The organism is Parashewanella spongiae (genome assembly GCF_004358345.1).
Classification (GTDB): Bacteria; Pseudomonadota; Gammaproteobacteria; order Enterobacterales; family Shewanellaceae; genus Parashewanella; species Parashewanella spongiae.
Window position 1 is genome coordinate 4,325,365 of the sequence record NZ_CP037952.1, and the last position, 115,343, is coordinate 4,440,707.

Consider the following 115,343-nt stretch of genomic DNA (forward strand, 5'->3'; position numbering starts at 1 on the left):
GACCAAACCTTCTCGCCCACATGACTTGGCCGAATTTGTTACAGATAATGATGCCCACATTTGCGCGAAAGCCGTCGCTATCAATCACATGGACTCCAATTTTATTACAAATATATAAACTGATTGTTTCATAAAGCTTGGTCGGCAGCAAATCTAGCTTTTATCTGTTTTTCTGGATAAATATGTAAAAAATCAAAAGTTATCAACATTAGTCAGATTTTAAAATTTTCTTATCCACAAAATCTGTGGATATCTATGTTTGCAACTCAAGACAAGCTTAAATATGTAATCAAAACGATGTATAAAAACCGAAAGTCACCCCGTAAAATCAAGTTAATTAACACTTAAAATACAATAATTTATAGAAAAATAAAAATAACACCAACGAAGTAAAACCTTTAAACGCTCACTTATTAACCAGAATTTGAAAGAACTTTTTACTGTAAAAAATCAAGTAAAACATATACACAAACTTAAAATATTTTTTTTGATTTAGCTGCGAAATATCGATAATTCACATTGACCGAAGCGACTTTATGGGCTATATGATGAAAAAAATAAAAGTTATCCCAATTTTCTGTGGATAACTGTGTGTGAAAGATAAGGGAAAAATTAAAATATCTAAAACTACTGTTTAAATATTTAATCATTTAGCCATTAACCGCTTGTATATTCATAAAATTAGCCCGTTTTCATTCATTAAAAATCACGAAATACGTTATCGACCATTTTTTAACCACACCTGTTTCACACGTTCATTTAAACATAATCGATTAGCAAGATTGGTATTCTATTACTTCGTTGTTACCATGATTAACATTATGTAATGAGGACAAATAACACATAATGAAATCTTCACCTCAAAGTATCGAAGAACTGTTAGCCCGAGCCGACTCAATGGCAGGCTTAACATTTGCTCAACTTGCAAAATTAAACGATCAAATTGTTCCTAAAAATTTACGTCGTGACAAAGGCTGGGTAGGTCAGCTCATTGAACACGAATTAGGTGCAAATGCAGGCTCAAAGTCAGAACCAGATTTTAATCACTTAGATGTTGAGTTAAAAACGATCCCAATCAACTCTTATGGCAAACCGTTAGAAACTACCTTTGTTACCGTTGCACCTCTTATTAACATTAGTGGGTTAACATTTTTTGACAGCGTGCTTTTTCATAAATTGAAACAAGTGCTATGGGTACCCATTGAAGGCGAGCGTGATATTCCTGTGGCTGAAAGGCGAATTGGCTGCCCTTTTTTGTGGCAACCAGATGCGAGCCAACTTGCTCAACTTAAACAAGATTGGGAAGAAATCATGGAGCTCATTGCCCTAGGTCAAGTTACTAAAGTGACAGCGAGGCATGGAGAAATATTGCAACTCAGACCGAAAGCCGCTAACAGTGCTGCGCTCACTGAAAGCATCGCTGAAGATGGCAGCATTCAATTAACTAACCCCAGAGGTTTTTATCTCAAAACTCAATTTACTACACGTTTATTAGCGAATGCCTTTGGAAATTGACACTTAACTTGATCTAAATCAGCCTTGGCACTAGCCAACGAAGATGTAGATTACATAAACTACGCTCCCTCTTATTTATATGTGTTTGAGAGTTGCGTGCGGATCAGTCATCAAATAAAAAAACTAGCATTTGCGATTACAGCTTGGATTATTGCTATGTCCATTTTTGTATTTTTTCGCTATGCACAAACAGATGCTCTACCACATTGGGCAACGTCAACAACTGACTTAAAAACATTGGCGTTTTATGTAGGCATCATTTTTGGCTGTTTACATTGGATATCTAACTTAGTTGTTGATTTTAGTGTTTTCTCTCGTCTTCCTTATATTTGTTCTTTATTCATAAAAGGGCTGTTATTGCTCATTGGTGCTCTCTGTATCGCCAGTTTGTTTGAGTTTATGGAGCTATGGCACATTCACAACCACATGGCAACCTTATGGAAAATCTCAACAACCCACGTGATAAATAGTCACTCATTTCAATTACTATTGATTTACCTTATTTTCATTCGATTTAGCTTGGCATTTATCGAACAAACCATGTTGTTAATTGGCTGTAAAGAACTCATTAACATTGGTCTGGGAAAATACCATAAACCCCGTTACGAGCAACGGTTGTTCGTTTACTTGGATATGACCGATTCTACCGCTCATGCCGAATCATTAGGAGATTATCGATTTAGCTGTTTGATCCAAGACTGTTTTAAGCTGCTGGCGGATCCTGTATCTCAAAGTCGGGGCGAAATTTATCGTTATATGGGAGATGCGGTATTCATTCATTGGCCGGTTAAAAACGGAGTGATGAATCAGCGTTGTTTAAAGCTTTACTATGACTTTAATCAAATTCTTAGTTGGCATGGAACAGAGTTTCGGCAGCGGTATGGCTTTGTACCGCAATTTAAAGCTGCCGTTCACTGTGGACAAGTTGTCACTGCCGTTGTCGGTGTGCAAAAGCAAGAAATTAGCTTTTTTAGTGACGTTCTGAACACGTTAGCACGTCTTCAAGATCAATGTAGCCTATTATCTCAACAACTATTAGTATCAGCTGCAGTTGCCATGAGGTTTGATAGCCAACAACAAGACTTCGATCTTAAAGATCTCGGTCAAATAAAATTAAAAGGGAAGCAACACTCGATGCAGGTTTATGGAGTTAATAAGATAAAATAAGTAATGAAAGTATCGTACCGAACGAAACACGGATTTGGACATAAACGTTTCAGCCCGTCATTCTAGGTAGTGACCAAAATTTTCAATGTAGCGCTTTCCAAGTTTTTCACAATCATTTGATCTGTAGTAGCTCATATCTAATCTTGTTAAGATTGACTAAAGAGCTTTAGTAGCTATATTACACAGCCTATTCAGAGGCTGAAAATAACAAAAATTATGAGACTAAATAATTATGTTTGAAAAGGGAAAATTATCATTTTGGGATTTTGGCACTTACTTAACCGTAGGGTGTTTTGCATCTTTCGCAGCCGCATTTTACATATTTTATGGCTTATCTATTCCCTTCCCGAGTTGGGCAAAAAATTTAAAAGACTTTTCTGGAAGCATAGTAATCGTTATTCCAATAGCATTTTTGTTGTTCGGAATGTTTATTGAGCCAATTGCAAATTGGTTAGTTAAACATATCGAAAAGCTTGGTTGGTTTAAGCCAAGGAACATTAGAAATAAAGAATCCTTAGTCAATACAATCAAGAGTCACCTTCCTGATGAGGACATTGGTTCAGCTAACTTATATAGGTATTGTAAAGCAGTTGTCGAGCTTAAATTTCAGAATTCAAATCACGATATCTTCTTAGCTAGATTTGGCTTTTATCGAAGTATGAGTGTGTTGCTAGCATTGCTATTTATAATCAACTGGTTTGTTTTCAAATACGACGCTATCAATATTGCGATAAATGTATTATTAGCTTTTTGTGCATATCAATTTTTAAAGCGCTCTCAAGTATTTAAGAACCATTTAGAAGAAGCTGTTTATTATAACTATTTAGCTTTGGTGGTCTCAAAGGATGAGCAACAACAGCAACAATAAAAAGAAAAGGTTTTTGACATGCTAGATCAATCAGTTTCTGAAAAAGCTATAAAGCTTTTGGGTATTAATACATGGAAAAAATTTCAACCTGATACTGAATATAGCAATTTTGTTGCTGATACCTATGAGCAAATTGAAGGAAAATTAACTGATGACGAGTACCAATTTTCTTGTTTCTCAAAAAAATCATTTAAGGGTAAAGATGGTTGGGCATTTGCGAGTGCCGCCGATGAGCTTGTTGCTAAAAAACTAAATGACAATATTCGCCGACTTTTTAAAGTTAGACCATCTGATCGACATGCCATAGTCAAACAGACAATAGCTTTAGCCAAAGACTCTCAGCCAGTTACCATCGCTCGTCTTGATATTAAAGACTTTTATGAATCATTAGATCGAACATCCATTGTTAAATTCATTACGGAAGAATGGCTGCTATCACACCAAAATAGAATGGTGTTGAAGCAATGGGATACACAACTTGCTAGCCAAGGAATTCAAGGGCTACCTAGAGGAATGTCACTTAGTTCTACATTATCAGAAATTAGAATTCGTCATTTTGATAAGCAAATGAAGCTTGATGGCAAAGTTTACTTTTACGCTAGGTATGTTGACGACATCATAGCGTTTTACTCAGGTGACCAAGCCCAGCTTGAATCTATGATGAAGGAAAGGCTAAAGGCTTCTGCAAAAGAGCTTACGCTAAACACTGATAAAAGTTTTTACACTGTACTTAATGATCCTACTAATGGATCATCGGCTGATATTGACTATCTTGGCTACAAATTAAGGATACAAAATTACTCCTGCAAGCCAAGAGTCGAGAGAAAAGTTCAAGTATTTATAAGTAATAAAAAAGTTAATAAAGTAAAAGAGCGTGTTCGCAAAGCTTTTCGTGCTTATTCCAAAGATAGAAGGTATAACCTTCTGTTAGCCAGACTGAAATTTTTAAGCGCTAATCAATACATTATCGGCGATATTGAAAGGACTAAATTAAAATCAGGTATTTACTATAACTATCCTCTAATAAATGACCATTCTCAGTTGAAAGAACTGGATGCTTTTTATCAGAAGTTTATCAATTCAAGTAAAGAGCCTGCCAATTCTGCTATGCAGCTAATAAAAAATCATGGTGGCGCTACAAACAACGTTAGGCTTAAACAAATCGAAGCTATATCTTTTCAATTTGGTTTTAAAAATAGAATGATGAACAGCTTTACCAACGACTTAAATAAAAAAATAAAGAGGTGTTGGTAATGGGAAAGGTTAAAATTGATAAACACGACCACCTTAGAGTCATACTTACTGATACTTTGCCTTATGAAGTTCCTATTAACTTTTTGAATGAAGGTGTTTACTATTATCTCAAAGAGCAAGAGGTTCCTTCAAGCTCAGTAAATCCAGCAATCGCCAACTTCATTAAAAACTTCTTTGGCTATGAGAAGTATACGAAACCATACAACTACAGAATTCATAAGAACTCAAAAAGTAAAAGACTATTGTCAGTACCGCATCCTGCGGTTCAAATTAAGATTTCGAACTTATACAGAGATTATGACTCATTAATCACAGAGCTTTGCTCAAGAAGCCCAATGAGTTTGCGAGCGCCAAGTCGTGTTGCTTCTAGATTCTACGAAAAAGAACTTGTTAATTATTCAGAGCCAGAAGCACGTGAAGGTGTAGAGATCGAAAAAGAAGGTTTTGAAAAGGAATCGAACTTTGCAAGCTCTTACTTTACCTATAAGAAATACAACTTCCTGTATAAGTATTATGATTCCTATGAATCACACAGAATAGAAAAAAAGTTTGAACACTTAACAAGGTTTGATATCTCTAAATGCTTCCACAATATATTTGTTCCTAGCTTTGGCTGGGCTGTAAAAGGTAAAGAGTTTGCTAAACGCTACTCGCAATATTTTTCAGTGGAAGCGCAGTTTGAGAAATTGATGCTAAAAGCTAATGAGGATGAAGACAGTGGAATAATAATAGGCCCAGAATTTTCTAGGATATTTGCAGAAGTTATTTTACAACGTATCGATCTTAATATTATCGAGAAGGTGAAAAGCAAGCTAAAACTGCGGTTTGACAGCGACTACACAGTTAGACGTTATGTAGACGATTATTTCCTTTATACAAAGAACCAACCTACAGCAAAGAAAATATTTGATGTAGTTTTAGGGGAGCTAGAAGAATTCAAACTGTTTGTGAACGAATCAAAAACTGAGTTTGTTGAAGTGCCATTTATTACTGGATTGACTATTGCCAAAATGGATGCAAAAGACTTGGTTTCAAAGACTTTTGAAAGTCTATTAACTGAAGAGCATGAGAAAAAAGAAGATGCTTCTTTTATCAAGTCTATCAATCCATCTAGGGAAGCAAACAGATTCATAAAAAACTTAAAAAGACTCGTTAAAGATAATGACGTGAGTTATGAGAGTTTAAGTGGCTATACGCTTGGTGAGGTAAGACGAAAGCTTTATCGCATACTTGAGGATGAAAGAGTTAAATCGTCGCTGGCAAAAAATAATACGGAGCAATTACTTAAATTACTATTATTTGTTTTAGAAATTTCATTTTTTATTTACAGCATGGATATTCGAGTCAGAACAACTTACATAATTACTCAAATAGTTGTCAGGTTGAATACCATCACACAGGTTACTCATGTGTCTTTTAAAGATAACGTCCGTAAGAAAATATACGACGAATCTGTGTTGTTGCTTTCCAAAATGAAAGATAAAGGTAAGGCCAACTCAATTGAAACTTTGAACCTTTTGGTTTCTATAAGAACAAATTTTGACGATTATCCTATTTCAGAATCTAAATTAATTGATCTATTTGATCTAGAGCGAGATGAGCAAAGCAAGTTAATAAAAAAAGAAGGTGCGCAACTTGGATATTTTCAATTAATGGTATTTTCTAGTTTTATTGAAGATAAGGCTGAGCATAGTGAGATAAATTCGTTTATAGAGAAAGAAATATTAGAAGTATTCACGGCAAGTGATAGCGAGCAAATAAGGAGTTCTACTGATTTAACTTGTATGATGTTCGATAGCCTTTCTAACCCGTTCTTTGGTGAAATATTTAAACAATCGTTATTTGGTATTATTTGTTCCAAGTTAGGACTGCCAGCATCAAATGATACGGTATTCGGATACCTTAAAAGCCGAGAGTGGTTCTTTACATGGCAACGAGATAACTTGGCTCAAATATTAATGAAAAAGGAATTGCGAAGCCCTTACTAAATGCCTTAGACTCAATACTTCAGGTGGTTCACATCGCATACATTTATGTATCGTTGTTTTCGAACAGCTTCTGCCAAGCGCAGATCACACGCTAAGGTGTGAATCATCTGTACACTTCACCATGTCAATCAAGCTCACTTTGGGGCAAAAATGCGCCAGCCGACCAAGTTGGCAAGGAAGGGGAAAAACCAATTTACACTCAATTTCATTATTTCTTGTTTGAGTCTTAGGTACAACAATGAGCTATGAAACGGCTCCCCTGTACGGTGGATAATTTTCTGTTATACATTTATAGAATGCCTTAAAGCTGAATATTTTTGTATTTATCATTTCAGTGCGTTATTTTTTGCTTGTTAATTCACTCACTTATTGAGTAATGTGATGGCGACAGTGCGCACTCCAGCTGAGCATGGATCAATATATAGATTCATGCTCAAAAGTCTCCAAGAATACCCAAGCGAAGCCGTATCTTATCTTAACTTTGAGGTTTCAAGGTTTGATGATGATGAAAACTTACAACAGGGTTATCAAAGATTAAGCAAAACCGATAGACAAAAGCTGTATGATTTTTTCAACAATAAATCATCGTCGACTCGCTCTAACTCTCGCACACAAAAAGCTCATTATTGTAAGAAGCCAAGTGATGCTTGCCGACGCTTTGCAACTGAGCCCCGCTCCATCACTCCAAAATCGAACACTCGATATACCAAGCAAATAAAGCAACCACCTTCCTCCCCTGATTCTTTTTTTACTCAGACCAGTGAGCTTATTCACTCTTGGAAACTTAAACAGAAAACCAAAAATCAACTGGGTATTGAGTTAAATGTATTGATTGGTGGTTGCACTAAACTTTCGCAGCTTATTGAAATCATTAACACCCTAAAAAACGACAAACAGGTCATGGATACATCATGGGACATAAGATTAATCCATAAATTGTTACACAAAGCGGCCGAGTTTTCTGACAGTCATTCATTTAATTTCGACGGCGTTTTTAGTGACATAACACGATTTAAATCGTCCTATGAATCGAAAACATGCACACTATTACTGAAATTAATTAATTTAAATTTAAATTTTTCAGATGGCAAAAAATTGGTGCTAGGCAATGCAGCAGTAGCCAGCTTAATGCAACAATGGGGCATCAAGCCTAATGTTGCTATTTACAATGCCTTTATCACGGTATGCGCTAAAACTTGCCAATTTGATAGTGCTTGGCAACTGGTGTGTGGTAATAAGCCCGTGATGGCACCTTATTTGCCATTAAAAGCCAATCAAATCACCTGCATGAATTTGCTGACGGCCTGCGCTGAAGCGGGGCGTTATGCAAAAGCCAAATTATTGGTGTTGGGCGATGGCAATACAGCTACAACCAGCTTAATGCAACAATGGGGCATCAAGCCTAATGTTGCCATTTACAGTGCCTTTATCACGGTATGCGCTAAAACGGACCAGTTTGATAGTGCTTGGCAACTGGTTTGTGGTGATAAGCCCGTGATGGCACCTCATCTACCACTAAAAGCCAATCTAATCACCTGCATGAATTTGCTGGCTGCCTGCGCTGAAGCGGGGCGTTATGCCGAAGCCAAATCATTGGTGTTGGGCGATACAGCTAAAGCTACAGCCAGTTTAATGCAACAGTGGGACATCAAGCCTGATGTTGCCGTTTACAGCGCCTTTATCACGGTATGCGCTAAAACGGGCCAGTTTGATAGTGCTTGGCAACTGGTTTGTGGTGATAAGCCCGCGATGGCACCTCATCTACCACTAAAGGCAGATTCAATCACTTGCATGAATTTGCTGGCAGCCTGCGCTGAAACTAGGCATTACGCCGAAGCCAAATCATTGGTGTTGGGTGATGGCGATACAACTACAGCCAGCTTAATGCAACTGTGGGATATCAAACCTAATGTTGCCATTTACAATGCCTTTATCACGGTGTGCGCTAAAACTGGCCAGTTTGATAGTGCTTGGCAACTGGTGTGTGGTGATAAGCCTGTGATGGCACCTCATCTACCACTAAAGGCAGATTCAATCACCTGCATGAATTTGCTGTCTGCCTGCGCTGAAACGGGGCGTTTTACCGAAGCCAAGTCATTGGTGTTGGGCGATGGCGATACAGCTACAACCAGCTTAATGCAGCAGTGGATCATCAAGCCTGATGTAGCCATTTACAATGCTTTTATCAGGGTATGCGCTAAAACAGGCCAGTTTGATAGTGCTTGGCAACTGGTGTGTGGTGATAAGCCCGTGATGGCACCTCACTTATCATTAAAACCCAATCAAATCACCTGCCTGAATTTGCTGACGGCCTGTGCTGAATCGGGGCGTTATGCAGAAGCCAAATCATTGGTGCTGGGTGATGGTGATGGCGATACAGCAAGCTTAATGCAACAATGGGGCATCAAGCCTGATGTTGCCATTTACAGTGCCTTTATCACGGTATGCGCTAAAACTGGCCAGTTTGATAGTGCTTGGCAACTGGTGTGTGGTGATAAGCCCGTGATGGCACCTCATCTATCACTAAAGGCAGATTCAATCACCTGCCTGAATTTGCTGACGGCCTGCGCTGAAATGGTGCGTTTTACAGAAGCCAAATCATTGGTTTTGGGCGATAGCGATACAGCTACAACCAGCTTAATACAACAATGGGGCATCAAGCCTGATGTTGCCATTTACAATGCCTTTATTAAAGTATGTATTAAGGCTAAGGATTTTGACACTGGAATGTGGTATTTAGAAAAAATAATGAACAAATGTGACATGAGTACTTTTTTACAAGTGCATGCTCATCTTGCGCCGCTTGAAAAAGATAATTTCGCAAGTATGATTGATAAAGGGATAACAGAAGGAATATATAAAAAAAATGTTGGCTTAATGAGTCATTGTATCGATTTGCATATGGATAAAATCTTCGAAGGACACTCAGGCAATGGTACACATATTCAAGGTGTTCCATTAGCTTTCGCAAAACTATTATTTTGTTACCACAAACAAAACAATGAACCCCAAATAACATCGATCATAACTGGATACCATGGCAATAATATTTTAAAAAATGGAATGATAAGTTTTCTCAAAGATGAATTTGGACTTGAGTTTATCGAGGATGAATTTAACTCAGGAATGATAGTATTGAGGGGTGTTCAGCCTAATTGATGTTAGTTTTTTAACTTATTGATTTTCTGTAAGCGAACAAATAAAAATACCTGTAAATGGCTTTCACCTTTAAAACCACTTAGCCGCCATTTCGATAAAAACATCTAATTTTGACCTTATTTTTAAGGTTAAAACAACAAAATCTGGCATTTTTTTGAATTTGAAATTTTAGCTAACATCATTTAGAAAGAACTAAATGGACATATTACCTTTACATGTTCCTAACTTTTTAAAACAACGGAACTTTCTCCTTATATCTTCACATTATTTAGGCTGAGCCCCCGTATTGAGCAAGTCTGCCCATTAACTGCAGTTGCTTGCATTTATAAATCGGTTTGCTCGCATTTATCCGTCATTTTCTGCTCACAATAAATGACTTTATAAAAACGAGCTTGCTCACATTAATTGCTTTTATCAAATTAGTTGCTCAGATTAAGTGATTTTATAAAGCTATGTTGCTCACTTTAAATGATTCTATAAATGAACCAATTTAAATGAGCTACAAATTAAATAATATCATATGGTTGACTCGTTTTTGGACAGGAATGAGTTTATTTAATTTAATTGAAATTTTTATCTGAATTTTCTTCGCAAAACATATGGCATACAAAACTGTTACATTTACTAGAGATAGTCTCTTCAGAATTGGTATTTTTAGTTTGAAACATTTTATCCCAATCGGTAATAACAATTTCATTATTTTCGGTATAAATGAAATCTGTTTTATCCTTAAAAAAGACATTAAAATCTACTTTTTTTAACTCCAAGCTCAAAGAAATTAATCCATAAACAGCTTCTTCTTTTGTCAATTGTTGTTGTCTCAATGCTTGGTCAAGTGTAATCCCAACAGCAAAATCATAAATCACAACTATGTATGATTTACCAGAGGCTGATGCAATTTGTATTGCTCCATGTACCGTCGAAAGATTAGAGCAGTTATTCAAAACAGCTCGATGTCTCTGGTAATTTCTTCTACAAGTTTTAAAACTATTTTCGTGCACTTTGATTGCATAGATTCTTTGGCTAACCTTATGCTTCGCAACAAATATTATAGAATCCTTTTCCCATCTCGGACTCTTTAGAATAGTAAAATCGAAGTCCCTGAGCTTTGTAAGACTTGCCAGTAAATCATCATTTGAAACTAGATCTATTGCCCCACAATCCCAATTGTTCAATATAAATTTTTCTAATTGATAAAAATGATCAGAACTTTCTTTTAGCTTGGTGTCAAAAAATTGTGGCGATGTTTCTGTTGTTTCTGTTGTTTCCTCTAGAGGCGGACAACTATCTTGTGAAATATAAAATTCACTTAAGGATTCCGTAGAGCAGTGGACTGGGAGCATTGGATTAATAAATTGTGGACATAAAACGATTTGAACAAATATGAATTCGTCTCTCAAGTTAAATTTAGTTAACAAAAAGATTACAAAAAAACAGCCACTTTAGATGAATACTTAAGCTGATCAATGTCACGGAATGAGGCAGTTTTGATTTTGCCAGCAATCACAGCTGGCACATCGATGGACATAAACGAGTTTCATCAAAAATTTAAAAGTTCTAAAACTTATCAGGTGCTTGAAAAAGTCAACGTTTCAATTTCAAGCAAAGATTTGACACGTAGAGTTAAACTTTCCAAGATACGCTGAGGGTATTTGCTCTTCGAAAAGTCGTATATCCTTTACTGACATATGTATATAAATTAACTCTATAGTTTCATCAGAAATATATGGTTCAAATGTAGGGAGTACAATTTCTCTTACAGAAAAAATAATTCCCTTACCTTTTATTTCATCTGGTGTAGTCATGTAACTATATCCTATTTGAAAAATAACAATCGGACGAGTACATTTCGTGGCCATCTCTGCAAACATCAAAGGCAATGGGTGTGAACAGATATATAATACCTTCAGTCCTTTATAGCGATTGCATAATTCGATAGCATCAATTTTTTCAAATTTATGAATAGGAAATTTCTCAGATGAGTTTTCGATATCGCTTGTTAAAACAACTTTTTTTCCACCACATTCATTAATAGCAGAGCTCATCATCGCTCGGGCCGCATGCAATCTCTATCAAAGTTTGTTTCAAATGAGCGAAAAATTTGACTAGTTGAGTGGCTGTTTGTTTATCAAAAGGCCTATAGATACCCTGTTTATTCGTTATCGTGTCAAAAATCAAACCTAAAATGAGCTGATACGAAATTAAAGAATGATTAGATATAGCCATACTATAACCTTTAGCTTTTTCATGTGGGATCATCTCTACTCCGCATAGCTTCGTTACAGCAAACATGGAATTAATTTTTTGTGGTATCACTTGTTGAGCAATTGCATTGACTGTTTCGATTAAATTATAGATAGCTGATTCTTGCTTCTCTGTTATTTGTTTTGATTCTTTTATATGTCGCAAATATAAATGCAATACAACAATGATAAATGAAATCGATTTGCCCCTCATTACTTCAAAATCTAATTCTTTGTTTTTAAAAAGACTGCTTAAGGTGATCATCAATTGCTTCAATGTGTTATGGGTTTTAATATTTACAAATGCCCAGTAAAAAATAGAAGGTAAACCTCTTTCAACCTCGTTAATTTTGGCAACTAATTCATGAAAGCACTGTAGTTCCGTTGTCGTGACTCTTGAAGTTGATCGATTACACTTCATTGTTGTTTTATATTTTTCTCCGAAAGCATGAAATTCTTCCAGAGCGGGACAACAATGTTTTGAACACTGAAAGTGTTCAAAATCAACTTCAGTAGTAGAAAAATTTTCATAGTGATTAATGATGAAAGGATTATTTGCAAGCTTCTTATCGATACTTATCATGAAAAAGTACAGTGTTAAACCTAAAAACATCAGTTGAACGCTGATTATACGAGTAACTGTTTGAGCAATACGATGATTTTATTATCATGTTTTTCACCCAATGAGTGAAATGCTCTACGCTCACAAGCTTGCTAAAATGACTGCTATCTGCGTTGTAACTTTTGCAAGTAGAATAACTACTTGCTGCAAGCTACGCCTTACTATCAGCCATTTTTTCTACGCTTGAGAACGCAGTCAACTGATGTTTCTAGGTTAAAATAAGAAAGGCTACCATTTATACCCTTTAGGTAACCTGACTGCTTCATAAAATAAGATGCAATAGCTTTTTATAGCTGCTATACAGTCATTTTGTAACTAATACCAATTACAGTAATTAAATTCCCAGCTCAGAGCTATGTATGTGTTCAAAATACAAGTGGAATTGATGAAGACATAGTTATTACCGACATACAAAACTGTCGTTATTACATTGCTACGTTGAGACAATTTTGCGTAGTAATTTGAACACATACAAGCTCCCGAAGGGCAAGGCTAAAGGTTTCCATTACTGCGTTACAAGTTTTTGAATTATCCCGACAAAAGCACGAAGTGCGTTGAACGCCAGCTTTGTATGGCGGCCGTAGGGTATATAGTACTTCAAATTTGCGCCTTGTACTGAAATCCTTTAGCTCTTGCTGAGTGGGAAGTTAATTACTGTAATTGGTATAAATTATGTCTAGGGCTATACGTCGGCTAGTAGACTATTAATTTCATCACCTAGCATTCTGAAACTTCGAATTCGGCTTGACGTTTGGCGCCATGCTATACCAATATCTCGATATGGCGCTTCTCCGGGGGGCTCTAACACTAATAAGCCAGTCCCATTTAAAATTCCAGCATCGATCGCCATTTGAGGTAAAAACGTTGCGCCTAACTTGCTGTTAACCATTTGCACCAATGTGTGTAAGCTGGTCGCGCTGAATGGATGCACTTTGGCTGTGTTTTGCATTTGACAGGCACTGATAGCATGACCAGTGATGCAATGCTCATTTTGGAGTAAGAAAATACTATTATCTGGTAATTCTTTATAATCAACAGGAACCGATAAAGCATTACAAAAAGTGCTGTGCATGATCATTTTAAACGGATCTACACCGACTTTCATAGTATGAAAAGTGCCAGTATCAACAGGTAACGCCAATATTAATACATCGAGCGTGCCACTTTCTAACGCCAATAAAAGCTGCTCTGTTGTATCTTCTTTTACCTGCAACTCAAGCTTTGGATACTTCTCATGGCAGTGTTCAAGCAAACGGCCAAGTAAAAATGGAGCGATCGTTGGAATACAACCAACTCGTATCTTCCCTGTCATTGGCTCACTCTGTTGCTGAGTAAATTCCATAAGATCGGTTACATCAGTTAATAACTGCTGAGCCCTTACAACAACTTCTTCTCCCGTTGCCGTGAACATGAATGACTTATGATCACGCTCAATTAATTGTTGTCCCAACTGCTCTTCTAGGTTTTGGATCCCCGTTGATAAAGTTGACTGGCTGACAAAACAAGCTTTAGCTGCTCGATTAAAGTTACGCTCTCGATATAAATTAACCAAATAAAACAAGTTTTTTAAACTCGGTAAACTTTTCATAGATGACTTTGTTCCATAATGTTAATAACTTGAATACACCTATCGCAACTATGTTACGAAATGAGACTTTAGCTTTTCAGAACACTTTTGACTCGGTATGATGTTACGCTCTATTTTTTAGTTAGCATAATTTCCAGAGGTAAAGAAATGGCGAACACTGATTTAGACATCATCCTAGATCTCAACACCCTAGAGCAATATTGTAACGCCATTGGTGCCGCAACTCTTTTAAAAAGTGTGGTTTTATTCGAACAATTAATGCCTGAATATGTCGAAAACTTAGTAAAAGCCAAAGAAGCAAACGACAAAGATACCCTCTGTGCTGAAGCCCATAAATTCAAAGGTGCTGCTGGATCAGTAGGTTTAAAACGAATTCAGCTGTTTGCACAAAAACTACAACATGGCGAAGAAGCCTCATGGGAAAGTGAACATAACACTTGGTTGCAAGCGATTGTTGATCAAGCCAGTACAGATTTACAGCAGCTTAAGCAATTTTTAGAGTCAAAGTCAGCATAAGCTCCGAACTCATTTCCAAGTATCTCTGATCTTTATTCACTTATCGCCACGCCTAACGCTTGGCGATTTTTTTTAATTCTCTCCTATACTTACCAGATCTAGATTGATATTCACCGAAAACAAAACTGAATAAATACTCATTATTATGACTGGTAATTAATATTCGCATTTGAATAATTTCCTTCATTTTTATCTAGAAAATCTCTTATAAACACGTGAGTTGTGACAAGTTAATCACAACAAAGTTACATATAAGTTTTAAAAAAGATAAATAATACCGTTATCTATCGATTGATCTTTCAACTCCAAACAGATATTTTAATTACCAAAAGTGAATAACTATAAAACTTAACTACTAAGGATGTAATGTATGACCTTATATCACCCAAGCTTTGAACGAGAAAACTGTGGTTTTGGATTAATCGCTCAAATGGACGGTGATGCTACACATTCAATTGTAAAAACAGCCATTCACAGTTTAGACCGCTTGAAACATCGAGGCGGCATTGCGGCAGACGGAAAAACAGGTGATGGCTGTGGCATACTAATGAAAATGCCTTCAGAGTTTTTTACTCAAATTGCCGAACAACAAGATTGGCATTTAAGCCGTAAATTTGCTGTTGGTGTCATATTTTTGAGTCAAAACCCAACCCTTGCCCAACAAGCTAAAGAACAAATAGAACAAGAACTCGCTAAAGAAACGCTGAGTATTGCTGGCTGGCGTGCAGTGCCAACAGATAAAAGTGTACTGGGTAAGATTGCGGCAACGAGTGAGCCTAAAATTGTTCATGTACTAATCAACTCTCCCATTGGTTGGCGCGAAAAGGATCTCGAACGTCGACTTTACATGGCAAGAAGACGCATAGAGCAAAGTGTTACTGAAAATGACTGCTATATAGCCAGTTTATCCGGTCAAGTCATTGTATACAAAGGTTTGATGATGCCTGAAGATCTGGGTCGATATTACCCAGACTTAACAGATCCTGAATTTAAAAGTGCTGTGTGTTTATTCCACCAGCGCTTTTCGACCAACACATCCCCTAAATGGCCGTTAGCGCAGCCGTTTCGTTACTTAGCTCACAATGGCGAGATCAATACCATTGAAGGTAATCGGCAATGGGCTAAAGCCAGAGCTTATAAATTTCATTCGCCTTTATTACCAGATCTTCAACAAGCTGCACCATTTGTAAATGAAGTCGGCTCTGATTCTTCTTCTCTCGATAACATGCTTGAAATGTTACTTTCTGGCGGCATGGATCTCTATCGAGCGATGAGATTACTGATCCCATCTGCTTGGCAAAATAATCCTGAAATGGACGAAGATTTAAAAGCATTTTATGATTTCAACTCCATGCACATGGAGCCTTGGGATGGGCCAGCTGGCGTCGTAATGACCAATGGCCGATACGCAGCGTGCGCTGTGGATCGTAATGGTTTAAGACCTTCCCGTTATGTGATCACCAATGACAGAATACTGACCGTGTCTTCTGAAGTTGGGATCTGGGATTATGCCGAAGATGCTATTGTTGATAAAGGCTGTATTGGGCCCGGTGAATTATTAGTACTTGATACCCAAAATGGCCGCCTGTTTCAGTCTTTCGAAATTGATAATGATCTCAAAAGACGCCACCCCTACAAAGAATGGATGAAAAAGCACAGCACAACATTAGTGCCAGCCAATAAAATTCCATCTGATCAACAGGGAGGAAATGATCTATCACCTTCCCAACTGTCGATTTATCAAAAAATGTTCGGTTATACCAAAGAAGAACTTGAACAGATTATTTGGCCTCTCGCAGTAAATGCCCAAGAAGCAACTGGCTCAATGGGAGATGACGCGCCAATTGCTGTATTATCCTCACAACCTCGCTCAATCTATGACTACTTTAGGCAAAAGTTTGCCCAAGTTACCAATCCCCCTATCGATCCCTTGCGCGAAAAGCACGTCATGTCATTAACAACCTGTGCGGGACGAGAGCAGAATCTGTTTAATGAAACGACGGGACACGCTTATCGAGTTATGTTTGACTCACCCATCTTGGTTTATAGCGATTTCAGTCAACTTATGTCGTTGGATCAAAAGTATTACCAACACAACACCATTAACTTAAGTTATGACAACAAAGAAGGCCTTAAAGAGGCTTTAATCAGAATCACTGAAAAAGCTAAAGAGCTAGCCAAAAACGGTACCACATTGTTAGTACTGTCTGATCGCAATATCAGCCGAGAAAAGCAATTGATACCCGCAGCTATGGCTGTTGGAGCAATTCACAAAGCGCTCGTGGATAATCATTTACGTTGTGACAGCAATATCATCGTAGAAACCGCAACCTGTCGAGACCCGCATCATTTTGCTGTTTTATTGGGGTTTGGCGCAACCGCGATATACCCCTACTTAGCTTATGAGTCCATTGCAGCTATCGCTATAAAAAGAAAAAATTCTGATATTGTGACGCTCTCGATAAACTTTAGAACTGGTATTGAAAAAGGTCTATGTAAGATATTATCCAAGATGGGGATCAGCACCATAGGTTCTTACCGCTGTAGCCGTTTATTTGAGGTCATTGGTTTAAGCAAAGGCGTGGTTGATATGTGTTTTAATGGCGTTTGCAGTCGAATTCAAGGTATTGGATTTGATGATATTGCCGCAGAATTATCAAGGCTTCACAAATTAGCCTATCGTCAACATCACGATTTACCTCAAGGCGGACAGCTAAAATATGTGGCCAATAGTGAATATCATAGTTTTAATCCCGATGTCGTCACGACCTTGCACACAGCCCTTTATCAAAACGACTATTCCGCCTATCAAAAATTCAGTGAGCTTGTTGATAAACGCCCTATTGCGACCTTACGTGATTTACTGAGTATTACGGGTGATACGGTTCCTATTGACATTAATAAAGTGGAATCTGCTTCGAACCTTTTTCCACGATTCGATACCGCAGCAATGAGTATTGGCGCACTGAGCCCCGAAGCACATGTCGCTCTTGCTGTTGCAATGAATCACCTTGGTGGACATTCAAACTCCGGCGAAGGAGGTGAAGATCCGCGCCGTTTTAACAACAAAAATAATTCTGCAATTAAACAAATCGCCTCTGGTCGGTTTGGCGTAACAGCGCAATATCTAATGAGTGCTGAAATCATCCAGATAAAAATTGCTCAAGGCGCTAAACCCGGTGAAGGCGGACAATTACCCGGAGATAAAGTCAGTGTTGAAATCGCCAAACTAAGGTTTGCTAAACCGGGGGTGACCTTAATCTCCCCTCCCCCTCATCACGACATTTATTCAATCGAAGATTTAGCGCAATTAATTTTCGACTTAAAACAAGTCAACACTAAGGCGCTAATATCGGTCAAATTAGTTTCAGCTCCCGGTATTGGGACTATTGCGACAGGTGTCGTAAAAGCCTATGCAGATATGATCACCATAAGTGGCTACGACGGTGGCACAGGAGCAAGCCCATTAAGCTCAGTCAAATATGCAGGATCACCGTGGGAGCTTGGTTTAGCAGAAGTGCATCAAACCCTTGTGGCAAATGGCGTCCGCCATAAGGTTCGACTGCAAGTAGACGGAGGCTTAAAAAGCGCAACAGATATCATTAAAGCGACCATGCTCGGTGCTGAAAGCTTTGGGTTTGGCACAGTTCCAATGTTAGCACTCGGTTGCAAATATCTACGAATTTGCCATTTAAATAACTGCGCAACGGGTATAGCCACACAAGACAAACGATTAAGAGAGCAAAACTTTCATGGTGATGCCCAGCGCGTTATCAGCTATTTTGAGTTTCTGGCTCGCGATTTGCGAGAACAATTAGCTCAACTGGGTATGAGCTCATTAGAGCAGCTTGTTGGCCGTAGCGATTTGTTAACCAATAACAAGGGTAGTACTGACAAACATCGTAGCCTTGATTTATCAGCGATTACAGCCTTAGCCACATCACCTGTTGACAAACCCAAAACCTGGAGCCAACCAAATCCATGTCAAGATAAAGGAGTATTGAACCAAACATTATTAAGCTCCTGCAAACGAGCAATTGATAATAACTCCAGTTACATCGGCCACTTTGAAGTCACAAATACCGACCGTTCAGTAGGTGCAAGCTTAGCGGGTTACATTGCCAGTCAAACACAGCCAACCCAAAAACAAACCCAAGTTAAACTTTGTTTTACAGGCACCGCTGGCCAAAGTTTTGGAGTATGGAATACCAAAGGAATGAGCCTGTACTTGGTGGGTGACAGCAACGATTATGTAGGAAAGGGGATGTCTGGTGGGCGAATTGTCATTTCCCCTCCCTCAAACAGTTTATTTGCTTCTGAGCAGGCCTCTATCATGGGGAATACCTGTTTATACGGTGCCACAGGTGGACAATTGTTTGCAGCAGGCCGAGCTGGTGAGCGATTTGCTGTTCGAAATTCAGGTGCTACTGCCGTCATTGAAGGCATTGGAAACAACGGTTGTGAATACATGACAGGCGGAACCGTTGTCGTTCTAGGCAGCGCAGGTGTGAACTTTGGTGCAGGTATGACTGGCGGTATGGCTTATGTGTTTGATCAACTCAATCAGTTTAGCCAACGCGTTAATACTGAACTGGTCGATGTTCTCAAGCTCGAACATAAAGATCATCAAGAAAATTTAAAACAGTTAATCGCTCAACATGTTCATGAAACAAACAGTGAACACGCCAAAAAGTTACTGCTAGAGTTTGAGCATTACAAACATTGCTTTGTGCTTGTAAAACCCAAAAATAGTCATGTCAACGCACTGCTCAACGATATCAATGAAGCACCAGAACTTATATTAAGGCAGGGATAATCAATGAGTAATGATTTTCAGTTTATCGAACTTAAAAGAGCCTTGCCGCGTAAACATTCAATTGAACAACGCCAGCAACAATTTATAGAAATTTATCAGCCAGATAAAAACGATAACATTCAAGCTCAAGCTGATCGATGCTTAGATTGCGGTAACCCATATTGCGAATGGAAATGTCCACTTCATAATTACATACCCAACTGGTTAAAATTGATCAAAGAAGAGCGATTAATGGAGGCCGCTGATCTCGTTCATCAAACCAACAGTTTACCTGAAGTTTGCGGTCGAGTGTGTCCACAAGATAGATTATGTGAAGGCGCATGCACCATCAACGAAGACTTTGGTGCAGTCACCATTGGCAATATAGAAAAATACATTACCGATACCGCCATCGCTCAAGGCTGGAAACCTGACTTATCTCATGTCGTAAACCGAAATGAAAAAGTGGCCATTATTGGCGCAGGACCAGCTGGGTTAGCCTGTGCTGACGTACTCGCCAGAAACGGCATTAAAGCCACTGTTTATGACAAATATCCTGAAATTGGCGGTTTACTCACTTATGGTATTCCTGCATTTAAACTTGAAAAAGACGTGATTCAAACCCGTAGAAAACTGTTGGAATCAATGGGGATCCGCTTTCAACTTAATACCACAATTGGTGATGATATTGAGTTTTCAACCCTAGAAAAAAACCATGATGCGGTATTTTTAGGTATGGGGGCATATAAAGCGATAACCGCTGGCATACCTAACGAAACCGCCACTGGTGTTTATCAAGCGCTTCCTTACTTAATCGCTAATACCCAAGCGCTAATGCAATCCCCTCAGGCTGAGTACCCTTATATCAACGTTAAAGACAAAGTCGTTGTTGTGCTCGGCGGCGGTGACACATCGATGGATTGTGTTCGAACCGCTGTACGCCAAGGCGCTAAAAAAGTGACTTTAATCTACCGACGCGATAAAGCCTCTATGCCCGGCTCAGTCAATGAAGTAAACAATGCTATCGAAGAAGGTGTAGAGTTTATTTTTCACCGTCAACCCATCTCAATAGAAGCTGAAAACGGGCAGGTTATCGGAGTGAAATGCATTGCAACGGATCAATCATTTGAAAGCCAGCATCAAAACCATAAAGAGCAAATTTACGCCGCAGATGCACTGATTATTGCTTTCGGTTTTAAACCAAGCCCAAGTCCTTGGTTTGCAAAAGAAAGCGTAAATGTTGATGAAAGTGGAAAGGTAATAGTTGATCACACTCTATATCCATTTCAAACAGATAACCCTAAAGTTTTTGCCGGCGGCGACATGGTAAGAGGTGCTGATTTAGTCGTGACAGCAATTGCTGAAGGAAGAAAGGCAGCCCTAGGCATTTTGGATTACTTATCTGATAAAAAATGATAAATTACCGTCCTTATTTTTTCATTCCCTACTTTGGTTTCATTTTACAGGGAATGCAACCTGTTAAAGGCGTATAAATGAAGATTGGTATTATCGGCGCAATGGAGCCAGAAGTAGCGCATCTAATTCAAGTATTAACTAACCCACAAACAAAGACAATTGCGGGTCTCGAGTTTATTTGTGGCCAATATGCAGATCACGATCTTATCGTTACTCGCTCTGGTATCGGAAAAGTTGCGGCGAGTATGGCAACGACTTTACTGATCAATGAGTTTACTCCAGACAGGATCATAAACACTGGATCGGCTGGTGGCTTCTGTGATGAATTAGACATTGGAGACATCGTAATTTCCAAAGAAGTTCGCTATTACGATGTTGACCTAACGGCCTTCGGGTACGAGATTGGCCAATTACCACAGAATCCAGCCGCATATACACCAGATGAATCATTAGTAAATGCTGCCCATGGCGCCATTGAAAAGGTTGGACAAGTCAAAGCCATTGAAGGGCTTATCTGCTCAGGTGATACCTTCGTTTGTGATCCAGTGATAACCAAAACAATGTTAGCTAATTTCCCGACTATGGCCGCTTGTGAAATGGAAGGCGCTGCGATTGCTCAAGTCTGTAATCAATTCAAAGTGCCTTTTGTCGTAATACGCTCTTTATCCGATAACGCCAATAGCGATTCAGCGGTTGATTTTGATTCTTACATTGTCAAAGCCGGACAGCATTCTGCCCTTGTTGTACTAGCCTTAGTGGAGCTACTTTAAACCTAGCAACATCAGTTGACTGCGTTCTCAAGCGTAGAGTACTTCACTCATTGGGTGAAAGTCATGATGATAAAATCATTCTATTGCTCAAACAGTTACTCATATTACTCAGCGTTCAACTGATGTTTTTAGGTTAAATATTCTCAACACTACATTTTAATTGGAGCAACCACTAACAATGCTGGATACGTTTCTGACAAAGATACAACTTGATTCTATTTTTTATCAACAAGTTGGCATACTGTTAGTGGCAATGCTATTAGCTCAGTTCATTTCGGTTCCGCGGCGTAAACAACCTTTATACCATTTTGAGCAGCTCGCCATATCGTTTTCCCAAAAAGTAAATCACCCGAATAGATCCGCTAATCAGAGAATCATAGCAGGTACTCTGGCAGCAATAAGCTTGGTATTCCCGCTTTGGATTGTAGTCATATTTTTGATCGAGCTTTCAATTTACCCTTGGTTTTTCGAAGTGTTGATTCTATTTGCTTGTATGCTGGATAACGGATTCAGTAAAACATCGAGCCAAATTGAACAGCAACTCAATCAACAAAATAATGCTCAAGCCAAAAAATTACTTGCACTTTGGTGTCAACGAGATACCAACAAACTTTCAGCTATTGGCATTAGCAAAGCGTGTATTGAGAAAATGGCAGAACTGGGAAGCACAAATATTATAGTCGTTTTCGGTTATTTATTAGGTGGAACTTATCTTGCTGTATTGCTGAAAATGCTCAAACAATTAGGTTTAGCTTGGCCAAGTTCAAACCCACATTTTCATAAATTTAATGCCCTCATTCATAAAATTAACCGTATCGTATTATACGTTCCAAATATTGCTTGGAGCTTTTTATTACTAGAACCTTGTAAGATAAGAAGTTGGCAGTTATTTTTTACAAAAATAATCCCATTTGAAATGTCAGGCTGTAATACCTTAAATATGAGTTTACTTGCATTTAGGTTAAACATTGAACTTGGCGGGCCCAGAATTTATAACGCAATAAAAGTATCTATAAATAAAATTGAATACGGTAAACTACCAAGTATTTCGGACATTAATAAAACCGTTAACATTTTTGAACTATCTAATTTAATAATAATTTCGATTACAATGCTCACCGCTGTTATTAACTTTTATCTTGAAGCATTAACATAATTTAAAGTTATAAAAAACTTTTATAACTGCAGTTAAACGGCATATTAATTACCGTTAATTCCAGCTAATTGGAACAGTTTACCTGCTAGTATTGTAAGGATAACTTTCTATTTGTATTAATAAATGACGCTTCCATTAAATACTCAATCTCCAACGCTTCCCGGCGGTTCTGAATTCACTCAAAGAAAATTCGAAAAGTTTTTATTTGATAAGCCAAGAAAACTTGAAGCAGGGCCTAGAGATAAAGTAGTAAATGCTAAATTTAGCAAAACAGGCGACTTAATAGCATTAAAGAAGCAACTCAGCGTATTGCCATTATCTCAAGATTCGAGCGAGTTAGAAAAAATAATTGTACGCTTTTTTGTGATAAGAGACTTTTTACAACAACCAGCCGACCAACTTTTAAAAATTGAACATAATTCAAGTAAGCGCCATGAGCCTTCCACTTTAGTCATTTCTTATCTCAATAAAAAAATATACGAATATGTATTAAAACAACAATACGAGCAGCAACAATCCGAGATTTTAATTAATCATTTTGGCTGGAAATCACTAGTTTTACCTGAAGCCCCAACTTATGAGTCGACGCAAACATTCGCGAAACTTTGCAGCCAGCAAGTTACTTCTCACTTCACTGAGCGAAAGGAGGTGATCAAAGCACAATTAAAAATTAAGTTGTTGGCTCAATTAAAACCTGATCCTTCTTTATCAAATGAAACCCTTTGCTTACAAGAAGAAGTTGATAAACTAGAAAACGAATCCTATACAGCAGACTGGAGATCACAGTGTCTGTTTTCATGCAATCCCGTTGATGAAATGGTAGATGTTTTTCAAATGAGTTTCGCTAATGAAGATTTTTATGTCAGATTACCACCACTCGTTTTAGCACTGGCTCACGATTCTGTTCCAGACAGCAAAGGAGTCGACTTACTTTATACCTATTTAACTGACAGGCTTTCTTATCAAAACCTTGATGAATTTTTAGATCTTATTTGTTCAACCCCAAAAGCTATTTGCACTCAAGATCCCATATATTCATTACTTCATCCATTAAAAACGGCCGTTAAAACAAATGCAAAATTGGAATGTGTTATTAAAAGTATATTCTCACAATGTTATATGGATGGTGTAAACCTTTGGCAGATATTTGAATTTATAGAAGAATTCTAATTTAAGTATTTTAATAAATAACCGGAGTTATTTGTAAGCAAAGCTAGGGTAAATGAATGAATGTTTTTCGAGCAAAAACCGGTTAGTGGGCTGATGATGTGAATTGAGCTATCAATCATAGTATCGCTCAAACAGGTACTCATACCAATTACTGTAATTGGTGTTACATATGAAACAACGATGAATTTCAACTTTATTTTACTTATCTCACACTCAAAAAACGAATTACTCGAATGAAAAGCTCATTAGCCACTATGAATAAAAATTGTGCTATGCTTTCTTTTTAAAGTAAAAACAAACAACATATTTCCCCTATAAATTAATCACATACGAGCATTCGCACAATAGGAGCTATGGTTGAACACTGATACTATCAACAACTTCTTTTTAATTGGCTCATTACTTATTGCCGTCAGTGTTTTGCTCAGCCCGCTCTCTTCTCGATTAGGCGTTCCTATCTTATTGGTTTTTTTAGTGGTCGGTATTTTTGCTGGGGTCGATGGTATCGGTCAAATTCAATTTGATAATTACCCTCTCGCTTATTTAGTCAGTAACCTTGCGCTCGCTATTATTTTACTCGATGGTGGAATGCGTACTCGAGTGATGAGTTTTCGCGTTGCATTATGGCCAGCGCTCTCTTTAGCTACCATAGGTGTTGCCATTACCACAGTTTTAACAGGAATAATGGCCATATGGTTATTTAATTTATCATGGATCCAAGGACTACTACTTGGCGCAATTGTCGGCTCGACAGACGCCGCCGTGGTTTTTTCACTCCTTAAAGGAAGGAGTATTAATGAACGAGTTGGTGCTACGTTAGAGATTGAATCTGGTAGCAACGATCCTATGGCGGTATTCTTAACAGTCACTTTAATTGGTCTGCTGACATCAGCAAGCTCGGAGCATTCAATTGGAATGTTTCTGACTCATTTTGTTGCCCATTTCAGCATTGGTATAGCACTTGGACTCGGTGGAGGTTGGCTGTTGTGGCAAACCATCAATCGCTTCCAACTTGATGAGGGCTTATACGCAATCCTCGCATTAAGCGGTGGCTTAGTGATTTATGCATTAAGCAGCAGCTTAGGTGGCAGCGGGATATTATCCATTTATCTCACAGGGGTGGTGATAGGTAACAAACCCACTCGTGGACGCCATTCAATTTTAAATGTATTAGACGGTATGACTTGGATATGTCAGATCGTAATGTTCCTAGTACTTGGACTATTACTCACACCATCCGACTTGATTGACTTAATCGTTCCAGGATTTCTTCTTGCTTTTGGGATCATCCTCATCAGTCGTCCAATTGCAGTTTGGACCAGTTTACTGCCATTTAAAAACTTCGGTAAACGTCAAAGATGGTTTATATCTTGGGTCGGACTAAGAGGGGCAGTTCCGATTATTTTAGCTGTATTCCCGATGATGGCAGGGCTACCAAACGCACAGCTATATTTCAATTTAGCTTTTTTTGTTGTGCTTATCTCTTTAACAGTACAAGGCTCCTCTCTTGCATATGCAGCAAAAGTAGCAAAAGTAGAATTGCCCCCAAAGCCTGTACCGTCCTCACGTTCTGGTATTGAGGTTTACCCAAAAAGTGAATGGGAAATATTTGTTTACCGACTTGGTGCACAAAAATGGTGTATTGGCGAACCACTCCGTAGTTTATCCATGCCTACAGATACAAAAGTGGTCGCACTGTTTAGAAAACAAAAAATGCTCAATACTACAGGCAGAGTATCCCTTAAAGTTGATGACATTTTATGTGTGCTTGGAAAAGAAGAAAGTTTAAATGCACTCAGTGAATTATTCAGCCAAGCACCTGAAACCAAAGAAAGCCAAGATCCAACTCGTTTTTTAGGTGACTTTTTTATCGATCCAAGCATAAAACTTATCGATCTTGCACCCTTATATGCCATCGAACTTGATACTGAACATCAAGACTGGGAAGTAAAAGACTTATTTAACTCAAAAATTGGTAGTAGACCCGTTATTGGAGATCAATTTCGCTGGAAAACATTAAGGTGGGTAGTCGCCGAAGTTGTCGACGACAATATTATCAGTGTCGGTATTCAGCTACCAAAGCAGTAAAAAGTAACCTGAGCTTGTAATTTAGGGGCTGTTGATCTTTCGTGATTGTTTTTGCAGCGATAAATTGGTTATTTTATGCAAGGCAGAGTTTGTGAGATTTGGCTATTATCGACATACAAAACTGTCGTTACTTCGTTTCCAAATAAGAAAACGATAACGCAGCACCTTTGATTTAGAAAGAGCGACCAATTTACGCTGTCTTCGATGCTTTTGAGCATTCACTGTTCTGTGTTGTGACCAGCTCACTTAGATGGCTAAGCATCACTGCTCACGCCTTGAACAGATAAATGCTCAAATAGCACAAAATTTAATCCTGAAAGATCAACAGACCCTAGAAACTATAACCAAAGTTTAAGCTAAACAGTTTAGCATCGATGATGTCCATGTCTTGGTAATCGTAGCTGGCACCAAGCTCAATTCCTGAGTCAAACTGGTAGCGCCAGCCCAAACCGGCATAAACTGATGCGCTTGTTTTATCATTATCAACAAGCCCAGTTATATCACCATTAGCGACAGTTTCCATTCGTTGATAGTTGACACTAGACAACTGAGCTCCAACTTTCACATACATGCTATTCCGTTTTGATAGCGGCCAAGAATACACTGCAGTCGCCCTCACTGAAGATGCTTTTTCGATAACAAAATCATTGTGAACAAGAGAATTAAACAACGCGGTGAACCCTTCAGGCTCTACTTGACGAAATCCAACTTCCACCCCCCAATTTTGATCAAAACGATACTGATAAGCGACGTCATAACCTATCATTAAATCATCACTGGCTAAATTAGTATCTGAGTCACCTTCACTAACCCCTAATACCAGTGAAGTAGAAAAATTATGACTAACATCTTGCGCAAATGAGGGCAGAGCCCAACAAAGTAGCAATACAGAACAACAGGCTTTTAAATTATTATTTTTCACGTTAAATCCTTTCAACATCATATTCTCGATCAAATAACTATACTTAATCCACATAAAAAATAACATTAATTTACCATTCTGTACCACATCAGTTATTTGTACAGGGAAACATCAGACGTCTCTGGCCGTGTTTTAAATCGTCGATGTAACCACATATATTGCGGACGGTTGCGATCAATCAAGTCTTCAATGATTTTATTTCCTCGAACCGCATCCTCTAGTTCGCTTTCACCAGGGAAATTTTCTAGTGGTGGCATAAACTCGACCAAGTAACCATTATCATCAATATCTCGCTCAACAAAAAGAGGAACAATTTTAGCTTTACCCAAACGAGCAAGCGTTGTGGCTCCGGTTATTGTTGCGGCCTCTTTTACGTTGTAAAAAGGAATAAATACCGCACTAGAGCGACCAAAGTCTTGATCTGCTGTGTACCAAATCATCTCAGTACCACGCAAGCATTTCACCATTTTTCGAATATCTCGCTTAGGTACTAAGCCTTTGTTAGAACGTAGGCGCCCTTTTACCTGAAGATACTCCATCACGGGGTTATTATGTGGCCGGTACACACCCACTCCAGGGTTAACTTGCCCAATAATTCTTGCTCCCATCTCTAAAGGTAAGCAATGCACTGCAAATAATATCACTCCATGCCCAGAAGCCAGGGTATCTTTTAAGTTATCCAGTCCTTTGATTTTCATATGCTTCTTGATGCGCTTATCTGTCCACCACCAAGCGTTAATCGTGTCGAATAAGGCTTTACCTGTTTCTTCAAAATTTTTATCTAAAAGCTTTTTTCTGTCTGACTCTGGCATATCTGGGAAACACAATTCAAAGTTCTTAGCAGCTGTTTTAACTCGCTTTGAGATCAATGATTGAGCCAAACGCCCAATCGCCGCTCCAATTTTCATTTGAACGGTTAATGGCAATAACAGGGTTAAGCGCATTAGTCCGACACCTAGCCATACCCCCCAAAATTTAGGATGAAGCAATTGAATTGAAAATTTAGCGCTCTCTACCACAAGACTCTCTCAAAAATATCTAAAACTGTTAATATTCTACCCCATACTTGATTAAAGTTAGGTACAATTCATGTTAATTTTGTCTAAGAATAGAAAACAATGAAGGTTTCTCTGCCAGCGTTTGAAGACGCAAATGTGCTTGTTGTTGGTGATGTCATGTTGGATCGTTATTGGGCCGGTACTACTGGACGTATTTCACCTGAAGCACCAGTGCCTGTGGTTAAAATCGATCAAATAGAAGATCGCCCAGGTGGAGCAGCAAATGTTGCATTAAACATTGCAAGTTTAGGCGGCCAAGTTCAACTTGCTGGCATTGTAGGTAAAGATGATACAGCAACAGCTCTCAGTGAGAGTTTGCAAAGCCGTGATGTAACGCCACAATGGCTGAAAATACCCAACAAACCTACCATCACAAAACTTCGTGTATTATCACGTCACCAACAATTAATTCGACTAGATTTTGAAGAACCTTTTGCCCAAGAAGACAGTGATGCATTACTCAAATTAGCCGAGAAACAACTTAACGGCATAAAAGCCGTCATTATTTCTGATTACGCTAAAGGAGCTATTCAACAACCTCAAGACTTTATTAAGCTCGCCACAAAACAAGGAATCAAAGTATTAGTTGATCCTAAAGGCAATGACTTTTCTCGTTACCGTGGTGCTAGTTTAATCACTCCAAATTTAAATGAATTCGAAGACGTTGTTGGAAAAGTGAAATCTGAAGCGGACTTACAAGAAAAATCGCAACAATTGCTTAAGCAATATGACATTGAAGCCATCTTGATTACTCGCTCAGAAAAAGGCATGACACTGGTTACACTTGATACACCTGAATTACACATCCCTACTGTTGCTCGTGAAGTTTATGATGTAACAGGGGCTGGCGATACGGTAATAGGTACACTGGCGACATGCATTGCAGCTGGTAGCTCATTGCAACAAGCTTGTGCCATTGCCAATACGGCTGCAGGAATCGTGGTTGGTAAGTTAGGTACCTCAACGGTTTCTCGCATCGAATTGATAAAAGCGCTTGCCGAGCAACACGGTGAATCAGGCCTTGGAGTGATCACGGAAGAGCAGCTCATGAACACCTTAGTACAGGCCAAAGAAAGCGGTGAAACCATTGTCATGACGAATGGTTGTTTTGATATTTTACATGCTGGCCACGTAAGTTACTTAAACCAAGCACGTCAACAGGGCGACCGACTTATTGTTGCGGTGAACAGCGATGATTCAGTAAAACGCTTGAAAGGTGAAGGTCGTCCAGTAAACACCGTTGATCGTCGTATGGACGTGTTAGCAGGCCTAAGCTCTGTGGATTGGGTTGTACCTTTTAGTGAAGACACACCACAGCGATTAATTAGCCAATTATTACCTGACTTACTTGTTAAAGGTGGTGATTACAAAATTGAAGACATCGCTGGAGGGAAAGAAGTGATTGCCGCGGGTGGAAAAGTCCAAATATTATGTTTTGAAGATGGCATATCAACAACCAAAATTATAGAAAACATTATGGCTAATCAGTGATAAGCAGTTTTTTCTTATTATCTGCCAGTTATTGGGTTGATATCCATACTCAACGCGCGTTAGTGTGCGATATCAACCAATTGAGTTTCTGCCTACAGCAATTGCCCGAATCAAGTTTGACTCACCTCCCTCAAGATGCAAAGCAGTTGAGAGAGGTGATGGGTCATCGACATGCAATGGTGCTTCCGATAACGCAACCAGAAAACATATCTGGTCTAATTTTATTAAATAAAGAGGTGGAACCCAAAAGCGTTATCACTTTCATCGGTAGGCAAACGCTTCAACTTAATTTGTTTCGTCAACAAGAACTCAGCTTATGGCATGAACAAGGTCACCTTGCAAACAAACAGCTTCAAGCAACGATTCTTCCTCAACAATTATCGCGTTATGAACATGAATGGTTAGCTGACGTATACGTACTATGGCGGAGCGTGAAAGAAACGGGCACGCTAGAGCTTGCATGGCAGCAATATCATCGACGCAATTTGGCCGCAATTGATGATCCTATCAATTTAAGCCACTGGAGTAGCCCTTATTTACTGCGATTAATGTCTGAACTATCAGTTACTCAAATTCAACAGTTTTCTCAATATTCTGACTTTGTAAAAGCAAGTTATCTTAAGTTAAATTCTATTAACCCTCGTCGTCAAAAAGAACTCAACAATCTGGTTAAATTTATCTTTAATAACAATAAAAGCAGTGAATTGCCGAATTATTTATACTGGCGACGCGCAGAGCTGAATGCTTTACTAAAACCTACTTTTATTCACTTACTTGGTGAATCTAAAACTGAAGCCTTACTCAACTCTCTCATGCTAATAACGACGGTAGACGGTAAACTGAATCCCTCCTGAACAATTTGATTAATTAAAAGAAATCCATAATTTGCTTTGGTAAGCTCAAACACCAATCAAGCAAATATCTTTTATTTATCGAAATTAGAAAAACTAGACATGGAATGTAAATTATAACGAGGACACCTTAATAATCGTTCTGGATGAATCAGAACAAATTTGAGGACTAGTTGAGTTGCGTTTACTCATATAACTCTTTGTTCTAGTAAGTAAACCCATATTCATCTAATTCCAAACAATGGGAAAATGATCTTATGGCCAAGCGTTCTAAATCTCAAACTGAGCTCACAATAAATCAAATTATGGATGAAGCGTTAAAACAAATCCTAACGATAGGCTTTGATGCAATGTCTTACACCACATTATCTGAAGCAACGGGCATCAGCAGAACTGGGATCAGCCATCATTTTCCTAAAAAAACCGACTTCCTACTTAAACTCGATGACCGTATTGGTAGTATGTTTATAGACTCTCTTGACTTCTCATCCGTAGAGCAGTTGAAATCTTCTTGGAAAGCTGCATTAGAAAAACCTAAATACAAAGCAACTCTCAAATTGTTTTTTAATTTATGCGGCAACAAACCAGAGCATTTTAATCGTTTTAAGGCCATTTCAGATACACATGAAAATGCACTAACAAGTTTAGGAAAAACTGGTGAGGACACCATTTATGATCTCATCGGTTACAGTGCATTATATTTATTCCAAGCCGATTAGATTTCATTCGACACACCAAAAGCTCCCATATTAAGCCTACGATGTTCAGTTAATTTTGTCGTCACTCCAGCGAAAGCTGGAGAGGCGGTATAGTAACTAAATTTTCAATGAGTTATGTAACCCACAGTAACTTTGGCTTAGATTAGTGTGAGTTTACGGCAGCATAGTGCAACTTTAACCCAATAATTTGATGTAATGATGGCAGATTAATTATCGGAGCCCATCATGCCAAATATAGAGCCATTAACTCGCGTCGCCACAGTCTTCGCCCATTGGCGCATAAATAAGCCGAGTCGCGGAACTAAAATACCAAACACTCTCCGCGAGCAAGCCATTTCATTGCTAGAGCATTACTCATCATCACAAATTTGCACCGCTTTACGTATCAGTAGCTCTCAATTTAAACAATGGTGCCAGGTATCAAACTCGGCAGAGTCCATTACAGACTTCATTGAATTACCCAACTTACCTGAGGTCATCAAGCCCAATTCCCCAGTAAAACTTGAGTTGAATCTATCTAATGGCGACAATATTCATATACAAGGTGTGGTGGATGTTCACTTTATTTGCGCCCTTATCGGGGCAATGAAATCATGATCTATTTAACTTCCAACAGTCGTATCTTCATTGCGACTCAGCCTGCTGATTTTCGCTGTGGTATCGATGGACTGGCGGCCGTGTGCCAACAGCGCTTGTCGAGTAATCCGCGTTCAGGCTCGATATTCGTCTTCATTAATCGCAACAAAACCATGATACGAGCCCTCACTTATGAGCATAATGGCTTTTGGCTGATGACCAAACGGTTATCAAAAGGAAAATTTCATGGATGGCCACGTCATCATGGCGTTATGCAACCGATGGCTGCGGCACAATTACGGCAATTACTGAGTGGTGAACCTTATTTATCTTCAAGTCGCTTGAAATAAATCGCACTTACCGGTTGATTATTTTATTTATCGGATCATACTGCCCGCCGAATTCATTTTTCCTATTCGCCTAAGCTGGACTGTCCTTTAATGAGTAAACCGTTTACTGATATCGACCACAACGCGCTGGAAGCACTGATAGTTCGTGTTACTGAAGCCAAAGAGCATGAATTAGCACTGTCTCCAGAAGATTGTCAGTTGTTACTTGATGCCTTAGTGACGTTATCGACGATGCAGCAACGATTAACCAATCACGATGTCACCGTGCACAAATTGCGTAAGTTACTTGGCATTGAAAAGTCTTCAGAAGCCTTGTCTCGTGTCAGTAAAAGCAATAAAGGAAGCGGTAAACACACTGCGGGTAAAAATCGTAAACCCAAAGAGAGCGGTGAAGATTTCACTCCCGCTAAGCCAGTTGTGATAGTGCATCAGAGTACAGATGTGAAAAAGGGTGATAACTGCCTAGAGTGCCACATGGGTAAAATGTACAAAACCGACCCAGGCAGTTTACTGCGTATCACAGGGCAAAGTCCGTTTAAGCCAGAGCAGCATGTCATGGAGCGCTTTCGCTGTAATGCTTGTGGCGCTTACGCTACCGCCGCTTTGCCAGTTGAAGTGTTAGCCGACGGGAGCGAGCAACAAAAATACGGCTACTCAGCTCGGTCATTAATGGCCATACACAAGTATTTTGCCGGGTTGCCGTTTTATCGCCAAGGGAGCATTCAAAAGCTGCTTGGTGTCAAAATCACTGCGTCTACTGTGTTTGACCAAGTTGAATATGTGGCCAATGATATTTACCCTGTTTATCAAATGTTGGTTAACCTCGCGGCCGATGCGAAGCATTATTATCTCGATGACACGACTCACCGAATTTTGGATGCTACGCCAATAGAAAAACCGGTGCGTAACAGTGACAAGACACAAATGCGCAGCGGCGTGTACACATCAGGTGTTATTGCGACCACTCAAGCCAATGATAGTATCGTGTTGTTTGAAACTAATATTGGTCATGCTGGCGAATTCATCGATAGCCTGTTGCACAAACGCGGTACTCATCAATCTAGGCCGATAATGATGAGTGACGCTCTGGTCAGTAATCGCCCTACGGTAAGAGAATGTCTGCTGTCATTGTGTAACAGTCATGCCAGACGACAATTTGTTGATGTCATTAACCATTTCCCCGATGAAGTCGAGCACGTACTGACACGTTATGGTGAAATTTGGGCTTACGAGCAGCACACTAAAGAGCAAAAGTTTACGGCAACAGAAAGGCTGAGTTACCATCAGCAACATTCGTTGCCTGTAATGAAAACCATCAAGCAGTGGTGTACAACACACCTTAACGATGAAACAGTTGAAGAGAATAGTGGTTTAGGTAAGGCGATGCGATATTTTGTCAAACACTATGTTGGCTTGAGCTATTTTTGCCACTACGAAGGTGTATACATCGATAATAACCGTATCGAAGCCATGTTAAAAATCATCGTTCGTGACCGAAAAAATGCGATGTTCCATAAGACGTTACTTGGCGCTACGATTGGTGATGTCATCACGTCAATGATTGCAACAGCAAGTGAAGCTGGCATCAATGTGTTTGAGTATTTCACATTTTTACAGAGAGAGAAGGATAAAGTGAAAACCAATCCTGAAGAATACCTACCGTGGAATTATCGAGAAACAGTCGGCACTGAAAAATAATACAGCTGTAAAAAATGGACTTGGGCTAATCGCCTAGGTCTAGCTGTACCTGAAATAATTTAGTTTTGCACGCTATGCTGCCGTAAGCTCACAGATTAGTGTACATTCCTAAAACTTTTTTCCTTTTGCGACAAAGATTGCTACACACGAGTGAATGTTGATATCAACAAACTCAAAGTACCGCTCCAGCTCTTCTTTTAATGTAATTAAATCATCGTCTTGATTACTAAAAACGCTTTTATTATTGTAAAAGTTCATCAATTTTTTAGCGAAAAACCCGACAGAACAACCACGCCCAAGTATCGTACTTCCGAATAAAACGCCATCTTCGGTGAGATATTGAGACAAGTGTTTAAATATGACGGACTTGATGCTTAATTTTCCCGGTAAACAATGCAGTAAGTAATTAATACTGATTGAATCGAATGGTTCACAATCAAGCTGTATCGGCTCAAGCACGTTACCTTGATAGATTTCAGGCTTGAATCTTGAAATACGACCTGAAGCCGTCATAAGGCTATTTGGATTTAAATCCAACAACACGATTCGAGGAGCTGTATGAGTTAAGTAATTATCTAAGTAGTACCCAGTTCCCACACCGACATCAAGGTGGTTTGCTGTTGCGTATTTTTCGAAGTGCTTACCTATCAGTTTTGTAGGGCATTTCCAAATATAAGAATTAGAAATCCACAACACCCAAATATCATAAATTCTCAGAATTGACTGAGTATAAACAGCTTGACCCGCCTCAACGGAAGATTGTTCAGAAGTATTAGACATGAGAACTAGCGACAATTAACAGTTATCACTAAGTGTAGCTAAGGATAAGTAAATAAATTCTGAATGATTTTTAGAAAACTAAAAAGCCCCGTCATAAGACGAGGCCTTAAAGTATGGCTGGGATACCAGGATTCGAACCTGGGAATGCCGAGATCAAAACCCGGTGCCTTACCACTTGGCGATATCCCAAAAATCTGTTTATTCAGTCTAGAATAGATGGTACGGGAGGAGAGACTTGAACTCTCACACCTTGCGGCACCAGAACCTAAATCTGGCGTGTCTACCAATTCCACCACTCCCGCATCGAGACTGATTTACTAATTCTCTCAATTAGCTGCCATTATAACCCATAAAAAAATTATGGTAGCAATGGCGGGACTTGAACCTGCGACCCCAGCATTATGAATGCTGTGCTCTAACCAGCTGAGCTACATTGCCATGGCTGGGATACCAGGATTCGAACCTGGGAATGCCGAGATCAAAACCCGGTGCCTTACCACTTGGCGATATCCCAATATCTAAAAATAAAGAAAACTAAAGAATGGCTGGGATACCAGGATTCGAACCTGGGAATGCCGAGATCAAAACCCGGTGCCTTACCACTTGGCGATATCCCAATCATGTAACTCTTTACTTTTATTACTGAGCAAATAACCTCAGCTTTAAAATGGTACGGGAGGAGAGACTTGAACTCTCACACCTTGCGGCACCAGAACCTAAATCTGGCGTGTCTACCAATTCCACCACTCCCGCACAAACTCAATTTTACATCTTGAAAGATGGTAGCAATGGCGGGACTTGAACCTGCGACCCCAGCATTATGAATGCTGTGCTCTAACCAGCTGAGCTACATTGCCACTTTATGTGTTCCTTGTTGGGAACGGGGCGTATTATGCTTATTCGCCCCAACTAGGTCAACTGCTTTTTTGTCAAAACATCACTTGTTTCATCCGTTAGGCTATTACTTAGCCATGAATGACACAAGAAGATGAAAAAAAGAGCTAATCGCTATTTTTTATACATTAAATAAGAAATGCATCACATCACCATCTTTTACAATGTAAGTTTTGCCTTCTACTTTTAGCTTACCAGCTTCTTTCGCGCCTGCTTCGCCTTTGAACTCGATGAAATCATCGTAAGACATCACTTGAGCTCTAATAAAGCCGCGCTCAAAATCAGTGTGTATCACACCGGCCGCTTGCGGAGCCGTTGCACCAATCGCAACTGTCCATGCACGCACCTCTTTTTCACCCGCTGTAAAATACGTTTGCAAATTTAAAAGTTCATAACCTGCACGAATAACACGGTCTAACCCAGGTTCTTCAAGCCCAAGCTCAGATAAGAACTCAGCTTGTTCTTCTGCATCCATTTCAGCCAGTTCTGACTCAATTGCAGCACAAACAGCAACAACAACAGCATTTTCTTCTTTCGCAACGGCGCGAACAGCATCTAGATGAGGGTTGTTTTCAAAACCATCTTCGGCAACATTAGCGATATACATTGTTGGCTTTAGGGTTAAGAAGTTCAAATAGCGGACTGCAGCTAATTCTTCTTTTTCTAATGCCATTGAACGCAGCATTTTGCCTTCATCAAGTACTGGACGCATTTTTTCAAGTACAGTGATCTCAAACTTTGCGTCTGCATCACCGCCTTTAGCTTTTTTCGCCTGACGTTGAATCGCTCTTTCTAAACTATCTAGATCCGCCAAGGCTAATTCAGTATTGATGACATCAATATCGCCAGTAGGATCGATTTTGTTTGCCACATGGATAATATTGTCGTCTTCAAAACAACGAACAACGTGACCGATTGCATCTGTTTCACGAATGTTAGCAAGAAACTTATTACCTAAGCCTTCACCCTTTGACGCACCAGCCACCAAACCCGCAATATCAACAAACTCCATTGTGGTTGGCAATACACGTTGTGGGTTAACGATTGCCGCCAGTGCATCTAGACGAGGATCCGGTACAGGCACAACACCAGTGTTTGGTTCAATGGTACAAAACGGGAAGTTTGCCGCTTCGATGCCTGCTTTAGTCAACGCATTAAATAGTGTGGATTTCCCCACGTTAGGAAGACCAACAATGCCGCACTTAAATCCCATAACTTTTTATACCTTTTTACTCATAATAAACACTAAAGCCGACACTCTTGGTATCAGCTATTGATAATTTTATTTAATTGTTAAACTCTAAACGAATGCAGTTTTAACATAGCTGCACTCATATCTTGCTTAAATAACACTTCAGTAGAGCGAACCGCTTCGTCAATGACAGCATCCATCAGCTCTTGATCTGTTGGGCTCGCTTTACTTAATACATAATTACTCACTAAACGCTTGTCACCCGGATGACCTATACCAATCCGCAGGCGATAGAAATTCTTATTATTAGCAAGCCGTGCAATGATATCTTTCAAGCCGTTATGACCACCATGTCCGCCGCCAAGTTTAAATTTTGCGACTCCAGGCACCATATCTAACTCATCATGAGCAACAAGGATTTGCTCTGGCTCAATACGAAAAAAATTCGCTAAGGCAGCAACAGATTTACCACTGAGGTTCATAAAAGTTGACGGTATTAATAATCGAACATCTTTTCCGGATAAATTGATTTTAGCGGTCAACCCAAAGTACTTGGCTTCAGCTTTAAAGGTAGCACCACTTATCCTCGCCAGCTCATTGATATACCACTCACCAGCATTGTGACGTGTTCTAGCATACTCAGCACCAGGATTCGCCAATCCAACAATCAATTTTATGTCTGCCATTTCTGCTCTTGTTCAACATTCTAGATTAAAAAAGGCGGCATTTTAGCATTTATTGATTTTATCAACAAATGAAAGACCCGCAGCAGCGAAGTATCCTATTACCTTATCGTCATTACAACCAAAGCTAGAATTAAACTATATGCTTAAGTTGTAATGAAGGTAATCAACCCAAACCCATTGCGTATTTAAGTACCTTCTTCTTTATAGGGGAATCAAAATTAGCCATTTTTAACGCCAAGTTCCTTAACACTTTTACAGGAAAGTTATTATTGCTAAAACTTTTATAAAACGCATCCATTCCAGTCATCATTAACAAATTATCTTTGTATCTTTGCTGTTGGTAGCCAGCGAGTACTTGCTCGGCATACCAATATTGATTACTACCAAGCGCTTTTGCAACTTGATTCACTAACGCATCAACATCCTTAAAACCTAAGTTCACACCCTGCCCGGCTAATGGGTTAATGGTGTGCGCTGCATCCCCTAATATCACCACATTTTCAGCATAATATTGATTAGCATGGCGACGCGTTAACGGAAATGCACCTTTATTAACTACAGTGAAATTTGGATCTAATCGCTCAGGGAAATATTGCCTAATTTGCTGGGCAAGTTGTACAGGATTTAGTTGCATCAATTTCGCGATAACTTGTGGTGAATCATACCAAACTAAAGAAGCATTGTTGCCCGGTAATGGTAATAAACTCCGCGGACCTGCTGGAGTAAATTGCTGCCAAGTGACTGTTTGCTGTGGAGTCTGAGTTTCAATGTTAACTAGCATAGCTGACTGCTTATAATCCCAGCCAGACAAACCGATTCCAGCCCATTGTCTTACTGCTGAATGAGCTCCGTCGCACCCTACCAGCAGCTTGGTATCAATTACGTCTCCTGAATCCAACACAATTTGGACAAATGAATCGTGTCCATCCTTACGCTCAAAACTTTCTACTCTAGCAGGGCTCAATACTTCCACATTACCTAAAGCCTCTAACTGCTGCCACAAACCAAGTTGAACCACACGGTTTTCAATAATATGACCAAGATGGCTACTGTTAATCTGCTGACTATCAAACTGAGTAATAAAATCATCAAGTTCCCACGTTTCAAGTCCAGTGTAGACAGCATTCCGCATTCGTTTAATTGCCGACCAAGCTCCAAGGCGTTCAAGCAGTTTTTCAGATGCTACACTAATGGCTGAAACCCTAACATCCAAAGGTTGAGTTTCACAATAATTCTGCGGAGGAGAATGCTCAATCACAGTAACAGACAAGCCAAGTTGAGCCAGCCCTATTGCTGTAGCAGCACCAATCATTCCTCCGCCGACGATGACGACGTCAGTCACTTTAGTCATTATCACTCCACATTTAATCACTACCGTAATGGTATAACGGGCATTCACAGGGAAGTTTAAGCTGTTTAATCTGCCATAAGGGATCTAGCGGTTTAAAAAGTACCAATCTTTGTCATACCAGCGAAGGCTGGTATCCAGTGACTTTTATATAGAAAAAAGCAAAGGCACTAGACTACCGACATACAAGACTGTCGTTACTTCGTTTCCAGCCTGCGCTGGAGTGACGAGAACTCATCGGTATACTTTCTTCCGCAACTTTCCTAAGGTGCTGAAACGTTGCAACTCAAGACAACAGGCTAACTTTATGTTTTATGCCAAAAGCGTATAAATAGCATATATTAAATCAGTCGCTACTATTCTAAACTAATTCTTTTAATCTTATAGACATTATTTTATGTCCGTAGCCTCCAATTCTACTAGGATCTGTTGATCTTTCGTGATTGTTTTTGCAGCGATAAATTGGTTATTTTATGCAAGGCAGAGTTTGTGAGGTTTGGTTATTATCGACATACAAAACTGTCGTTACTTCGTTTCCAAATAAGAAAACGATAACGCAGCGCCTTTTATTTAGAAAGAGCGACCAATTTACGCTGCCTTCGATGCTTTTGAGCATTCACTGTTCTGTGTTGTGATCAGCTCACATAGATGGCTAAGCATCACTGCTCACGCCTTGAACAGATAAATGCTCAAATAGCACAAAATTTAATCCTGAAAGATCAACAGACCCTAGCTTTAGAGTAAGACAAGAAAATTTTCCAACAAAAGAGCTAACCGACTTAGACAAAGCTTATCAGGCACCTCCAAAGCCTAAAACTCCAATTCACATGAAGGATGACGTTCGAGCTCCTGAACCTCAGGGTTATACCAATTACAGTAATTGGTATAATGTAAGAATTATGATTAACCTTTTTTAACTTAAGCCATTAATTACAAAAAGATATACTAGTTTAATTATCTTTTTGAGAACGTCTTTATGAGCATACCTGAATTTACTTTTCCAGTTGAAAGATTTGATGTTTCACTGCTAACTATCGAACAAAATAAACAGATCCATCATCTGGCAAAAAGTACAACCTCAACTAGTACCTTTGTTAAGCTCACTTTTCAAACGTCTGCAGGAGTGAAGTTCAAGTATGATGCAAGAGTTTCACAAACCAATAAAAAAGACATTGCTATTAGAGCTCTCCACAAAAATGAAGATCCCAAGTCGAAAAGATTCTTACAATCATTAGTAGCACTGTGTAACTCAACACCAATAACAGAGCCAAAATCTAGTTCAAAACCAAAATCGGATAAAAAAAGTTGGGGTATTAGTTTTCATAGAAATAAAGACCAAACACCTTCAGACATAGCAAACCAGTCTCAAGTATCAACAGAAACTTGTGATCCTGAGCCAACAGAAACTCAAAGTAACTTGGATGCAGAAGCTGAAACTCAGGCTGAATCTCAAGCTGAATCTCAAGCTGAATCTCAAGCTCAATCTCAAGCTCAATCTAAAGCTCAATCTAAAGCTCAATCTAAAGCTCAGTCTAAAGCTCAGTCTAAAGCTCAGTCTAAAGCTCAGTCTAAAGCTCAGTCTAAAGCTCAGTCTAAAGCTCAGTCTAAAGCTCAGTCTAAAGCAAAAACTTCAGCACAATCTGCTGATAACGGTCAAGATATTCTCACTGCAGAATTTTTAAAAGAGCTCGGATTTGAAGATGACACCTCCAGTAAAATAAATACTCCTCAAGGAGCCAATCCATTCGGATATGACACTGCTCTCGAAGATGATGAATCTTCAAAAATGGAAGTTACAAACAATAACAATCCGTTCGGATTCGACACTGATCCCGAAGATGAGCCCGATTCAACTCCGCCCTTACCTTTAGATCAAGCAGCACTAAAAAATACTGATGAAACCTCACCTATTAGTAAAAATACAGATGAAAATCAAAAAATAACAACAGAGCAACTTGAACCAACACCTGTAAGACCGATGAGAAAAAAAGAAAGAGAAAGACTTGAAGCACAAGCTTCTAAGAATTAAAGCCCACAATGACGCAATCGTCTAAACCAGTATTTTAATGTTGTGGAAAACCGCCATAGTAGACCATTTTAGCTTTATTTTTAGATTACAATCACGCTTCTCAGCGCACAAAAGCTAGTCATGTGAGCATTCTGGCGGTAGAATGCTGAGCTATTTTTTTCCGTGCCGATTAGATACAGAGTGACACAAACTGATGAGTAAAAAACTCCACATTAAAACCTGGGGCTGTCAAATGAATGAGTATGACTCATCTAAGATGGCTGATTTAATGAACGAATACGAAGGTTATACATTAACTGACGAGCCAACAGAAGCAGACGTATTGTTGCTCAACACTTGCTCGATTCGTGAAAAAGCACAGGAAAAAGTGTTTCATCAGCTCGGCCGCTGGAAGACATTAAAAGATAAAAATCCTGATTTAATCATTGGAGTCGGTGGCTGTGTTGCTTCGCAAGAAGGCAAACACATTAAAGAACGCTCCCAGTGTGTTGACTTAATATTTGGACCACAAACTCTTCACCGTTTACCGGAAATGGTAGAACAAGTGAAAAATGGCGACAAAGTCGTTATTGATGTGAGTTTTCCTGAAATTGAAAAGTTTGACCGCTTACCAGAGCCTCGTGCCGACGGCCCAACTGCCTTTGTATCTATCATGGAAGGTTGCAGTAAATATTGTTCTTTCTGTGTAGTGCCGTACACCCGAGGCGAAGAAGTCAGTCGACCCCTTGATGATATTATTCTCGAAATTGCGCAATTAGCCGAACAAGGTGTCCGTGAAGTAAATCTACTAGGCCAAAACGTCAATGCTTATCGTGGTGAGACCCATGATGATGATATTTGTACTTTTGCAGAATTATTACGTTATGTTGCCGCCATTGACGGTATTGATCGTTTGCGTTTTACCACCAGCCATCCAATTGAATTCACCCAAGACATCATTGACGTCTATGAAGATACGCCTGAGCTTGTAAGCTTCTTGCATTTGCCTGTACAGTCAGGTTCAGATCGCATTTTAACCGCGATGAAACGTGGGCATATGGCACTTGAATACAAGTCAATCATTCGTCGTTTGCGTAAAGCTCGTGAAGGTATCTTAATAAGTTCTGATTTTATCATCGGTTTCCCCGGTGAAACTCAGCAAGATTTTGATGACACGATGAAGTTGATTACTGACATCGAATTTGATCATAGCTTTAGCTTTATTTATAGCGCTCGTCCGGGCACACCAGCATCAGATCTACCTGATGATGTGCCGCTAGAAGAGAAAAAAGAGCGCTTGGCAAAACTACAGCATCAAATTACTCAATTTGCGTTACGTTATAGTCGTCACATGCTCGGCACTGTCCAACGTATTTTAGTCGAAGGGCCATCTGTTAAAAACCCTATGGAACTGCGCGGCCGGACAGAGAACAATCGTGTGGTTAACTTCGAAGGGCAACCTAAGCACATCGGCACCTTTGTTGATGTTGAGATTGTTGATGTATACACCAACTCTCTACGCGGTAAGTTTGTACGCGGTGAAGATGAAATGGATCTTCGTCGCAATTTACGGCCAGAAGATATCTTAGCTAAACATAAAACCGCTGATGATACTGGTGTTGAAGTGTTCAATCCATAATTGAATGTGAATGGTATAAGATCAGGGCAGCTTAGCTGCCCTTTTTTGTCGATATTGCTAGCATTGAGCATAGTCGAATCGTAAACTGTGTTCGTTTTATTTAATTTTGTTGATTTGGAGTATTGCTTGTCCAGTAAATTGACCACGCTTAATTTGTACCTTGAACCTGCTGAGTCTCGTCGCCTCGCCTCTTTATGTGGCCCGTTTGATGACAACATCAAACAACTTGAACGTCGTATCGGTGTCGAAATCAGTTACAGCAACAATCACTTTAAAATTGTTGGCCAGCCTCAAAACTGTTTGAGTGCAAACAATTTATTGCGTGATCTTTATATTGAGACTCAGCCTGTAAGAGGCAGTACACCAGATCTTGAGCCTGAAAAAGTACACCTCGCGATTCAAGAAGCGGTTTCGGTAGAAGCTTTCGATAGTGCTGATGAAAAAGAGTTATACATTAAAACTCGCAAAGGTGTCATCAAACCTCGTAATCCAAATCAACGTCAATATGTCGCTAATGTTGTTCGTCATGATATTACTTTTGGCGTAGGCCCTGCTGGAACTGGTAAAACCTATCTCGCTGTTGCAGCAGCAGTTGATGCGTTAGAACGTCAAGAAGTTCGTCGGATCCTGCTAACTCGACCAGCTGTTGAAGCTGGCGAAAAACTCGGTTTTTTACCTGGTGATTTAAGCCAAAAAGTCGACCCATACTTACGTCCTCTCTATGATGCACTGTTTGAAATGTTGGGTTTTGAGAAGGTCGAACGCTTAATCGAAAAAAACGTTATTGAAGTTGCTCCACTCGCCTACATGCGTGGACGCACCTTAAATGATGCCTTTATTATTCTTGATGAAAGCCAAAATACTACCGTTGAACAAATGAAAATGTTTTTAACTCGTATTGGTTTTAATTCACGGGCGGTAATAACTGGTGACATCACTCAAATTGACTTACCCAAGCATGCGAAGTCAGGATTACGTCATGCCATTGAAGTACTAAAAGATGTTCCTGAAATCAGCATCAACTTTTTTGCTTCACAAGACGTCGTTCGTCACCCTGTTGTTGCTCGCGTTGTTGAAGCTTACGAAGCACAAGAGCTAAAAGAACACCGAGAAAAAGCACGCAAAGAAGAAGCGTATCGACAATCTACCATGGTAGAAACCGATGAAGCTTGAACTTGACCTTCAAATCGCTACCGATGAAAACTTACTGCCAACTCAAGCAGAGTTTGAACTTTGGGCGCATACTGCGCTCAAACCCCATATAGACAATGCTGAGTTAACGATACGATTGGTTGACGAACCTGAAAGCCAACAGCTCAATAATGATTATCGCGGTAAAAACAAACCGACCAATGTACTGTCTTTCCCTTTTGAAGTGCCAGAAGGGATTGAATTACCATTATTAGGCGATTTAGTAATTTGCGTTCATGTAGTAAAAGTTGAAGCTCAGCAGCAGAATAAACCATTAAAAGCCCATTGGGCACACATGGTTGTACATGGTTGCCTTCATCTGCTAGGGTATGATCATATTGACGATGGCGAAGCCGTTGAAATGGAATCGTTGGAAACACAACTGATTGAAAGTTTAGGATTTGATAATCCATATAAGGAGCAATAATTAATTTAATTCATATTTTTTGGTTAAATTAATAGAGAAACTATGAGCGACGACATCCCCCCGAGTACCAGCGCCCAAAAGAAAGGTTGGTTTGACCGCGTCAGCCAAATGTTTCAGGGCGAGCCTCAAAACCGTGAAGAACTCGTTGATGTAATTGATGATGCAGAAATGCGCGATGTCATTACAGAAGACACCCGAGAAATGATTAAAGGTGTACTTGAAGTATCCGATCTTCGAGTGCGGGATATTATGATCCCACGAGTACAAATCGTGACTTTAAACATCGGCGATTCTACTGATGATCTTCTCAAAACCGTTATAGCCTCATCTCACTCCCGTTTTCCAGTGATTAATGAAGATAAAGATCACATTGAAGGCATCCTACTGGCTAAAGATTTACTCAAATTTGGGTTTAACCAAAGCGAAGAAGCTTTTTCCATTGATAAAGTAATTCGTTCAGCGGTAGTCGTTCCAGAAAGCAAACGTGTTGATATTCTACTTAAAGAATTCCGCAGCAACCGTTACCACATGGCCATTGTTGTCGATGAATATGGTGGTGTTTCTGGGCTTGTCACGATTGAAGATATCTTAGAAGAAATCGTTGGTGAAATTGAAGACGAATTCGATCATGAAAATGAAAATGAATGTGAAATCCGTCAAATCAGCAATTCTGTATTTTCAGTAAAAGCCTTAACGCCAATTGATGACTTCAACGAAGAATTCAATACGAATTTCAGTGATGAAGAGTTCGATACTGTCGGTGGTTTGGTTTCCCACGCTTTTGGTCATTTACCCGAGCGCGATGAACAAATCATGCTTGATGGCGTTGAGTTTACAGTAACAAATGCCGATAATCGCCGCTTAATCCAGCTAAGAGTTAAATTCTTGGAGCCAAAAGTCCAAAGTGCTAGCTAATTTATTTTCGAGCCGCAAAATCATTACTCGTTGTGCGGCTGCTTTCATTACTGGTGCCAGTTGCGTACTGGCATTTTCCCCTTACGATATCTGGATTGTGCTTCCAATTGCGATGGGGTTTACGCTTTGGCAATCAAGAGTTCTCACTCCGAAACAAAGTTTTAATTATTGGCTTAGTTTTGGTTTTGGCTACTTTGCTATAGGCATTAGCTGGGTACACGTCAGCATGGCAAATTATGGTGGATTACCACTCGCAGTTTCTATGTTACTTATGGCAATGCTGGCATTGTACTTAGCCCTTTTTCCTGCATTTACAGGTTACCTTAATCAGAAACTCACCCAACCTTTCATTCAAAATAAAAGTGCGTCTGAAATATTTCGAACATTGTTATTATTCCCTGCCCTTTGGGTAACGTTGGAGTGGTCAAGAGGTTGGATGTTAACAGGTTTTCCGTGGCTTTGGGCTGGCTACAGCCAAACCGAAGGGCCACTGGCTTCGCTTGCCAGTAGTATTGGGGCACTGGGAATAAGTTATGTAATTGCCATGATTGCCGGCCTGATTGCTTTATTACTACAAAAACGCTGGCTTCCTACCATTGTAATCTTGCCTGTCATTTTACTTGCGGCTTGGGTGTCACCCAAATTTTCGACCATTGAGCCAACAGGTGAATCGATGAAACTCGCTATGGTTCAAGGCAATATCCCTCAAAGCACAAAATGGCAACCCGAAGCGTTATGGCCAACCATGATCAAGTACATGGACTTAACTCGAGACAACTTTGATGCTGAAGTCATTATATGGCCTGAAGCGGCGATTCCTGCCCCAGAAGCACTGGTTGTCGACTTTTTAGAGACTTCTAATAAAGCCGCTAATTTAAATAATAGCGCCATTGTGACTGGCATTATTAGCCAAAAACAAAGCCATTTTTATAATACACTCATTACATTAGGCAACAGTAATCAAGCAGAGCAACCCGCTGGCGATTATGTTCCACACAGTAACAATGAATATAAAAAACACCATCTGCTACCAATTGGCGAATTTGTCCCATTTCAAAGCCTTTTAAGACCTTTGGCTCCGTTATTTAATTTACCGATGTCATCGTTCAGTCGTGGTGACTACATACAACCAGATTTACGCGCTCTGGGTTACAAAATTACACCAGCCATTTGCTTTGAAATTGCCTTCCCTGAGCAAGTACGCGCTAATCTAAAACAAAACAGCGACGTGATACTTACTGTGTCCAATGATGCATGGTTTGGCACTTCAATTGGACCTTTGCAACACATGCAAATTGCACAAATGCGTGCGATAGAGCTGGGACGCCCAGTATTACGTTCTACCAATAATGGTGTCACCGCGCTGGTTGACGCTAACGGCATTATCATTAAGCAAATACCACAATTTGAAACTGCTGTATTAAGAGCCAAGGTACCACTTGTGAAAGGTAAAACACTATTTTACCAACTAGGTCAATGGCCTATATTGTTTTTATGTTTCTCCATAATCCTTTTTTTTGTTGGAAAAGCTGTTTTTAGTACTCGTAAAGCCAACAATATTTAACGACCGCTCAAAGCATAAGTGATGAAGGTGAACTCATAGTTAAGACTTGATTAAGTTTAACCGAAAAACCTCAGTTGAGCGTTGAGTATACGAGTAACTGTTTGAGAAATAAGATAAATTGGTTATTTTATGCAAGGCAGAGCTTGTGAGGTTTGGTCATTATCGACATACAAAACTGTCGTTACTTCGTTTCCAAATAAGAAAATGATAACGCAGCAGAAATGACCAATTTACGCTGTCTTCGATGCTTTTGAGCATTCACTGTGTTGTGTTGTGACCAACTCACTTAGATGGCTAAGCATCACTGCTCACGCCTTGAACAGATAAATGCTCAAATAACACAAAATTTAATCCTGAAAGATCAACAGCCCCTAAAACACATAAATAATATAGATAACTTCTAGCAGAACATTTTAACTTCGGTAAAATTAAATATCTTCCCTTAGTTCCATTAAAAGCGAGGCTTTATCGAAGCAATCTATTCGTTTAAAAATGCTTTCTTTGGCAGCCTTGACACGGGTATAAATGGAATGAAATCTCGCATTCCATTTACTTATAAAGTAAATATCCTCATTTCAACAAGTATGTAAACATAGCTAAAAGCGAAATAATACGAGGCTAAAAATAATGAAAAATAAATTCATTAAACAGAAAGTTGTGTTGTGTCTACTTCTCGGGGTAGTTCCTTTCGCGCAAGCAGAGATAAGTTGCGTGGCTTCATATCAATATTATGACGGAAGCTCTTGGCAACATGAAACTGAAGATATGCCAGAAAACTTTAACGCAGGAAACATTCAAAAATTTGATGCGGATCGACAAGAAGCTTACTACTCAGTACTCATTAATACGCAAATGACGGAAAAAGGAGAAGCGGATATAATTCTGAGCATAACTTTCCCTCCTGATTATATAAAAGGGACAACATCTGAGTTTTTAAGTAATGAACAGTCCGATTACATGATAGCTCATGTAGATGGAGACACTGTTTACAAAGTTGAGTGTAATAAGCCCTAGGGGCTGTTTATCTTTCGTGATTATTTTTGCAGCGATAAATTGGTCGTTTTATACAAGACAGAGCTTGTGCGGTTTGGTATTCCAAATAAGCAAGCGATAGCGCAGTAGAAATGACCAGTTTACGCTGTCTTAGATGCTTTTGAGCGTTCACTGTTCTGTGTTCTGTATTCTGTGTTGTAACCCGTTTACTTAGATGACTAAGCTTCACGGCTTACGCCTTGAACAGATAAACGCTCAAATAGCACAAAATTTAATCCTGAAAGATAAACAGCCCCTAATAAACAGTATCTTAAGCTTAATGTAAAAAAGATAGTAAAAAGGCTTCATTGTAGTCAGGTACTAAAGAGTCATAATGAACGCAACGTAACTATGGACAATTTTCAACTTTCTCAAGGGGAATTCATCAGCAAATCCTCAGGGCAACCGCACGAGTGAGTGATATATAATACCAATTACAATAATTAATCTTTTTAGTGTGTAGAGTATTTCAAGCTCGTAACTGTTTGACGGTGCAATGAGCCTAAAACATCAGTTGAACGCTGAGTATACGAGTAACTGTTTGAGCAATACGATGATTTTCACCCAATGAGTGAAATGCTCTTCGCTCACAAGCTTGCTAAAATGACTGCTATCTGCGTTGTAACTTTTGCAAGTAGAATAACTACTTGCAAAAGTTACGCCTTACTATCAGCCATTTTTTCTACGCTTGAGAACGCAGTCAACTGATGTTTCTAGGATGAGAGATGAAATCAAAATTTCTACCTCGGATTTGGATATCTTCTTGACTTGCAACCCCTCAACAAATAAGAATCATTCCTTTCTGTATTTCTCATAGTCTATTTCAAAATTTCTAGGATGCTCAGTTAAAGCAAGTTTAAACATTACTTTTGCCTCTTTACCTAACTGAGCCATATTAGTGAGTAATGTTGTATTTAGGCAAACTGTTTTATTTCCAGGTAACGCAAGTTGAAGTCCCCCATCTTCCTGCACCTCTACAAAGACAGACTTTTCAAATAACACTAATTGTTGCTGTAAAGCTGACTCAGCGGGCTCAGCTACAGAGGTAGCTGACTCAATAGTTTCTGTTGTTTGTTTTTTCTCAGTTCCAAATGAAGTAAAAAAACCTTTAATTTTTTGTGAAAAATTAGCAGTTTGTGTTGAAGAACCCTTAGTTGAAAATACTTCAAGCAATCGTCTAAACTCTTGAAGCATCATTTGTTTTGAGGGCCACAATCTAGAAAGTAACTCGATTTGAATGACTGGGATATAATTATTGAAGGTTCTTAACTCTCTGTTGCTAACAAATAAATCAGGATTTACCTTAACATATATCTTCCTTACGATCTGAGGAAACAAATCAACGTCACGTACGTCATAATTTACCTGATCTCTTGTTGAATTTTCATTCCAAATTGTTGTTACAGAATTCTCGCGCACTTCACCAAAACTTTTTGATATTTGCTCATTTACACTGTCTCGGTCACTGTTCAATATATTAAAAACTATTTCAATATTAGCGAATAACATATTACGCATACTCTCCGAAAGGACACCAAGATTGCCATGTTTCCTTAACCAATCTGAAGTATCTTCTGTCGTTAAAGGAGGTGGAACAATGACTTGCTCATCTTGCTTTGCTGTATTGAGTTTACTAACAACCAATTCGCATATATCAGAATCACCAATTAAAGGGTATCTAGATTCGGTTTCGGAAATGTTAAAGTTATCTCTAAGAATAGTAAGCTTGTCTTTGAGAGGTGTGTAATAATTTTCAATATCTTCAAGGCTAAGCTTTTTCTCAAGCACTTTAGCCTCAAATTGACGAATAAAAGTATTGATAAGCCTCTCTTGTCTTTCAGTAAATACAAAACTTTTCAATTCCTTAAGTTTATTTTTCATTCTGTTAAAGCTGCTTTTTACTTCGGGTTCAATTAAAGACTGATTTTTCTTTGAAACTGAGTGTAAATCTATCTTTGTAAGCTGACTCAACCATTTATTAATCTGTTCTACAGGTTTAAATATTTTATGTAATAGTGGTCGATACGCAATTTTGGAAAGTTGAGTAAACATTTGATCTCTTATTGAACGGTCTGATTCTTGTTCGTATTCATTTTGCAGTTCACTAAAATGTTTTCTTACTTCTGGTAAATGAAACGGCATACGATGACTGCTGTTTGACCTTGCTATTTGAATGATCATTTCGAGTTTTGAGCACCATTCACTACGTGAGCTTTTCAATGTAACAGTGTCTAACAAGTTCAAACTTTTCTGAGCCCTGCTTGTACCTATAAAATGATACTTCCCCGTTGCAGATGCTTCAAACAATGTAATTAATTCGCTCGACACGGCTAAAATACAATGTTCGTATTTTTGCTGATCAAAAAGTGGATTATTGGAATAAAACTTTTGTAATGACAAACCAGTATGAGTAGGTATCAGTCTGAGTCGAAACTTTTCATCGACCTTATCTTCGACATCTTTACGTGAATGTACAGGAGGAACAAAGGTAGATCCTTGACCAAATATGTCAGAAAAAGCGAGTACAAATTCATTTTCTATAAACAACTTTACTGCTTCTGGGTATTGCTCTTTACTATTTCCTTTATTTTGCAAAACGTAAAAATTAGATTCATCCGCTGTAACCCAAATTGGCAGTACATTGCCGCCTTTAATAGAGGAACTTGCGGTAAAAACATCATTAAATTCGTAACAATTAGCACATAATTCAGTATTCACTAGTACAAATTGTCCATGGTGTCCCTCTATAGGGTTAAAGTAAATTACGGGCTGATTTGCAAGTTTTGCTATTAATAGTATATTTGCAGAAACAGCAGAACTACTCATTAAAGAGCTAGACACTCTATTAGTATTACTTCTAAGGTAAAGTGATTTGGGTAAACAAGCCGATGAGAGCAGACACTGATCTCCAATAGGCAACGATAGAGCATTGTTAAAGCTGTCATAATCACTCAGACTTCCGCTTTCAGATAAAAATGATTCAGTTAACGGTGACTCTGTAGAAGTCGACAAACCCATCAAATTCATTACATGTTCACTGCCGTGCCTGCCATTATCATCAACAGGAATAATGGTCAAATTTAGATTGGCTTGTTTAGAAGACTCTTTTAATAAAGAAACTCGAGAAATCCCCTCCTGTTCTTGGTCTAAGTTCGCAAAGGGATTAGTTAATGATGTAAAAATCTGCTCACTTTTTTTACTATCATATAAAGTAGGTTCCACTCCACTCGCAAAATCAATTGCTTTTCTTTTAGCAAGATCATCTGGCACGGTTGCACAATTTAAGCTAGAAGGTGAATAAGAATTACTGCTGCTCAAAGGAGGAAGAGAAGACGCCATATTATACTCATCAAAATATAAGTTTTAGTATGGTAGTAGAAGCTTACTGAAAATATCCTGAATGCTTTATGAGTTTCATTGTTTAATAATGCGCTTACATAAATCGAAATTCTAATAATTTTATTTTACTCTGATTGCATATTGAATCCAAACATCACTAATGTTAGCTTGAGATAATAAAAATCTAATAAAACAAGGCGATGGAATGTCTCAGAAAAATATTTTCTTCTTTTTTATTGTAATCATTATTGTTGCTGGCATTTCTTATCAACAAGCAGGCTCTGATTCCAAATCTATACCACCAGCAAAGCAGATACCGCTTACAAGCAGTTCAGAACTTGATGCCAATCATTCTATCGCTTCATTTCAGTCACAAGATATAAATGAAAGCCAAGAAAAACATAAAGCTACGCTGACTGAAGTTTCGGGAGATGAAAAGCAACAAGAATTACAGCAAAAAATTGAACGCTTAACCCAAGAGCTTGCTAGTTTAAATACACCGACTTTTTGCACTGAATATAATGCTGAAAAAAACAGGTGTATTACCTTTCCAACTGACATTAATATTGAAGAACATTTATTTGTTAGAAATGGGGCTGTAGATGCAGAGCCAGTGCAAAGCTTAATTCAAAGTGATAATTTTAATGTTATTTTGGAAGAGCTTTATAATAACAAAACGTCCGAAGAAGCGATTGAGATTGAAGCACAACTCAATGAACGTTTGAACAGTTTATGGAATCAAGGGCTAGAAGGAAATGCCAATGGGTTTTATTGTGGCAACAACATATGTGCTATAGAGTTTACCGATATAAACACTGAATCATATAAAATTGCCGCCAAAGTACTTCACGGAAAGGATGATAGACTAGGTGTCATATTCCAAAGCCCTGATAATGGTCGGCTCATTTATATTATTAATGCACAAGGCGGAGTTTCTTCGACGGCTAAAGTCACTCCTCATTGAGCTGTATTTCTGCAATTTATCTCTTACTGTTAACTCGTTGAGGCAGTTTTCTTTCTTGTATGCTCTACAAGTTGAATACTGCCTGACAAAATCCTTTTTATATGCCTGCTTAAATTGCGAACCGCTTTCCTCATACCTATAGTCACAAGTTCCGTTAAATTATCAACTATTGTGTCTTTATGAGTGACAGCAAAAAAGATCCGGATATGAGTAGCCATAGGTTACCCAATGATGAATACCTTAAAAACTTCTCTGACATAAAGCCCCCTCTTAGTCAGTATGAAGCCCATATTGAAGCTAATCGTTGTTTATATTGTGAGGATGCACCTTGCATATCAGCCTGTCCGACAGGCATTAATATCCCTTCTTTTATTCAAAAAATTGCCGATAAAAATACCGATGGTGCCGCCACAACAATTTTAGACTCAAACATACTTGGCGGCAGCTGTGCACGCGTGTGCCCAACAGAAATACTTTGTGAAGGTGTTTGCGTACGCAACAAGTCACCAGAATTTTCACCGGTCAAAATTGGCCGCTTGCAACGCTTTGCATTAGATACTTATCAACCTGATCAACACCCATACCAGAGATCTCCAGCAACAGGTAGAACCATTGCTGTTGTAGGTGCAGGTCCTGCTGGATTAGCCTGCGCGCACAAATTGTCGCGGTTAGGTCATAACGTCACTATTTTTGATAAGCAGGCTAAAGCTGGGGGACTCAACGAATATGGGATTGCCCAATACAAAATGGTCGATAACTTCGCTCAAAAAGAAGTTGACTTCATCATGGCACTTGGTGGTATTCAACTGAAAACACAACAAGCTTTAGGAGAACAACTCCAATTAGATTCACTTCGTAATGAGTTTGACGCCGTATTTCTCGGTGTAGGTTTATCAAATAGTAAAGCACTAGGACTTGAACAAACAGACATTCACGGGCTTGAAAGCAGTTTAGATTTCATATCTGAATTAAGACAGTCGGACGACTTATCTCAAATAACCATTGGCAATAAAATAGTCGTCATTGGCGCAGGAAACACCGCGATAGATATTGCTTGCCAATCTAAGCGATTAGGCGCGGAGCAAGTGACGTTAGTCTATCGACGTGGTGAATCACACATGCCTGCAACCTCAAAAGAACTGGAATTTGCTAAACAAAATTCTGTCAAGATTATCACATGGGCGAGGCCTTCGAGCCTAAAGGTTATAAACAATCAACTTGTTGCTATTCAATTTGAAAAAACAGCCCTTGATACAAGTAACAATTTAATTGGCACTGAAAGCTTTTTTGAATTACCTGCAGACACAGTTTATAAAGCCATCGGGCAAAGCTTTTTATTTAATTGTTTTGCAGGCAGCGAGCCACCTGAATTAATCAACGGCCGCATCGACATTAATGAGCAATTTCAAACTTCTCTCAATAATGTGTGGGCAGGTGGAGACTGTGTTGTTCTTGGGGAAGATCTTACTGTCCAAGCTGTTGAGCATGGGAAGCAAGCCGCTGATTCAATACATCATCATTTAATATGGAGCAAAGGTAATGGCGACGCTTAAATCCAAATTTATTGGCATAACATCACCGAATCCTTTTTGGTTAGCCTCTGCCCCACCAACAGACAAAGCCTATAATGTATACCGAGCTTTTGAAGCAGGCTGGGGAGGTGTTGTATGGAAAACCTTGGGTGAAGCACCTGAGCCGATTAATGTCAGCTCACGATATTCCGCGCACAAAAGTCAATCTGGTGAAGTTATTGGTATCAATAATATCGAATTGATCAGCGACAGAAGTTTAGAAGTTAATCTTGCTGAAATACGTCAAACCAAAATCGATTGGCCCGATCGCGCTGTGATTGTTTCACTAATGGTGCCATGTGAAGAGGCAAGTTGGAAAGCTATGTTAAATAAAGTTGCAGCTACAGGCTGTGACGGAATAGAGCTCAACTTTGGTTGCCCTCATGGTATGCCTGAGCGCGGCATGGGCGCAGCTGTAGGACAAGTTCCTGAGTATGTAGAAATGATCACGGCTTGGTGTAAAAAGCACACCAAACTGCCTGTTATTGTAAAACTTACTCCGAACATCACCAATATCGTAACCTCTGCTATGGCGGCTAAAAAAGGTGGCGCTGACGCGGTATCCTTGATAAACACCATCAACTCAATTACCCAAATTGATTTAGATAGCATGGCTGGTGCGCCCAATGTAGGCGGTCAATTCACAAGCGGTGGTTATTGTGGCTCTGCAGTCAAACCCATTGCACTTAATATGGTTGGGCAGATATCCAGAAATAACGAAACTGGTTCATTACCGATATCTGGCATTGGTGGCATTTCAACGTGGCGAGATGCAGCTGAATTTATTTCGCTAGGTGCTGGCAATGTTCAAGTGTGCACTGCGGCCATGTTGCACGGTTTTAAAATCATTACAGAATTAACCGATGGCTTAGCCCGCTGGATGGACAGTAAAGGTTATCAAACGATTGAAGACTTCAAAGGCGCAGCCGTCCCACAACTTACGGACTGGAAACACTTAGATTTAAACTACCAAGTAATTGCTGAAATTAATCAAGATTCATGTATCGAGTGCGGTCGTTGTTATGCGGCCTGCGAAGATACCGCACATCAAGCCATTAAAGTCGAAAAATTAGAAAACGGACAACGACATTTTAGTGTGATTAATAATGAATGTGTCGGCTGCAATTTATGCCAAATCACCTGCCCTGTACCTGATTGCATAACTATGGTAAAGCAGCCTACGAGTAAGCCTAAACAAAGTTGGGATCAGCACCCTAAAAACCCGTTTAGGAGCAATAAGTAGCTAACCTGAGCTCTGCGTAACGAAATCAGTAAACGTTTGATAAAAAACAATGCCCAATGAATTATCTACAGTGCAGTTAGTTATAAGAAGTTGAAGGCGTAGTAGCGAAAAAATAGCTAGCTATTTCGAGCTGCTACAACGCTGAAATCCGCATAAATAGCTGTGCTGTAGAGGTTTGCTTACGCAGAGCTCAGGTTAACTATCAGTGCCGAGGCGTTATCATCTCCATCAGCGTCTTCGTATTTTCATCTCGACTGATGAATAAATGCGAGGCTTCTCCGTCATCGGATGATTCATAAAATACGATATTATCGGAATACCAATCTTGGTCTTTCATTGCGAAAATGAAATTGGATGATACATCCATTGTCGACAACGCTTGTTCAGCTAGAAATTCAATTTTACACCACTGCTGCTTACATGAAACCTGCGTAACACCGTATGATTGAAGCTTTTCATTTGCAGCAATAATGTCTCTTAAATTATTCTCTTGCTCTGGCGCCCACTCAAAATCAGTCTCTTGAAGCTCAAAATCATCGGTCAACTTTTGATGAATAGAAACACCTGATGTCATCGCTTTTCGCATCACATCAGCAATAGTAGGACTTTCTTTTGTTATAAGTGGTTCATCACTATTTGTTACCGCTGCTTGTTCACTCGAACCGCTTGAACCTAGCTCATCAGCATGTTTATCGACATTACTTTGTAATTTCTTGGTGGCTAACTCTAAATTTTTCGTTAATAAAAAGTTTTGTTGCTTCAGCTCTTGTGTCAAACGTTTCAACTCAGCGATAGTTTCATTTTTTAATTTAGCTTCTGCACGACCGATATTGTTAAGCGCTTCTAGTGAGCTATGTTTTCCGAAAAAATACCCACCAACAATTAACCCAAAACCAGCGATAACGAATAGTAACTTTTTCATTAAACCCTCTTTAAATTGTTATACCAATTACAGTAATTAATTTCTCACTCAGCAAGAGATAAAGGTTTTCAGTACAAGGCGCATGTTCGAAGTACTATATTCCCTACGGCCGCCATACAAAACTGGCGTTCAACGCACTTAGGGACGTGGCGGAAGAATGTATACCAATTTTATCGTCACTCCTGCGAACGCAGGAGTCCAGAGTCTTTGGTTAATTTGGGCACAAGTCGCTAGATACCTGCGTTCGCAGGTATGACAAATTAAGCGTTGAAATTTAAATTGGTATTATTTGAACTGCGACATCCCTTAGTGCTTTTGTCGGGATAATTCAAGAACGTGCAACGCAGTAATGGAAACCTTTAGCCTTGCCCTTCGGGAGCTTGTATGCGCACACTTTGGTTTATAAAGAATACTTCACAAAATTATCTCAACGTAGCAATGTTATAACGACAGTTTTGTATGTCGGTAATAACTATGTTTTCACCAATTTCATTTGTACTTTGTGCGCATACATAGCTCTGAGTTGAGCATTTAATTACTGTAATTGGTATTAATTCCAATATCTTTTATATATCAAAGATATTGTCACAAACAATTTGTTAATCAAATGTTACCATCCAGAAAATTAAGCATCTCTGGGCAGGCCTTTTTCGACAGCTTTTATGACTCGATATGTCTTACGATTGACCACATCGGTTTGAGTGATTTGTTTCGACTTTTGCTGCTCAATGGCCCAATGGACATGCTCCAAGGCAACTTCATTAAGCTCACCCGATGCGACTTTTGATGTTAATGACTCAATAACCTCATTCGAAAATGGCGCATTACCCAACGCAATGGCAATATTTCGCAGCCATTGCTGATGCCCTATTCGGCGGATAGGACTGCCCTGCATCCGAGTTAAAAATTCAGGCTCTGTCCAATGAAATAAATCGAGCAGTTTGGGCTGGGTTAATTCATCTCGAGTATGAAAATCACTTTCATTTGTTAAGGGTGCAGCGCCGTTAACAGGACACACTAACTGGCAATCATCACAACCATAAATCCTATTGCCCATTAAAGGTCTTAACTCTTTATCTATTGACCCTTGATGCTCAATAGTCAGGTATGAAATACAACGGCGGCCATCAACGACATAAGGTTCGACAATCGCATTGGTAGGGCAAGATTTAATGCATGCTACGCAGGTGTTGCATCCTTCTTTAATTGGAATATCAACAGGAAGTGGCAAATTGATCATCAGTTCACCAAGGAAAAACCAACTTCCAGCGTCTTTATTGAGTATTAATGAGTGCTTACCTGTCCAACCTATCCCTGCTTTTTCGGCTAATGGTCGTTCAAGTACAGGAGCCGAATCGACAAATGGTCGATAGTCAGGCAACTCCTCTCCTAGACTTTTCATTTCATCTGCAATTCTATCGCCTAATTTTTTAAGACGATTACGCATCATTTTGTGGTAGTCACGCCCACCTGCATAACGAGAGATATAAGCTAAATTAGGATCGCGGAGATTAATTGCAAAACCAGCATTGGGAGAAAGATAATCCATTCGAGCACTGATAACACGCAGGCAACCGGGCTGAAGCTCATGCGGACGAGCGCGCATCATGCCATGATTGGCCATATAATGCATATCACCATGATAGCCATTATCTAACCACTGTTGGAGCTTAGGTTCTTCTGATGTTAAGTCGGTGTCACAAATACCGATATGAGCGAAGCCTAGCTCCTTACCCCAGAGTTTAATTTTGTCAGCAAGTTGCCTTAACGTGTCAGCAGATAGCATGGTGGTTATTTCGTAGAGAATTAAAAATCGGGCTCAATATTACCACTGAACCCGATTTAATGTTTTGATCTAAAAAGAGAGACTAGAAAGAAGTACGTTTATAACGGCGGTACTCTGGTTTCCAGAAGTTCTTTTCTATCGAATTTAATAGAATTTCATCCTTAACTTCTAATGCTAATCCTTCTTCAATCGCCACTTTACCCACTGCAAAAGCAATTTTCTTACTCACTTCGTGAATGTCTTCAAGTGATGGTAACAATTGTCCTTTGCCATTTATGGCTAACGGTGAGCACTCAGCTAGGGCGCGACTTGACGCCATGAGCATACCATCTGAAACACGCTTCGCCTTAGCGGCTATCACTCCTAATCCAATACCCGGGAAGATATAACTGTTATTGCACTGAGCAATTTCATAGACTTTATCGTCAATAACAACAGGTTTAAATGGGCTACCTGTAGCAACTAATGCTTGTCCATTCGTCCAATGCAATACATCTTTCGGTGTCGCTTCAACACGGCTTGTTGGGTTAGACAAAGGGAATACAATAGGACGTTCACAATTAGCGTGCATCGTCTTAATGACTTTCTCAGTGAACAACCCCGGCGCCCCTGACACACCAATTAATACTGTAGGCTTCGCATTCGTTACTACATCTAATAACGAAATATTTTCACCCACGCCTTCCCAGCTTGAAGCAAGTGAAGCTTTTTGTGCAAGTTTTTGCTGAAATGGTAAAAGCGTTGGCATGTTATCAAGCACCAAACCCCAGCGATCAACCATGAATACTCTGCCGCGAGCTTCTGCATCGCTTATACCTTCTGAGACCATTTGAGCAACGATCGCTTCAGCAATACCACAGCCCGCACTGCCTGCACCGAGGAAAGTAATACGCTGTTCACTTAATTTAGTCCCAGCGGCTGTACAAGCGGCAAGTAATGAGCCAACCGTTACGGCTGCAGTACCTTGAATGTCATCATTAAAACAGCAATATTTGTCTTTATAACGCTCAAGAAGCGGCATCGCATTTTTCTGCGCAAAATCTTCAAATTGAATTAATGCATCAGGCCAGCGCTCAGCAACGGCTTCCATAAAGGCTTGAACAAAGTCCGCGTATTCATCACCTCCAATACGTGGATGTCTCCAGCCCATATACATTGGATCTTCAAGCAAATGTGGATTATCTGTACCAACATCAAGGGTGATTGGTAAAGTATGTGCGGGGCTAATACCTCCACAGCTGGTGTATAGAGATAACTTACCAATCGGGATCCCCATACCACCAATGCCCTGATCGCCAAGACCAAGAATACGCTCACCATCTGTCACAACAATAACTTTTACTTTTCGACGAGTAGAGTTATTTAAAATGTCGCGTATACGCTCTTTACTTGGGTAGGAAATAAATAGCCCGCGGTTACGACGATAGTTTTTCGAAAAACGCTCACACGCTAGACCCACCGTTGGCGTGTAAATAATAGGCATCATTTCAGTAATGTGGTTTTGCACCAATCGATAAAACAATGTTTCGTTGGTATCTTGAATATTACGCAAATAAATGTGTTTGTTCAGATCATTATCAAACCGTTTATATTGCTCGTAAGCTCGAGATACTTGCTCCTCAATGGTTTCGATAGCATAAGGCACTAAGCCTTCTAAATTAAAGAAGATACGTTCTTCTTCTGTAAAAGCCGTTCCTTTATTGATCAAAGGGGCTTCTAGAATAGCTGGACCAGCGTGTGGGAGATACAAATGGCGTTTATTGTCGTCCATAGCAGACCTTTTTGTTTTTTGATTGCTAATACTTAAGTTGCATTAAATGAAAAACTACATACCGCGATATTTTAAAGATAGCCCTTTAATGAAATTACGAAGCATTTGATCGCCACAAGCTTTAAAATTTTTATGGGATGGATTGCGGAACAATGCTCCCAACTCTGAACTAGATACATTCAAATCAGCCAAAGCGAGTACATCAATAATATCTTGCTCTTTCATTTCAAGTGCAATACGCAGTTTTTTAAAAATCGCGTTATTATTCATACTGCTTGGCTTTGGCACTTCAGCACCTTCGCGTAATCCACGCTTCTCGATAATCAATCCATCTAAAAACTGACAAAACACTTTGTCGACGAGTGAAACAAAAAGATCATCCTCTTCTTTTCTGAACCAATGGTGCAATTCGTGAAGCGTGATCGTCGCATTTGCGTTGGCAAAGATTCTAATCATGGCTGCATCGTCATAATCAAATACAAAACGTAAACGGCGCAAAATATCATTGTTGTTCATGGAATTCTCTTACTGCAAATGAGCGGTTTATCATAATCTAAGGATTATACCCAATGCGATATAGAAGAAGGAGATATTTTTAGTATTTGTTTTCTACCAATTACACTAATTAAATGCTCAACTCAGAGCTATGTATGTGCTCAAAGTGCATTCGAAATTGATGAAGACATAGTTGTTACCGACATACAAAGCTGTCGTTATTACATTGCTACGTCAAGACAATTTTGAGAAGTATTCTTTATAAACCAAAGTGAGCACATACAAGCTCCCAAAAGGCAAGGCTAAAGGGTTCCATTACTGCGTTACAAGCACTTGAATTACCCCGACAAAAGCACGAAGTGCGTTGAACGCCAGCTTTGTATGGCGGCGCTGTAGGGAATATAGTACATCGAGCTTGTGCCTTGCACTGAACCCCTTTAGCTCTTGCTGAGTGAGAGATTAATTACAGTTATTGGTATCACCTAAGATAAGGTTCACATCTAACCATTTAAGCTATTGATTTAAAATTACATTTAAGTTTTTACGCCATCATAAAAACATGCTACTCCTAACGAGAATTAGCCAAAGCGAGGTATTTCATTAAATCTCAATATATGTTGATCTACTCAGGTGTTTTTTCTCGGCGGATTCAAGTAAGTTATCAAGCTAATAATCATACTAATATTCAACCCTATGATAAGAGATAATCACATAAAACAGCTTGTCCACCAGCACCATTTGTTTTCAAACCTTGCTGATACTGAATTGGCTCAACTAATGAAAAGCGCTGCACGGATTCAATTAAGTTCACACGAAAATTTGTTTTTTCAAGGCGACCCAGCCAAACGCTTTTACCTCTTACTTAACGGAAATCTTCAGCTATATCGAAGTAATCCACAAGGTCAAGATAAAGTCATTGAAGTCGTCCGTGAAGGACATACTTTCGCTGAAGCATTGATGTTTAACAAACAGTCGGTATATCCAGTTTCGGCGCAGGCCGTTTCGGAATGTTTATTAATAAGTTTTGAATGCGATTGTTATCGAAACATGCTTAAACACAATTCAGAAGCTTGTATGGCAGTGATGTCAGATATGAGTGTTAGGTTACGTAAACACATTAATGAAGTCGAAGTATTGTCACTGCAAAACGCTCAATCTCGTTTATTGTTATTTCTCATGCGCCACATGAAGAATACCGATGAAAATCAAGGAAGGGTGGCATTAGACATACCCAAACGAGTGCTCGCCTCAAGATTATCCATTCAGCCAGAAACCTTTTCACGATTAATTAAAAAAATGACCGCCAACCAGCTTATTAGTGAAAATGGTCACGATATTATTATCAACGATGTAAGACAACTTTATGCCAGTGTTGACGTGCCTTTTGATTCAGATGTTCGCCATTAGCATTCAACAAAAAAGCCTCTTTTTTTAAGAGGCTTTTTTCAAAGCTTAATCACTGTCAGTAGTATTAGAAATCGTAAGACACTCCTAAATACCAACTTCCACCTTCATAATTTGCCGCACTTCTTCTTGGGTACTGCAAGCCAACACTACGACGGTTCGCATAAGGTGCATCAATCTCATCAACATACGAGTCAAACAAATTGGTCACACCGAATTTAACCTGAACCTCTTCGCTAAACTGATAGGAAAGTTCTGCATCAAAATAGATCGTTGCGCCAATTTCAGCTGTTGGGTTTTCAGCCGCTCCAATGCGTCCTCGTTCATCATAGTGAGAGCCATAATAGTTAGCTCTTAACATCAATGACAAGTCATCACTAAAAACAGTATGTGACGTTAATACAAAGCGCGAGTTTGGAAAATTATTTTCTATATCTTCAACGGTGGCGTCTGATACAGGCTTTTGACCACTTACACTTCGCTGTCCAACGACATCAATTGTATTGTAGCTATAGGATAAAGCGATGTTCGTATCAATGGAGTCAAACTCAGAGGTAACCACTAAATCAATACCTTGATGCTCAACATCCAACGCGTTCGTATAAAAAGAAATCGATGTACTATCACTCGTTGCAATATTACCGGTTCGATAAATTCTATCATCAACTGAAATTTTGTATGCATCTAGAGTAATTGAAGTTGCTTCCCCAACATTAGTGACAAAACCTAAGCTGATATTGGTCGATTCTTCCTCTTTGATTTTTTGACCACCGTATTGAATCGCAAGAGGATGGGTCGCAGGGATCAAACCTTCTTCAACTTGCAAACCAGTTGTGCCATCGAAGGTTGTAATAATAGAACTAACACTTGATTGACCCGGTGTCGGTGCATGAAAACCCGTCGATACTGCACCACGTAACGAAAAATCATCCGTAACACTATAATTGGCAGCAACTTTATAGTTAGTCGTGCCACCAAAATCAGAGAAGTCTTCATAACGCAGGGCATACTGCATTAATAACGCATCAGTCACATCATGTTCGACATCAATATAAACAGCGTAGTTATCTCTCGAAACATCACCAGCATCGTTTGGATTAATACCTTTAAAACCACTCGAACCCGCACCTAAGTATGAGTTTGGCTCTCCTGCAATAGAGGTGTAAGTCTCTTTACGCCACTCAGCACCATAGGCGACATTAAGATCTTCTCCTACTGTCGTCGAAAAATCAGCATTAATGTTGAGTTCTTGCTGCTTATAGCCACCAACATTAAAGTCCATCTGAGGGATCTGTAAATTACTATCTAACCCCAAGTCAGGGTTAACGGTGTTACTTAAAAAGTAATCAAGCTCATTCGAGCCATGACTGATACTGAAATCGTAAGTAGTATCATTGGCAAATTCACCTTCTAACCCAAAGATAATACTGAAATCTTTTTGATCACCATCTAAATAAGGTGTGAAACCCACTTCAGTTTGCTTACCAGTAAACCCTAACGCTTTTAGAGCTGTTAAAGTAGAATGATTTTGATTACGGTAAAAAAATCGATAGCGCCCAGAGGTATCAGCATAATTAACACGACTGTACAAACTCATATTGCCATCTAGTTCAACACCTGCATTCAAAAACAGACGTAATGCATCTGTCTCGGGTCTGCCCCATGTTTGAGTGAAAGGTGCATCACCAAAAGGAGAGTCCGCCCCTACCCCTTGAACACCAGAATCGATATAGCTTTGAGCATCAGGTCGAATTAATCCTCTTGATAAGGCTTCATTATCGACATATTCAAGGCTGAAGTTGGCAAAACCATTTTCACCTAATTCTAGACCTTTATTGAACCCAAACTTGATGCTCGATTCGCCCTCATAGAACTGACCATACTGTAAGTTAACCGTACCGCCTTCTGATGCATCTTTTGTGACAAAGTTTATGACACCAGCAATCGCATCAGAACCATATTGAGATGATGCACCATCTCGTAATACTTCAATCCGCTTCAAGGCGATACTAGGGATCATGGCCACATCAGCCCCGTGAGCCCCATTACCTGCTGCGGGAGCAAAAAATTGAACCAGTGCCGAGCGATGGCGACGTTTACCATCGATCAAAACTAAAGTTTGATCGGGCGCTGTACCTCTAAGGGATGTTGGTCTGACAAATGCGCTACCATCTCCTGTAGCGGGCGTGGCAATATAACTGGGCACAAGTGCTTTTAGATTATCGGTAATATCAGCCGTGTTGCCGATAGCATTGATGTCTTCTTCAGAAATAAGATCAATCGGAACGGTTGAATCTGCGACTGAGCGTTGTTTGGCACTACGTGAACCAATAACCGAAATTTTTTCGACTTTCTCGTCCGTAGCTTGTGAGTTGTTGTTGTCGGCGGCTAAAACTGTTTGACCCGTGGTTCCTAATAACATAGGGAGGAAAACCAACTTAGTTACGAAATCATTTTTGTTCATCCTTGCTCCATTTTTTCCATATAGAGTCAAATACACCTCACTTCCTTTGACCAATAATTATTTTAACATCAAATGTAATCTCGCTTATTTTTCAAATAAATGCAAACGAGTTAGGGCCATTGTGTTGAGGTAATACTTTTCACCAAGATTATGTTTGATCCTGGCCAATAAAGAGCATACTGTGTTGTCTTTGATTTTATGCTGGTAGACACGGAATTGTCCCAAAGTTACTTAGAGCACAAGCTCACCTTACATTTTATTAAGAACTTTAAGCTTCTAATTAAAAATCTTTAACTTATCAAATAAATTTTCATATTTTAATATGCTTGTTTACTTTATTAAAAACTACTCACTATTTCATGCAGCCCCTTATTACATCAGAAGCTTCTCCTACATATCAGTCACTGCAAAAGGCTACAAAATTTACATGGACGATTGGTGGAACTGAATACGAATGTGATAAAAAAGCACTTGAAAAATCAGGGTTGAGAGAAAGATATACTGATTTTCATTATATCGATCGAGGTTGGTATGCATACATATATAGAGCAACTGATAAAAAAGAACTTAGTCACTGGGCTCTAAAAGTCGTCGAAAAAGAAAAATGGCAACGTAGATTTAAGCAAGATATAAATAACTTTCATTTAACTAAAGGCGAGAAAGCAATAATACAGTCTCTAGAGCATCACGACTTAGGTCCAACAGGTGTTTTGGTTATTGAATTTGCAGATGGGGACATGTCTTACAGGGATACCCCTTTTAAAAAAATAAAAACTGAACGTACATTTCGGATATTGGCTCGGCAGTTATTAGAAGGAGTTGAAACCTTAGATAGACTTGGTTTGTATCATGATACCCTTGGTTTGTTTGATTTTTTGTATGTAAATGATGCTGGTAGGGTAAAGTTAAGTGGTCTAGAGCGAGCAGTAAAAAACCACAGGCTTAATAAAGAAGCCCTTAAAGTCGTTTATAGCGCTCTAAAGCCTTTCTCTCGAAGTTTTAAACTCAGCGATGCAAGCAACGATTTACTTTCAACTTTAGAGGGTGGGAAAAGTGTCGCAGCTGATTTATTGAAACATGAAATATTTACTACCCTACCTGTCGACCTTCCATTAGAGTTATAGCGTAATTTTTTCATCATCAACATAAGAATAAGAGCCAAATAAATACATTATGAAACACTGTGATTAACTTGAAATTGTCCAGTTCTATTCTATGACATTTTCTGTATGGCGCATTCTGTAATTTTTCGTCATTCCCCTGCGAAGGCAGGAATCCAGTGGTTTTGAAAAATCTAAGAAATTTTTGTGCCGTTAATTAATATGTTTAACAGCCAAAGAAAGACACTGGATGCCCGACTAAAACATTCGGGCATGACTTGTGCTGTTTAAGGTAAGGCTTATAAATTCTGTGATGTTTATGTCCACAAATGAGTTTGTACTCCTGACCCGTTTTTAACTAAAATATCTATTCAACATTATGTGAATTTCAATAACTTTACGTAACATATTAAATTTCAAAAGAAAGGATAGTTGTGCATATTCCAATATTTTCATAGTTATTTATTTTCATTATAAATCTCTTCTAAAAGTGGTACATGTTTTAGGCTACGCCCAAGTTGTAAGTAATCCTTTTGGTTGATCAACGACGATAAATTAATAATTGATGACATTACTTTGGCTTCGTAACCTAACCGAAGACCCAAAGTAAACCAAGGTACCAAGATATAAGGTACATCTTGCTCTATATACCTATCATTCATGTTGTTAGGGCACAGATATTGCTCATTGTGAACAGCTGACTGAGTAAAAAAGTCATAAATGGAATTAAATGAAGTCCCATAAAATTGATTTAACATTTCTACATAGCTGCATATTTCAAATCCGCATAATTTACCAATATGTTGTCGCTCTTTATCCATCTCAGTGATCAAAGTAGCTGTTTTTTCAGAGATTCCATCTTTATAAAAATAAAAAGGGAGGTTCCCATTACCTATACGTCCAGCATTTAAGAGAGTATTTATCGGATGAGTTATACCATCTGGGATGGTTAGTCCTAATTTAATTACGCTTTGATGAACAATCAGCTCAAGAGGAAGAATTGTCCTTAATTCAATTAAAACTTCAGTCATTATCTGTCTTGGTAACATCGCAACAGATAGCATTTTTTTAATTGCAATTATCGATATTTTCCCTGGTGATTCAGCTCTACAAGCGTACGGTAAGCTATTAAAATCAACAAAAGTTACTTGTAGTTTATTAGATTGTTTTAGTAATTGATTATAAAAAAACAAAGCTGAAAAATGAGCGTTAAATGTACAAACCACTTGTCCATTATTTAGATGGTTATACATACTGTTAAAGATTTCATCATGAGCAAAACCTGGTATACACAAAAAAATATATTTAGCGTTATTAAGGGCGTCTTTCATGTCACTTGTAACATGATGAATTTTTACTTTGAAATTAAGTTCACCACAACACTGGACTTCAGAATTTTGCATTAAATAATTTAATGTACTCGCATGGTTTTGAGGCGCATAAAGGGTAACTTTATACCCTAAGTACGTTAGGTGGGCAGCAATAGCTTGCCCACCATTTCCACAACCCACGATTGTGATATTTTTAATATTAGAATGCTCTGTAAATTCGTTTGTTATATTCATATCATTCCAATTAGTTTCATGATTATTTTATAAAATCAATTTATTGCTTTGCTATATGAGTGAGAATAAGTAATCTCTACTATTTGTGATGGGGAATTGTTTTCCGAGTAAAATCATATTGTAACGGATCTCATTACCAGATATTTCAAACACGCTAACAACAACATAGTATTGAAATATGAACTTTAAACTAGTTCATTTAAGACTGGTTAATGTGGTTAAGTTATAAGGCACTCTTAAGCTTAATACTGTCTAGGTGCTATGAGAAGAATAAACTGTTTTTATCCATTGATTGTGTCAACGGTGCTAACAGTCAAACTCGGAAATATCCAAATCCGAGATAGATTTTTTGATTTCCTCTCATTACACCATCAAACAGTTTCGAGCCTGAAATACTCAACACACTAAAAAGGTTAACCAAATTCCCCTTCGAATTTGCCTACGTGAATACTGATAATGATTTGAACTCAGCTCGTTGAGTTAGCTTTCGTTGGAGCCTAGTTTGCGACTTGAAAGCGACAGTTATTCTCAGCGATGAGCGGCGGAGTTTTCAACTTTGTCAGGGCGGCACAGGCGCTTCCAAAGGAGAATTTGCTGGTAAATCTCCTTTTAAACTGTGTGACACGCCGTATCACGACTTTTAAGTTTCGTAATAACTTTAATCACTTAGTGTAAATTAAAATAGTTTCAATTTTCAGTAAAGAAAACTAAATCAAACTGTCCTCAAAATGAGATTATAAAATTCAAATCAAAATTATTTTTTGTTGGGTATAGATAAATAATCATTAATTTATAGGCAATCATTCTTTAATATTTAGTTGTTAAAATATGTATTAACTATCAACAAAAGGTTTGTATTTTTATGGCTATTCCCGTAAACCAATCAATGCGTTTAACACATAACTTTGAAAACCCAACAATGGATGAGGCACAAAAAAAAATTGATACCTTTAATAAATATAATAAAATACCTGATCTCCAAATTAGAGCGTATTCAACCAAGAATTGGTTAATGGTTAATCATGGTCTCCTGACTGATAAAGAATTAATCAATGCTTTTTTTAACATTGGCGCGGATTATAGCCAATTACAAAATGATAGTTTTCATTTCGGTGACTATAAATTGTCATTAGCTTTCAATGCAATTGCTACTGAATATTTCACTTATTCAGCAGAGGCATTAAATGCATCAACTCCAGATATGGAAAACACAAAAGAAACAAAAAAAGAGGAAAGTTATAGTAAAACAATCAGAAGTCATTTGGAGACACTAATGCAAGATAAGGAAACCATTACTAATGAATTGGCTAAGCCAAAATTAGAATAGCGGTTTAAACACTTTTTAGATAAACAGCTTGCCTTTCTAGACGAAATGCAACAAATGGATGTCTACCCCTCACACTTTCCATGGTACCTGCAACACTTTGTTTTTTAAAACTTATTTTCATTCATCAATAAGCCCACAATGAGCGCTGGTGAACCCCAAAATGCCTCATTATGTTTCAAGAGTTATACCAATTAAGTCATTAGACTTTTATATTTATTCATCTTGTTAAAACGAGCATCTCAATTCAGTGTTGTTATGCAAAATTTTTTAAGGGTATGAACATTGACTAAATTTAATGCCTCATAAAATAGATAAGATATAGATTTTTGCTAGTATTTACAGACCCTTATTTATTCACAATAATTAATTATCAATTAAGCATATGATGATAACCTCAGTTACAGTGACTCCTAATAGTGATTGGTCAAAAATAATCACAGACTATGAATCAGTAAATAATTCATTGAAAGTTATTGGCGAGGCGATGTTCACCATTGAAGATGCAGATCAATATCTCGCTGATATCAATGACCATGTTAAAGCAACTTACGCAGAAGCTATTTTAAATAAATATGAAATCGAAACATACATAAGCGCAGGTTTATTCGGTTCAATTTTATTCGCAACTATATTCAAAGCTAGAGAGAAGTGTTCAGGAGAGAATTTTGCGTTCAGTTTGATCATGACATCAGGGTCAGATGAAGAAATCCATAAACAAAGATCAGGAATAGCACAAGAAAAATCTTATTCAAAATTGCTTGGTCACCAGTTAGCCGTTCAAACCCATCAACATATTAGGATGGAAGAATTATATACTGATATACTGATACAAGAACTGGCTGCACATGCATTTACTAGAGATAAAGTTCAATTTGATGAAGAGTCTTTAAAATCCACCATTTACCAAATTTCTGAAATCTTAATGCAGATGGATGAATTAGGTATAAAAAACGGTGGAAATGCAACTGACTTATTGTATTTTCCTAAACAAGGTCGAATCAAAATATCAGCTCTCGAAAAAGTGACAAGGCTCATCCCTGGTGAAAAAAATAACCTAAGTGTTTTAAGAAAACTTTTACAATATGATTTAGAAATAGATCAATTAGATAGCTTTCAAAAACCAGATTGGATGTCTGAAGAGTTATTTGAGCTAGTTAAGAGTATTCTTTCAGATGAGCAATTAAGTGCAGAAAGTATTAAACATCATCCTCAATTAAGTGGTTTGCATGGAATCGGTGTTCAATTATTAATTTAACTTTAAATCTAAATAAATCGGTTGGGAGTGTTCATATACGCAGATAAAATTACTGATAGCAAGGCATGAATAGCAGCAAGTAGTGGTTACCGACATACAAAACTATCGTTACTTCGTTTCTACTTGCAAAATTTATAACACAGCTAACGGTGATTTTGGCAAGTATATGAATGTTCAGCACTCACCTGATGAGTGAATTCGGGTTGTTTAATTTTGTACTTAACTTCAATAGATTAAAGTTAAATTGTGCGTTCAACCGATTTATTTAGGTTAAAGCTTTAGTTTCAACTTTAATATTCTAATCCAACTTAGGAAAGTTGCGGAAGAAAGTATACCGATGAGTTCTTGTCACTCCAGCGCAGGCTGGAGTCTAGTGCCTTTGCTTTTTCCTATAAAAAGTCACTGGATACCAGCTTTCGCTGGTATGACAAAGATTGGTACTTTCTAAATCGCTAGATCCCTTAGCTTTTTCCCCTTATCTAACCTAAAAAGTTTTTATACATATCCGCTATATCACTGGCTATGTTTAGCGGCTCAATACATAATGACTTCGGCTCGATTACATCCGAAATTTTGAGACCACATTAAGTGGAAATATGAGCAATGATGGGGTGAATGCCGCTAACAGAGGCTATTTTATCCACTTATTTTTCTAAAAATTCAATTAACTTAGGGGCGTACTATACATTTTGTCCATTACAGCTTAGGGTTATAACTTTACACAAGATGAAATAAGCGTGATCATTCTAAAATAAATGAGTATTAACTATTATGGTGGTGACTAATCTAATGTCTATAGTCAAATCTCCCTCTGTTTCAGAACAGGCTAGCGGTTGCTCTAATCATACAAGCCACTCAACTAATGTCTCTCAAATTAATTTGAATCAAGTCGGCTACTATATTAAAAGAGAAAGCATTTTTTCCCATATTTGTAAGGTTTTATGCTGTTGCTTTTTTGTAAAAAATAATAGTGAACATGTTGATTGGAAAAGTGAATTATCCCAGTGCCAAGTTGATCCTAGTGCCCATACTTATCCTCATCATAATGACTTTGATACAGGAAGTGCTAGCAGCTATTTTGACCAGTTCCCTTACAAAAAAAATGAAACCTAGACAGATTTTGTCCAGATCTATGACATTTTCTGTATCGCGCGTTCTGTAATTTTTTCTGCTTATATGAACGCTCCCAACTGATTTATTTAGGATAATACCGTCACAAAATACTTACTTGATCAATTTAGCTACCGTTGGGCAATCTTGCCAAATTTCCCCAGCAACCATTGATTTCCACTTTTAAACCCCAAATTCACATGAATGATGTCGCCTTGCCCGAGCTTACTGCGCAGCATTTTCGCTTCTACTGGGCTCTGCGGCACATCAAAAGTTGAATTTGGGTATTCTTTCTGGCAAATAGTGCTTCCTTCCCAGATGTTCCCGCCTTGAGAAGACACCTTCCAACGGCCGTCAGATAAACGGCAGGCAAATGCTCTTTGCGCATTCCAATCTACTTTCATAAAACGATTACCACTACCCGTAAACGATGCAATTCGACCAGAAGAATACGCATCATGGCTGGTTTCTGGTCCAAATGCCCATAGCTGTTTATTTAAACGACCTTGCTCATTATCTAAGTCATATTCTTCTAACATGTCTAAACCAAGTGCATTAACTCCATTTTCAATGCCTATTCTGGCTTGCTCGGTTGTCACATGATCATTACAAAAGTAATTAATACATTCTTGTGATCGTAAAAATCGTTTCTTATCAAAATGGTTCGCATTAATATCAATGCTAGCCACGCCAATATTATTTTCAAAACGTTGTCCTATCATCACACTTGGGGAAAATTGACAACCAATACTGCCAGCACTTTTGTAGAAGAATATTCGCTTACCCGCTTTGCGTATTTTTTCGAAGCTCAATGTGTTTGGAACAGCCTGACAGCCATCAATTTGATAAACCATATCACCCAACCAACTGACGTCTTTTTCAAGTCCCAGATATCCTGATAAATCACCACCAAAGTCATCTTGTAAAAAGAAGAACACAACATCACTGTCATCGGCGCCTTTTAACCAACTTTCGACTTCACCAAGTATCCGGCGGAGTGAGGTAGTAAAAAAATGACAATCAACCGAATGGCAAACTTTGGTATAGCTCCCTGCTGAACGAACATCTAACTCAAAAAAGCGCACACCGAGTTGTAATTGCTCAATTATAGAACGTCTATGATTCGGTCCGGGTATTAATTGGCCTGAAAAGTAAGCCGTACTATTAAATGAGTTATGTGATGATAATACGTGTATTTGTGGTAATGGTAATTTAGAGGCAAGAATTTGGTTTAAATTGATCGCACTTTCAAGATTACTGCTGTACCTCGGTAGCACTTTAAATGAATCAATATTTTCAGAAATCCAACCACCAGGACGCTTGCCTATGTTAGAACTTGAGCGGGTTTGCTCAGACCATTGTCTGCCTTTATCTAAATAGGGATACTCGTAAAGTTCGGTCGTCACTTTTCCTGAAATTAACAAGGACTCGGCACTGTTTCTACCAATGGCAGTATTGTCTAAATCATTTTGCTCTTGATTCTCTTCTAGGCAATATGGCGTACCTCTAAATCCATTATTTTCAAACAAGCAAGCGAAATTATTAGACTTCCTTGTACCCACTTTAAAAGAGCTAATACTATCGTCGAGAGCGCCCATTTTATAAGTATTGGCCAGTATTTTAGTCTGTTTTCCTTTAAAGCTCCCATGTCCAAAAACAGTCACAAAAGCACGGCCATAAAGCTTAATTGAGGAAACCTGATCATTACGATGATCACCTATCCAACTGATATTCTCCACACCATAACACCATTCTTCTCCCTGATATTCTGGATGCTCATAGAGGCATATTTTATCTCTTTCGGTTATATTTTCGTTACTCTCTGCAAAACTAAATTGACTCAATAACATTATTAAACCTAACAGGCTTAGCTTATTCAGAATTCTCATTATTGACCCCAAACATTCTGTTATTTATTTTCATTCTGCTCACAAAAAACAATGCAGATCACATTAAATATTACTTTTTATCGACATGCGTCACACAAATAAACAAGTATTAAATTTAATTTACATTTATGAACATTAAGAACGCTGCGTGAAATACCATTTTTTTCAACACCATGAGACTCAAAAGTTAAGAATTAATGCTCTAATTTTGGATAAAAAGAGGAGTTGAAATACTAATAAGTTATTAAAGAAGTGTTAAAAATGCTGATAACGTGGTCGCCATAGAGTTATAAATAAACAAAAAACATAGGGGCATAAATTATGTCGATCTCACAACGTATCGCCACAGTAGTACTCAGTTTTACTTTTGTATTTACGTCTATATCAAGTATTGCATCCGAAACAAAAATCGACCGTCTCATTGTGCTTGGTGACAGTTTATCCGATGACGGCGGTGATAATTCAACATGGTATTTGCTTAAAACCTTAAATGGACAAACTGGAGCTAAGGGCATTGATCACATGCAACCATGGGTCAGGGCTTGGTTATCTGAACGAATTTGGGGATATCAGTGGTTTTGTGATTGGAAATATGTACCTTGTAAAACCGTTGAACGTGGCGTTTTAAGCGCTGCAGCAAACATACTTGAAATAAGTGGTGCTGTACCCGTAGCTCCTGCGATTCATTACGATAGAGGTCGCTGGAGTAATGGTCCAATGTGGCCTGAATACCTTGCACCTAAAATGGGTATTCCAACTTCCGACAACAGCCGTTACCTTAACGTATCTCACGCTGGCGGGTGGTCTTTGTGTGTAGGAGATAAAGCGTTAGGGATCCGTGATATCACTGGAGATTTAAAAACGGTGGCGATGAATATGATCAACGGCAGCCTTATCCCCCCCTGCCTTAAGCTTATTGCAAAAGGTTTTAACTATAAATATGGTGATTACCGAGCGAACGACATGGCGATTTTGTTTTTTGGGGGGAATGATTATCTAAACCTGTACCAAGATCCGGCTCGCGTTGTTCAAGCACAAGCTGAAGTCATCGAAGAGGCTATTGCCCACGGTGCAAAACATGTCGCTTGGTTGAACATGCCTGATATCGCACAAACACCTCGCTACTTAGCAGGCAACAAGAGCAATGATGCCTCAGAAACAACACGCCTGATCAATATCCATAATCTAAATTTGCTATTAAAGTTTATGGAATTAAAAGTGAGATATTCCCAAAAAGGGGTAAATATTGTTTATGTCGATGCCAATCGTATATTTAAAGACATTTTAACTAATTCAGTCGATTATGGGTTGAAATACCTAGATCGTCCTTGTTCAACAATCCCAGCTCCAGGGTTAGATGACTCTACCCTTGCCGAGAATAATCCAAGTATTGCTGCAATCAATGAGATGGCAGAGTCTAATGGCGAGATATGTGAAAACCAGCAAGAATATGCTTTTTGGGACAGTGTTCATCCAACAACAGCAACCCATGAGATCATTGCAAATAAAGCCTGTGAGATCTTGAAACAACAAGGATATTTCTGTCAGTTGTAAGGCTACTAGAAAGCAAGCTGTCATCACTAGCTTGCTTTCCCTTAAGCACCGGCTTACTTTAATCCCAGTACTTGTTGCATGTCGTACAAGCCTGCAGGTTGTTCAACTAACCAACTTGCCGCTCGCAGCGCACCGTTAGCATATGTCATTCGACTTGAGGATTTGTGAGTTATTTCTAATCGCTCACCAATATCAGCAAACAGTGCGGTGTGATCCCCAATAACATCACCAGCCCGAACGGTTGCAAAGCCAATGGTTTGGTGATCTCGTTCTCCAGTATTGCCTTCGCGCCCATAGACTGCGCATTCGTTTAAGTCACGCCCTAGTGTATCTGCGATAACTTCACCCATTTTCAATGCTGTACCGGAAGGTGCATCCTTTTTATGACGATGGTGAGTTTCAATAATTTCAATATCAGCGTAATGCCCCATCACTTCTGCAGCGGTTTCAAGTAACTTCCACATCAAGTTGACACCTATTGCCATATTAGGCGCGAGTACGATTTTTGTTGTTGCTGCCGCTTGCTGAATCAACACTTTCTGCTCATCGCTGAAACCCGTAGTGCCAATAACAATCGCTTTATTATTAGCTGCGCACCACCGAACATGATTTAAGCTTGACTCAGGAGACGTAAAATCGATTAACACATCAAAATCGTTCATCGCGGTATCAAGTGAGTCACTGATCATAACATGTAGAGTTCCGACACCCGCGAGTTCCCCCGCATCTGCACCGATTAACGTAGAGCCAGTTCTTTCGATTGCTGCGCCCAACTTAGTCACATTACTATGTTTAGTTGCCTCAACTAACACACGACCCATCCGCCCAGTTGTTCCCACAACGGCAACTCGCACTAACTCTTTCATGTATTTCCTTCCTAAAACGAAAGTGTTCTGACATTCAACTTATTTACTTTAGAGCCACATTAACGATTCTTATTTCATATGTATACTTTTATAACGTCTCGATGAAATGCTTACAACTTCTTATGGTTGATGAATAAAATTTAATTGGTACAAAAATAAATCAATGTAAAAATTATCATAATAAATCAAAGTTGGTTGTAATTTAATGATAAATATTGGATCTGGAGTAAGAATCTCTTCACAAGAGAACACTAGAGTTGAACATCTCATTTATGATATTCAGTCAGATCGAAAAGAAGAACGAACACAATTAACTTTATTGACCCAAACATTTTTTCTGTCTGCTCGCTATAACGTTCATATAAAAAGTGGATGTATAGATGTGTTATATCCTCACTTTGCGACCTCGTCTTGGGCTCGATTTTTCAAAAGCGGAGATAGATCTTCCCAACAGCGAGCCATTCAAAAGTACTTTATTAAGATTATCACTACAGCCGCTAAAGACCCTGTACCTAGATCACCACAAATTTGGCTAGAAAGAGTAAGAAAACCAGTCAGTGAAACCAACCCAAAGTTAACCCTTTTGCTCGATTTGGATAAAACACTTTTTCATAATGTACAAGAATTGGGGAGAATGAATGAACTGTTCGATTGGGACGGTACAGGTGAAGCTTTATATATAGATGTCAACGCCTTGCGACAAGTCGCTGAAGTACAAAACCTTGGCCATAACATTGTCGTTGTTACCCGTGGAAAATATAAATTCACGCTCATTTATCGTCTTTTTCTAGAGCATAATATCTTGTTAGCTCAAGATGACTACCACAACCGCAATAGAATAAATAAAGACGGTATTATTTCAAAACGTACTTACATAAATCGGTGTAACTGGAATCGTAAAGCTCTATTGATTGACGATTTAGCCGAAAACAAACCTATGAACACCCATTTTATACAGGCAAACAATACAGACTCCTTACCTTTGATACCAAGTTTTCTGCCCCCAATAACCAATCAACCACAAAGATTAAAAAAACTATACCCTGAAAATATTTTGACTTGGTTTACTCAAGCTTCCGCTACTATTTTACCGCAGCAGCCAAGATTAAAACTTATCATTACCACTCGTGATATCCTCTTCTTCAATGAAAAGCCAGAGAATATATACACTTTAAAATATCTCCATAAAGATGAACCCGAAAACCCCCTTTACATTAATACTAACTTGCTCAGAGAATTATCTTCCTTTCTCAGCCGAGGGTTTGAATTGGTACTTTTCAATAACTGTGAGTTTATCTCTCCTTGCCTGAGAACAGTATTCAAGCCATTTTTCATCCTTTATCGACATTATTTAATTGCTGGAGAAAATAAACCACTCAAAGAAGCTGAGTTTCAAGATTGGCTCGAAAAACAAGACAGTTCGACTGAAACACTGGCTATTCATAGTCAGCCAACGGTTGCAAATAAAAACGTATTATCATCTACCTACGAAGCACTTAAAGATAAACTGTCTTTTGGATCTTATTGGAAAATAGAACACACCCCCCCCCAACAGCAAAACCAAACACAGTCAGTGACTTTTCTCAAATCAAATGGTTTGGAGCAATCAAGCAAAATAAAAAGAAAGTTGGAGCCCAATTAACGTTAGCTATCGATATAAACAAGACATTGCTAGATGTAACATTGCAAGGGAAATTCTCACGTAAATTTAAATTTGTAGAGGACGATATACACAGTGATTTTTCAATATTCTATGATCCTGTAGCCTTAGAAACATTATTACAAGTTCAAGCTCTAGGTCATTCGATTACAATAATCACAACATTGACCTTGCCCTACAAATTGGCTCGTGTTTTCTTTGAAAAAATGGGATTGGCAATAGACAATGGGCAATACTACGATTCTCTCGTTGCTTTCGATTCAAGCCCAAGCGCTATATTTGAGCGTTTAGCCTCATACTCAAAAGCTGTATTCTTTTACTCTATACCTGTTGATAAGAAATCTGATCATTATTTTCACGTAGATGAAAACGCTGCATTTCCGAGTTTGGTACAAACGAATAAGCTACAAAAAAAACCAATATAAAAATATTGGCTTTTTCGCTTTTAGTAGTATTAACACATTATAAAATGGCTAATAACTCTACTTCAAAGATTAGAGTGCAATGTGGAGGAATTGAGCCGCCAGCACCTTGCTCACCGTAAGCAAGTTGTGAAGGTACAAACAATTTCAATTTAGTACCTGGTGTCATGAGTTGTAGCGCTTCTGTCCAACCAGCGATTACGCCTGATACAGGGAATTCAGCAGGTTGATCACGAGCAACTGAGCTGTCAAATACTTCGCCATTGATGAACGTACCGTGGTAGTGAGTACGAACTGTAGAATCTACAGTTGGCTTGTCGCCATCTTCGCCTTGCGTCAATACTTCATACTGTAATCCTGATTCAGTAACGGTTACTTCATCACGTTTAGCATTTTCAGCTAAGAAGTTAACGCCTTCAGCTTGAGCCGCTTCAGCTTGCTCTTCTTGTGCTTTTTGCATACGTTGGTTGATAACGTTAAACGCTTCTTCCAAGTCTTTGTTTGAAACAGCACTTGCTTCACGGTTGAAGGCAGCTGCTAAACCAGCTTGAACAGCTGAAATGTCTAAACCATCGAATGGTTGAGAAGCTAACTGCTGACCCATTTGTAAACCAATGCCATAGCTGGCGCGTTGTTCAATTGTGCTGAATGTATCAGACATAATATTTCGTACTCGTCACTAATTAATGAAAATTAAGCGGACAAGTCTACCATAGTTGATAGATAATTGCTCCACACACAAAAGGAATCTGGACAAAAATGGATCTAAATCATCACTCTCAAATTAAGCTTTACTTTGATGGCGATTGTCCGATTTGCAACAATATTGTACTCAAACGCCAGTTAACTGAAAAAGGCATTCAATTAACCTTGGTAAACGCCAGAACACTTTCAACTATCGAGTTGAACACTTTTTATCAACTCGGCTTTGACTTAAACGCTGGAATGTTGATTGAATTTGATCGTCAATATTATTATGGCCATGCTGCGCTTCAACTTCTATTTAGCTTATCAGCCTCTTCAAATCTAATGGTAAGATGGTTTGAACTTTCTTATTTAACACTTAACCAAGTACGGTTTTATAAGCTTCTAGTAAAAATAAGATTATTCATTTTAAGGTTGCAAGGTAAAACTGAGATAAAACACAATACCAATTACAGTAATTAATCTCTCACTCAGCAAGAGATAAAGGTTTTCAGTACAAGGCGCATGTTCGAAGTACTATATTCCCTACGGCCGCCATACAAAACTGGCGTTCAACGCACTTAGTGCTTTTGTCGGGATAATTCAAGAACGTGCAACGCAGTAATGGAAACCTTTAGCCTTGCCCTTCGGGAGCTTGTATGCGCAAAAATTACTTCACAAAATTATCTCAACGTAGACTAACTATGTTTTCATCAATTTCGTTTGTACTTTGTTCTCATACATAGCTCTGAGTTGAGCATTTAATTACTGTAATTGGTATAAGACAAGTGATGACAAAAAAATACCCTGAACTAGTCGAGATATTTAGCCTGAGATCAACGTAAGCAAACCTCAGGTTATTTAAATAAATGAACGCGCTTAGCTATTCAAATCTTGGAAGAATTTTTTCACTCCATCAAAAAAACCTTCAGCTTTAGGGCTGTGTTTCTTCTTGGCTTTTTCATCACCACCTAAAGTTTCTTCAAACTCACGCAGTAATTCTTTTTGTTTTTCACTCAGGTTAACCGGAGTTTCCATCACGACCTTACAAAGTAAATCACCAACACCGTGACTGCGCACTGACTTAACACCTTTACCACGTAAGCGGAACATGCGTCCAGTTTGTGTTTCAGATGGAATTTTTAAGTTTACTTTACCATCTAAAGTTGGGACTTCAATTTCGCCACCTAAAGAGGCTTTACTGAATGATATCGGAACTTCACAGAATAAGTCATTGCCATCACGAACAAAGATGTTGTGATCACGGACGTTAACCTGAACGTATAAATCACCAGGAGGTGCGCCAAACTCACCAGCTTCACCTTCTCCAGAAAGTCGAACACGATCTCCCGTATCCACACCTGCCGGAATTTTAACGGACAATGTTTTGGTTTTTTCAAATCGACCTTCACCATGACATTTCTTACATGGATCTTTAATGATTTTTCCGCGACCATGACACGTAGGACAGGCTTGCTGTACAGCAAAGAAGCCTTGGCGCATTTGCACTTGACCAGCACCATGACATGTACCACAAGATGATGCAGATGTACCTTTTTTAGCACCACTACCATCACAGCTATCACAACTGGCTAAAGCTGGCACTCGTAACTCTTTGGTTAAACCTTTAACTGCTTCTTCAAGAGAAAGATCTAAGTTATAACGTAAGTCAGAACCTCGCGCCGCTTGACGTTGACCGCCGCCACGACGGCCGCCACCAAAAATGTCACCAAACACATCACCAAAAATATCGCCAAAATCAGCTCCACCTTGACCACCACCACGATTAGGATCAACTCCTGCGTGACCATATTGATCATAAGCCGCTTTTTTATTGGCGTCGGTCAGGATTTCATAAGCTTCTTTCAGTTCTTTAAACTTAGTTTCGGCTTCTTTATCCCCAGGGTTACGATCAGGATGATACTTCATCGCTAATCGCTTGTAGGCCTTTTTGATCTCTTTCTCGCTGGCGTTACGGCTGACACCAAGTACTTCGTAAAAATCTCGCTTTGACATAATCTCTGCTTACTTTAATTAGATAAACGGGCGCACTGGTTACCCAGAACGCCCGTTTGACATTTAGTAAATGGAAGTAACTAACAAATTATTTCTTGTCGTCTTTTACTTCTTCAAACTCGGCGTCAACAACATCATCAGCCGCGGCATCTTTCGCTTGTTCAGGTTGTGCTTCACCACCTTGAGCAGCTTGAGCGTTTGCTTGAGCAATTTCCATTAGCTTAGCAGAGGCTTCCATCAAAGCTTGAGTTGACTTTTCAATGGCTTCTTTATTGTTGCCTTTGTTTGCTTCTTCAACATCTTTCATTGCAGCTTCAATTTTTTCTTTCTCATCGACTGGTAATGCTTCACCCGCTTCTTCGATTTGCTTCTTCGTCGCATGAACCATGCCATCAGCTTGGTTACGTGCTTGTACTAGCTCTTCAAATTTTGCATCCTCTTCGGCATGAGCTTCAGCATCATTCACCATTTGCTCAACTTCTTCATCACTTAGACCAGAAGAGGCTTTAATGGTGATATTTTGTGCTTTGCCTGTTTTCTTATCGGTTGCTGATACATGCAAGATACCATCAGCATCGATATCGAAAGCAACTTCAACTTGTGGCATTCCACGTGGCGCTGGCTCAATACCTTCTAGATTAAATTGACCTAGAGACTTGTTACCACTCGCTTGCTTACGCTCACCTTGAAGTACGTGAATGGTTACTGCGCTTTGATTGTCTTCTGCAGTTGAGAACACTTGCTGAGCCTTAGTTGGAATCGTCGTGTTTTTCTCAATCAACTTAGTCATTACGCTGCCCATTGTCTCAATACCTAGAGATAATGGTGTAACATCTAGTAGTAGTACATCTTTTACATCACCAGCTAAAACACCCGCTTGAATCGCAGCACCTGTAGCAACGGCTTCATCTGGGTTAACGTCCTTACGTGGCTCTTTACCGAAGAAGCCAGAGACAGCTTCTTGTACTTTCGGCATACGAGTTTGACCACCAACTAGAATCACTTCGTTGATGTCTGAAACTGACAAATCAGCATCAGCCAGTGCAACTTTAAGTGGCTCTAGAGAACGTTGTACTAAGTCTTCAACTAAAGACTCTAACTTAGCACGTGTCATTTTAACGACTAAATGCTTAGGACCTGTTGCATCTGCAGTGATGTATGGCAGGTTAACTTCAGTTTGCGTTGTGCTTGAAAGTTCAATTTTTGCTTTTTCCGCCGCTTCTTTAAGGCGCTGCATCGCAAGAGGATCATTACGTAAATCCAAACCTTGGTCTTTTTTGAACTCATCCGCTAGGTAATTAATTACACGGTTATCGAAATCTTCACCACCTAAGTGTGTGTCACCGTTGGTTGCCAATACTTCAAATGTTTGGTCACCGTCGTGGTTATCAATTTCAATGATAGAAATATCAAATGTACCACCACCTAAATCGTAAACTGCAACAACATTGTCACCTTCTTTTTTATCAATACCGTAGGCAAGCGCTGCTGCTGTTGGTTCGTTGATAATGCGCTTAACTTCAAGACCTGCGATACGGCCAGCATCTTTTGTTGCTTGACGTTGTGAATCGTTAAAATATGCAGGAACGGTGATAACGGCTTCTGTTACGTCTTCACCTAAAAAGTCTTCAGCCGTCTTTTTCATCTTTTTCAAGATTTCAGCCGAAACTTGTGGTGGCGCCATTTTGTTGCCACGGGATTCAACCCACGCATCACCATTGTCAGCACCAATGATGCTAAATGGCATGATGTCTACATCACGTTGAACTTCGTCATCCTTAAAACGACGACCAATTAAACGCTTAATTGCGAAGAAAGTATTGGTTGGATTAGTAACTGCTTGGCGTTTTGCAGGTGAACCAACTAACGTTTCTTCTTCGGTATAGGCAATAATCGAAGGAGTGGTACGATCGCCTTCAGCATTTTCTAAAACTCGCGCTTTGTCACCATCAAGAACAGCCACACAAGAGTTTGTCGTGCCTAAATCGATACCAATAATTTTACCCATGGGGTTCTCCAAAAAATGTCTGCAATATTCTGTCTATGTTGTAGATATGAGGATTAACTAGGACTTTTCAAGCCTTCACCGCGATTATTTTTTACGATGATTTCACCAAGTTAATACAAGTCATATCGTCTTACCCACATATATTGGGACAACCCATACAAATACAAGGGGCAATAATATTTTTTTTAAAAAATCTCTAAAAAGGGTATTTGAATCGATTAACTTAAATTTAAGCGAGGTATTGAAGTTCAAGAACATACAGATATCTATTGTGTAAATCATTCACGCATTTGGTGTAATTGAAACATCGGCATCGGCATCAACACAACATAAGATACCATTTTGAATCAAAAAAACAGCGCGCCACTTTGATGCTATATACTGACAAGTCAATTCAGGGTTTTCTTCATAGAATGCTTCATTTACTTTGCTTTTATATTCAATGATAACTTTTAGCAATGAAGGAGTTATAAATTCAAAAATATGTGACTCTATTTCTTTAGAGTGAGAAGGATCAAATAATTCAAGTTTCAATTTATGCATGTCACCAAACACGCCTTGGTAACCTAAATAATAAGCAAAACCTATCCCTTCCATCTTCTCAAGAAATGCTAAAGCAAAGTCAATTTTTGTTTCTTCTGAAATTCCGTCATCGAATCGATAAGTATGACTTTTGTCTGAGCCAAATGCACTAGTAGAACGAGGTAAATCGGTTTCAAAACAACATTTAAGTTCTTCAAGCTCTTTTCGATGAACTGTAATTTTAACGAGTTGTTCGAGGCTTTGAGCATATTCATTTTGTGGCAGTGTCAAACAACAGAATTCATCATTAACATTAAAAGTCATGGTGCACTTATGATCAAAAGAGACTGAGAGCAATAGCCTATTTTTATAATGCTCAGGAACCATTTGTTTTAAAGCTTCAAATTTCTCTAATCGTAACGCTGGCGAATTTAATGTTGAGAATATATCTCTAATGGCTTCGATCACAAAATCCGTATCGAGAGAACGGCACCAAGATAGAATCGCCTCCCTCACTTTTTCTTGGTCACTCTTGATAACCAAATAATCTTCATGTTCGTATGATACAGAATTCAACGCTCTGACTGTAACACTGGACATGCGGCACACCATAATTAATTAAGAAAAATATAGCCTTATGATAGTGAGAAACATCACTGCTGACGATAAAAGGACAATGAAGATTTTTTCATGTTATTAATCCTAAACAAATCGGTTAAACGCACAATTTATACCAATTACAGTAAGTAAGTGCTCAACTCAGAGCTATGTATGTGCTCAAAGTGCAATCGAAATTGATGAAGGCATAGTTGTTACCGACAAACAAAACTGTCGTTATTACATTGCTACGTCAAGACAATTTTGAGAAGTATTCTGTATAAACCAAAGTAAGCACATACAAGCTCCCGAAGGGCAAGGCTAAAGGGTTCCATTACTGTGTTACAAGCACTTGAATTATCCTGACAAAAGCACTAAGTGCGTTGAACGTCAGCTTTGTATGGCGGCCGTAGGGAATATAGTACTTCGAGCTTGTGCCTTGTACTGAAACTCTTTAGCTCTTGCTGAGTGAGAGATTAATTACTGTAATTGGTATTATTTAGGTTAATCGTAAGCTCAGTTCAGCCATTGAGCTCACGGTTAATCAAGGTTCAATTAAGCATAAATAAATTTCAACAAAAACAATGCAGCAATTACCACTACGCCTAAGTTAAGGTCTTTAGCACGACCGCATGCGATTTTTATCAGTACGTAAGAAATAAAACCTAAAGCAATACCTGTTGCAATTGAAAAACTTAATGGCATCAATACGCAAACTACAACAACAGGTGCGGCTTCCGTTAAATCTTCCCATTCAACATGAGTTAACCCAGACATCATCAACATCGCGACGTAAAATAGAGCGCCAGCTGTTGCGAAAGCCGGTACCATTCCTGCCAGAGGAGCAAAAAAGACCGCCAGTAAAAACAATATTCCCACAACAACAGCGGTTAACCCTGTTCGACCACCAGCACTGACACCCGCGGTGCTTTCAATGTAACTCGTTGTCGTAGAAGTACCGAGTGCTGAGCCAGCTATCGTTGCAACACTATCAGCCGTTAGTGCTCGATTAAGCCTAGGCAGTTTCCCTTGATCATCAAGGAGTCCACCACGTTGAGAGACAGCAATTAACGTCCCTGACGTGTCGAATAAATCGACAAACAAAAATGCAAACACAACAGACAGCATACTGACTTCAAATACTGCAGATAAATTCATCTGCATAAAAGTAGGCATAATACTTGGTGGCATTGATACTATGCCTTGATATTGAACCTCACCAAACACGAGTCCTACTAGAGTTACAGTTAAAATACTAATGAATACGGCTGAGTTCATGCCTCGCTGTACAAGAGCAATGATCAGGAAAAAACCCACAGCTGACATAATGGCTGGAAAAGAGCCAATGTCTCCTAAAGTAACTAAAGTTGCAGGGCTCGCTACAATAATTCCAGCACTTTTTAAGCCTATTAAAGCAAGAAATAACCCAATACCCGCTGTAATTCCTAAACGAAGTCCAAGCGGAATTGAGTTAATAATCCACTCTCGAACTTTAAAAAGAGATAAGAATAAGAAGCACAGTCCTGACAGGAAAACCGCAGCTAATGCTGTTTGCCATGTGTAGCCCATTTCTCCCACCACTGTGTAGGTGAAAAAAGCATTTAACCCCATTCCTGGTGCCAATGCTATTGGGTAATTTGCATATAATCCCATGATCAAACAGCCTATGGCGGCTGCAATACAAGTGGCGACGAAAACTGCTCCGTGATCCATTCCCGCATCAGCGAGAATATTTGGGTTCAAAAAGATGATGTACGCCATCGTTAAAAAGGTTGTTATTCCAGCTACTATTTCAGTTTTAATAGTTGTGTGATGCTGTTTAAGCTTAAAAAGCTTTTCAATCATTGCAGCAATTCCTTGATAAATTATTTTATTACTTTTTCTGAGTGCATAAAGGTGTTTGATTCCCTGATGCATGAAGATAACTTTTTCAGGATATTTTTAGCGGCTCATTTTGCTCGAATAAGCGCTTTTATTTTATGAAAATTAAATTTCGCGGAAATCGTTAATCTTCAAATACAACGGGTATAGCTAAAACAACTATTCCGAATAGGGGGGAATTATACTGTCAGCCATCACGTCGGTATAGAAATATGTGATTAAACTCATAGTTTATTTTTTCAAACAACAAAGTTTGCTATATGAGCGAAAAAACAACTAAAAAAAATGAACAACTGAGTCCAGCGCAATAATTTTAATAATCACAGCCCTTTCTTGTGAGAAGTGAGACCGATGAGTATTTCTCACTGGCGTTATATATTGAGTTTAAACAAGCAGAAAAAGACAAAAAAAATGCCTACTCATTGAGTAGGCAAAGACATCTTGCAAGCGGCCTCTTTGAGGAAGCTATTCCGCCAAAAAGCAGAACAAACTTGGCGTAATCAGTAAGCTTTCTACCAACTACGCTACTCGAATCTGTAATGTTGCCAAAAAGGCAAACAAAGGGTGATGAATGATGATAACTAATTCGACATTATGTTTAACATAACGTCAGGGTCAGTTAACCCTTAAAAAGGTAAAGTGAACAACCCGCTGCGTGCAGCTTCAGCATTAAACCAAATGTTTTGCCAGTAAGTTGTTTCGTTTCCTGTATACATAATCATTACTCCTAACTAAGTTGTTTAAAAATACTCTAGTAAAGCTTGGCTCGGTTCCTTGGAACTAGAGGTTCTCATATCCTTGGAGACAACTTGTTACTCAATTCCGTGGAGTCTGGTTTCCTTCCTGGAAGAACTAGAGAAGATTCGAAATCTGTTCCGAATCGACATGAGTCATTATATATAAATGTAATTTTATTACAAGTATTTTATCAAAAAATATCATTTTCAGTATTTATGGTAATTTTAGAACAATAAATTAACTCATACTTATTGACATCCATCACATTAAATTCATAACAAAACCCAGAAAAAACCAATAACAGACTAATAAATATCAATTTAAAGTATTAATGTTCTTTAATTACATAATGAATTACAAAGGCATAATAAAAATAAGATATTGATCATGTTTTTATTTTCCCATGCTGTATATAGAGAGTGAATAACAAAGCAAGGGCTTTGTTTTCATAGCTGAAACTAATCAATTGCCGTAATATATTGAGTAATAAAAATCCCCAAACTGGTTTCAAGGAGCATTCGTGACAGCGCTAAATCAACTATACCCACAACCTTTATGGCAATGGTTCGAAACTATCTGCTCAATCCCCCACCCTTCAAAGCACGAGCAAGCACTAAGCCTTTACATTCAAAACTGGGCAAAGAAACAGGGATTACCAGTAGCTGAAGATGAAGTTGGTAACCTTATCATTCGTAAACCAGCCACCGCAGGAATGGAAGATCGTCAAGTGGTATGTATTCAAGCACATCTTGATATGGTGCCACAGAAGAATGCCGACAAAGACCATGACTTTGTAAAAGATCCCATTGAAGCTTATGTTGATGGCGACTGGGTAACAGCCAATGGTACTACGTTAGGAGCCGATAACGGTATTGGCATGTCATCTGCTTTAGCCGTATTAGCCGCAAATGACATCAAGCATGGTCCTCTAGAAGTACTGCTAACAATTGATGAAGAAGCAGGGATGACAGGTGCGTTTGGCCTTCAAGCAGGCGTTTTAGATGCTGAAATTCTCATCAACACTGACTCAGAGCAAGAAGGTGAAATCTATATGGGTTGTGCTGGCGGCGTGGACGCCGAAATCAGCGTACCTATGGTGTGGGAAGCCGCTGAAACCAGTCACAAAGCATATCAACTTGATATTTCAGGTTTGAAAGGTGGACACTCTGGTGTAAATATCCACATGGGACGCGGTAATGCCAACAAGCTGCTTGCTCGCTTTTTGTTTAGCCACAGTGATGAGCTTGCATTAGAGTTAACTTCATTCACTGGCGGCTCATTAAGAAATGCTATCCCTCGGGAAGCCAATATTGTCTTTACTTTACCTGCTGAAAAAGTAGAACTACTGAAGCAACGGCTGGATCAATTTGATGCGATTCTCTGCGCTGAACTGGCTGCTGCAGATCCTAGTGTTAAGCTAGAATTAAATGAGATTGCATTACCAAAGCAAGTCATGGCTGAAGATACTCAGGACACTTTTGTAGCATTATTAAATGCATGCCCTAACGGCGTTAGCCGCATGAGTGATGATGTTGAAGGCGTAGTTGAAACATCCTTAAATGTGGGTGTAATCAACACTGATAGTGAACATATTAGTATTTTATGTTTGATCCGTTCATTAATTGATTCTGGACGCAGTGAGGTAGAGGGGACTTTAACAGCCTTAGTGCAGTTGGCTGGAGCCGATGTCGAGTTCAGTGGTGCTTACCCCGGCTGGAAACCAGATAACAGTTCATCAGTCATGGCACTGGTAAATCAAACTTATCATGACATTTACAAAAAAGAGCCTGACATAATGGTAATCCATGCAGGACTAGAGTGTGGACTATTCAAGAAGCCATATCCAGATATGGACATGGTTTCAATTGGACCAACCATTCGATATCCACATGGACCTGACGAAAAAGTACTTATTGAGACCGTTGGCCAATATTGGGAATTGTTGTTAGCTGTGTTAGAACGTATTCCAGCGAAGTCTTAGAGTAGAATAAAGTCTACAATTACCCTTTCAGTTGTTAGTGCCAACAATCATCAGCTTGGTACTAGAAACTATGAAGGACAGTAACTCAACTACCCTTTAGTTACCACAACACAAGGGGAATATTATGAGCACCGTCCTTCAAGTAAAAGATAACGCAAAATTTGTTAATTTGTACATTGCTTTTGAACTTAGCAGTAAAACTTGGAAGCTTGGCTTTTCAAATGGTGAAAAAAAGAGAGTCAAAACGATTGATTCCCGAGACTGGAAAGCCCTACATCATGAAATAGCCTTAGCAAAAGAAAAGCTATTCTGCGTTGAAAACTGCAAAGTCATTAGCTGTTACGAAGCAGGTAGAGACGGATTCTGGATACACAGAGCGCTAATTAAAGACGGCATCGAAAATCATGTGATTGACTCAGCTAGTATTGAAGTCAGCCGAAAACAGAAGAAAGTCAAAACCGATAGAGTTGATGTGATTGCTTTGCTCCGTTTACTGATGCGTTATCACTCTGGAGAGCAAGAAGCTTTAAATATCATCAATGTTCCAAATGTAGAAGCTGAAGATAAGCGTCGAATTAACCGAGAGCGAGAACGATTAGTAAAAGAGCGTGGCAGTCACAGCGCACGAATTAAGTCACTTCTGTGTTTGCATGGTATCAGCGTGGAAAATATCTCTAAACTAAAAGGGAAAGTTAATCAACTTAAGACGGCGGTTCTCAATAAGCCTTTACCGACAGATTTAGTGACGGAAATAGAGCGAGAACTTGATAGGCATGAAATTGTCGACAAGCAAATTAAAGCAATTGAGAAATTACAAAAACAACGTGTTCTTGATGACTGTGATGACGCATCGCAAAAAATTAATCAGCTCATGCAGCTTAAAGGCGTAGGCTGGCAATCGAGCTGGGTATTAGTAACAGAGTTTTTCCATTGGCGAGAATTTAAAAACGCTAAACAAGTGGGAGCTTGTGCAGGAATGACACCAACGCCTTACGATAGTGGTGACAGTCAAAGAGAGCAAGGCATTTGCAAGTCAGGTAATCGACGAATACGAAAGATTATGGTTGAACTCAGTTGGTTTTGGTTACGGTATCAACCCAAATCAGAATTGAGTTTATGGTTCGAACAGCGTTTCGCTCATGGCAGTAAACGAATGAGACGCATCGGCATTGTTGCTATGGCACGTAAACTTCTTATCAAACTGTGGAAGTATTTAGAGCATGGAGAAGTGCCATCAGGTGCAACGATGTCACTTTAATCAAAATAACCAAGTAAAGAGTAAAATGTAGTAAAGCGTTGTTCGATGCTAACTGTACAGCCCCTTGATAAGCAAGGCTAAATCGTTTTTCTAGAAGAGTTAGTATCATTATTCAGGTTAGGCGTGATAATGCGCATGCAATTTAAGGTGACTGACTAAAGTCAGAACGGATAGAAGGTGGTTAGCCATTAAGCTGACACAACAAAACCTGAGCAACACTTTTAACCAGAGAAACTGAATGAAATAAATTAAAAACTGAAGGGCTTGACAAAGATGTCCTCATAGAAGGGGCTGTTTATCTTTCGTGATTATTTTTTCAGCGATAAATTGGTCGTTTTATACAAGACAGAGCTTGTGCGGTTTGGTATTCCAAATAAGCAAGCGATAACGCAGTAGAAATGACCAATTTACGCTGTCTTAGATGCTTTTGAGCGTTCACTGTTTCTGTGTTGTGACCAGCTCACTTAGATGGCTAAGCATCACTGCTCACGCCTTGAACAGATAAATGCTCAAATAGCACAAAATTTAATCCTAAAAGATCAACAGTCCCTAGGTTTAAAGTCTGTCATTCACTCTTTCTTCATGAACAAAATTTAATCCCCACCTCTATTCACTTAGCATCTAAATTCTTGAATAATAAATAATTAAATTAGTTAAGTCTCTTTTTGACGCAAATGCGTTAAGTTGTTTGAGATGACTATAAACCAATTACAGTAATTAATCTCTCACTCAGCAAGAGCGAAAGGGTATCAGCGCAAAGCACAAGCTCGAAATACTATATTCCCTACGACCGCCATACAAAGCTGGCATTCAACTCACTTAGTGCTTTTGTCGGGATAATTCAAGTGTTTGTAACGCAGTAATGGAACCTTTAGCCTTGCCCTTCGGGAGCTTGTATGTGCTCACTTTGGGTTATAAAGAATACTACTCAAAATTGTCTTGACGTAGCAATGTAATAACGACACCTGTGCATGTCGGTAACAACTATGCCTTAATCAATTTCGATAACACTTTGAGCACATACATAGCTCTGAGTTGAGCATTTAATTACTGTTATTGGTATAACTTCTATTAGGATTAATTTTTATGGCAAGTTCAGCACCTGAAACAACCTCTACATCAATGACGTTTTCCCCCTTCCCTCTTTTCTTAGAGCAAAGTGAAAATTCTGAGCAATTGCAGCATTTACAAGTGTGCCCAAATGTATCTTTTGGTGCTTTATCTGAACAATTATCATCTGTAGAAAAAGATTATTTTTACATATGTACTGAAATCGAATATCAAGAAGTGCATGCAATGTTTCATAATCAAACTCTCCAAACAGATAACCCTCTAAGCACTTTTCAAGGTAAATCCAAGTATCATGCGAAAGCTAAAAGTATTGGAACCTTCATAGCCCCATCAACAAATTATTTAAATGATAAGAGAGCAATAAAAGAAAACAAACTTTTCGGGCTTAGTGTCATTGCTGACATTCTAATGTTCAGAATAGGACAAAAAGAAACTGCTAAACGGTTTCAGAAATCGACTAAAAGTCACAGTAAACTTATCAATCAATTAAAAGAAGCATCCTTATGTGAATGTGGCATGATGAAAGAGCCTTTTGATAGCAGCTTAGCCGGAAATAACCTAACCGTTGCCCAAATTGAAGCATTATTAACAAACCAACCTGATATTCAATCGAGTAAATCAAGCTAATAAAAACCTTGAATACGATTTAATTTTAAACAAACAATGCTTTTTAAAAAAACTTAAGGTATTAATAGCATAAAGAAAAAATAGAAAGGACTTCAAATGAACTCAATCGTATTTTGTCGCTATTGTGGTGAACAAATTCTAAATACAGCTCCAAACTGCCAGCATTGTAAGTCAGAACAACACTTACCCAGTGCCTATGGTGGTGTCCCTAAAAAAAATGCTCAAGGTGTTTTCGCTTTTATTTATTGTTTATTACTTGGTGTCTTTGGTGTGCATCGTTTTGTATATGGCAAAACAGGCAGTGGCGTGTTAATGCTATTGACTTTAGGCGGCATAGGTATTTGGTGGCTCGCTGATTTAATTACGATTATTGCAGGAAAGTTTGAAGATGCTGATGGTAATACCTTAAGCCCTATTTTTTAAATATATCCCAAAGAACATTGATTCTTTTTTGGCCTAATAAAGTATAAAAAAGACTAAACAATAGCCTTTTTAGCACTCAAAAAGTGCTATTGTTCGAGTCCTAGTGACCCCTCCATTGGCTCAAGTATATGGCTGTATCCACAAACACATTAATTCAACTTACTGATCTTTATAATTGGACTAAAAGTGAAGACAACTTAGAAAAGCTATCAAAAGATGATTTTAAGATCATTAAAAGCTCAGTCAAAATCGATCAAGGGTGGCATCAGCTTGAAATAAAAACTCGACACACCGATTATGCAATATATAAGTTTGATCTAAAAAAATATCAAATTAAGCATGTCACTAATCCTCGAAGAAGTAATGGAAGTGAATTTAAAGTACAACACATTAAAACCTGGGAACAAGCGTTAGCCAAGATTGGATTACGTGGACACTTATCAAGAAGATTAGAATCTCAACTCAATGAGACACACAACTCAAGTAATGAATAACCCTCAAAACACTTGAACTTTTCTAGAGGTATTATACCCTTGTTACCTGAAGATACATGATTTCAGAACCTGTGAATTTTTAGTTGCTTGATGAAAAATATACCGTGCTCATCACTCCAGCGAAGTCTGGAAACGAAGTAACGGCAGTTATATGTCGGCCTTTCTCTTTTCAGAAAAAGTCACTGGATACCAGCCTACGCTGTTATAACAAACACAGGTCGCACTGATCAGTTCGCCCAAAGGGGCGGTGAATTAAACCCAAAGAGATTAAAGGCGTCATCCGAGAACTCAACCAAGCTCTAGTGCCAATTGAGTTTGTTGGTTTTCAGCTTCAATGTTTGAAGCGCCGTCAGATTTTAAACCTATAGCAACTCCAATTAATCGAATGCCACGGCCTTCTCCTCTTTCGAACGCTTGTTCGAGTAAACTCTCAAATAACTTAACCGATACTTCATCACATTTTTGTTCAATTGTTGTTTGAACAAAATCGGCAAACTTTAATTTAACCACTTGCTTTTGAACTTGTCTTTCATTCGCTGCGTGCTGCATTCGAGCTGAAAGCTCTTGCATTAAACCAGTAAGCACTTGCTTACACTGCACTAGTTGATAGATATCACGTGATAATGTTGTTTCTACTCCAACAGATTTTCGTTGTCGATGAGATTCGATGCAACGAGGGTCACGGCCAAAACTTCTCTCAATCAAAATTTGACCGAATTTTCCAAACCGCTTCACCAGTTTTACATGATCAGATTGCTGAACATCTTGGCATGTTTTTAATCCGTATTCTGCAAGTTTTTCCTCAGTAACTTTACCTACTCCCGGAATTTTACGTAGCGACAAAGTTTGTACAAAACTTGCAACCTGCACAGGCGTAATAACAAACTGACCATTGGGTTTATTAAGATCGGAAGCTATTTTTGCAAGAAACTTCACAGGCGCGATTCCAGCAGAAGCTGTTAGCCCTGTTTCATTAAAAATATCTTGTCGAATGGCTGCTGCAATTAATGTCGCAGATCCTTTATATTGTTCGCAGCCAGTAACATCTAGGTAAGCTTCATCTAACGACAGAGGCTCAATTAACTCGGTATACCTTTGAAAAACTTGCCTAATTTTACTGGATACATCTTTATAAACTTGCATCCGTCCAGAAACAAGAATTAAATTTGGGCACAGTTTAAGCGCTTGTTGTGTGGGCATTGCTGAACGAACACCGAATGCTCTTGCCTCGTAATTACATGTGCTGATCACTCCTCGGCGATCACGATTGCCGCCTACAGCTAACGGCTTTCCTAAGTATTCAGGAACATCTCTCATTTCAACAGCGGCGTAGAAACAGTCCATATCTATGTGAATGATCTTGCGCAAGCTTAAACCCAACAAATAAGTTCTAAAACCAAAGATACTGTATAAACTAACAGTACTCAAGTTTATTTGAGGTTGCACCTTCAAGTAGAGTAGGCTACTGGCTTCGCTATCACTTATCCAGCAGCCCCTCTTCGATTCCGTGCATGAAGTTTTCCCTCACACGGCTCTGTTGTTACACTTCTCTCAGCTCCTTCATTTTGCTTATCATCTTGTCGTGGTAAATACTCAAGACCTGCTTGGCGTAATTTTTCGTAAGCACCTCGTGATAGATACTTGCTCAGACGTTGACTTAAGCGGCGATGCCATCGATAGAATCGGTTTACTACAAATCCATTTATTCTGAAAAATATCGCTCTGGGATAACCTATCCCACCAAAATAGTGTTTCCACCCTCTCTGAACTTGATTTACTTTATTTATCAGTACACCAAGCGTATTTGAGGTAACTACTCAATAAGTTGTGGTAGTTCGAGCCCCTTGCAGCACCAAGTCTCCCAGTAAAGGGATGGTATTTTTAAGAGAAAGCCTGTCATTTAAAAACGCCCAAAATGACAAGTTTTGTTTTTGGGGGCTCAGCCTAAATAATGTGAAGATATAAGGAGAAAGTTCCGTTGTTTTAAAAAGTTAGGAACATGTAAAGGTAATATGTCCATTTAGTTCTTTCTAAATGATGTTAGCTAAAATTTCAAATTCAAAAAATGCCAGATTTTGTTGTTTTAACCGAAATGGCGACTAAGGGACGTGGCGGAAGAATGTATACCAATTTTATCGTCACTCCTGCGAACGCAGGAGTCCAGAGTCTTTGGTTAATTTGGGCACAAGTCGCTGGATACCTGCGTTCGCAGGTATGACAAATTAAGCGTTGAAATTTAAATTGGTATTATTTGAACTGCGACATCCCTAAGTAGTTTTAAAAGTGAAAGCCATTTACAGGTATTTTTATTTGTTCGCTTACAGAAAATCAATAAGTTAAAAAACTAACATCAATTAGGCTGAACACTCGTTTTTGGCAGGTTTTGCGCAAACTCCAAAAGGTGTCTCGACATTGGCGTCCTAAATCACTTCTTGTTCCACCACTTACTTTTCGCCTTTTGACATGTTCTCGCAAATCGTTTTCACTGCCGTTGGTATGTATCTGAATTTCAGGCCGTTCCAGCACTCGAAGTAGAGACGATTTATGTTTGTGTAGTCGTTTTAGTTGTTGATTCAAGGTTTGATAGCTGGTCTTTTACGTAAAAATATCATCAAACCTTCTAGAGAGTTGTTCTGCTTTTTTGCCACAAGGCTGAACTTTATAACATTTAAGCTCACGGTAAAAATCCCAAATCTCATTTCTCACTTTTTTGATATCGCTCCGATGCTCAGGGCAAAGTGGAATTAGGTTGTGAATGAGCCTTTCTGCATGAACCTAGCACAACGCATGAATGAGTACTTTAAATTGTCCTGCACCATCACTGACAACAACCAAGGATTCGATAGGTTGCACTTCAAGAGCCTGAGCAAATAAAAAATTGACATGGATGATTGGCAAAACTTTTCCGCTGTGCAATGGGTAATTTTTTTGTTTCATCCTAAAATCATCAGTTGAACGCTGAGTATATGAGTAACTGTTTGAGCAATATGATGATTTTATCATCATGGCTTTCACCCAATGAGTGAAGTGCTCTACGCTCACAAGCTTGCTAAAATGACTGCTATCTGCGTTGTAACTTTTGCAAGTAGAATAACTACTTGCTGCAAGCTACGCCTTACTATCAGCCGTTTTTTCTACGCTTGAGAACGCAGTAAACTGATGTTTCTAGGTTGATGAAAATCATCATATTTTTCTGATAACAAACGGTTAAGTTGGTCTGCTGAAATATCAACGCCCCATTCACTGAGTTGCTCAAGCAGTAGTGACTGAGTCACTTGGCAATGATGGTGTTGATACAGCACATAAGTTCTTAATGTTGTACCAAAGTGCGAGCCTTTGAGCTCTGCAGGGAGTTGAGCTGACACTATAGAGCCATCCGCAAGGCGATAGCGAGCCATTTTGTAACAAGTGTTGATGTTGTTAATTTCGATGTTTTGAACAACAAATGTTTTATAGCCGATGAATTGAGCGTTTGATGAAATATGAGCTTCAGGCTCTATGACTTTTTCATTAATGAATTTGTAGGTTAGCCGTTTTACTGCGCTTTCCTTTTCGCTTGCTAGACTTCCCTTTGTTAGAGTCGTTTTCATCGTTATCAGGGTCAGTATTATCGTCCATACCACTGGGTTTAAACTTGGGTTTCTTTTTCTGATTTTTAAGCTCTTTGATTTCATCTTCTAAAATTTGAACACGCTCAGAAAGCTCTACAATAGTTTGTTGTAGAGTTTCGACAGCAGGACGACATTCAGGGCAACTGAATCAGATAAATCAGGAATTTTTAGCTTCAAAATCAAGTGAAAGAATTAAACTTGATGAAAGTATGAAGCCTTAAAATAAGCAGTCAAATTGATCGCACGATCGTTACAAAGTCTTACAAATTGTCGGCTTACCACAATTTATTAAGTAATTACACACAAACTATGTAACTAATTGAATTTAAATTACTTACTCAATCATCCCCTGAAAAACAAGAATCCAGTGACTTTGTAAATTTTAAAAAAATTTTGTGCCGTTAATTAATAAATAAATAAATAAATAAATAAATAAATAAATAAATAAATAAATAAATAAATAAATAAATAAATAAATAAATAAATAAATAAATAAATAAATAAAACAGCCAAAAATGACACTGGATACCCGACTAAAACATTCGGGCATGACGTGAGGCTATAGGTAAGATTTGTGATTCCTGTGGTGTTTCTGTCCCAAAACCATTTAGAACATTAAAACAAAAATGCATTTAACATTATAATATTGTCATTGTTCTATGATGTTCATTTTATGATGCGATCATACTAAAAAGTGTGCTCGCTAGTATCAAGTTAATCCTAAATATATCAGTTGAACGCACAATTTAACTTTAATCTATTTAAGTTAAATACAAGTTTAAACAACCCGGACTCACCCATCAGGTGAGTGCTAAACATTCATATACTTGCCAAAATCACCGCTAGCTGCGTTATAAACTTTGCAAGTAGAACCACTTCTTGCAGCTATTCATGCCTTGCTATCAATAATTTTTCTGCATATATGAACGCTCCCAACCGATTTATTTAGGTTAATGGGTAGACTCGCTCAATACTATCATTCCTGAGTTGAATTCATCCTCGATAAACTCAAGTCCAAATTCATCTTTGAGAAAACTTATCATTCCATTTTTTAAAATATTATTGCCATGGTATCCAGTTATGATCGATGTTATGTTGGGTTCATTGTTTTGTTTGTGGTAACAAAATAATAGTTTTGCGAAAGCTAATGGAACACCTCGAATATGAGTACCATTGCCTGAATGTCCTTCAAAGATTTTATCCATATGCAAATCGATACAATGATTCATTAAGCCAACATTTTTTTTATATACTTCTTGTGCTATCCCTTTATCAATCATGATTGCGAAATTATCTTTTTCAAGCGAAGCAAGTTGAGCATGTACTTGTGAAAGAGTAATCATGTTATATTTGTTCATTATTTTTTCTAAATACCATATTCCAGTTTCAAATTCCTTAGCCTTAATACATACTTTAATAAAGGCATTGTAAATGGCAACATCAGGCTTGATGCCCCATTGTTGCATTAAGCTGGCTGTAGCTGTATCGTCATCGCCCAACACTAATGTCTTGGCTTCTGCATAACGCCCCGCTTCAGCGCAGGCCGTCAGCAAATTAATGCAGGTGATTGAATCTGCTTTTAGTGGTAGGTGAGGTGCCATCACGAGCTTATCACCGCACACCAGTTGCCAAGCACTATCAAACTGGCCAGTTTTAGCGCATACCGTGATAAAAGCATTGTAAATGGCAACATTAGGTTTGATGCCCCATTGTTGCATTAAGCTGGCTGTATCGCCATCGCCCAACACCAATGATTTGGCTTCGGCATAACGCTCCGCTTCAGCGCAGGCTGTAAGCAAACTAAGGCAGGTGATTGAATCTGCCTTTAGTGCTAGATGAGGTGCCATCACAGGCTTACCACCACACACCAGTTGCCAAGCACTATCAAACTGGCCAGTTTTAGCGCATACCGTGATAAAGGCGCTGTAAACAGCAACATTAGGCTTTATGCCCCATTGTTGCATTAAGCTGGCTGTAGCTGTATCGTCATCGCCCAACACCAATGACCTAGCTTCTGCATAATGCCCCGTTCCAGCGCAGGCAGCCAGCAAATTCAGGCAGGTGATTTTATTGGCCTTTAATGACAAGTGAGGTGCCATCACGGGCTTATCACCACACACCAGTCGCCAAGCACTATCGAACTGGCCAGTTTTAGCGCATACCGTGATAAAGGCGCTGTAAATGACAACATCAGGCTCGATGCCCCATTGCTGCATTAAGCTGGCTGTAGCTGTATCGCCATCGCCCAACACCAATGATTTAGCTTCTGCATAACGCCCCGCTTCAGCGCAAGCCGTCAGCAATTTAAGGCAGGTGATTTGACAGGCTTTTAATGACAAATGAGGTGCCATCACGGGCTTATCACCACACACCAGTTGCCAAGCACTATTAAAGTGGCAAGTTTTAGCGCATACCGTGATAAAGGCATTGTAAATGACAACATGGGGCTTGATGCCCCATTGTTTCATTAAACTGTCTGTAGCTGCATCGCCCAACACCAATGATTTGGCTTCTGCATAACGCCCCGTTTCAGCGCAGGCCGTTAGCAAATTCGTGCAGGTGATTGAATCTACCTTTAGTGGTAGATGAGGTGCCATCACGGGCTTATCACCACACACCAGTTGCCAAGCACTATCAAACTGGCCCGTTTTAGCGCATACCGTGATAAAGGCGCTGTAAATGGCAACATCAGGCTTGATTCCCCACTGCTGCATTAAGCTGGCTGTAGCTGTATCGCCATCGGCATCGCCCAACACCAATGATTTGGCTTCGGCATAACGCCCCGTTTCAGCGCAGGCAGCCAGCAAATTCATGCAGGTGATTGAATCTGCCTTTAATGACCAATGAGGTGCCATCACTGGCCTATCACCACACACCAGTTGCCAAGCACTATCAAACTGGCCAGTTTTAGCGCATACCGTGATAAAGGCACTGTAAATGGCAACATTAGGTTTGATGTCCCATTGTTGCATTAAGCTGGCTGTAGCTGTATCGCCCAACACTAATGATTTGGCTTCAGCATAACGCCCCGCTTCAGCGCAGGCCGTCAGCAAATTCGTGCAGGTGATTTGATTGGCTTTTAACGGTAAATGAGGTGCCATCACAGGCTGTTCACCACACACTAGTTGCCAAGCACTATCAAACTGGCTAGTTTTAGCGCATACCGTGATAAAAGCACTGTAAATGGCAACATCAGGCTTGATGCTCCACTGCTGCATTAAGCTGGCTGTAACTGTAGTTGTATCACCCAGCACCAATGATTTGGCTTCTGTAAAACGCTCCATTTCAGCGCAAGCGTTCAGCAAATTTATGCAAGTGATTGAATTTGCCTTTAGCTGCAGATGAGGTGCCATCACGGGCTTATCACCACACACCAGTTGCCAAGCACTATCAAACTGGCCAGTTTTAACGCATACCGTGATAAAGGCATTGTAAATGGCAACATCAGGCTTGATGCCCCATAGTTTCATTAAGCTGGCTGCATCTGTATCGCCATCGCCCAGCACCAATGATTTGGCTTCTGCATAACGTCCCGCTTCAGCGCAGGCCGTCAGCAAATTCGTGCAGGTGATTTGATTGGCTTTTAATGGCAAATGAGATGCCATCACGGGCTTGTTACCACACACCAGTCGCCAAGCACTATCAAACTGGCCAGTTTTAGCGCATACCGTGATAAAGGCGCTGTAAACTGCAACATCAGGCTTGATGCCCCATTGTTGCATTAAGCTGGCTGTATCTGTATCGCCATCGCCCAACACCAATGATTTGGCTTCGGCATAACGCTCCATTTCAGCGCAGGCCGTCAGCAAATTCGTGCAGGTGATTTGATTGGCTTTTAATCGTAAATGAGGTGCCATCACGGGCTTATCACCACACACCAGTCGCCAAGCACTACCAAACTGGCCAGTTTTAGCACATACCGTGATAAAAGCATTGTAAATGGCAACATCGGGCTTGATGCCCCATTGTTGCATTACGCTGGTTTTAGCTGCATTGCCTAGTAGTAATCTTTTGGCATCTGAAAAATTTAAATTTAACTTAATTATTTTCAGTAATAGTGTGCATGTTTTCGCTTCATAGGACGATTTAAATCGTATTATGTCACTAAAAATGCCGTCGAAACTAGATGAATGGTTGTCAGGAAACTCGGCTGCTTTGTGTAACATTTTATGGATTAATCTTATATCCCATGATGTTTCCATGGTCTGTTTGTCGTTTTTTAGGCTGTGAATGATTTCAATAAGCTGTGAAAGTTTAGCGCAACCACCAATTAATGCATTTAACTCAATACCCAGTTGATTTTTGCTTTTCTGTTTAAGTTTCCAAGAGTGAATAAGCCCACTGGTCTGAGTAAAAAAGGAATTACTGGAGGAAGATGGTTGCTGTATTCTCTTGGTATATCGAGTGCTCGATTTTGGAGTAATGGAGCGGGGCTCAGTTGCAAAACGTCGGCAAACATTACTTGGCTTCTTACAATAATAAGTTTCTCGTGTGTGAGAGTTAGATCGAGTCGACGATGATTTATTGCTGAAAAAATCATACAGATTTTGTCTATTGGTTTTGCTTAATAGTTGATAACACTGTTGTAAGTATTCATCACCATCAAACTTTGAAACCTCAAAGTTCAGATAAGATACGGCTTCGCTTGGGTATTCTTGGAGACTTTCAAGCATGAATTTATATATTGATTGTTGCTCAGCAGGAGTGCGCACTGTCGCCATCACATTACTCAATAAGTGAGTGAATTAACAAGCTAAGGAATAACGCACTGAAATGATAAATACAAAAATATTCAGCTTTAAGGCATTCTATAAATGTATAACAGAAAATTATCCACCGCACAGGGGAGCCGTTTCGTAGCTCATAGCTGTATCTCAGACTCAAAAATAATGAAGTTGTATCTCATACTCAAGTAAAAAATAATGAAATCGAACGTAAATTGGTTTTGTCCTGTAACGTGTTGTATTCGGTATTGAGCGTCAAAGTTTCAAAGCAGTCTAGTATATACCAATTAAAGTAATTAAATTCCCAGCTCATAGCTATGTATCTGTTCAAAGTACAAATGAAATTGATGAAGACATAGTTATTACCGACATACAAAACTGTCGTTATTACATTGCTACGTTAAGACAATTTTGCGTGGTAATTTGGACACATACAAGCTCCCGAAGGGTAAGGCTAAAGGATTCCATTACTAAGTTACAAGTTTTTGAATTATCCCGATAAAAGCGCGAAGTGCGTTGAACGCCAGCTTTGTATGGCGGCCGTAGGGAATATAGTACTTCAAACTTGCGCCTTGTACTGAAATCCTTTAGTTCTTGCTGAGTGGGAAGTTAATTACTGTAATTGGTATTAAACTTTATTACCAGCCTACATCAACCTTTAGAAAAACCATCTATTTAAAAAGTTGTGGTATCCAATACCCCCAACTTTTTAAATTTCGCAGAAGTGTTGATTGAGCGACACGTCTCTGGGCACCAGCCTTCGCTAGTGCGACGTTCAAAGGCTGGTACGACAAGAAATCAGTCCCTGAAGTTATTATACTGAAAAGGTTGCCCTAAATCAGACTCTTTTGTTAATCGCATGACAGCTTGTAAGTCGTCACGTTTTTTCCCCGTAACGCGTAAACTATCACCTTGAATGGCTGCTTGTACTTTTAGTTTGCTCGCTTTAATTAACTTAACTAGTTTCTTAGCGACGTCTGATTCAATCCCTTGCTTAAAGCGAACTTTCAATGAAAAAGTTTTACCACTATGAACCGCTTTGTCATCCACATCCATGGCCGATGGGTCAACGTTGCGTTTACTCAATTGCATACGGAAGATATCTATCAACTGCTGGCATTGAAAATCATCTTCTGCAGAAACAGTAACAATAAAATCGTTTAATTCAATGTTGGCTTCTTTACCTCTAAAGTCAAACCGAGTCGATAATTCGCGTTTGGCATTTTCTACCGCATTCCTTAATTCTTCTTTATCTATTTCTGAAACGATATCCATTGATGGCATGTTGCTAAACCTCATTAATTGATAACTGCTCATGTCATTATTCTAGAAACTATGAAGGACAGTAACTCAACTACCCTTTAGTTACCACAACACAAGGGGAATATTATGAGCACCGTCCTTCAAGTAAAAGATAACGCAAAATTTGTTAATTTGTACATTGCTTTTGAACTTAGCAGTAAAACTTGGAAGCTTGGCTTTTCAAATGGTGAAAAAAAGAGAGTCAAAACGATTGATTCCCGAGACTGGAAAGCCCTACATCATGAAATAGCCTTAGCAAAAGAAAAGCTATTCTGCGTTGAAAACTGCAAAGTCATTAGCTGTTACGAAGCAGGTAGAGACGGATTCTGGATACACAGAGCGTTAATTAAAGACGGCATCGAAAATCATGTGATTGACTCAGCCAGTATTGAAGTCAGCCGAAAACAGAAGAAAGTCAAAACCGATAGAGTTGATGTGATTGCTTTGCTCCGCTTACTGATGCGTTATCACTCTGGAGAGCAAGAAGCTTTAAATATCATCAATGTTCCAAATGTAGAAGCTGAAGATAAGCGTCGAATTAACCGAGAGCGAGAACGAGAACGATTAGTAAAAGAGCGTGGCAGTCACAGCGCACGAATTAAGTCACTTCTGTGTTTGCATGGTATCAGCGTGGAAAATATCTCTAAACTAAAGGGGAAAGTTAATCAACTTAAGACGGCGGTTCTCAATAAGCCTTTACCGACAGATTTAGTGACGGAAATAGAGCGAGAACTTGATAGGCATGAAATTGTCGACAAGCAAATTAAAGCAATTGAGAAATTACAAAAGCAACGTGTTCTTGATGACTGTGATGACGCATCGCAAAAAATTAATCAGCTCATGCAGCTTAAAGGCGTAGGCTGGCAATCGAGCTGGGTATTAGTAACAGAGTTTTTCCATTGGCGAGAATTTAAAAACGCTAAACAAGTGGGAGCTTGTGCAGGAATGACACCAACGCCTTACGATAGTGGTGACAGTCAAAGAGAGCAAGGCATTTGCAAGTCAGGTAATCGACGAATACGAAAGATTATGGTTGAACTCAGTTGGTTTTGGTTACGGTATCAACCCAAATCAGAATTGAGTTTATGGTTCGAACAGCGTTTCGCTCATGGCAGTAAACGAATGAGACGCATCGGCATTGTTGCTATGGCACGTAAACTTCTTATCAAACTGTGGAAGTATTTAGAGCATGGAGAAGTGCCATCAGGTGCAACGATGTCACTTTAATCAAAATAACCAAGTAAAGAGTAAAATGTAGTAAAGCGCTGTTCGATGCTAACTGTACAGCCCCTTGATAAGCAAGGTTAAATCGTTTTTCTAGAAGAGTTAGTATCCTTATTCAGGTTAGGCGTAATAATGCGCATGCAATTTAAGGTGACTGACTAAAGTCAGAACGGATAGAAGGTGGTTAGCCATTAAGCTGACACAACAAAACCTGAGCAACACTTTTAACCAGAGAAACTGAATGAAATAAAGTAAAAACTGAAGGGCTTGACAAAGATGTCCTCATAGAAGGGGCTGTTTATCTTTCAGGATTAAATTTTGTGGTATTTGAGCGTTTATCTGTTCAAGGCGTAAGCAGTGAAGCTTAGTCATCTAAGTAAACGGGTTACAACACAGACCAGTGAATGCTCAAAAGCATCTATGACAGCGTTAATTGGTCGCTCTTTCTAAATAAAAGGTGCTGCGTTATCGTTTTCATATTTGGAAACGAAGTAACGACAGTTTTGTATGTCGATAATAACCAAACCGCACAAGCTCTGTCTTGTATAAAACGACCAATTTATCGCTGCAAAAATAATCACGAAAGATAAACCTAAAAACATCAGTTGAACGCTGAGTATACGAGTAACTGTTTGAGCAATACGATGATTTTATTATCATGTTTTTCATCCAATGAGTGAAATGCTCTGCGCTCACAAGCTTGCTAAAATGACTGCTATCTGCGTTGTAACTTTTGCAAGTAGAATAACTACTTGCTGCAAGCTACGCCTTACTATCAGCCATTTTTTCTACGCTTGAGAACGCTGTCAACTGATGTTTCTAGGATAAACAGCCCCTAGTATGCATTACACGCTCAGTGAAGAGGTTTATCTATTGAGTTATAGTCATTTGCTACAATAAATATTACTATGTTGCCCCTGATATTTTGAGGGTTTATAAGGTGAAAAATCGTCATTTGATGTTCCAAGTGCTGTTAATTTTAACTTTAATAGTGATTAGCTATTTGATTTTTTCACGCCCAAGCTACAGTCAGTCAATCCCTCATGTGGACAAAATCGGCCATTTTGGCAGCTTTTTTGTTTTAGCCTGGCTTACGCACCAAGCTTTTAAACCCAAATTAAGTCATTTAACGGTAGGGTTAACGTTATACGCAGGGCTTATCGAAATTGTTCAATCTTATTTACCCTATAGAAGTGCTTCTTGGGGAGATGTTCTCGCTGATTTACTCGGCATTGCATTTTTCTATTTAACCTTATTTTGCTACCGTGAAATTAACACTCAAATGAAGAACGCCCGAAAATGAGTGTACTCAGCACATCAAACTACCCCACCTCACAAATAGGTATTTTGGGTGCTGGTGCCATTGGTCAATTGATTGGTTTTCAGATAAACAGTCAATTACAAAACCAACAAAAAATGAGTTACATCACTCAGGCTACTGGCTTAATTTCAGATCCATCACCCCATTTAACATCGTTAGTGAGTCAAACACATCATTACAATGCCCATGTACTTTCTCTACATTCACCAGAAATTTCTGAGATAAAACTACTCATTGTGGCGGTGAAGGCTTATCAAGTATTCAATGCAATTTCACATCTAATAACCAAACTACCAGCAGATTGCCATATCTTGTTATTGCATAATGGGTTGGGCCCACACCTTGAAATACTGCCGTTATTGCAGCCCCATCAAGGGTTATCATTAGGTACTACTTCTCAAGGAGCGCAGAGAATCGACAAATGGCATGTCAAACATACTGGCAAAGGTCTGACACAAATAGGCCATTACACTGGCATAGCAATGGCTGATGAATATAGACAACTGCTCAGTCATTCCATCCCAGATTGTGACTTTGTTGACGAAATCATTCCTGCTTTGTGGCAAAAACTGGCTGTAAACTGTGTAATTAACCCACTAACAGCAATTCATCAATGCAAGAATGGGATTCTCCAGCAATCAGAATTCTCTGAAAAGATTCAACAAATCCTATTTGAACTTAATCTTGTAGCTCAAAAGGAAGCGATTACTCTCGATATGCAACAATTAACGCAACGAGTACTAAAAGTGATCCAATTGACATCTAACAACTACTCTTCCATGTTCCAAGATATCCAACATAAGAAACTTACAGAAATTGACTATATTAATGGATACCTATTAAAAGTGGCCCAAAAGCATGGTATTCAATTAGATGTAAATCAACAATTGGTAGAATCAGTTCAGTTATTGGCACAATAACTTTATGGAATTCTGTTTTTAAGTTGTAATTTTCAGTAGAATAGCGCCTCTGAAATTGAAATATTCGTTATCCGATAAATTTACCAGCCATGATGTACAATTGTTACTGCATAATACGCGGTAAACGCACTGTAAAATGTCTAGTAACTTGAATCGATACAGCATCAAAAATGAGTTTAAATGAGTCTTGTAGCAATCGGTATCAATCACAAAACCGCTTCCGTTGACTTGCGAGAGAAAGTTGCTTTCTCTCCTGATGTCATACATGCAGCGATGCAAAGTCTTGCTCAACACACGCCTACCGCTGAAGTAGTGATTATTTCGACTTGTAACCGCACTGAACTCTATTGTAATCAGATTCAAATTGATGATGTGTTAATTTGGCTAGCTGATTTCCACAAAGTGTCGCTAGATTTACTGAAACTGCACAGCTACGCTTTTGAAAATAAAGCAGCCATTAAACACCTCATACGAGTTTCTGCTGGGTTAGATTCACTTATTCTTGGTGAGCCACAAATCCTTGGGCAAGTTAAGCAATCATTCACCAAAGCGAAAGAAGCTGGAACCGTTTCTACCACGCTTGATAGACTCTTTCAAAATACCTTTTCAGTGGCAAAACGAATTCGGACAGAAACAGAGATCGGCAGTGCTGCGGTTTCCGTTGCTTTCGCTGCAGTAAGTATGGCGAAGCATATTTTTTCGTCGATCAGTAAAACCAATGTATTACTGATCGGTGCAGGTGAAACCATTGAGTTGGTGGCTCGTCATTTAAAAGACAATGATGTTTCTTCTATTACCGTAGCCAATCGAACTTTAGAACGTGCAAAAAACATGTGTGACGCCTTCGATGCGAAGGCCGTTACACTTGAGCAAATCCCTGAATATCTCCCTCAAGCCGATATTGTGATATCTTCTACAGCCAGTCCATTGCCGATTTTGGGTAAAGGCTTAGTTGAACGTGCACTCAAGCAGCGCCGCCACCAGCCAATGCTACTGGTTGATATCGCGGTGCCACGAGATATTGAGTCTGAAGTGGCCGAATTAGACGATGCATTTTTATATACCGTCGATGATTTACAAAACATCATCGAACAAAATATCGAATCGCGCAAAGAAGCGGCACAAGAAGCTGAAGTCATCGCAGAAGAAGAGTCATCGCAATTTATGGAGTGGATCCTGTCACTCAAAAATGTCGATAGCATTCGTGAATACCGCCGTATCAGCCTAGAAATTAAAGATGAATTGGTTGAAAAAGCATTGAATAAGATGGCTCAGGGTGGCGATCAACAACAAATTATTTTGGAATTAGCCAATAAATTAACGAATCGGCTAATCCATACCCCAACACAAGCACTGACAGCCGCGAGCCGTCAGGGTGACTTAGAAACTTTAGAGACTCTCAAGTCCGTTCTCGGACTGACAAAACACAAAGGTCAGTAATACAAATGAAAGATTCCGTGATCCGCAAGCTAGAAGGCTTGTTAGAACGTAATGACGAAGTCATGGCACTATTATCTGATGCCAGCGTGATTTCTGATCAAGAAAAATTCCGTGCCCTATCGAAAGAATATGCACAACTTGAGGATGTCGTAAAAGGTTTTAAAGCTTTTCAACAAGCGCAGCAAGATCTCGAGACCGCTAAAGACATGCTCAACGAAGATGATCCTGAATTAAAAGAAATGGCTCAAGAAGAATTGAAAGAAGCAAAAAGCACTCTTGAAGTACTTGAGGATCAACTGCAAATTTTACTGCTTCCTCAAGATCCAAACGACGACAGCAATGCCTTTGTTGAAATTCGTGCGGGTGCTGGCGGTGATGAGGCTGCAATTTTTGCCGGTGATTTATTCAGAATGTACAGTCGCTACGCTGAAACTCAACGTTGGCAGCTTGAAATCATGAGCTCGAATGAAGGCGAGCATGGTGGCTTTAAAGAAATCATTATTAAAGTATCGGGTGATGGTGTTTACGGTAAATTAAAATTTGAATCCGGCGGTCATAGAGTTCAGCGTGTACCAGAAACTGAATCTCAGGGCCGAGTTCATACATCAGCCTGCACTGTTGCCGTTCTTCATGAAGTCCCTGAAGCTGAGGCGATTTCAATTAACCCTGCCGACTTAAAAGTAGATACTTTCCGAGCATCGGGCGCAGGAGGGCAGCACGTTAACAAAACTGATTCAGCCATTCGTCTTACTCATATTCCAAGTGGCATTGTAGTTGAATGCCAAGATCAGCGCTCTCAACATAAAAACCGTGCTCAAGCTATGAGCGTACTTGCTGCGCGTATTCAAGCCGTTGAAGACGAAAAACTTCGCAGCGCTGAAGAAGAAACACGTCGCAGCCTAGTGGGTAGTGGTGATCGCTCAGAACGCATTCGTACATATAACTTCCCCCAAGGTCGAGTCAGTGAACATCGAATCAATTTAACCTTATACCGCCTGAATGAAATTATCGAAGGCGATTTAGATGCGATTCTTGACCCATTACTGCTAGAGCACCAAGCAGATCAATTAGCGGCTCTGGCGGAATAAGGTTTTTATTAGTATGACATCTTCGCAATCCAATGCTTCTCAAACCAATATTTCTGAAGCATTGCAATGGGGCTTGCAAGAGTTAAGCTCAAACTCTGACTCAGCTCAGTTAGATGCGGAGGTGTGTTTACAACATTGCCTAAATAAAAATCGCGCGTTTTTGTATACCTGGCCTGAAAAACCATTGAAACTCGCGCAATGGCAACAGTTTTCAAAAATGATTTTGAGACGAAAAAAAGGCGAACCTATCGCTCACATTACCGGAGAGAGAGAGTTCTGGTCGCTGCCTTTTTTAGTGAATAACACAACCCTAATTCCGAGACCTGATACTGAAATTCTCGTCGAAACGGCGCTTAATTTAGACTTACCAGATAATGCTCGAGTACTTGATTTAGGAACGGGTACTGGCGCAATCGCCCTATCCCTCGCTCATGAAGAATCAAATTGGCAAATTACCGCCGTTGATAAAATGCCTGAAGCCGTTGAATTGGCAATACTGAACAAAGCCCATCTTTCTCTCTCAAACGTATCAATATTACAAAGTGATTGGTTTACGAATATTGCCAAACAAAAGTTCGATCTCATCATTTCTAATCCGCCTTATATCGATGAAACCGATCATCATCTCAATGAAGGCGATGTTAGGTTTGAACCTTCAAGCGCTTTAACTGCAAGGGAAAGTGGCTACGCAGACCTATATTATATTGCGGAACAAGCCAAACACTTTCTCACTGATGGAGGATATCTACTTTTAGAACACGGATATGAACAAACCGCTCAATTAAAAACAAAATTTGAAAACTTACAATACAGTAAAATTCAAACAATTAAAGACTATGGTAATAACGATCGCTGTACTTTAGGAGTCTTAGGGATCTCGGGTTCTAAAGGTCTAGCGATTTAGAAAGTACCAATCTTTGTCATACCAGCGAAGGCTGGTATCCAGTGGCTTTTATAGAAAAAAGCAAAGGCACTAGGGGCTGTTTATCTTTCAGGCTTAAATTTTGTGCTATTTGAGCGTTTATCTGTTCAAGGCGTAAGCTGTGAAGCTTAGTCATCTAAGTAAACGGGTTACAACACAGAACAGTGAACGCTCAAAAGCATCTAAGACAGCCTAAATTGGTCATTTCTACTGCGTTATCGCTTGCTTATTTGGAACCTAAAAACATCAGTTGAACGCTGAGTATATGAGTAACTGTTTGAGCAATACGATGATTTTATTATCATGTTTTTCACCTAATGAGTGAAATGCTCTACGCTCACAAGATTGCTAAAATTGCTGCTATCTGCGTTATAACTTTTGCAAGTAGATTAACTACTTGCTGCAAGCTACGCCTTAATATCAGCCATTTTTTCTACGCTTGAGAACGCAGTCAACTGATGTTTCTAGGTTGAACGTTTAATTTACGATACAAATTTCTTGCCAGTTGAAATGAATAATCGACTTCTTCACCTGAATGGTTAGCACCTCCAATGACAAAAGCTCTAAATATCTTCTGTAAAGCCAGTCCTCTTTCTGATTCAATATCAATATCTAATAAACCAAATATGGCAGAAAAACTATTTGCCATACCTGAGGGCCCAGATACATAAGGCTGCCCAGATAATAAAGTGCTTTTTACGTATGCAACCTTACTGTTTGTATTCACCTTCCAACATCGAGCAAGTAATAATTGAGGTTTTAGCCCATTCATCAAGCCATCAGGATCTGATATTTGGGTATTCCCAAAAAAATAACTATGATTTGTCAATCTGATATTTCGATCCTTAATATGATCTCGGCTAGGAGAAATCACATTGTGATAGTCATAATCAATCAGTTTCTTCAACGCTGGATCCGTTAAAACTAGCAGAAAAAGAACAACACGCCACTGAGTCGCCAGTAGCATTATATGCTTATCAACACGTTCAGAATTTATTAGATCTATACAAAACTGAATCAATTTTCCCGTATTTGTTGGTCTCTTTTCGTTCATAAACTCAATCGGAGTAGGAAACATGTCAACTTTTTGGAGCATTTTTTTTACATAGCGACCAAATAACTTCTTGTTAAACTCATTTTCATAACACTTTAATTTCTCAACTACCTCCACAGCAAGCTCACAAACCAATCTTTTATTTTCTTCTGAAGACAGAACCTCTAAAGCCCAAACGTCCTGTTGCCTAAGACGAAACTCCCTACGAAATTCAGCAAGCTCTGTCATGATCCAAGATGGTTTTTCTACTTCATTATCTGTAAGAGGTGTTTTAAAAAAACATTTTCTAATAATATCTCTACTGCCATCTTTATACTGAAAAACAGTATATTTATTCACGCCTTCAAATAAGATATCAACCTCAGAGAAAGACATGTCATCTTCATTTTGAGCTGGCGTTATCGTCTGAAACTCAGTGCGACTTATTTGGTCAGCTCCTTGTTCCAATTTATCATTAAGTTTCTCAAAAGAAATATTTAATCTGAATTCCAGCTTTCGAGTAAGCCCTCCCATCCAAAACGTATGAAAATTTCTACTGTGCAAAGTCCACTTATCATCCATTTTTTTACATAAAAAAGATAACTTTGTCTTATTTCCTGTTGCTACATCATTACACTCAATCTGCACGTACATCGCCTTAGCTATCCTTGCTAAAGATCTTATACTTTCTCCTTTCACAATAGAGTTAGTTTTTGAATTCCAATCAATTGAAGCTTTATTAATCATTGCTTAATACCACAACTTACAACTCAAAGATTTAAAGTAACAAGTTGAAATTATTAGTAAATCACTTAATCCACCCGACAAGCTTAGCTTTTTCTTTTGCTCTTATGACGAAATGCTTTTTATTTTTTAGGGTTTGCACTTTCTGCAGCTTTAAACATCTCATACATACTTTTATCTAGTTTTTTTGAGGCATACCACATAGGTGTTTTTCCCTCACCACACTTCTGCCTCAAACAAAGTGCGGCACCTTTTTGTAGAAGTAACCGAGATGATTCCGTTAAACCACGAGATGCCGTAAAATGAAGTGGTGTTTGCTTTTTAGCATTTTTCAAAAAAACATTTGCTTCAAAATCTTGTGGTTGAAACGAACCTCGCTTTACATCTTCAACAGATACGATTTCAAACTCATCTGAATCCTTTGTAACCTTTATATCATTCATCATTAAATGAGCTTGATAATTTAGTACTGCTGATATTTCAATATAAGAACCACTTAAACATGCACAATGCAGAATCGTATTTCCTCCATTATCTCTATGATTGATCATTACATTTTTTCCTGACGATAACAGTTTTAAAAAATATTTTCGCTTGTAAGAATCAAGAGACAATTGAAGTAAAGATTTTCCAGTTTTAGATATGTAGCAAAAATCGGGGGCTATATGAACTAGATCTAAAAATACTTTTGGATCATTATTTTTTAATGCCAATAAGATGCTTGGCTCGTCATTATCATTCCTGCAATCAAAGTCCCATTCAGTCATCAATAATATTTTTTCCCACGTTTCACAAGTACAATAACGGGCACCTAAATGAAGTAAAGTATTTCCTTTGTCGTCAACAAACGAAGACAAAAGCTGCTCTTTTTTAATTAAGATATTAAAAATTGTTTTAGCTTGATTAATGTCTCTATCCGTAGAAATAAACGGAGTTACCTTAGCCAAAAAGTCACCTTCTCTCGCATCACGTTCTAACAGTAAACTGATTAATTCAATATCATTAGGATAAATAGAAATTGCTAGTTCTAACGGGGCTTCTCCAATTTCATTTTTCATATAAGTATCTGAATCAAATGTTTTTAGATAATTAATTAATTCATCACGGTAATTGTGTAGTAAAAGGATGTGAATTAACGTATTTCCATCTCGATCGGTAATTCCTGCTACATCGAGTCGCTTTGAGCTCACTAAACTTCGTACTAACTCCTTTTTACTCTCATCTGAAATAGCTTCATCACTGAATATATTTAAAATACTTTCTTGAGTTTCGCTTTTTTGGCTCAAGCGCAGCCGCTTTGAAGCCAGCATGATATCAGGATCAAAATTAAATGAATTAGCACTGGCTAAATGTAAAAGGCTTGGATGGCATGGTGAAATAGTATCCCCCATACTTCTGTTTGCCATAGAGAGGACTAACGTAATAATGGTTATATTATTGCTCTCTACAGCTAATTGAAGCAAAGAATTGTCAATCTGCACTGAGCTATTTGTTACTTTTGAAAAGAGCGGATCAACTTGGTGCTCTGAAACCCTCCCAACCAATGCACAAACGATATCTGGATTGCCTTTTTTTAGTGCCGTTACGACACCTGAATAAATAATCTCTGGCGAAATATCATATTCAAGCAATAAATAAACAGTACTCAGCCTATTCTCCGTTATCGCGATGTCTAGTACTGATTCCCCTTTTTTATTCAATATGTTCAAATAACTTAGATTACGTTCCAGAATTTTCTTAATAATATCGTTTTTTCCTCGATTGCACGCAGAAAATAGAGGCGTCAAGCCATAATAGGTCACATCAAGCAAACTTAATTCAACACTCCCTATGATGTGTTCAAATAATACACAGGCATTATGCACTGCAATAAAGTGCATTGGCGAGTATCCGTCAGGGCGCCTTAATAACAACTGGCCGTTTGTATCTCTTACTTTTATATCTCGGCTATCTAATTGAATCACCGCATCCCAAATATCAATTCGATTACTCGAGGCAGCTACATCAATGGGGCACCAAAGGTCACCTGATTTTGCACTTTTTGTGATATCCGTTACTTTTTCAGAAAACAGCCCTATCATTTCAAGTTTTCTATAACGTATGGCGTGATTTAAACCATGTATGATGGCATCTGTTGTCAAACTAGCAGAAGCTAATACTTGACGAACGATTGCAATATGTCCACATTCAATAGCAATATGTAAACCAGATTTTTCTTCGGCGTCAGAACTGTCTTTTACTGTATTATCTTCTTTTTCATGACAGGTTATAGACTGGTTATTTACAATTTTAGGTTCATGATTTAACAATAAACTAACACACAATTCATTACCAACTTCGCACGCGACATAAAACGCTGTCTCGCCTTGATGATTCACTTGTAAAGCGTTTATGCCTTTGCTTAATAATAGTTTAATTAGTTCTAGGTGCTTATATTTACAAGCATAATGAAGTGCCGTGTTCCCTTTTGAATCTTGTAGACCAATAACAATAGAGTCATAACTAATGATCGCTTCTGCAATCGTTAAAAAACCATTTTTTACTGCGATATGTAAAGGAAGCAAGCCTTCAAAGTTTTTTATGCCGACCGCAACTCTTTTATTTTTTAATAAGTTTCTTACTGACTCTACGTTCCCTTTTTGACAAGCCAAATGTAGTGCTTGATTGCCCTTTTTATCAACAAAGTTCGGTTCACAATTGGGTTGATTAGACAGCACCTTTACAGAAGTAGATGATCCTTGATAACAAGCTTCCATTAATAGTGTCTTTCTGCCACTTTTAATGTTAATGAGTTCTTGATTCGACTTTAAATAATGCAAAAGAATGGCTTGACTATTATGAGTAACCAAACTAAAAACAAATATCGATTTGTTAGAAGCAGACTCTTCAGTTGAAAGTGTATCGACGGGGATTTTCTCTATTACATTCTTAATTTTGAGATATGCACTTAAATTATCTTGATTAAGCGACATAGCCCTAAACTCTTTTAATTCATGAGTGGAATAATGTTCACTAATAAATTGTTCTGATAATAGGGCTAATGTTGGCAAATCTCGTGGCATTAGATCTGATGATAGTGAACAACATTTAGCACTTTCTTCTATCGCTAATGCATAGGCTTCTGGTATTCCTAAATGCATTGTAAACATTACATGCAAAACTGAGCGGTTATCTTCAAGCCACGACTTTAAACCTTCGTTCAATGGTTGAGATGAAGAAATTCTATTTGCAAGGCAACGAAAGTAATGGCTTTGGGTAAGGCTAGGTGCACTACTCAAAACTAAGTGTTTTTCAATAAACATTTTCATTTGTTCAAACTTTACACTATTACGTGCCGCTTGATTAATCAATGCTACTGAGATTTCTGCAGAAAAACTTAGCATCAAATCAATTTGACTTAAATCATCGAGAACAACAGCCCTTTGCCCTTTATTATTTTCAATATAAAAATATAAACCATCATCCGAGCAAAGTGTATCGGTAGAATAAGGGCTTTTGACTAAAAATAGTCTAAAAGGTTTATTATCAAATATAGGTCTATCTTCTGCGAAAGACTTAGCAATAGTCTTATGTAATTTATTGGTAATATTAATTAGATCAAGACGAATTAGCCCTGAAACGGTTTCAAAATCCTCAACATTAATAAGATCATGCAAGCTAAAATTCTGATTTCTTGTTAGCAATTTTAATGGTTCTAATACATTTATCTCGACGTCTTTTTGCCAGTGCTCACCATTCATTTTCGTCAAAACTAGCTGACCATTGTTATTCAGAAATTTATTTTTTTGTAAAACATCGATTAATGCTTGTGCGTACTCTTCTGATAGCAAAGTAACAATGGCAGAAGGTGACACAATGATTCTGATTTCACGCCGAAACTCTTCTAATCTATCGCTACCGATGTCGATCTCACACTGCTCTAGATATGTATCAGTACAAAAAAATAAACCAAACTCACTTGCCACACTATTATAGAAAACATTGGCATAATGAACTTGATTCCCGATATCACATTTTGATTTTATACATTGCTTTTTAGCCGCTTCAGCAGCCCAGTTGGTAATTAAGGTTTTTCTTGCTTTTTGAACAAGGCCATCCACTCCAGCCAAACTCATTTTTAGTTCAGTAAGTGCTCTTTGAGCATTTGACCTTACTCCTCCAGTACACTTATCTGTTTCTGATAATAAAACATCCAATGCTGTTTCTTTTGAAAATTCTGAAATAGCTTCCAGCTCTAATAAGCAAGCGATTTCATGATGATATTGCCTGAGATCAGAGTAAATTGTCTCAAGATCTGCTGTATAAAGTGTTCTCCCCGGTAAAAAAATAGTCGAACGAAATTGATCTAACTTTCCAATAAGCTGAACACTATCTGGTAAGTACTTGATTGCTGCATCTCTTATCCGAGTCAAGTCGTCCGAATATTGTTGCTGAAATAACTCAAATACTTCAGACTCTTTAAACTTTTGAACAGAAGTCCATTTAGAGGGCGAATATTTAATGATCGAAGACTCTGATTTTTCTTCAAGATCAATGCTAGATTTTCGATACAAAGACGGAAGGAATGGTTGGTAAACCGCAGAGCTTGCTACAGACATAACAGGTTATTTCCCTGCAACTTATTGTTAGTAAAATGAATAATTAAAGGTGTAATCAGCATCCATTTCCGAAATACTTTGAAGCATCATACTATTTAAAAAAATAGTTTCATTACGCTTTAATTAAAGCTTGTTAATCCAAACAATTTTTTTTACAAAACTTAGGGTCTATTGATCTTTCAGGATTAAATTTTGTGCTATTTGAGCATTTATCTGTTCAAGGCGTGAGCAGTGATGCTTAGCCATCTAAGTGAGCTGATCACAACACAGAACAGTGAATGCTCAAAAGCATCGAAAAAAGAGAGAGCGTAAATTGGTCGCTCTTTCTAAATAAAAGGTGCTGCGTTATCGTTTTCTTATTTGGAAACGAAGTAACGACAGTTTTGTATGTCGATAATAACCAAACATCACAAACTCTGCCTTGCATAAAATAACCAATTTATCGCTGCAAAAACAATCACGAAAGATCAACAGACCCTAATTTAAATACACTCAATACCAAAACTTTACTCAATCAGGTAAACTAGCGACTTTAATTCGCCACTCACTGGTTTATGATGGAAACACTCAACAGTTTATATCCTGCGGTAAAGCACCTTCATTTAACGTTAATTGGTTTAAGCGTAATCTTTTTTACAATACGTTTTGTATTGCATTTACGCCAATCACCAATCTTAAGTAAAAAGTTCATTAAGATAGCACCTCATGTTATTGATACTTTTTTACTTTTATCGGGATTAACCCTGTGTTTCATCATTCAACAATTTCCTTTTGAAGCCCCGTGGTTGACTGAAAAACTCGGTGCTGTCGTCGCCTACATATTACTTGCAATGATTTCAATGAAAGCCAACCGCGGAAAACTGTTTAAGTGTTTTGCATACCTCGGCGCAATAAGTTGGTTAGTTTACGCCGCGAAGTTAGCCATGTTTAAACAAGCGATAATATTAGCCTCATGAAACCATTTAGTTTACCTGAAAAAATATCGCTTCCTGAGCTGGCTTTTCAGTTGAGCGACCACCTAGGGTTCTCGAATGCTGAAGACGCTAAGTGGGCTTGGTTTGAATTATCAGGCTCAGTACTGAGTCATTATCTTGTTAATAAGAACCAGCGATTTAATGCGCTTTTGCATTGGTTTTACCAAGATTTAGGTTTTTGCCAACGTGAAGATTATTATTCAGTCGAAGCCGCTGATTTAGCCATCACACTAAAAAGCCGACAAGGCAATAGCACCACATTGGCCACATTATTATTATTGCTTGGTAAACAACTTGATTTGACACTAGATTTGCTTTTTTTGCCCGGCACCACTGTGCTAAGAAGCCAAATTGACGGTGACATTCGATTTATTGATGCGCTTACAGGCAAAGACATCAGCAGAAGCACGTTACATGCACTGGTTCGTGGCGAACTCGGCAATCATGCACAATTGAAGTCAAAGTATTTCAAACCTGCTAATGATAAGCGGTTAATTTCGAGACTTCTTCATGAGTTAAAAGCTGGCAGCATTGTGTCACAGCAATACGAAAAGGCCATGGAATGTTGTAACTTGCTCATGCAATGGCACAGTGACGACATTCATTTAAATCGAGAGCGTGCCTTTGTTGCCGAGCAACTCGGTTGTATCAAGGTGGCTGCCGATGACTTACAGTATTTTGTAGATAACAATCCCCATGATCCTGTAACTGAGCTCGTTAAAATGCAGCTTAAAGAGCTAAGCCAACACGCTGAGATATACCACTAAATTTAGCTTCAC

The 115,343-nt window shown here is 38.8% G+C and carries 84 protein-coding genes, 7 tRNA genes and 1 pseudogene (1 of these 92 running past the window's edge); 51 read left to right on the forward strand and 41 right to left on the reverse strand.

Annotated elements, in window-relative coordinates; translation table 11 throughout:
• On the reverse strand, positions 1–88 hold the 5' portion of the coding sequence (gene rppH / locus E2I05_RS17210) for an RNA pyrophosphohydrolase (RefSeq protein ID WP_121852897.1). 434 nt of this gene lie to the left of the window's left edge; only the first 88 of its 522 coding nucleotides appear in the window; it begins with the start codon at positions 86–88; its stop codon lies off the left edge, out of view.
• A 758-nt stretch (positions 89–846) separates the two neighbouring features.
• Here rppH and mutH point away from each other — a divergent pair.
• The 6 genes from mutH (at position 847) to E2I05_RS17240 (ending at position 9,951) form a co-directional block, all read left to right on the forward strand.
• Entirely contained in the window at positions 847–1,515 is a 669-nt protein-coding gene (gene mutH, locus E2I05_RS17215) for a DNA mismatch repair endonuclease MutH (RefSeq protein WP_121852896.1), read from the forward strand.
• A 156-nt stretch (positions 1,516–1,671) separates the two neighbouring features.
• Positions 1,672–2,682 carry an adenylate/guanylate cyclase domain-containing protein gene (locus E2I05_RS17220; RefSeq protein ID WP_179952729.1) on the forward strand — a complete coding sequence of 337 codons (1,011 nt, stop codon included), beginning with the start codon at positions 1,672–1,674 and terminating at the stop codon, positions 2,680–2,682.
• Between the two features lie 232 nt (positions 2,683–2,914).
• Positions 2,915–3,550 (forward strand): hypothetical protein, encoded by a 636-nt coding sequence (locus E2I05_RS17225; RefSeq protein ID WP_121852894.1) that lies wholly within the window; start codon positions 2,915–2,917, stop codon positions 3,548–3,550.
• Between the two features lie 18 nt (positions 3,551–3,568).
• Entirely contained in the window at positions 3,569–4,804 is a 1,236-nt protein-coding gene (drt3a, locus tag E2I05_RS17230) for an antiviral reverse transcriptase Drt3a (protein WP_121852893.1), read from the forward strand.
• Positions 4,804–6,792, forward strand: a complete 1,989-nt coding sequence (gene drt3b / locus E2I05_RS17235; protein WP_121852892.1) for an antiviral reverse transcriptase Drt3b — start codon at positions 4,804–4,806, stop codon at positions 6,790–6,792. Before drt3a ends, drt3b begins: the two co-directional genes overlap by 1 nt.
• A 381-nt stretch (positions 6,793–7,173) precedes the next feature.
• A complete protein-coding gene (locus E2I05_RS17240; RefSeq protein WP_121852891.1) occupies positions 7,174–9,951 on the forward strand; it encodes a pentatricopeptide repeat-containing protein in 2,778 nt (925 codons plus the stop codon).
• Between the two features lie 560 nt (positions 9,952–10,511).
• Here E2I05_RS17240 and E2I05_RS17245 read toward each other — a convergent pair.
• From E2I05_RS17245 to E2I05_RS17260, 4 genes are all read right to left on the reverse strand, one after another.
• Positions 10,512–11,369: a hypothetical protein gene (locus E2I05_RS17245; protein WP_121852890.1), complete on the reverse strand. Its 858-nt coding sequence runs from the start codon at positions 11,367–11,369 to the stop codon at positions 10,512–10,514.
• A 180-nt stretch (positions 11,370–11,549) separates the two neighbouring features.
• Positions 11,550–11,999, reverse strand: a complete 450-nt coding sequence (locus E2I05_RS17250) for a hypothetical protein (RefSeq protein WP_133309766.1) — start codon at positions 11,997–11,999, stop codon at positions 11,550–11,552.
• Complete coding sequence (locus E2I05_RS17255) at positions 11,980–12,777, reverse strand: hypothetical protein (RefSeq protein WP_145964478.1); 798 nt, start codon at positions 12,775–12,777, stop codon at positions 11,980–11,982. Before E2I05_RS17255 ends, E2I05_RS17250 begins: the two co-directional genes overlap by 20 nt.
• Before the next feature lie 721 nt (positions 12,778–13,498).
• A complete protein-coding gene (locus E2I05_RS17260; protein WP_121852888.1) occupies positions 13,499–14,404 on the reverse strand; it encodes a hydrogen peroxide-inducible genes activator in 906 nt (301 codons plus the stop codon).
• Positions 14,405–14,551: 147 nt separating this feature from the next.
• Here E2I05_RS17260 and E2I05_RS17265 point away from each other — a divergent pair, with 147 nt between their 5' ends.
• The 7 genes from E2I05_RS17265 to E2I05_RS17295 all read left to right on the forward strand — a co-directional run bounded on the left by E2I05_RS17265 (position 14,552) and on the right by E2I05_RS17295 (position 26,315).
• Complete coding sequence (locus E2I05_RS17265; RefSeq protein ID WP_121852887.1) at positions 14,552–14,920, forward strand: Hpt domain-containing protein; 369 nt, start codon at positions 14,552–14,554, stop codon at positions 14,918–14,920.
• A 370-nt stretch (positions 14,921–15,290) separates the two neighbouring features.
• Entirely contained in the window at positions 15,291–19,736 is a 4,446-nt protein-coding gene (gene gltB / locus E2I05_RS17270; RefSeq protein ID WP_121852886.1) for a glutamate synthase large subunit, read from the forward strand.
• A 3-nt stretch (positions 19,737–19,739) separates the two neighbouring features.
• Complete coding sequence (locus E2I05_RS17275) at positions 19,740–21,131, forward strand: FAD-dependent oxidoreductase (RefSeq protein WP_121852885.1); 1,392 nt, start codon at positions 19,740–19,742, stop codon at positions 21,129–21,131.
• 77 nt (positions 21,132–21,208) lie between these two features.
• On the forward strand, positions 21,209–21,901 hold the full coding sequence (locus tag E2I05_RS17280; protein ID WP_121852884.1) for a 5'-methylthioadenosine/adenosylhomocysteine nucleosidase: 693 nt from the start codon (positions 21,209–21,211) through the stop codon (positions 21,899–21,901).
• Positions 21,902–22,079: 178 nt separating this feature from the next.
• Positions 22,080–23,057 (forward strand): cobalamin biosynthesis protein, encoded by a 978-nt coding sequence (locus E2I05_RS17285; protein WP_121852883.1) that lies wholly within the window; start codon positions 22,080–22,082, stop codon positions 23,055–23,057.
• 123 nt (positions 23,058–23,180) lie between these two features.
• Positions 23,181–24,227, forward strand: a complete 1,047-nt coding sequence (locus tag E2I05_RS17290; protein ID WP_121852882.1) for a hypothetical protein — start codon at positions 23,181–23,183, stop codon at positions 24,225–24,227.
• Positions 24,228–24,584: 357 nt separating this feature from the next.
• Complete coding sequence (locus tag E2I05_RS17295) at positions 24,585–26,315, forward strand: potassium/proton antiporter (RefSeq protein ID WP_121852881.1); 1,731 nt, start codon at positions 24,585–24,587, stop codon at positions 26,313–26,315.
• Positions 26,316–26,646: 331 nt separating this feature from the next.
• Here E2I05_RS17295 and E2I05_RS17300 read toward each other — a convergent pair whose 3' ends face one another.
• Together E2I05_RS17300 and lpxL are read right to left on the reverse strand one after the other, a co-directional pair.
• Positions 26,647–27,237 carry a porin family protein gene (locus E2I05_RS17300; RefSeq protein WP_165905456.1) on the reverse strand — a complete coding sequence of 197 codons (591 nt, stop codon included), beginning with the start codon at positions 27,235–27,237 and terminating at the stop codon, positions 26,647–26,649.
• 92 nt (positions 27,238–27,329) lie between these two features.
• Positions 27,330–28,256 carry an LpxL/LpxP family Kdo(2)-lipid IV(A) lauroyl/palmitoleoyl acyltransferase gene (gene lpxL / locus E2I05_RS17305; protein WP_121852879.1) on the reverse strand — a complete coding sequence of 309 codons (927 nt, stop codon included), beginning with the start codon at positions 28,254–28,256 and terminating at the stop codon, positions 27,330–27,332.
• Positions 28,257–28,355: 99 nt separating this feature from the next.
• Between lpxL and hldE the strand changes: the two genes are divergently transcribed.
• The 6 genes from hldE to E2I05_RS17335 all read left to right on the forward strand — a co-directional run bounded on the left by hldE (position 28,356) and on the right by E2I05_RS17335 (position 33,980).
• Positions 28,356–29,786 carry a bifunctional D-glycero-beta-D-manno-heptose-7-phosphate kinase/D-glycero-beta-D-manno-heptose 1-phosphate adenylyltransferase HldE gene (gene hldE / locus E2I05_RS17310; RefSeq protein ID WP_121852878.1) on the forward strand — a complete coding sequence of 477 codons (1,431 nt, stop codon included), beginning with the start codon at positions 28,356–28,358 and terminating at the stop codon, positions 29,784–29,786.
• Positions 29,783–30,640, forward strand: a complete 858-nt coding sequence (locus E2I05_RS17315; protein WP_121852877.1) for a hypothetical protein — start codon at positions 29,783–29,785, stop codon at positions 30,638–30,640. The genes hldE and E2I05_RS17315 overlap by 4 nt, the downstream gene beginning before the upstream one ends.
• Before the next feature lie 254 nt (positions 30,641–30,894).
• Positions 30,895–31,356: a TetR family transcriptional regulator gene (locus E2I05_RS17320; protein WP_121852876.1), complete on the forward strand. Its 462-nt coding sequence runs from the start codon at positions 30,895–30,897 to the stop codon at positions 31,354–31,356.
• 225 nt (positions 31,357–31,581) lie between these two features.
• Positions 31,582–31,953 carry a hypothetical protein gene (locus E2I05_RS17325; RefSeq protein WP_133309722.1) on the forward strand — a complete coding sequence of 124 codons (372 nt, stop codon included), beginning with the start codon at positions 31,582–31,584 and terminating at the stop codon, positions 31,951–31,953.
• Positions 31,950–32,282 carry an IS66 family insertion sequence element accessory protein TnpB gene (gene tnpB, locus E2I05_RS17330; RefSeq protein WP_133309503.1) on the forward strand — a complete coding sequence of 111 codons (333 nt, stop codon included), beginning with the start codon at positions 31,950–31,952 and terminating at the stop codon, positions 32,280–32,282. The genes E2I05_RS17325 and tnpB overlap by 4 nt, the downstream gene beginning before the upstream one ends.
• 90 nt (positions 32,283–32,372) lie before the next feature.
• Positions 32,373–33,980 (forward strand): IS66 family transposase, encoded by a 1,608-nt coding sequence (locus tag E2I05_RS17335; RefSeq protein ID WP_133309504.1) that lies wholly within the window; start codon positions 32,373–32,375, stop codon positions 33,978–33,980.
• A gap of 108 nt (positions 33,981–34,088) precedes the next feature.
• On the opposite strand, the gene E2I05_RS17340 is transcribed toward E2I05_RS17335, so the two are convergent.
• The 11 genes from E2I05_RS17340 to E2I05_RS17390 all read right to left on the reverse strand — a co-directional run bounded on the left by E2I05_RS17340 (position 34,089) and on the right by E2I05_RS17390 (position 38,883).
• Positions 34,089–34,760, reverse strand: coding sequence for a class I SAM-dependent methyltransferase (locus E2I05_RS17340; protein WP_121852497.1), 672 nt, complete (start codon positions 34,758–34,760; stop codon positions 34,089–34,091).
• A gap of 114 nt (positions 34,761–34,874) precedes the next feature.
• A tRNA-Gln gene (locus E2I05_RS17345) sits at positions 34,875–34,949 on the reverse strand.
• Positions 34,950–34,977: 28 nt separating this feature from the next.
• Positions 34,978–35,062: transfer RNA gene (locus E2I05_RS17350), tRNA-Leu, on the reverse strand.
• 59 nt (positions 35,063–35,121) lie between these two features.
• Positions 35,122–35,198: transfer RNA gene (locus tag E2I05_RS17355), tRNA-Met, on the reverse strand.
• Position 35,199: 1 nt separating this feature from the next.
• Positions 35,200–35,274: transfer RNA gene (locus tag E2I05_RS17360), tRNA-Gln, on the reverse strand.
• A gap of 28 nt (positions 35,275–35,302) precedes the next feature.
• Positions 35,303–35,377: transfer RNA gene (locus E2I05_RS17365), tRNA-Gln, on the reverse strand.
• A 51-nt stretch (positions 35,378–35,428) separates the two neighbouring features.
• Positions 35,429–35,513, reverse strand: a tRNA-Leu gene (locus E2I05_RS17370).
• 27 nt (positions 35,514–35,540) lie between these two features.
• Positions 35,541–35,617: transfer RNA gene (locus E2I05_RS17375), tRNA-Met, on the reverse strand.
• Between the two features lie 158 nt (positions 35,618–35,775).
• The gene (gene ychF, locus E2I05_RS17380) at positions 35,776–36,867 is read right to left on the reverse strand and encodes a redox-regulated ATPase YchF (RefSeq protein ID WP_121852496.1); all 1,092 of its coding nucleotides are present in this window, start codon (positions 36,865–36,867) and stop codon (positions 35,776–35,778) included.
• Positions 36,868–36,947: 80 nt separating this feature from the next.
• The gene (gene pth, locus E2I05_RS17385; RefSeq protein ID WP_121852495.1) at positions 36,948–37,532 is read right to left on the reverse strand and encodes an aminoacyl-tRNA hydrolase; all 585 of its coding nucleotides are present in this window, start codon (positions 37,530–37,532) and stop codon (positions 36,948–36,950) included.
• A gap of 163 nt (positions 37,533–37,695) precedes the next feature.
• The gene (locus E2I05_RS17390; RefSeq protein ID WP_121852494.1) at positions 37,696–38,883 is read right to left on the reverse strand and encodes an FAD-dependent oxidoreductase; all 1,188 of its coding nucleotides are present in this window, start codon (positions 38,881–38,883) and stop codon (positions 37,696–37,698) included.
• 973 nt (positions 38,884–39,856) lie between these two features.
• Here E2I05_RS17390 and E2I05_RS17395 point away from each other — a divergent pair.
• The 7 genes from E2I05_RS17395 to E2I05_RS17425 all read left to right on the forward strand — a co-directional run bounded on the left by E2I05_RS17395 (position 39,857) and on the right by E2I05_RS17425 (position 47,638).
• Positions 39,857–40,909: a hypothetical protein gene (locus tag E2I05_RS17395; protein ID WP_133309768.1), complete on the forward strand. Its 1,053-nt coding sequence runs from the start codon at positions 39,857–39,859 to the stop codon at positions 40,907–40,909.
• A gap of 193 nt (positions 40,910–41,102) precedes the next feature.
• Positions 41,103–42,527 (forward strand): tRNA (N6-isopentenyl adenosine(37)-C2)-methylthiotransferase MiaB, encoded by a 1,425-nt coding sequence (miaB, locus tag E2I05_RS17400; RefSeq protein WP_121852492.1) that lies wholly within the window; start codon positions 41,103–41,105, stop codon positions 42,525–42,527.
• A 126-nt stretch (positions 42,528–42,653) separates the two neighbouring features.
• Positions 42,654–43,700 carry a PhoH family protein gene (locus E2I05_RS17405; RefSeq protein WP_121852491.1) on the forward strand — a complete coding sequence of 349 codons (1,047 nt, stop codon included), beginning with the start codon at positions 42,654–42,656 and terminating at the stop codon, positions 43,698–43,700.
• On the forward strand, positions 43,690–44,145 hold the full coding sequence (ybeY, locus tag E2I05_RS17410; protein WP_121852490.1) for an rRNA maturation RNase YbeY: 456 nt from the start codon (positions 43,690–43,692) through the stop codon (positions 44,143–44,145). The genes E2I05_RS17405 and ybeY overlap by 11 nt, the downstream gene beginning before the upstream one ends.
• Positions 44,146–44,187: 42 nt before the next feature.
• Positions 44,188–45,060 (forward strand): CNNM family magnesium/cobalt transport protein CorC, encoded by an 873-nt coding sequence (corC, locus tag E2I05_RS17415; protein WP_121852489.1) that lies wholly within the window; start codon positions 44,188–44,190, stop codon positions 45,058–45,060.
• Positions 45,050–46,624 (forward strand): apolipoprotein N-acyltransferase, encoded by a 1,575-nt coding sequence (gene lnt, locus E2I05_RS17420; RefSeq protein ID WP_121852488.1) that lies wholly within the window; start codon positions 45,050–45,052, stop codon positions 46,622–46,624. The genes corC and lnt overlap by 11 nt, the downstream gene beginning before the upstream one ends.
• Positions 46,625–47,251: 627 nt before the next feature.
• Positions 47,252–47,638 (forward strand): hypothetical protein, encoded by a 387-nt coding sequence (locus E2I05_RS17425; RefSeq protein WP_121852487.1) that lies wholly within the window; start codon positions 47,252–47,254, stop codon positions 47,636–47,638.
• A gap of 810 nt (positions 47,639–48,448) precedes the next feature.
• Here the strand turns inward: E2I05_RS17425 and E2I05_RS17430 are convergent.
• Positions 48,449–50,926 (reverse strand): hypothetical protein, encoded by a 2,478-nt coding sequence (locus tag E2I05_RS17430; protein ID WP_133309770.1) that lies wholly within the window; start codon positions 50,924–50,926, stop codon positions 48,449–48,451.
• A gap of 274 nt (positions 50,927–51,200) precedes the next feature.
• On the opposite strand from E2I05_RS17430, the gene E2I05_RS17435 reads away from it, so the two are divergent.
• The 3 genes from E2I05_RS17435 to preA all read left to right on the forward strand — a co-directional run bounded on the left by E2I05_RS17435 (position 51,201) and on the right by preA (position 54,773).
• Positions 51,201–51,959 (forward strand): hypothetical protein, encoded by a 759-nt coding sequence (locus tag E2I05_RS17435; protein WP_121852485.1) that lies wholly within the window; start codon positions 51,201–51,203, stop codon positions 51,957–51,959.
• Between the two features lie 179 nt (positions 51,960–52,138).
• Positions 52,139–53,512: an NAD(P)-dependent oxidoreductase gene (locus E2I05_RS17440; protein WP_121852484.1), complete on the forward strand. Its 1,374-nt coding sequence runs from the start codon at positions 52,139–52,141 to the stop codon at positions 53,510–53,512.
• Positions 53,499–54,773 (forward strand): NAD-dependent dihydropyrimidine dehydrogenase subunit PreA, encoded by a 1,275-nt coding sequence (gene preA, locus E2I05_RS17445; protein WP_121852483.1) that lies wholly within the window; start codon positions 53,499–53,501, stop codon positions 54,771–54,773. The genes E2I05_RS17440 and preA overlap by 14 nt, the downstream gene beginning before the upstream one ends.
• 202 nt (positions 54,774–54,975) lie before the next feature.
• On the opposite strand, the gene E2I05_RS17450 is transcribed toward preA, so the two are convergent.
• The 4 genes from E2I05_RS17450 to E2I05_RS17465 form a co-directional block, all read right to left on the reverse strand.
• On the reverse strand, positions 54,976–55,695 hold the full coding sequence (locus E2I05_RS17450) for a hypothetical protein (protein WP_121852482.1): 720 nt from the start codon (positions 55,693–55,695) through the stop codon (positions 54,976–54,978).
• 625 nt (positions 55,696–56,320) lie between these two features.
• Positions 56,321–57,481 (reverse strand): tRNA epoxyqueuosine(34) reductase QueG, encoded by a 1,161-nt coding sequence (gene queG, locus E2I05_RS17455; protein WP_121852481.1) that lies wholly within the window; start codon positions 57,479–57,481, stop codon positions 56,321–56,323.
• Between the two features lie 82 nt (positions 57,482–57,563).
• Positions 57,564–59,252 carry an NAD-dependent malic enzyme gene (locus E2I05_RS17460; protein ID WP_121852480.1) on the reverse strand — a complete coding sequence of 563 codons (1,689 nt, stop codon included), beginning with the start codon at positions 59,250–59,252 and terminating at the stop codon, positions 57,564–57,566.
• Between the two features lie 54 nt (positions 59,253–59,306).
• The gene (locus tag E2I05_RS17465; RefSeq protein ID WP_121852479.1) at positions 59,307–59,768 is read right to left on the reverse strand and encodes a YehS family protein; all 462 of its coding nucleotides are present in this window, start codon (positions 59,766–59,768) and stop codon (positions 59,307–59,309) included.
• Positions 59,769–60,524: 756 nt separating this feature from the next.
• Between E2I05_RS17465 and E2I05_RS17470 the strand changes: the two genes are divergently transcribed.
• Complete coding sequence (locus tag E2I05_RS17470; RefSeq protein WP_243641039.1) at positions 60,525–61,154, forward strand: Crp/Fnr family transcriptional regulator; 630 nt, start codon at positions 60,525–60,527, stop codon at positions 61,152–61,154.
• 64 nt (positions 61,155–61,218) lie between these two features.
• Here E2I05_RS17470 and E2I05_RS17475 read toward each other — a convergent pair whose 3' ends face one another.
• The gene (locus E2I05_RS17475) at positions 61,219–63,615 is read right to left on the reverse strand and encodes a TonB-dependent receptor plug domain-containing protein (RefSeq protein ID WP_121852477.1); all 2,397 of its coding nucleotides are present in this window, start codon (positions 63,613–63,615) and stop codon (positions 61,219–61,221) included.
• Positions 63,616–63,941: 326 nt separating this feature from the next.
• Between E2I05_RS17475 and E2I05_RS17480 the strand changes: the two genes are divergently transcribed.
• Positions 63,942–64,739 (forward strand): protein kinase family protein, encoded by a 798-nt coding sequence (locus E2I05_RS17480; protein WP_133309771.1) that lies wholly within the window; start codon positions 63,942–63,944, stop codon positions 64,737–64,739.
• Positions 64,740–65,173: 434 nt separating this feature from the next.
• Here the strand turns inward: E2I05_RS17480 and E2I05_RS17485 are convergent, their stop codons facing one another.
• Positions 65,174–66,280, reverse strand: a complete 1,107-nt coding sequence (locus E2I05_RS17485; RefSeq protein ID WP_121852475.1) for an NAD/NADP-dependent octopine/nopaline dehydrogenase family protein — start codon at positions 66,278–66,280, stop codon at positions 65,174–65,176.
• Between the two features lie 862 nt (positions 66,281–67,142).
• Here E2I05_RS17485 and E2I05_RS17490 point away from each other — a divergent pair.
• The 3 genes from E2I05_RS17490 (at position 67,143) to E2I05_RS17500 (ending at position 69,975) form a co-directional block, all read left to right on the forward strand.
• The gene (locus E2I05_RS17490) at positions 67,143–67,607 is read left to right on the forward strand and encodes a hypothetical protein (protein ID WP_121852474.1); all 465 of its coding nucleotides are present in this window, start codon (positions 67,143–67,145) and stop codon (positions 67,605–67,607) included.
• Positions 67,608–67,989: 382 nt separating this feature from the next.
• Positions 67,990–68,862 (forward strand): hypothetical protein, encoded by an 873-nt coding sequence (locus E2I05_RS17495; RefSeq protein ID WP_133309772.1) that lies wholly within the window; start codon positions 67,990–67,992, stop codon positions 68,860–68,862.
• Between the two features lie 789 nt (positions 68,863–69,651).
• Positions 69,652–69,975: a hypothetical protein gene (locus tag E2I05_RS17500; protein WP_121852472.1), complete on the forward strand. Its 324-nt coding sequence runs from the start codon at positions 69,652–69,654 to the stop codon at positions 69,973–69,975.
• 128 nt (positions 69,976–70,103) lie between these two features.
• Here the strand turns inward: E2I05_RS17500 and E2I05_RS17505 are convergent, their stop codons facing one another.
• Complete coding sequence (locus tag E2I05_RS17505) at positions 70,104–71,822, reverse strand: peptidase inhibitor family I36 protein (RefSeq protein ID WP_133309773.1); 1,719 nt, start codon at positions 71,820–71,822, stop codon at positions 70,104–70,106.
• A 360-nt stretch (positions 71,823–72,182) separates the two neighbouring features.
• On the opposite strand from E2I05_RS17505, the gene E2I05_RS17510 reads away from it, so the two are divergent.
• Positions 72,183–73,415 carry an SGNH/GDSL hydrolase family protein gene (locus E2I05_RS17510; RefSeq protein ID WP_121852470.1) on the forward strand — a complete coding sequence of 411 codons (1,233 nt, stop codon included), beginning with the start codon at positions 72,183–72,185 and terminating at the stop codon, positions 73,413–73,415.
• A 53-nt stretch (positions 73,416–73,468) separates the two neighbouring features.
• Here E2I05_RS17510 and dapB read toward each other — a convergent pair whose 3' ends face one another.
• Positions 73,469–74,281, reverse strand: a complete 813-nt coding sequence (gene dapB / locus E2I05_RS17515; protein WP_121852469.1) for a 4-hydroxy-tetrahydrodipicolinate reductase — start codon at positions 74,279–74,281, stop codon at positions 73,469–73,471.
• Between the two features lie 205 nt (positions 74,282–74,486).
• Between dapB and E2I05_RS17520 the strand changes: the two genes are divergently transcribed.
• Positions 74,487–75,923, forward strand: a complete 1,437-nt coding sequence (locus E2I05_RS17520) for a hypothetical protein (RefSeq protein ID WP_133309774.1) — start codon at positions 74,487–74,489, stop codon at positions 75,921–75,923.
• Positions 75,924–75,964: 41 nt separating this feature from the next.
• Positions 75,965–76,366 carry a hypothetical protein gene (locus tag E2I05_RS17525; protein ID WP_145964479.1) on the forward strand — a complete coding sequence of 134 codons (402 nt, stop codon included), beginning with the start codon at positions 75,965–75,967 and terminating at the stop codon, positions 76,364–76,366.
• A 37-nt stretch (positions 76,367–76,403) separates the two neighbouring features.
• Here the strand turns inward: E2I05_RS17525 and bamJ are convergent, their stop codons facing one another.
• Positions 76,404–77,024, reverse strand: coding sequence for a BamJ family beta-barrel-assembly machinery protein (gene bamJ / locus E2I05_RS17530; protein ID WP_121852467.1), 621 nt, complete (start codon positions 77,022–77,024; stop codon positions 76,404–76,406).
• Between the two features lie 98 nt (positions 77,025–77,122).
• Here bamJ and E2I05_RS17535 point away from each other — a divergent pair, with 98 nt between their 5' ends.
• Positions 77,123–77,530 carry a thiol-disulfide oxidoreductase DCC family protein gene (locus E2I05_RS17535; protein ID WP_121852466.1) on the forward strand — a complete coding sequence of 136 codons (408 nt, stop codon included), beginning with the start codon at positions 77,123–77,125 and terminating at the stop codon, positions 77,528–77,530.
• A 396-nt stretch (positions 77,531–77,926) separates the two neighbouring features.
• Here E2I05_RS17535 and dnaJ read toward each other — a convergent pair whose 3' ends face one another.
• From dnaJ to E2I05_RS17555, 4 genes are all read right to left on the reverse strand, one after another.
• Complete coding sequence (dnaJ, locus tag E2I05_RS17540) at positions 77,927–79,063, reverse strand: molecular chaperone DnaJ (RefSeq protein WP_121852465.1); 1,137 nt, start codon at positions 79,061–79,063, stop codon at positions 77,927–77,929.
• Positions 79,064–79,151: 88 nt separating this feature from the next.
• A complete protein-coding gene (gene dnaK / locus E2I05_RS17545; protein ID WP_121852464.1) occupies positions 79,152–81,071 on the reverse strand; it encodes a molecular chaperone DnaK in 1,920 nt (639 codons plus the stop codon).
• A 282-nt stretch (positions 81,072–81,353) separates the two neighbouring features.
• Complete coding sequence (locus tag E2I05_RS17550) at positions 81,354–82,061, reverse strand: hypothetical protein (protein ID WP_133309776.1); 708 nt, start codon at positions 82,059–82,061, stop codon at positions 81,354–81,356.
• Positions 82,062–82,745: 684 nt separating this feature from the next.
• Positions 82,746–84,035, reverse strand: coding sequence for an NCS2 family permease (locus E2I05_RS17555; protein WP_121852498.1), 1,290 nt, complete (start codon positions 84,033–84,035; stop codon positions 82,746–82,748).
• 1,294 nt (positions 84,036–85,329) lie between these two features.
• Here E2I05_RS17555 and E2I05_RS17560 point away from each other — a divergent pair.
• The 5 genes from E2I05_RS17560 (at position 85,330) to E2I05_RS17580 (ending at position 90,663) form a co-directional block, all read left to right on the forward strand.
• Positions 85,330–86,790, forward strand: a complete 1,461-nt coding sequence (locus E2I05_RS17560) for an aminoacyl-histidine dipeptidase (protein WP_121852462.1) — start codon at positions 85,330–85,332, stop codon at positions 86,788–86,790.
• 124 nt (positions 86,791–86,914) lie between these two features.
• Positions 86,915–88,048, forward strand: coding sequence for an IS110 family RNA-guided transposase (locus E2I05_RS17565; RefSeq protein ID WP_133309449.1), 1,134 nt, complete (start codon positions 86,915–86,917; stop codon positions 88,046–88,048).
• 1,086 nt (positions 88,049–89,134) lie between these two features.
• The gene (locus tag E2I05_RS17570; protein WP_121854780.1) at positions 89,135–89,746 is read left to right on the forward strand and encodes a hypothetical protein; all 612 of its coding nucleotides are present in this window, start codon (positions 89,135–89,137) and stop codon (positions 89,744–89,746) included.
• 96 nt (positions 89,747–89,842) lie between these two features.
• Positions 89,843–90,169, forward strand: a complete 327-nt coding sequence (locus E2I05_RS17575; protein WP_121854781.1) for a TM2 domain-containing protein — start codon at positions 89,843–89,845, stop codon at positions 90,167–90,169.
• Between the two features lie 128 nt (positions 90,170–90,297).
• Positions 90,298–90,663, forward strand: coding sequence for a hypothetical protein (locus tag E2I05_RS17580; RefSeq protein WP_121854782.1), 366 nt, complete (start codon positions 90,298–90,300; stop codon positions 90,661–90,663).
• Between the two features lie 288 nt (positions 90,664–90,951).
• Here the strand turns inward: E2I05_RS17580 and dinB are convergent, their stop codons facing one another.
• The 7 genes and pseudogenes from dinB to E2I05_RS17615 form a co-directional block, all read right to left on the reverse strand.
• Positions 90,952–92,031: a DNA polymerase IV gene (dinB, locus tag E2I05_RS17585; protein WP_121854786.1), complete on the reverse strand. Its 1,080-nt coding sequence runs from the start codon at positions 92,029–92,031 to the stop codon at positions 90,952–90,954.
• Between the two features lie 113 nt (positions 92,032–92,144).
• A pseudogene (locus E2I05_RS23085) lies at positions 92,145–92,456 on the reverse strand (group II intron maturase-specific domain-containing protein); the annotation flags it as partial.
• Positions 92,457–92,991: 535 nt separating this feature from the next.
• On the reverse strand, positions 92,992–93,240 hold the full coding sequence (locus E2I05_RS22385; RefSeq protein WP_207805320.1) for an IS66 family transposase: 249 nt from the start codon (positions 93,238–93,240) through the stop codon (positions 92,992–92,994).
• 198 nt (positions 93,241–93,438) lie between these two features.
• A complete protein-coding gene (locus tag E2I05_RS22390) occupies positions 93,439–93,669 on the reverse strand; it encodes a hypothetical protein (RefSeq protein WP_207805321.1) in 231 nt (76 codons plus the stop codon).
• A gap of 128 nt (positions 93,670–93,797) precedes the next feature.
• A complete protein-coding gene (locus E2I05_RS17600; protein WP_121854783.1) occupies positions 93,798–94,253 on the reverse strand; it encodes a hypothetical protein in 456 nt (151 codons plus the stop codon).
• Between the two features lie 971 nt (positions 94,254–95,224).
• Positions 95,225–98,995, reverse strand: a complete 3,771-nt coding sequence (locus E2I05_RS17610) for a pentatricopeptide repeat-containing protein (protein WP_121854784.1) — start codon at positions 98,993–98,995, stop codon at positions 95,225–95,227.
• Positions 98,996–99,796: 801 nt separating this feature from the next.
• Positions 99,797–100,282 carry a YajQ family cyclic di-GMP-binding protein gene (locus tag E2I05_RS17615; protein ID WP_121854785.1) on the reverse strand — a complete coding sequence of 162 codons (486 nt, stop codon included), beginning with the start codon at positions 100,280–100,282 and terminating at the stop codon, positions 99,797–99,799.
• Positions 100,283–100,387: 105 nt separating this feature from the next.
• Between E2I05_RS17615 and E2I05_RS17620 the strand changes: the two genes are divergently transcribed.
• The 6 genes from E2I05_RS17620 (at position 100,388) to prmC (ending at position 107,197) form a co-directional block, all read left to right on the forward strand.
• The gene (locus tag E2I05_RS17620; protein ID WP_133309778.1) at positions 100,388–101,527 is read left to right on the forward strand and encodes an IS110 family RNA-guided transposase; all 1,140 of its coding nucleotides are present in this window, start codon (positions 100,388–100,390) and stop codon (positions 101,525–101,527) included.
• Positions 101,528–102,464: 937 nt separating this feature from the next.
• Entirely contained in the window at positions 102,465–102,827 is a 363-nt protein-coding gene (locus E2I05_RS17625) for a VanZ family protein (RefSeq protein WP_121853299.1), read from the forward strand.
• Complete coding sequence (locus tag E2I05_RS17630) at positions 102,824–103,765, forward strand: ketopantoate reductase family protein (protein WP_121853298.1); 942 nt, start codon at positions 102,824–102,826, stop codon at positions 103,763–103,765. Before E2I05_RS17625 ends, E2I05_RS17630 begins: the two co-directional genes overlap by 4 nt.
• 180 nt (positions 103,766–103,945) lie before the next feature.
• Positions 103,946–105,205, forward strand: coding sequence for a glutamyl-tRNA reductase (gene hemA, locus E2I05_RS17635; RefSeq protein WP_121853297.1), 1,260 nt, complete (start codon positions 103,946–103,948; stop codon positions 105,203–105,205).
• Between the two features lie 5 nt (positions 105,206–105,210).
• Positions 105,211–106,293, forward strand: a complete 1,083-nt coding sequence (gene prfA / locus E2I05_RS17640; RefSeq protein ID WP_121853296.1) for a peptide chain release factor 1 — start codon at positions 105,211–105,213, stop codon at positions 106,291–106,293.
• A 13-nt stretch (positions 106,294–106,306) separates the two neighbouring features.
• Complete coding sequence (prmC, locus tag E2I05_RS17645) at positions 106,307–107,197, forward strand: peptide chain release factor N(5)-glutamine methyltransferase (RefSeq protein WP_121853295.1); 891 nt, start codon at positions 106,307–106,309, stop codon at positions 107,195–107,197.
• A gap of 469 nt (positions 107,198–107,666) precedes the next feature.
• On the opposite strand, the gene E2I05_RS17650 is transcribed toward prmC, so the two are convergent.
• Both E2I05_RS17650 and E2I05_RS17655 read right to left on the reverse strand, forming a co-directional pair.
• Positions 107,667–108,995, reverse strand: coding sequence for a hypothetical protein (locus tag E2I05_RS17650; RefSeq protein ID WP_121853294.1), 1,329 nt, complete (start codon positions 108,993–108,995; stop codon positions 107,667–107,669).
• Positions 108,996–109,114: 119 nt separating this feature from the next.
• Positions 109,115–113,188 (reverse strand): ankyrin repeat domain-containing protein, encoded by a 4,074-nt coding sequence (locus E2I05_RS17655; protein ID WP_170179647.1) that lies wholly within the window; start codon positions 113,186–113,188, stop codon positions 109,115–109,117.
• Positions 113,189–114,147: 959 nt separating this feature from the next.
• Between E2I05_RS17655 and E2I05_RS17660 the strand changes: the two genes are divergently transcribed.
• Positions 114,148–114,546, forward strand: coding sequence for a SirB2 family protein (locus E2I05_RS17660; RefSeq protein ID WP_121853302.1), 399 nt, complete (start codon positions 114,148–114,150; stop codon positions 114,544–114,546).
• A complete protein-coding gene (locus E2I05_RS17665; RefSeq protein WP_121853292.1) occupies positions 114,543–115,331 on the forward strand; it encodes a transglutaminase family protein in 789 nt (262 codons plus the stop codon). Before E2I05_RS17660 ends, E2I05_RS17665 begins: the two co-directional genes overlap by 4 nt.
• Positions 115,332–115,343: the final 12 nt, after the last annotated feature.

Bases quoted from the DNA above. Each gene is read 5' to 3' on its own strand.
- ychF (WP_121852496.1), bottom strand. From the start codon at position 36,867: ATGGGATTTAAGTGCGGCATTGTTGGTCTTCCTAACGTGGGGAAATCC.
- E2I05_RS17615 (WP_121854785.1), bottom strand. From the start codon at position 100,282: ATGCCATCAATGGATATCGTTTCAGAAATAGATAAAGAAGAATTAAGG.
- E2I05_RS17665 (WP_121853292.1), top strand. From the start codon at position 114,543: ATGAAACCATTTAGTTTACCTGAAAAAATATCGCTTCCTGAGCTGGCT.
- dnaK (WP_121852464.1), bottom strand. From the start codon at position 81,071: ATGGGTAAAATTATTGGTATCGATTTAGGCACGACAAACTCTTGTGTG.
- E2I05_RS17440 (WP_121852484.1), top strand. From the start codon at position 52,139: ATGAGTGACAGCAAAAAAGATCCGGATATGAGTAGCCATAGGTTACCC.
- hemA (WP_121853297.1), top strand. From the start codon at position 103,946: ATGAGTCTTGTAGCAATCGGTATCAATCACAAAACCGCTTCCGTTGAC.
- E2I05_RS17320 (WP_121852876.1), top strand. From the start codon at position 30,895: ATGGCCAAGCGTTCTAAATCTCAAACTGAGCTCACAATAAATCAAATT.
- E2I05_RS17255 (WP_145964478.1), bottom strand. From the start codon at position 12,777: ATGATAAGTATCGATAAGAAGCTTGCAAATAATCCTTTCATCATTAAT.
- drt3a (WP_121852893.1), top strand. From the start codon at position 3,569: ATGCTAGATCAATCAGTTTCTGAAAAAGCTATAAAGCTTTTGGGTATT.
- prfA (WP_121853296.1), top strand. From the start codon at position 105,211: ATGAAAGATTCCGTGATCCGCAAGCTAGAAGGCTTGTTAGAACGTAAT.
- E2I05_RS17660 (WP_121853302.1), top strand. From the start codon at position 114,148: ATGGAAACACTCAACAGTTTATATCCTGCGGTAAAGCACCTTCATTTA.
- E2I05_RS17280 (WP_121852884.1), top strand. From the start codon at position 21,209: ATGAAGATTGGTATTATCGGCGCAATGGAGCCAGAAGTAGCGCATCTA.
- E2I05_RS17565 (WP_133309449.1), top strand. From the start codon at position 86,915: ATGAGCACCGTCCTTCAAGTAAAAGATAACGCAAAATTTGTTAATTTG.
- E2I05_RS17240 (WP_121852891.1), top strand. From the start codon at position 7,174: ATGGCGACAGTGCGCACTCCAGCTGAGCATGGATCAATATATAGATTC.
- E2I05_RS17580 (WP_121854782.1), top strand. From the start codon at position 90,298: ATGGCTGTATCCACAAACACATTAATTCAACTTACTGATCTTTATAAT.
- bamJ (WP_121852467.1), bottom strand. From the start codon at position 77,024: ATGTCTGATACATTCAGCACAATTGAACAACGCGCCAGCTATGGCATT.
- E2I05_RS17335 (WP_133309504.1), top strand. From the start codon at position 32,373: ATGAGTAAACCGTTTACTGATATCGACCACAACGCGCTGGAAGCACTG.
- E2I05_RS17220 (WP_179952729.1), top strand. From the start codon at position 1,672: ATGTCCATTTTTGTATTTTTTCGCTATGCACAAACAGATGCTCTACCA.
- E2I05_RS17425 (WP_121852487.1), top strand. From the start codon at position 47,252: ATGAAAAATAAATTCATTAAACAGAAAGTTGTGTTGTGTCTACTTCTC.
- E2I05_RS17600 (WP_121854783.1), bottom strand. From the start codon at position 94,253: ATGAAAACGACTCTAACAAAGGGAAGTCTAGCAAGCGAAAAGGAAAGC.
- E2I05_RS17510 (WP_121852470.1), top strand. From the start codon at position 72,183: ATGTCGATCTCACAACGTATCGCCACAGTAGTACTCAGTTTTACTTTT.
- queG (WP_121852481.1), bottom strand. From the start codon at position 57,481: ATGCTATCTGCTGACACGTTAAGGCAACTTGCTGACAAAATTAAACTC.
- E2I05_RS17485 (WP_121852475.1), bottom strand. From the start codon at position 66,280: ATGAATATAACAAACGAATTTACAGAGCATTCTAATATTAAAAATATC.
- E2I05_RS17325 (WP_133309722.1), top strand. From the start codon at position 31,582: ATGCCAAATATAGAGCCATTAACTCGCGTCGCCACAGTCTTCGCCCAT.
- E2I05_RS17535 (WP_121852466.1), top strand. From the start codon at position 77,123: ATGGATCTAAATCATCACTCTCAAATTAAGCTTTACTTTGATGGCGAT.
- E2I05_RS17340 (WP_121852497.1), bottom strand. From the start codon at position 34,760: ATGTCTAATACTTCTGAACAATCTTCCGTTGAGGCGGGTCAAGCTGTT.
- miaB (WP_121852492.1), top strand. From the start codon at position 41,103: ATGAGTAAAAAACTCCACATTAAAACCTGGGGCTGTCAAATGAATGAG.
- E2I05_RS17275 (WP_121852885.1), top strand. From the start codon at position 19,740: ATGAGTAATGATTTTCAGTTTATCGAACTTAAAAGAGCCTTGCCGCGT.
- E2I05_RS17495 (WP_133309772.1), top strand. From the start codon at position 67,990: ATGATGATAACCTCAGTTACAGTGACTCCTAATAGTGATTGGTCAAAA.
- E2I05_RS17460 (WP_121852480.1), bottom strand. From the start codon at position 59,252: ATGGACGACAATAAACGCCATTTGTATCTCCCACACGCTGGTCCAGCT.
- dapB (WP_121852469.1), bottom strand. From the start codon at position 74,281: ATGAAAGAGTTAGTGCGAGTTGCCGTTGTGGGAACAACTGGGCGGATG.
- E2I05_RS17570 (WP_121854780.1), top strand. From the start codon at position 89,135: ATGGCAAGTTCAGCACCTGAAACAACCTCTACATCAATGACGTTTTCC.
- preA (WP_121852483.1), top strand. From the start codon at position 53,499: ATGGCGACGCTTAAATCCAAATTTATTGGCATAACATCACCGAATCCT.
- E2I05_RS17470 (WP_243641039.1), top strand. From the start codon at position 60,525: ATGAAAAGCGCTGCACGGATTCAATTAAGTTCACACGAAAATTTGTTT.
- E2I05_RS17265 (WP_121852887.1), top strand. From the start codon at position 14,552: ATGGCGAACACTGATTTAGACATCATCCTAGATCTCAACACCCTAGAG.
- E2I05_RS17435 (WP_121852485.1), top strand. From the start codon at position 51,201: ATGTCTCAGAAAAATATTTTCTTCTTTTTTATTGTAATCATTATTGTT.
- mutH (WP_121852896.1), top strand. From the start codon at position 847: ATGAAATCTTCACCTCAAAGTATCGAAGAACTGTTAGCCCGAGCCGAC.
- E2I05_RS17520 (WP_133309774.1), top strand. From the start codon at position 74,487: ATGATAAATATTGGATCTGGAGTAAGAATCTCTTCACAAGAGAACACT.
- E2I05_RS17450 (WP_121852482.1), bottom strand. From the start codon at position 55,695: ATGAAAAAGTTACTATTCGTTATCGCTGGTTTTGGGTTAATTGTTGGT.
- E2I05_RS17465 (WP_121852479.1), bottom strand. From the start codon at position 59,768: ATGAACAACAATGATATTTTGCGCCGTTTACGTTTTGTATTTGATTAT.
- drt3b (WP_121852892.1), top strand. From the start codon at position 4,804: ATGGGAAAGGTTAAAATTGATAAACACGACCACCTTAGAGTCATACTT.
- E2I05_RS17260 (WP_121852888.1), bottom strand. From the start codon at position 14,404: ATGAAAAGTTTACCGAGTTTAAAAAACTTGTTTTATTTGGTTAATTTA.
- E2I05_RS17250 (WP_133309766.1), bottom strand. From the start codon at position 11,999: ATGATGAGCTCTGCTATTAATGAATGTGGTGGAAAAAAAGTTGTTTTA.
- pth (WP_121852495.1), bottom strand. From the start codon at position 37,532: ATGGCAGACATAAAATTGATTGTTGGATTGGCGAATCCTGGTGCTGAG.
- tnpB (WP_133309503.1), top strand. From the start codon at position 31,950: ATGATCTATTTAACTTCCAACAGTCGTATCTTCATTGCGACTCAGCCT.
- E2I05_RS17500 (WP_121852472.1), top strand. From the start codon at position 69,652: ATGTCTATAGTCAAATCTCCCTCTGTTTCAGAACAGGCTAGCGGTTGC.
- E2I05_RS17575 (WP_121854781.1), top strand. From the start codon at position 89,843: ATGAACTCAATCGTATTTTGTCGCTATTGTGGTGAACAAATTCTAAAT.
- E2I05_RS17555 (WP_121852498.1), bottom strand. From the start codon at position 84,035: ATGATTGAAAAGCTTTTTAAGCTTAAACAGCATCACACAACTATTAAA.
- E2I05_RS17630 (WP_121853298.1), top strand. From the start codon at position 102,824: ATGAGTGTACTCAGCACATCAAACTACCCCACCTCACAAATAGGTATT.
- E2I05_RS17650 (WP_121853294.1), bottom strand. From the start codon at position 108,995: ATGATTAATAAAGCTTCAATTGATTGGAATTCAAAAACTAACTCTATT.
- dnaJ (WP_121852465.1), bottom strand. From the start codon at position 79,063: ATGTCAAAGCGAGATTTTTACGAAGTACTTGGTGTCAGCCGTAACGCC.
- prmC (WP_121853295.1), top strand. From the start codon at position 106,307: ATGACATCTTCGCAATCCAATGCTTCTCAAACCAATATTTCTGAAGCA.
- E2I05_RS17610 (WP_121854784.1), bottom strand. From the start codon at position 98,995: ATGGCGACAGTGCGCACTCCTGCTGAGCAACAATCAATATATAAATTC.
- E2I05_RS17390 (WP_121852494.1), bottom strand. From the start codon at position 38,883: ATGACTAAAGTGACTGACGTCGTCATCGTCGGCGGAGGAATGATTGGT.
- E2I05_RS17475 (WP_121852477.1), bottom strand. From the start codon at position 63,615: ATGAACAAAAATGATTTCGTAACTAAGTTGGTTTTCCTCCCTATGTTA.
- E2I05_RS17285 (WP_121852883.1), top strand. From the start codon at position 22,080: ATGCTGGATACGTTTCTGACAAAGATACAACTTGATTCTATTTTTTAT.
- corC (WP_121852489.1), top strand. From the start codon at position 44,188: ATGAGCGACGACATCCCCCCGAGTACCAGCGCCCAAAAGAAAGGTTGG.
- E2I05_RS17290 (WP_121852882.1), top strand. From the start codon at position 23,181: ATGACGCTTCCATTAAATACTCAATCTCCAACGCTTCCCGGCGGTTCT.
- E2I05_RS17505 (WP_133309773.1), bottom strand. From the start codon at position 71,822: ATGTTATTGAGTCAATTTAGTTTTGCAGAGAGTAACGAAAATATAACC.
- E2I05_RS17395 (WP_133309768.1), top strand. From the start codon at position 39,857: ATGAGCATACCTGAATTTACTTTTCCAGTTGAAAGATTTGATGTTTCA.
- E2I05_RS17225 (WP_121852894.1), top strand. From the start codon at position 2,915: ATGTTTGAAAAGGGAAAATTATCATTTTGGGATTTTGGCACTTACTTA.
- E2I05_RS17620 (WP_133309778.1), top strand. From the start codon at position 100,388: ATGAGCACCGTCCTTCAAGTAAAAGATAACGCAAAATTTGTTAATTTG.
- ybeY (WP_121852490.1), top strand. From the start codon at position 43,690: ATGAAGCTTGAACTTGACCTTCAAATCGCTACCGATGAAAACTTACTG.
- gltB (WP_121852886.1), top strand. From the start codon at position 15,291: ATGACCTTATATCACCCAAGCTTTGAACGAGAAAACTGTGGTTTTGGA.
- E2I05_RS17490 (WP_121852474.1), top strand. From the start codon at position 67,143: ATGGCTATTCCCGTAAACCAATCAATGCGTTTAACACATAACTTTGAA.
- E2I05_RS22390 (WP_207805321.1), bottom strand. From the start codon at position 93,669: ATGATGATAAAATCATCATATTGCTCAAACAGTTACTCATATACTCAG.
- hldE (WP_121852878.1), top strand. From the start codon at position 28,356: ATGAAGGTTTCTCTGCCAGCGTTTGAAGACGCAAATGTGCTTGTTGTT.